The sequence below is a fragment of the Martinezella sp. CNPSo 3890 genome (assembly GCF_057784455.1).
Window position 1 is genome coordinate 1 of record NZ_JBXSOR010000003.1, and the last position, 115,343, is coordinate 115,343.

The window sequence follows — 115,343 nt, forward strand, 5'->3', positions numbered from 1 at the left end:
TGACAAGAAGGCCTGGGGCGAGCGCTTCGGCATGACGCATTTCGTCAATCCGAAGGAGGTCGGCGACGACATCGTACCTTACCTCGTCAACATGACGAAGCGTGGGGCCGACCAGATCGGCGGCGCCGACTATACCTTCGACTGCACCGGCAACACCAAGGTGATGCGCCAGGCGCTCGAAGCCAGCCATCGCGGCTGGGGCAAGTCCGTCGTCATCGGCGTTGCCGGCGCCGGCCAGGAGATCTCGACGCGTCCGTTCCAGCTGGTGACGGGCCGCTCGTGGATGGGCACGGCCTTCGGCGGCGCGCGTGGCCGCACCGATGTGCCGAAGATCGTCGACTGGTACATGGAAGGCAAGATCCAGATCGATCCGATGATCACCCACACCATGCCGCTCGACGACATCAACAAGGGTTTTGAGCTCATGCATTCGGGTGAAAGCATCCGCAGCGTCGTGCTCTACTGAGGCAGAAAGCCACTCGACTGAACATATGCGGCGTATGAGAAATGCGCCGCATATAGCTGAAAAGATTTGATATCATGATCTATGTCGATGCCGACGCCTGCCCGGTCAAGCCGGAGATCCTGAAGGTTGCCGAACGCCACGGCATGGAGGTGACCTTTGTCGCCAATTCGGGATTGCGGCCGTCGCGGGACCCCATGGTGCACAACGTCATCGTCTCCAACGCCTTTGACGCTGCCGACAATTGGATCGCTGAGCATGCTGGCGCCGGCGATATCGTCGTCACCGCGGATGTACCGCTTGCCGGCCGCTGCGTTGCGACCGGAGCACTCGTGACGGGACCGACCGGCCGCATCTTCGACAAGACGAATATCGGCATGGCGACCGCCATGCGCGATCTTGGGGCACATCTTCGCGAAACCGGGGAAAGCAAGGGCTATAATGCCGCCTTCTCGCCGCGCGACCGCTCCGCCTTCCTCGAAACCTTCGACCGGCTTTGCCGGCGTGCCAAAGCACATCAATCATCGCCTGGAGACCAGTCTTGAACATCATTTCCCAGAACACGGCCTTCGGCGGCATGCAGGGTGTCTTTTCGCACGAGTCGGACGCCTGCAAATGCGACATGACCTTTGCCGTTTTCGTGCCGCCGCAGGCGATCAAGGAGCCCTGCCCGGTCCTCTGGTATCTTTCCGGTCTCACCTGTACCCATGCCAACGTCATGGACAAGGGCGAATATCGACGCATGGCCGCCGAGCTCGGCCTGATCATCGTCTGCCCGGACACCAGCCCGCGCGGCAACGACGTGCCGGACGAATTGACCAATTGGCAGATGGGCAAAGGCGCCGGCTTCTATCTCGATGCCACCGAGACGCCCTGGGCCGAAAACTATCAGATGTACAGCTACATCACCGAGGAACTGCCTGCGATCATATCGAAGCAATTCCGCGCCGATATGAGCCGCCAGGGCATCTTCGGCCATTCCATGGGCGGCCACGGCGCCATGACGATCGCATTGAAGAATCCGGAGCGCTTCAAGAGCTGCTCCGCCTTCGCGCCGATCGTGCAGCCGTCGACGGCCGATTGGTCCGCACCTGCACTGGAAAAATATTTGGGAAGCGATCAGGCTGCATGGCGCCGCTATGACGCCTGTGCGCTCGTCGAAGATGGCGCCCGCTTCCCCGAATTTCTGATCGATCAGGGAAAAGCCGACAGCTTCCTCGAAAACGGACTGCGCCCCTGGCTGTTCGAAGATGCGATCAAGGGAACCGGTATCGGCCTGACGCTGCGCCTGCACGAGCGTTACGACCACTCCTACTATTTCATCTCAACCTTCATGGACGATCACCTGAAGTGGCATGCCGAACGGCTGAAGAAGTAAAGGTAGTACCATCGCCTTGAAATAAGCAGCCGACAAATGCATATAGGAAATGCGCAGACGACTGCGGCGGCCGGCAACCAAACCGGCCGTAGACATCGCGGGGACGGCCTCGCTCTTAACAAAGGAGCGTAAAATGGCTTGGTTCCTGCTTTTCCTCGCAGGCTTGTTCGAAATTGGCTGGGCCGTCGGGCTGAAATATACCGATGGGTTCACGCGGTCGATGCCGACAGTTCTCACCGTCATCTCCATGGTCATCAGCGTCGTGCTGCTTGGTCTGGCTGTAAAAACCTTGCCGATGGGTACGGCCTATGCGGTTTGGACCGGCATCGGCACCGTCGGTACGGTTCTGCTCGGCATATGGCTGCTCGGTGATCCCGCGACCTTGATTCGGCTATTCTGCATTGGCCTCATCGTGGCTGGTATAGCCGGCCTGAAGCTTGCTGCTTGAGACGGCGGCGGTCATCGGCGCTGGCGATTGTCCAGCGCCCAGCTTCCCGGTCCGGCAAACACCAGAAACAGGAAAATGAAGCAGAACAGGATCGCTCCGTCTCCCTGATTGTTGGCCGGAAAGAAATCGATCGGCATGTGGACCATGAAATAGGCGATTGCCATTTCGCCGCTCAGGAGAAAGGCGATCGGTCGGGTGAAAAGCCCGAGCAGGATCAAGACACTGCCTATGAGCTCTATGATCCCAGCCACGAAGAACAGCGTCGTGATCTCGTAAGGCGCCGGCGGAAAGCCGAAGACCTTTTGCGTGCCGTGCTCGATGAACAGCAACGCGGTCACGATTCGCAAAATAGCAAGGGCAGCAGGCTGATAGCGCAACAAGCGCTCGGGAAATGACATGAGGATCTCCGTTCGATAGGGGATGCGAATGAGATCCCGTCAAAAGTGCTCTCGCTTCGCCGACAACGGAATGAACACGCGAGAGACGAATTTATTCGCCGGACCCGACGATCAGCCGAGCCCGACGAAAAGGCTGGTTACTTCTTGCTGTTGTCGATGGCCAGCAGGCCCGGACCTGCGAAGATCAGGAACAGGAAGATGAAGCAATAGAGAATCGCTGCGTCACCGCCGTTGTTGGCCGGGAAGAAATTCTTCGGATAATGCGCCATGAAATAGGCGACAGCCATGTTGCCGCACAGAATGAACGCGACCGGACGGGTAAAGAAGCCGACGATCGTCGCCAATCCGCCAACGATTTCGATGATGCCCTGAACCAGAAGCAGGGTCGGCAGCGGGCTTGGAAATTGACCGCCGGCCGGAAAGCCAACAAGCTTCTGCAGACCATGTTCGATGAACAACACACCGGTGACGATACGCAGCACGGTAAGAGCATAGGGCTGATATTGATTCAGCCGATCGGAAAGCGCCATGTTAAACTCCAGTTTTAACTCCCCCACGAGGAAGCAATAGAGCGCACGGGCGCGAACGTGAAAACACGGATTCTGACGCTCAATCAATTTTCCGTGTCAAATCCGTGACTTGTTGTCACATGCTCACAAAGGGATGTTGTCGTGCTTCTTCCAGGGATTGGTCAGGTCCTTGTTGCGCAACATTCTAAGCCCCTGTGCCAGCCGGCGCCGGGTCGAGCGCGGCATGATCACTTCGTCGATGTAGCCGCGCTCTGCGGCAACGAAGGGCGACAGAAAGCGGTCCTCATACATCTTGGTGTGAGCCGCGATCTTCTCAGGATCGGCGATATCCTTGCGGAAGATGATCTCGACAGCGCCTTTGGCGCCCATGACGGCAATCTGCGCCGTCGGCCAGGCATAGTTGAGATCGCCACGCAGGTGCTTGGAGGCCATGACGTCATAGGCGCCGCCGAAAGCCTTGCGGGTGATGACCGTCAGTTTCGGCACAGTCGCTTCGGCATAAGCAAAGAGCAGCTTGGCGCCGTGCTTGATCAGCCCGCCATATTCTTGGGCTGTACCCGGCAGGAAGCCCGGCACGTCGACGAAGGTGACGATCGGGATATTGAAGCAATCGCAGAAGCGCACGAAGCGCGCCGCCTTTCGTGATGCATCGCTGTCGAGAACGCCGGCAAGTACCATCGGCTGATTGGCGACGAATCCGACAGTGGCACCCTCGATGCGGCCGAAACCGCAGACGATGTTCTTGGCGAAGCTCTCCTGGATTTCGAAGAAGTCGCCCTCGTCCGCTACCTTCAGGATCAGCTCCTTGATGTCGTAGGGCTTGTTGGCATTGGCCGGAATCAGCGTATCGAGCGAGTTATCCGGCTCGGTCACCGACTGATAGCACTCGATCTCGGGCACGTCAGCGGTATTAGACTGCGGCAGGAAATCGATGAGACGGCGCACCTGCAAGAGCGTATCGACATCATTGTCGTAGGCTGCGTCGGCGATCGAGGATTTCGTCGTGTGCACCGAAGCGCCGCCGAGCTGTTCCGAGGTCACCGTCTCGTTGGTGACGGTCTTCACCACATCCGGTCCGGTGACGAACATGTAGGAGGTGTCACGCACCATGAAGATGAAATCGGTCATGGCCGGAGAATAGACATCGCCGCCGGCACAAGGCCCCATGATAATCGAGATTTGCGGGATGACGCCGGAGGCCAGCACATTGCGCTGGAATACCTCGGCATAACCGCCAAGCGCGGCCACGCCTTCCTGAATGCGGGCGCCGCCGGCGTCATAGATCCCGATGATCGGCGCCCGGTTCTTCAGCGCCATATCCTGCACCTTGGTGATCTTTTCTGCATGTGCTTCTGAAAGAGACCCACCGAAGACTGTGAAATCCTTGGCAAAAATAAAGACGGTGCGGCCGTTGACCGTGCCCCAGCCGGTCACCACGCCATCGCCGGCAATCTTGCTCTTGTCCATGCCGAAATCGGTCGAGCGATGCTCGACGAACATATCGAACTCTTCGAAGGAGCCCTCGTCGAGGAAGATATCGATACGCTCACGCGCCGTCAGCTTGCCGCGGGCATGCTGCGCGTCGATGCGCACTTGCCCACCACCAAGCCTCGCGATCTCACGACGGCGTTCCAGCTCCTGCAGGATTTCCTTCATGCGGCCCTCTCTCCCTCATCGCTCGGGCTTAGCATGGCGCGAGCCTTGTTTGAAGCTGGTTGGCTCAGTTTGCGAGCCGTGGCGTGTTCAGCGAAAAGATGGAACGAACCCGCGCGGCAATATCTTCCGCCATCAGCTCATCTGCGGTGGCAGGATCAGGTGCGACTGTTCTGATCTCGAACGATGCCATGGCAACCACAGAGCCACCATCGGCCGCCGCGGCATCGATATTGATCTTGGCGCTGCTGCGGTCCCGATTGAAGCCGCGCGCTTTGCGGACGTCGCTCAGTCGGACGGTGATGGCAACCTGTGGCAATTGCGGGCTGAAGCTTGTTGCAGCAATCGCGGCGTTGACGCGATCATTGACGGCTGCAACCAGCGCTGGCGACACCGGTGGCAAAGCTTGATCGGCTATAACGGTTGCGCTGCGCACGGCATAGGTTGGAGGCGGAGGATCGACGGACCAGCTCGAACATGCGGCCAGTGCCAGACATCCCACGAGCGCCGGTACGGCTCTCGTCCTCAACAACAACATGATCCTTGCCCCGACCTTCGAATTTGCAAGATATGCAGATCGATATAAAGGACTGGAAATCAACAATATTCAACTACGCAGCGCAGAAAAAACGTCAGTTGCGGCCTGAAACTCTTCAAAACGTTGTGCACGACGCTGTTCGGCCTCTTCGTCACTGCCCCAATGCTCGATCGTCCAATCCTCGTCGAGATGTGCGAGCGACCAGACGTCGGCCAGCGGCAGGAAACCTTCCGCAAAGGCCAGCGCCAGGATCGCCGAACCGGTCAGCGTCGTGATCGTGTGCAGGCTCGCAAGTTCCATCGGCGTGTCATATTTGCGCAGTGCGGCGGAGAAGGCCGCGATGGCTTCGACAGGCTGATCCTGATGCATGACGCCTTCCGCCAGAATGAAGCGGGCGCCGAGATCGCGCGCTGCCCATTCGATCACCGGGTTCCAGCGTTCCGACTGGCGCTCGACGAGCCGTTCCGGCCCCTCGGCGCGATAGCAGAGCAGATCGCTGCCCGAGAAACGGACAATTTCGTCGAATACAGCCTGGCTTTCCGTCGCAACGCCATCGATGGCCGTGTTGACGAGCCGCGTTACCGGCATGGTAGCGGGATCGATCACGTCGACTTGGCGTGCCCATTCGGCAGCCACCAGTCTGGCAAGCGCTTCCGTCGGCAGGGCCAGAGAGTGCCGCGCCGGCGTCTTCACCACCTTGCCATCGAGGGTGATGGCGTGTCCGCTCTCATCCTTGCTGCTTGTCACATCCTTGTAGAAGCGTTTTGGCAACGGCTTCTTCATCTGGAGCTGCGCACGGCGGATCGGATCGGGATGGCTGAGACCTTCGGAAAGATCGTTCAACAGGTCGCGCATGGCGTCACCTCAGAGAATATGGCTCAACAAGTCGTTCGGATGGTGGGCTATGGCATCTGCCCCAGCCGCTAGCAATTCCTCGACGGAGGCGTAACCCCATGCAACGCCGATGGCGGTTGCACCTGCCGCCTTCGCCATCTGCATGTCGTAGATGGCATCGCCGATCACGATCGTGTCGTGGGGGTCCATGCCAGTCTCGTCACAGCATTCCGTCACCATCGCCGGATGCGGCTTCGACGGGCAATCATCGGCAGTGCGCGAGACGATAAAATAGGGCGTGAACTCGTTGACCTCAAGAATATGGGTCAAACCGCGGCGGGATTTGCCCGTCACCGCGCCGATCAGCAGTTCGTCGCGGGCGGCAAGCGTCTCGATGAGCGGCTTGATGCCGTCGAAAAGCGGTGTCTGCATGTCCGCCTCGTCTCGCACCTCCGGAAAGATCGACTTATAATGCGCCGTCATGGCAATCGCTTCGTCGTCGACATGGGGCTTGCCCTGCAGGCGGGCGATGGCGATATCGAGCGTCAGACCGATGATCGATTTCGTCGCGGAAACATCGGGCCGCTTATAGCCGAAGGCCACGAAGGTGCGCGCCATGACCTCATGGATCAGCCGCGCGCTGTCGACCAGCGTGCCGTCGCAATCGAAAAGTACCAGCTTCATTCGTCGTCCGGCTCCCCTGCCGATGCCTCGTCGAAACCGAGGAGATTCCATGTCTGCACCATATGCGGCGGCAGAGGAGCGGTGATGCGCAGGCGTCCGCCGCTCGGATGCGGGATATCGATGTGGCGCGCGTGCAGATGCAGGCGCTTCTGGACACCCCCCGGAAAATCCCAGTTCGGATCGTCCTCGAAATATTTGGGATCGCCGATGATCGGATGGCCGATATGCAGCGCATGGACGCGCAGCTGGTGAGTACGCCCAGTGTAGGGTTCCATTTCAAGCCAGGCGAGCCGCTGGGCCGCCGTTTCGACGACGCGATAGTAGGACACGGCGTGATCGGCGCCTTCCTCTCCATGCTTGGCGATGCGCATGCGATCGCCATCCGGCGTCGCTTCCTTCACCAGCCAGGTGGAGATCTTGTCCTCATGCTTGCGCGGCACACCCTTGACCAGCGACCAATAGGTCTTCTTGGTATCGCGCTCGCGGAAGGCTGCCGTCAGCTTCTGCGCCGCGCCGCGCGTGCGGGCAATGACGAGAACGCCTGAGGTATCGCGATCGAGGCGGTGCACCAGCCGCGGCTTTTCGCCCTTCTGGTTCGTCCACGCCTCGAGCATCTTGTCGATGTGACGGCTGACGCCGGAGCCGCCCTGCACGGCCAAGCCCGCCGGCTTGTTCAGCACATAGACCTTGTCGTCTTCGTGCAGCAGCATGCGTGCCAAGAGCTCGGCATCGCCGGAATGCTTCAATTCCTTGCCGGCGATCGGGCCGCTCTTCGTAGCCTTGGCATCGACGTCGAGCGGCGGCACCCGCACCATCTGCCCCGGCTGCACGCGGGCATCTGTCTTGACGCGGCCGCCATCGACGCGCACCTGGCCGGAGCGCATCAGTTTCTGCAATTGCCCGAAGCCGAGCCCTGGAAAATGCACCTTGAACCAGCGGTCGAGGCGCATGCCGGCCTCGTCAGGCTCGACCTTAATATGCTCAATCCCGGCCATTCTTCTTCTTTCAAATACGCAGCATGTTCCGGACATTGCCAAACCGCGTTCGGCGGGATCATGCAAATTCAAACAACGGGACGATCTGCCCCGCAGCCGGAGATTTCCGGCCTTTTGACGTGGCTTTAGAGCATTTCGAGGAAAAGTGGAAACCGGAATTATATGGCAGGATAATTTTCTGGCTCAGCTTCCCTTGGCCGAGACGACCGGCAGATTGATGTCGACCATGCCTGCTTTGTCGAACATCAGCATCACAGGCACCGTGCCACCCTGCTTGAAAGGCGCCTTTACCTGCTTGAACATCATGTGCATCGTATTCGGCGCGAGCGTCACGGTCGCGCCGGCGGGAATGGCGATGCCGCCTTTCACCTCGCGCATCTTCATGATCTCGCCTTCCATCTTCATCTCGTGAAGCTCCACCTTGCCGGCGGATGATGAAGTGACGGAAGTGAGCTTGTCGTCGGTCTTGCCGGTGTTGTGGATGGTAATGTAGCCGCCACCGACGGGCTGGCCAGGAAGCATAGCGCGAACATAGCCGCCGCTGATGTCGAGATCGCCAAGCTTGGCAGTCGCCGAGCCGGAAGGCGCCGCACCAGCATCCATGTGCATTCCGGGCATGGATTTCATCGCGCCGCTGTCCTGAGCCATCGCCCCACTAAGGGAAAGCGAAAAAGCGCCAATCGACATCAGCAATGCGGCGGCGTGGTTGCGGTTCATCTCTGTCTCCTGCCCGGCTCCTCAATCGATGAGAAGGGATAGCCTTTCCCATGCTTGTTGCAAAGGCTCGTAATCATTGCGAAACGCAGGATTGATCGCCGCGACAAAAATTTGTTCAGCGGCGACATTTGCCCCTTGCCATCTCTGTCCGGTACCGGATAATGGCTTTCAACCCTGTTGGGAGAATCCGGCGCAAGCCGGTGCCGAAGGAGCAACCGCCCCGGAAACTCTCAGGCCAAAGGACCAGCAAGGGGCAGACGGAACTCTGGAGAGAAGCGCGCAAGCGTTCGCCGAAGGGATAACAATCTCAGGCAAACAGACAGAGGGGGCTCATCGTCAGGCGCTACCGCGCCGAAAGTGTGAGCTCTGCGCTTCTAAAACGAGCGCAAAACCCGGAGGCGTCATTTGGACGAGACCGCTGCCCTCAAGACCACCCCACTTCATGCCCTGCATGTGTCCCTCGGTGCCCGCATGGTGCCATTTGCAGGCTACGATATGCCCGTACAATATGCGCCCGGCGTGCTGAAGGAACATCTTTGGACTCGATCCTCCGCTGGCCTGTTCGATGTGTCGCATATGGGTCAGGTGACGATCCGCGCCCGTTCCGGCAAATATGAGGATGCGGCATTGGCATTGGAAAGCCTGGTGCCGGTCGATATTCTCGGCCTTGCTGAAAATCGCCAGCGCTATGGTTTCTTCACGGACGACAAGGGCGGCATCCTCGATGATCTGATGATCACCCATATGGACGACTATCTTTTCGTCGTCGTCAACGCTGCCTGCAAAGAGCAAGATTTCAAGCATCTTCAAGATCATATCGGCGATAGCTGCGAAGTTACATTACTCGATCGCGCCCTCATTGCTCTGCAGGGACCGCGCGCGGTCGACGTGCTTGCCGAGCTCTGGGCCGACATCGCCCATATGAAATTCATGGATGTGCGCCATTGTCGCCTCCACGATGTCTCCTGCCTCGTATCGCGCTCCGGCTATAGCGGCGAAGACGGTTTCGAAATCTCGGTTCCGGCCGACAAGGCCGAGGATATCGCCAAGCGGCTGCTGGAGCATCCGGACGTCCAGCCGATCGGCCTCGGCGCGCGTGACTCCCTGCGTCTCGAGGCGGGCCTCTGCCTCTACGGCAACGACATCGACCAGACGACGACGCCGATTGAAGGCGCACTCGAATGGGCTATCCAGAAGGCCCGCAGGACTGGCGGCGCCCGCACCGGCGGCTTTCCGGGAGCATCCCGCATTCTCGGTGAACTCGATCACGGCACCTCCCGCCGCCGTATCGGCCTGAAGCCGGAGGGCAAGGCGCCGGTGCGTGGTCACGCCAAGCTCTACGCCGACGCCGAAGGCAAGACGGAGATCGGCGAAGTCACCTCGGGTGGTTTTGGTCCGAGCGTCGAATCCCCGGTTGCTATGGGCTATGTGCCGACAGAATTCACCGCTGCCGGCACCACCGTCTATGCTGAGGTTCGCGGCAAATATCTGCCTGTTGCCGTCAGCACGCTGCCTTTCATCAAACCTACCTACAAACGTTGAACGTCTTTTCCAGAGAGGATTATCCATGCTGAAATTCACCGAAGAACATGAGTGGCTGAAGGTCGAGGGCGATGTCGCAATCGTGGGCATTACGGCCCATGCCGCCGAGCAGCTCGGCGATCTCGTTTTCGTTGAGTTGCCCGAGGTCGGCGCTAGCTTCTCCAAGGGCGCGGACGCGGCAACCGTCGAATCCGTCAAGGCGGCTTCCGAAGTCTATTGTCCGCTCGACGGAGAGATCACCGAAGTCAACGAAGCCATCACCGCCGATCCGGCCCTCGTCAATTCCGATCCGATGGGTGCGGGCTGGTTCTTCAAGCTGAAGCTGAAGAATGTCGGGGATCTTGATGGTCTTCTTGATGAATCCGGTTACAAGGAGCTGATCGGATAATGACGACGCCGACTGAGTTCACCTTCACCGATTACCAGCCATACGATTTCGCCAATCGCCGCCATATCGGCCCGTCTCCCTCCGAGATGGCCGATATGCTCAAGGTGATCGGCTATAAGAGCCTCGACGGGCTGATCGACGCGACGTTGCCGCCGGCAATCCGACAGAAGGCGCCGCTCGCCTGGGGTGCGGCCATGACGGAGCGCGAGGCGCTCGACAGGCTGCGCGAGACCGCCAACAAGAATAAGGTTCTCGTCTCGCTTATCGGTCAGGGCTATTACGGCACGATCACGCCACCGGTCATCCAGCGCAACATTTTGGAAAACCCTGCCTGGTACACGGCCTACACGCCCTATCAGCCTGAGATCAGCCAGGGCCGCCTTGAGGCGCTGCTGAATTATCAGACGATGATCAGCGACCTTACTGGGCTCGATGTCGCCAACGCCTCGCTGCTCGATGAAGCGACGGCCGCGGCCGAAGGCATGGCAATGGCGGAACGCGTCGCAAAATCGAAGGCAAAAGCCTTCTTCGTCGATGCCGAATGCCATCCCCAGACCATCGCGCTGATCAGGACCCGCGCCGAGCCACTCGGCTGGACCGTTATCGTCGGTAATCCCTTCACCGACCTCGATCCGGTCGATGTCTTCGGCGCGATTTTCCAGTATCCGGGCACGCACGGCCACATCAACGATTTCTCCGGCCTGATTGCTCGCCTGCATCAGACCGGTGCTATCGCTATCATGGCGACCGATCTTCTGGCATTGACCCTGCTGAAATCCCCGGGTGAAATGGGTGCGGATATCGCCATCGGCTCCTCGCAGCGCTTCGGCGTTCCCGTCGGCTATGGCGGGCCGCATGCCGCATTTATGGCCGTGAAGGACGATTACAAGCGCTCTATGCCGGGCCGTCTCGTCGGCGTTTCCATCGATGCGCGCGGCAATCGCGCCTATCGCCTGTCGCTGCAGACCCGCGAACAGCACATCCGCCGCGAAAAAGCGACGTCGAACATCTGCACCGCGCAGGTGCTGCTCGCCGTCATGGCCTCCATGTATGCGGTCTTCCACGGTCCGCAGGGCTTGAAGGCGATCGCCCAACAGGTCCACCAGAAGGCTGTGCTGATGGCCAAGGGGCTGGAAAAGCTCGGCTATACCGTCGAGCCGGAGACCTTCTTCGATACGATCACTGTCGAAGTCGGCCACATGCAGGGTCTCATCCTGCGCGCAGCCGTCGCCGAAGGCGTCAATCTGCGCAAGGTCGGTGAAACCAAGATCGGCATCAGCCTTGACGAGCGTACGCGTCCGGCAACGGTGGAAGCCGTCTGGCGCGCATTCGGCGGCGATTTCCGCATCGCCGATTTCGAGCCGTCCTATCGTCTGCCGAAGACCCTGCTGCGCACCAGCGAATACCTCTCGCATCCGATCTTCCACATGAACCGCGCCGAAAGCGAGATGACGCGCTACATCCGCCGTCTCTCCGACCGCGATTTGGCGCTCGACCGCTCGATGATCCCGCTCGGCTCCTGCACCATGAAGCTGAACGCGACTGCGGAAATGCTGCCGATCACCTGGCCGGAATTTTCGGATATCCATCCGTTCGTCCCGGCCGATCAGGCACTCGGCTACCGCGAGATGATCGACGACCTGACGGAAAAGCTCTGCGCCGTAACAGGCTATGACGCCTTCTCCATGCAGCCGAATTCCGGCGCGCAGGGCGAATATGCCGGCCTACTGACCATCCGCAACTACCACATTGCCAATGGTCAGGGTCATCGCGACATCTGCCTCATCCCGACCTCCGCCCACGGCACCAACCCCGCCTCGGCGCAGATGGCGGGCATGAAGGTCGTGGTTGTCAAGGTCAGCGACGATGGCGATATCGACATGGCCGATTTCCGCGCCAAGACCGAGCAATATGCCGACAATCTCTCCTGCTGCATGATCACCTACCCTTCGACGCATGGCGTGTTCGAGGAGACGGTGAAGGAGATTTGCGATCTCGTGCACAAGCATGGCGGTCAGGTCTATCTCGATGGCGCCAATATGAACGCCATGGTCGGCCTCTCGCGTCCCGGCGATATCGGCTCCGATGTCAGCCACTTGAACCTGCACAAGACCTTCTGCATCCCGCATGGCGGCGGCGGTCCCGGCATGGGCCCGATCGGCGTAAAGGCGCATCTGGCGCCTCACCTGCCCGGCCATCCGGAAACAGATGGCCGCAGCGGTGCGGTTTCGGCAGCAGCCTTCGGTTCGGCCTCGATCCTGCCGATCTCCTGGAGCTATTGCCTGATGATGGGCGGCGAAGGCCTGACCCAGGCGACCAAGGTGGCGATCCTCAACGCCAACTACATCGCTGCCCGCCTCAAGGGTGCCTATGACGTGCTCTACAAGTCCAAGGCCGGACGCGTGGCACACGAATGCATCATCGACACCCGCCCGCTGGCCGCAAGCGCCGGCGTGACGGTCGATGATGTCGCCAAGCGTCTGATCGATTGCGGCTTCCATGCGCCGACCATGAGCTGGCCGGTGGCCGGCACGCTGATGATCGAGCCGACCGAATCGGAAACGAAGGCCGAGCTCGACCGATTCTGCGAGGCGATGTTGGCCATCCGCGAGGAAGCTCGCGCCATCGAAGATGGCCGGATGGACAAGACCAACAATCCGTTGAAGAACGCACCGCACACGGTGGAGGATCTCGTCGGCGAATGGGATCGACCCTATTCCCGCGAACAGGCCTGCTTCCCGCCCGGTGCCTTCCGCGTGGACAAATACTGGTCTCCGGTCAATCGCATCGACAACGTCTATGGCGACCGCAACCTGATCTGCACCTGCCCGCCGCTGGAATCCTACGCGGAGGCCGCAGAATAGGATTTATGCAAAAAAGCAAAGCGGTTCAGCCGCTTCGCTGGAAACAGACATAAATCTATCGTGAAACTTGTCTATGAAAACGCCGCGTGTCCGAAAGGATGCGCGGCGTTTTTGATGACGCCACAGTGGGGCCTTGGAATTCAGATTTATGCCGGAACGATTCGACGTGGACAATCCCGACAACTACATCGCCGCCGCCTTCGAAACCGACGATCCCGCCTCGATCGCCAAGGCATTGGGCGAAGTCGCCCGGACGCGCAACATGAGCAAGCTGGCCAAGGATGTCGGCATGAACCGCTCGGCCCTCTACCGCGCGCTGAGCGGAGACGGAAATCCGGAATTCGCGACGATCCTGAAGGTCGTCAGGGCATTGGGGCTCAGGCTGACGCCGGTGTCGGCGCTTACCAAAGATTGCCAATTCTAGGCTAAGCATCGCGAGCCGATTGCTTCTTCGAGCAGAAGCAGCACCAGAAAGCTCGCAAAGAACATGGCCGTCACCGCTGGGCTTGACCGTGTATTGACGGCGACGGCGGCACCCGCAATGGCGACAGCCGCCGGAATCAGTGTGTAAGCCACGCTGCAGCCGCCATGAAGTTCTCCCGTTGCTCGCCATATCGACCTTATCCGGCTCAGCGGTTTAGCCAAGGAGACGGCAAAGACGGCATGCATCGATCAAAACATGAAATGCTGCGACGGGAAATATGGCGATATTTACCCTGGACTACCCGGTAACGCGGCTACCGACAATCACCAGATCACTTTAGACAATTCGGAAATAACCAGATTGCCGTAATCCGAGTCCTTCATGTTGAATTCCGCGTCACCTGACTTCAGATTGAAATTAAAATAGACTTCGGCCGCCTCCTCTCCGAGGAAGAGCTTTGTGGCGTACCAGTCTCCCGGACCGCCGCCGAAGCCGCCCTCGGGAAGGCGTCTGGTCGCTGCTCCGAGAAATGTTATGCCGAATGGCAGCGTTTCGAGCTTGGCGTTTGAAAAGCTGCTTACTTTTGCCGTCAAGGCTTTGGCCAATTGCTGAAAAAATCGTGTCGGGCGAGAACCGGGAACACGATGGAAGGCGCCACGCGAAAAACTTATCGGACCACCGACGTCAGCGCCTCGGTCGGAGCCACCCTCCGTACTATCCGGCCCTTGAATTTCAACGATAAACTTCGTTTCATCCTCACCGCTGCCGTAGGTAGCCATCAGTATGAGTGTTTCAGTATCCGAGCCGTGAGGTTGGAGAGCAACTCTGAAAGCGAGAGGTACGGGAAAATCATCAGCAGAAGGAACAGAGATTTCGATGCGATCCTGTGCCGACACCAAAAGACCTACTGGCAGAATCAGTACGGCGCGTCGTGTGATCATCCGACAGTCCGAAGTGGCGAATATCGTCGATCCCTCATATCGCGCCCGCGACCTGTCGCTGAGCCGCCAGCGCAGCGAGATCGGCGGGCTTCAGCTCGACGGACTCGCCGCAACCGCAAGCTGACGTCTGGTTCGGATTGGTGAAAATGAAGCCTGAGCGCAATGTTGTCGTCTCGAAACCCATTTCCGTACCGAGCAGATAAAGCACGGCCGACGGCTCGACCCAGACCTTGGCGCCATCGCGCTCGATCAGATCGTCCTTCGCGTTCGGCTCGGTTACTAGGTCGATGGTATATTCCATGCCGGCGCAGCCGCCCTTTTTGATGCCGACGCGAACGCCCTTGGCATCAGGGCCGGAATTCTCGACGATCGCCTTGACGCGAGCTGCTGCCGCATCCGTCATGCTCATGACTGCAAAGCCCATGGGCTCATTCTCCTTCCACATCCGGGGTCAAGATCCGGTGCTTCGAGTCTTAATGTAAAGCCGGCGGCTTAAAGCTTCAATACCAGCCGACGGCAACCTGCGCTTCTTCGGACATGCGATCCGGCGTCCAAGGGGGATCGAACGTCATCGAGACGTCGACGCCGGAAACGCCCTCAACGGCGCCGACGGCATTTTCCACCCAGCCCGGCATTTCACCGGCAACCGGGCAACCCGGCGCCGTCAGCGTCATGACGATCTTCACCATGCGATCGTCTTCGATATCGATTTTATAAACCAGACCGAGCTCGAAGATATCGGCGGGAATTTCAGGATCGTAGACCGTTTTCAGCGCGGAAATAATATCGTCGCTGAGGCGCGCCAGCTCATCTGCGGGGATGCTGGAATGCACGATCCCTTCGCGCGCGTCGATCTTCTGTTCGCTTTCGTCGAGTGACATCGCTTGCCTCCTCAGGCAAAGAATTTCCGTGCATATTCCAGTGCATCGGCCAAGGCGTCCACCTCGGCGCGGGTATTGTACATGCCGAACGATGCACGGCATGTGGAGGTGACGCCGAAGCGTTTCAAGAGCGGCTGGGCGCAATGCGTGCCGGCACGAACGGCAACACCCTGCCGGTCGATCACCATCGAGACGTCGTGGGAATGGATACCCGCCAGCTCGAAGGAGAAGATGCCGCCCTTGCCTGGCGCCGTACCGATGACACGCAGCGAATTGATATCGCGCAGCCTTTCCGCCGCATAGGCGGCAAGATCGGCTTCGTGGCGCGCAATCGCTTCCCGGCCGATGCTGTCCATATAGTCGAGCGCATAGCCAAGGCCGATCGCCTGAACGATCGGCGGCGTACCCGCTTCGAAACGATGCGGCGGATCGTTGTAGGTGACGTTTTCCTCGGTGACATCGAAAATCATCTCGCCGCCGCCCTGGAACGGCCGCATCTCGGCGAGCCGCTCCTTCTTGCCGTAGAGAACGCCGATGCCCGAGGGACCGTAAAGCTTGTGACCGGTCATGACATACCAGTCGCAATCGATATCCTGCACGTCGACAGGCATATGCACAGCACCCTGCGAGCCGTCGATGAGAACCGGAATACCGCGCTCATGCGCGATGCGGCAGACTTCCTTCACGGGAACGACGGTTCCGAGCGCGTTCGACATATGGGTGATGGCGACGAGCTTGGTGCGTTCCGTCAGGCTCTTTTCGAAATCCTCGATATGGAATGCGCCCTCGTCATCGACAGGCACCCAAACGAGTTTGGCGCCCTGGCGCTCGCGAATGAAATGCCAGGGGACGATATTGGAGTGATGCTCCATGATGGAAACGACGATCTCGTCGCCCTCACCGATCTTGGGCATGCCCCAGCCGTAAGCGACCGTGTTGATCGCCTCCGTCGAGTTCTTGGTGAAGACGATGTCGTCGACCGATGGCGCATTCAGGAAGCGGCGCACCTTTTCGCGAGCCGCTTCATAGGCTTCCGTGGCGGCATTGGACAGGAAGTGCAGGCCGCGATGCACATTCGCATATTCGCTGGAATAGGCGTGCGAGATGGCATCGATGACGACCTGCGGCTTCTGCGCGGAAGCGCCGTTGTCGAGATAGACGAGCGGCTTGCCATGCACCGTCTTCGCCAGGATGGGAAAATCCCGGCGAATGGCTTCGACGTCATAGGCCGTTGCCGGCACGATCTTGTCCACGAGCTTTGCCTCCAATCAGGCGTGCTTTTCCAGCCAGCCGGAGATGACGCCTTCCAGCGCCTCGACCAGGGCTTCGTCTTCCAGTTCCTCGACGATCTCGGCCACGAAGGCGTTGACCAGCATGGCCCGTGCCTTCTTCTCCGGGATGCCGCGCGCCATCAGGTAATAGAGATGGTTGCCGTCGATATCGGCGACAGTGGCACCATGGCCGCACTGTACGTCATCGGCGAAGATTTCAAGCTCCGGCTTCACCGAGAACTCGGCATCGTCGGACATCAGCAGCGTGTTGCAGGCCATCTTGGCGTCGGTCTTCTGCGCATCCGGTGCGACCCGGATCATACCCTGGAAGACGCCGCGGGCGCGGTCGAACACGACGTTGCGGATAACTTCCGTGGAACCTGTGTTCGGAACGTCATGGCCAAGCACCATCGTCACATCGGTATGCGTATCGCCGCCGAGCAGGTTGATGCCGCGCAGCGTCAGATCGGCGCCCTCGCCCACGACCTTGATATACAGCTCCTGACGCACCAGCTTGCCGCCAGCGTTGATGACAAACAGCTTCAGCTTGGCATCTTCTCCGAGCTCGATGCGAAGCTGGCCAAGATGGGTGTCTTCACTGCCCTGCTCCTGCAGGATGATCCAGGTGATTTCAGAACCTTTGCCGATCTTGACTTCGCTGACCGAGGAAACCAGCGCGGCAGCGCCTTCGACCGCCTGATGGCGCTCGATAAAGGTCGCCTTGACGTCAGCGCCGAAAGTAACCGGCAGACGGCTGTGGATCTGGCCGCCCGCATGGATGAACTGCACTTCCAGAGGTGCTTCGAGTTCTGTGCCATCGGGGAAATCGATGACATAGCCATCGCGCACGAAGCTTGCATTGATACGCCCGATAGCGTCATCGCTGCCGAGCGCTTCGAGCCCGGCAGCAGCCGTGCCGTTGATCAGGCTGTCAGCATAGCGGCCGACCGTCAGGTTCTTGACCGAGGCCTTCTCGCTTGCCTTGCCCTGAAGGACGGCAATGACAGGCGATCCTTCGACCGTCGGCGGCAGCGCCTCGACGAGGCCCTTGCCGATATCGCTCGGAACCAGGCGCAGCAGGTTCTTGAAATCGGTATAGTGCCATGCCTCGATCCTGCGCGTTGGCAGACCGGCGTTCTTGAGCTCGTCCAGAAGGCGATCGCGGACGGCGAAAACTTCGCCATCGCCAGGCAGATCGCCCATCTGGTCGTTATACGCCTCGATCAGCGCCGTCTCCGCGGCGGTGAGGCGGTTCGTCGTCTGAATGTTCATCGACGTGTCCTTTCCGCCTCGATCAGGCTGCAGCTCCGATGATGTCGGCGTAGCCGTTGGCTTCCAGCTCATGCGCCAGCGTCTTGTCGCCGGACTTGATCACCTGGCCCTTGTAGAGGACGTGAACGGTGTCCGGAACGATATAGTCGAGCAGGCGCTGGTAGTGGGTGATGACGATCACGGCGCGGTCGGGAGAGCGCAGTGCATTGACGCCGTCGGCGACGATCTTCAGTGCGTCGATGTCGAGGCCGGAATCGGTTTCGTCGAGCACGCAAAGCTGCGGCTCCAAGAGCGCCATCTGCAGGATTTCGGCGCGCTTCTTTTCACCGCCGGAAAAGCCGACGTTCAGCGGCCGCTTCAGCATGTCCATGTTGATCTGCAGCTTGGCGGCAGCATCCTTGACGCGGCGCAGGAAATCCGGCGTCGTCAGCTCGTCTTCGCCGCGTGCCTTGCGCTGTTCGTTCAGGGCAACCTTGAGGAACTGCATGGTGGCAACGCCGGGAATTTCGACCGGATACTGGAATGCCAGGAAGATGCCCTTGGCGGCACGCTCGGCGGCGTCGAGTTCCAGAATGCTCTCGCCGTTATAAAGGATGTCACCCTCGGTGACTTCATAGTCCTCACGGCCGGCGAGGATATAGGAGAGAGTCGACTTGCCGGAGCCGTTCGGGCCCATGATGGCGGCAACTTCACCGGCCTTCACGGTCAGGTTCAGGCCACGGATGATCTCGGTGCCGTCTTCGGCGATACGGGCGTGCAGGTTCTTGATTTCAAGCATTTGAGTATCCTATCGCAGGAATGAAGGTGCGGCGCGCGTGGCGCGCCAAAGCTAATTCTGTTTCGTGTGCGTCAGCCGACGCTGCCCTCGAGCGAAATGCCGATCAGCTTCTGCGCTTCGACGGCAAATTCCATCGGCAGTTCCTGCAGCACTTCCTTGACGAAGCCGTTGACGATCAGTGCGATCGCCGCTTCCTCGGGAATGCCACGCTGCAGGCAGTAGAACAGCTGATCTTCGGAAATCTTCGAGGTTGTGGCTTCATGCTCGAACTGCGCGGACGAGTTCTTCGCCTCGATGTAGGGCACAGTGTGCGCGCCGCACTTGTCGCCGATCAGCAGCGAGTCGCACTGCGTGAAGTTTCGGGCATTGGTCGCGCGGCGATGCGCCGAAACCTGGCCGCGATAGGTATTCTGCGAGACGCCGGCGGCGATACCCTTCGAGATGATGCGGCTCGACGTGTTCTTGCCGAGATGGATCATCTTGGTGCCGCTGTCGACCTGCTGATGGCCGTTCGAAACAGCAATCGAATAGAACTCGCCGCGGCTGTCGTCGCCGCGCAGGATGCAAGACGGATATTTCCAGGTGATTGCAGAGCCGGTCTCGACCTGCGTCCAGGAAATCTTGGAGCGATGGCCGCGGCAATCGCCACGCTTGGTGACGAAATTGTAGATGCCGCCCTTGCCGTGCTTGTCGCCCGGATACCAGTTCTGCACCGTCGAATATTTGATTTCAGCGTCATCGAGCGCAACTAGTTCGACGACGGCAGCGTGCAGCTGGTTTTCATCGCGCTGCGGCGCCGTGCAGCCTTCGAGATAGGAGACATAGGCTCCCTCTTCGGCGATGATCAGCGTGCGCTCGAACTGGCCGGTGTTCTTCTCGTTGATGCGGAAGTAGGTCGACAGTTCCATCGGGCAACGAACGCCCTTCGGCACGAAGACGAACGAGCCGTCAGTAAAGACCGCGGAATTCAGCGTCGCATAGAAGTTGTCCGAGGTCGGCACGACGGAGCCAAGGTACTTGCGCACCAGATCCGGATGCTCTCGGATAGCTTCCGAAATCGACATGAAGATCACGCCGGCCTTCTTCAGCTCTTCCTTGAAGGTGGTGACGACCGAGACGGAATCGAACACCGCGTCAACGGCAATCTTCGACTTCTCGACGCCGGCAAGAATCTCCTGCTCGCGCAGCGGAATGCCGAGCTTCTCATAGGTCTTCAACAGTTCCGGGTCGACATCATCGAGCGACTTCGGACCGGCGAATTTCTTCGGGGCGGCATAATAATGAATGTCGTTGAAGTCGATCTTCGGATAATCGACGCGGGCCCATGTGGGCTCTTCAAGCGTCAACCAGCGGCGATAGGCCTCGAGGCGCCATTCCAGCATCCAATCCGGCTCCTGCTTCTTGGCGGAGATGAAGCGGATGATATCTTCGGAAAGGCCCTTGGGAGCCTTTTCCACCTCGATCGTGGTCTCGAAACCATACTTATACTGGTCCACGTCGATCTGGCGAACCTGATCGACCGTTTCCTGGACTGCAGGCATTTCGTTCTCCAATCTCGCCGGATCCAAGGTCCGGCAGCTTGTCAACGTTGCGGCAGACTTATGTCTGCCCTCTATGTAGTCGGCCAAAAGGGACTTTTCACCCCGCTTGGCAAGCGGAAATTTCGGTTTCCGCAAAATTGTGGCCGTTAGGCCGCCGCACCCGCCAGCTTCCGCCTTCCCGCGATGCGGGCAAACGCGGCGATAGCGCGATCGATATCCGCTTCGGTCGTGGTCGGACCCAGCGAAATACGGAGCGCGCCGAGCTTGGGATCGCATCCCATCGCCACGAGCACATGGCTCTCTCCGACCTTGCCGGACGAACAAGCGGACCCGGCAGAAATCGCCACACCTTCGAGGTCGAAGGCGATCTGGCCGGTTTCGGATTTCAGTCCCGGCAGTGTGAAGAAGCTGGTATTCGGAACGCGTGCACCGCCTTTGCCATGAATGATGACATCGGGTGCCGCCAGTTCCATGCCCGCTTCCAGCCGGTCGCGCAAGGAACCGATCGCGGCATTGCGAACCTCGAAGTCTGCAGCAGCAGCCTCGGCAGCGGCACCGAAGCCGATGATGGCAAGCGTGTTTTCCGTACCCGAGCGATGGCCCTTTTCCTGTCCGCCGCCATGGATCAACGGCTTCGGCATCAGCACCTCGCCGCGAGAGACGAGCGCGCCGGCACCCTTGGGGCCGCCGATCTTGTGCGAGGAGACGATCAGGAAATCCGCGCCGATCGCATTGATATCGAGCGGCACCCGGCCGGCTGCCTGGACAGCATCCACCACGAAGAGGCCGCCCGCGGCCTGAACGAGCTTGGCCGCTTCGCCGACAGGCTGGAGAATCCCGGTCTCGTTATTCGCGAGCATGATGGCAACCATTGGCAAGCCGCTGGCCTTGTCGTGGGCAGCAAGCATGGCCTCCAGCGCGAAAAGATCGACCGTACCGTCCGACGTTACCGGTATTTCGCTGACATTATCCCTGGCAAATCGCCCACCTTCGCGCACGGCCGGATGCTCGACGGCCGATATATAGAGATGGCTGACGAGAAGCGGCGTGCGCCCCATGCGGAATTCCGGCGTCAGCACCATATTGGCCGCTTCGGTGGCGCCGCTCGTAAAAACGACATGGGCGGATTCGGCGCCGGTCAATCTTGCAACCTGGCGACGTGCAGTCTCGACAGCTGCACGAGCTGCCCTACCTTCACCGTGAACGGAATTGGGGTTGCCTTGAATATCCAGAGCACGCAACATCGCATCGCGCGCCGCCGGATGGAGCGGTGCGGTAGCATTCCAGTCGAGATAGAGGCGTGTTGCCGCCATAATCTTCTTCCTGTGCGACTTGCTTTGCTGCGCCCGGTTCATTTTCCTTGAAATTTCAGCCGGGCATGCCTTATGACACGTTCCACAAACCGTTGCGCAAACAACGCGCGGACCACCGCATCAAGTTTCGAATTGTTCTAAACTGCGTTCTAGAAAAGATGAGCGCATTCGTCAAGTCAACTTGCTGCGTGCCGTAAGGTTTGAACGCAGAAAAAGAAGAGCCGGAGTATCGATGCCCGAAGTAATTTTCAACGGCCCCGCTGGTCGCCTTGAAGGCCGCTATCAGCCCTCCAAGGAAAAGAGCGCCCCGATCGCGATTATTCTTCATCCCCATCCGCAGTTCGGCGGCACGATGAACAATCAGGTGGTCTACCAGCTCTTCTATATGTTCCAGAAGCGCGGCTTCACCACGCTCCGCTTCAATTTCCGCGGCATCGGCCGCAGCCAGGGCGAATTTGACCACGGCGCCGGCGAGCTTTCCGATGCTGCCTCTGCACTCGACTGGGTACAGAGCCTCCATCCCGATTCGAAGAGCTGTTGGGTTGCCGGTTACTCATTCGGTGCGTGGATCGGCATGCAGTTGCTGATGCGTCGCCCCGAGATAGAAGGTTTCATGTCGATCGCGCCGCAGCCGAATATCTACGATTTCTCCTTCCTCGCACCCTGCCCGTCGTCCGGCCTGATCATCAACGGCGATGCGGACAAGGTTGCCCCGGAAAAGGACGTCAACGGCCTCGTCGAGAAGCTGAAGACACAGAAGGGCATCCTGATCACGCACAAGGTCGTGCCAGGCGCCAATCACTTCTTCAACGGCCAGGTCGAAACGCTGCTCGGCGAATGCGAGGACTATCTCGACCGTCGCCTGAATGGCGAACTAGTGCCGGAACCGGCCGCCAAGCGTATCCGATAAAGACGCGGCCCTTATCGAGCCATTCTGAACGTCGGGCAAGTGATCCCGTCGATCGTCATCGACGGGTGCTCCTGCATGCCGATCTTCCGCAAAACACGCTGCGATGCGACGTTCTGCGGATGCGTGAAAGCGATGAATTGCCGGGCAAAACCACGCTTGAAGAACCATTGCGCCAATGCGCCGGCAATTTCCGTCGCATAGCCATTGCCCCAGGCATCCTTCTGAATGGAATAGCCGAGTTCGAACTCGCCCCTACCGCTTTCCCGATAAAAACGTGAGAAGCCGGCGCGGCCGATAAAGCGGCCGTCATCACGCCGCAGCATCTTGTATTTGGTCGTGCCATCTCGCGCTTGTTCATCGAACCAGCTTTTCAGCCGTTCCTCGGCCTTTTCCAGCGTCCAAGGCGCCGCACCCGAGAGATAGCGCGTGGTCTCGATGGTCGAATGCAATTGCCGAATCACTTCGGCATCACCCTTGTCCCACATCGTCAGAACGAGGCGCGGGGTTTCGAGTATGATGGTGTCACTCATCTGCCTGCCTGTTTTCGTGATGGATCTGCGGCTTGCCGTAACGTGCATGCCAGCGCCGATTGACAACCGGCGGCTCAGTGCTAACCACTCGGCCTGAATTCAACAAGCCGGTCAAGCGACGATATTGAATGGGAAGGCCTGCCGAAGCGGGCCTCCAGATTACCGCTTGGTATTATCGGTCAGTGACATGCCGGCAGGCCGGGTGCGCCGCACTTCTTCTTTTCCGGAGGCTTCTGCGGCGGAGGCGGAGGTGGTCTCTTCACCTGCTGCTGCACGACCTTCGGCTGCGGTTGCGGCTTCGGTTGAGCCTGTGGCTTGGGTGCCTGTGCCACTACATGGGGCGCGGGTTTGGGCTGTGCAGGAGCCGGATTGGCTTGCCGGGGCGGGGCGGCAGCGACATGAGGCTGACTGTTGACCCGAGCTTGGTTGCTGGGGACCGCCTTGGGCTTCGCCGGCGTTCTGGCGGCGACGGCCGGCGCTGCTGGGGCATGCGCATTGGGCTTCGGTGCAGCGGCAACCGGATTTGGTTTGCCGCTCGGCGCTGCTTGGGGTGCCGGGGTCTTGGCAATCTGGTTTTGCCCCTTCACGGTAGGTGCATTGCCAACCGCCGGCAGCGGTTGTCCCTTCGCGCCGGGAAGCGCATGGGCTTTGGCGTTCGGCGTGGTCTGAGGCTGTTGAGCCTGTTTCGTCTGAGCCGCGCCAGGGTTGGCTGGCTTGCCCGTGGCTGGCAAAGGCTGACCATTCGCGCCGGGAAGCGTGTGCGCATTGGCATTTGTGCCTTGCTGGGCAGGTTGAGTCGCAACAGCCGGATTATGCACCGCATTCGGCGCAGCTTGTGGCGATTGCCCCGGCTTCGTCTGAGCGGCTCCCGGATTGACAGGCAGCTTGCCACCAGCCGGCAGCGGCTGGCCATTGGTGCCGGGAAGCACATGGGCAGCAGCATTTCCGCCTTGTGGCTGGGCTGAAGGCGTAACCGCCGGAGCGGCTCCAGGCACCGTCTTGGCGGCCGCGGCGGGATTTTGCTTCTGCAGAACTGCCGCCTTCTTCTGTACCGATGGCGGCAGGGCAACATGCAGTGCTGCAGCCCCTGCTCCGGCGATGACAGCCGCACCGGCGAGTTTCTGGCCCGTCGTCAGCCCCGATGTGGCAGGTGCCGCACCATTCTCGTTAACGGTGGTATTGTTGTTGATGACCGTCGTATTGTTCACGACCGTATTGTGGATGTTGTTAAAGATGATGTTGTTTTCCGGCGGCGCGATATCGCGTGGCGGCTCGACCCATTGAGGGACCGGAACGAAGACCGGCGCCGGCAACACGTAGAGATCGACCGCGGGCTGCGGCGGCGGCAGCACGATGAAATCCGGCGGCGGTGGCGCAAGGAAAACGACGGGCGGCGGCGGGGCATAACCGAAATCGGCATCATCAAAATAAAGCACGGGACGGTCGACATAGACCACTTCCGGCGGTGGCGGTGGCGGCACATCATACTCGATGACGGTGAAGGATGGCGGCGGCTCGAGTGCTACCTCGAAATGCTCGAGACGGCGGCGGGCATCCCACACATGGGGACCGCGCGGATAACGCCTCAGATAAGACCAATAGGCCTCAGGCGTATCGGCAATCCAGGTCTCGCGCCAGGTGATAGCCTCGCGGCGGGCGGCGACAATGGCGCGGACACGCCTTGCCATGGAGTCGTTCGGATAGGCGGCCAGAAAATCCTCATAGCCCTGCAGCGTGTCGCGATCGAGCGCGGCGAAATAGGCATCACGCTCGTCGAAATCGCGAATGGGCTTCGTCCGGTTTGCCACATCCTCGGTGCTCGACACCGCAGCAGCCGGTGCATTCGGACCACGATCGAAGAAGGTAAAGGCATTCTTGAACTTGGAGGCGTCCCAGGAAATCTCGGCGCCCTTGGTCAAGTCGCCGACCCGCAACCGTGTGCGATCGAAGACGTCATCAAGCGAAAGGCCGCCAACACGGATCATCTCCGCCAGCGCATGCGCATAGGAACCATACGGACCGGCCTCCTGCGGTGCGACCGTGCCAGGCGCCGCATTGAAGGCAATCAGCTGGTTGACGTCGGGATCGACCAGCGCCAGACCGCCGGCCAGCGGCTGATTGGACTGCACGAACGGATTGGCCCTCGCCCCATCCAGCACGACGATGCTGCCACGATTGTTAATGGCGGACAGCGATTTGGTGAAGTCGCTCACGCGGACTGCCTGGACGGGGACATCCGTGGCATTGGCGATCTGTGCATCGACAGGCACGAAATAATTGTCGCCCTGATATTGCACGCCATAGCCCGCCAGGTAGACGAAGACGACGGTATTGGGACCTGACGCGTTGGCTTTCGTCAGAAAGTCGCGCATCGCGTCGCGCAACCCGTTCTGGTCGAGGTCGCGCGCGCCGATCACATCGAAGCCCGCAGCCTGCAGCGTCTGCGCGATCAGGCCGGCATCGTTGGCCGGCGTCGGAAGCGCACCCACCGTGTAGGCGGCGTTACCCACGACAAGCGCTATTCTCTTTTCAGGGGAACCTTGAGCTTCGGCCGGATTCGCAGCAGCGATACCGGCCAAAACCAACATCATGGCAAAAAAAGCCCAGATCGTCTTTTTGGATGACAATCCCATCTTCGAAAGCAGAGGCGACATACCGGTTTCTTTCACGAAACATGAGGTGCGTACGGGATCAACAGGAAATCATTAGGATTTGATTCGGGCGAATGCGCGACTTATTCCCGGCGGCTTCGCGGCGATGTTACGATCTATTGACGTTCAGAAACGCTCGTTTACACATCCCGCTGGCGCCGAAACTTGTCGTCCTCCCCACCAAAATGGTGACGCGCCGGTAAATCGGTGATAAACGCGCCCCGCGACATCAAACAATAGCGACTTCGCCGCGCCTTCCAGAGTTGCGGCATCGAGAGACCAAGATCATGGCTGAGTTCAAATCCGATTTCCTGCGAACCCTGCAAGAGCGCGGCTTCATTCATCAGATTTCCGATGAAGCCGGCCTCGACGACCTCTTCGCCAAGGAAACCGTGACGGCCTATATCGGCTATGATCCGACGGCATCGAGCCTGCATGTCGGCCACCTCACCCAGATCATGATGCTGCACTGGCTGCAGGCGACCGGCCATCGGCCGATCTCCTTGATGGGCGGCGGCACCGGCATGGTCGGTGATCCCTCCTTCAAGGAGGAAGCCCGCAAATTGATGACCATCGACATGATCGAAGACAATATCGCTTCGATCAAGCGCTGCTTCTCGAACTACCTCGACTACAACAAGCCGAGTAACGCAGCCTTGATGATCAACAATGCCGAATGGCTGCGCTCGCTGAACTATCTTGAATTCCTGCGCGATGTCGGCCGTCATTTCTCGGTCAACCGCATGCTGTCCTTCGACAGCGTGAAGACGAGACTTGACCGCGAACAGTCGCTGTCGTTCCTCGAATTCAACTACATGATCCTGCAGGCCTACGACTTCGTCGAACTGGCCAAGCGTTATGATTGCCGCCTGCAGATGGGTGGCTCGGATCAGTGGGGCAATATCGTCAACGGCATCGATCTCGGTCACCGCATGGGGACGAAGCAGCTTTTTGCTCTGACCTCGCCGCTGCTGACCACTTCTTCGGGTGCCAAGATGGGCAAATCGGCTTCCGGCGCTGTCTGGCTGAATGCCGACCTGCTGCCGGTCTACGATTTCTGGCAGTATTGGCGCAACACCGAGGATGCCGATGTTCCGCGGTTCCTCAAGCTGTTCACGACGTTGCCGATGGATGAAATCGCACGGCTTTCAGCCATCGCAGGCTCCGAACTCAACGAGGTCAAGAAGATCCTCGCGACCGAAGTCACGGCGATCCTTCACGGCCGCGCGGCAGCCGAACAGGCAGCCGAAACGGCACGCAAGACCTTCGAGGAAGGCGGCCTGTCCGAAAACCTTCCGTCGATCGATGTTCCCTCCTCCGAACTCGAAGCTGGCATCGGCCTGCTGGCTCTGATCGTGCGCGCCGGTCTTGCCAGTTCGAATGGCGAAGCTCGCCGCCATGTTCAGGGCGGCGCAGTACGCATCAACGATCAGGCCATCAGCGACGAGCGCAAGGTGATTGGCACCGGCGAAGTCACAGCCGATGGTGTCATCAAGCTCTCTCTCGGCAAGAAGAAGCACATCCTGATCCGTCCGGCCGCTTGAGCGTCCGAATAGAAAGAGAACAAAGAGAGCCGGCGCCCTCGCGCCGGCTTTATCATTTGGGCCGGTGCAGATGCAGAACATTATCACCGCTGGCCGGATGATTTTTTCATCCCGATGTCGGATTACGGCCCGCCTATTCGTCCTCAGTCCAGATCGCACGCTCGGAGGTGACTTATGGATGAATTGCCGGTGATCAAAACGAGGCGCAAAGGCCGAAACCTTACGCAAAGCATGTTGATTCCCAGCGAGGAGATGCTTGCCCGCGCCCTCTGGGCAGCGCCACCGGGTCGGTTGTCCGATATTGCGGGAGTAAGACAGGCGCTTGCCAGGCAATATGGTGCCGATGCCTGCTGCCCTGTCACCGTTCAGCGACATTTGGTACAGATCAGTCAAAACGGCACGGCTCCGTTTTGGCGCATCGTGGACCCCGATCGACCATTCGCACGGCGCATGAACGGCGGGCCGGAACGCATACGAGAGCGACTGGCGGAAGAGAAATAATCTGCCCTGCCTCTGCTATCGAAAGGCGGCAGCCTCAGCTTCGCGCCGCTTCAGTACTCAAATATCTGCCTGAAAACACCTGGCGCGATGATCGAGAGAGGGTTGATCTGCAGGTTCGATTTCTCGATCGTACCAGTCAATCTGAAGGTAATGCCGATCAGGCCGCGATCGCTGCCATTGCCCAGGATGAAGCCGACGATCGGAACTTCCGCGAACAGCCGGTTCAGGCCATAGGCGGGCATGAAGGTCCCCGTCATGTCCATCTTGCCATCGGCGTCCTTCAGCACGCCCTGGAACGTCGCTCCGACCTGTACGCCGCGCACCACGCCATTTTCGACGGAGAGCACACCATCGCGCATCACCAGCCGCGCAAAGCCGCGCTCGAAATTCTGCGAACGCGTATCGATATTCTGCTTCACGGCCGAATTCAGGCTCTTGCCGTTCTTTCCGCTCGGCGTCGATACGATGGTCGAGAGTTTCTTGTCGTCGATGATGGAGAAGTTGCGGATGTCGAGCGAACCGTCCCAGTCATCCTGCCCGATCGAGCGCAGCGACAGATTGAGCAATCCACCTTGCAGATGCCTGTAGAGATCGGTGAAACGCGCAACGGCACCGGCATCGCCGCTCGTGATACGGATGACGCCGTTGGCGCCTTTGCTCATCTGGGTAACGAGCGCTTCGCCGCTACGGGTCACACCGGAAAAGTCCGCAGCCGTCGTCTTGCCGCCGGCGATCGAATAGACGCCCTTGACATTGCCGATGGTCTCATCGTTGAAGCCGATGACCTTGTCGAGATTGGCGCGAACGGTCGCGCTCGCCGAAGCGTCTCCGTCCGAACTCTGCTGACCGCCCGATGTGGACGCCTTCAGGCGCGCGAGGATCGGACGTATGTCGGCGGAATTGCCCGATATCGCCACGTCGTAGCCGCCACCCTTGCCCCGCTTCAGCGAGAGGGCAAAATCATCGAGCGCCGAGAGCTTCACGCTGTCGAAGCTTGCCGAGGTGAGGCTCCCCTTGCTGATCAGAAGATCGCCGCTGGCGCCGAACCCATCGCCCTTGAGCGTGAAATTCTTGAGCGTCGTCTGGCTGTCCGGACCGGAAGCCTCGAACTGCGCGGTCGCCGCAATGCCGCTGCCCTTCGACCAGCCGACCCACGGCACGGTCAGAGCCGCTTTGCCGAGATCGACCTTGACACCCTGGCGGTCGTCGTCGATGCGCGTCAACTCCACTTTGACAGGCCCATCAACTATATCCCGAAGTCCGGGCAGAACGGTGTTGCGCTGCGCATCGGTCAGCGTTGCTGTGATCACGCGGGCGCGCTTGACCGGCGATTTGCTGTCGGTCGGCTCCACCATGTCGATCTGGGCCGGAATACTGTCGATTTGGGCCTGGGCTTGCAGATGCACGGATTGCGGATCGGCCGAGATCACGCCCGTCAGATTGTCGATCTTGCGATTGTTCATCGGCTTCAGCAGGTCGACATTGTCGAGATTGAGCTTCGCCTGCCACTCCGGCGGGGGCGGCTGCTGATCCTTGATGAGCCCTATCCTGGCATCGACCTTGGCGACGATCTTGCCGTTGAAATCCTCCGGCTTGAACTCGGTCCGCTGCAGCACCTCCAGAGGTTTGTAGGTCAGAAGTTCGCCGATCGCATCGCCGGAGCCTGAAATCGTCAAATCAAGATCGGCCATCAGCGGCTTGTCGTAGGTCGCCGGGATCGAGAAGCTGCTGTCACTCAGCGTGATCGTGCGGCCCGTCGGGAAATAAGACGTGGCCGTGGCGATATCGACGACCATATTCGGACCGGTCAGATCGAAATGGGCCTTGGTATCGCGCAACGGCGGAATTTCGCCGGGAACGTTCATCCGTGCGCCATCTATGTCGAAGGCGATATGCAGCTCGTTTTTGCCAAGCTGCAGCTTGCCGGTCTGCGATGCCTCTCGCAGTCGTCCGGCCGGAATGAAGACCGATATGGCAGCATTGGTCACCGAGCCACCGAAAAGATTGCCCTCGACCCAGACCCGGGGTTTCGAAGCCATCCAGAAAGGCCAAAGCTGCTTGACAACAGTTGTGTCGAGTTTGTCCGCCCGGCCGCCGAAACTGATTTCCGGCGAGCTGTCGCCGAGTTTCATATGCAGAGAGCCGAAAAGGGCGCCTTGCGGCGTCGATATGCCGAGATTGTCGAACTGGAATTCCTTCGTTGCGGAAAAAAACCGCCCTGTGGCGCGGCCATCGAAGCTGACAGGCTTTTCCCCCGAGAGGGACGAAGCGGCAACACCGTCCTTGATCACGAAATCGATGCCGAAACCCTTGCCTGCACTGGCGTCGACACGATCGAGATCGATGACCGCGCCGGAAAAGGGCGCGATCGTCCGGAGGAACTGCGCTTTTGACGGCGCAATCTCCAAAGTCTGGTGATCGAAGTTGTAGGCGAGGTTGATATTGGCCTGCGTCAACTCCTGCATATCATGGTCCATATAGAGGATGCCGGGCTGGACATTGATGGTGGCGCTCAGCTTCGGATCGATGCCTGCCTCGCCCTTGACCGCCGAAAGCGTGATGTCTCCGAAGGTCATCAGACCCTGTCGCGGCGTCCCGTTCGGGTCATAGGTCATCGTGAGTGGCTTGAGATCGAGATTCGATATCCTCGCCGTCAGCGACGAGCTGTGACCGGTCTCGTTTTGATCCGCCCTCACATCCAGAAGCGCCACGGACCCGTTGAGCGCGACTTGGCCGTATAAATGCAAAGAATTCGGTGCCGCCCGCTCAAATGTGAGGTTGTCGACGACGAGGGAGATCGGATCCCCCTCCTGTCGCGCCAGCTTCATCGAGAAGCCGGAAATGCGCACGGAATTCGTGCCGCCGCGCTGGACGAAGTGTTCGAGAAAATCGAGATTGTCGAAGGCCGCATTCAAGGCCTTGGGTAAAGCATCGACGCGCAAGGCGGTCAAATCCACCGGGTCGCCTTGCGGCAGCAGTGAGGTATCGAGCGCGATCCCCTCTGCCGCTACACTTGCCACTTCCACCCTGCCCTCGATGAGGGCCAAGGGGTCCAGCTCCATATTGACGGCTGACATCGTCGACAGATGCTTGCCGCTCTCCTGATCGACGACATTGACGTCGCGTGCCTCCAGTGCCAGGCGCAGGTCGGAGGTAAATCGGATCACGGTCGCGCCGACCTCTGCTTTGTAACGCGGGCCGATGGCCTGATCGAGAGCCGTCTGCGCTTTCTGTGACAGCGGCGCATCGAAGATACCGCCTTCGATGGTCGCGATGACGGCACCGAGAATGATGGCGAGAAACGCAAAGAAAACCAGCGTTATGCGGCAGACATGCCAAACATGCGATCGCCTGCGTCGACGGCGCTCCGGCACGTGCACGATCAACGGATCTTCGACCTGAGCGGACGGCAGATGGTCGAGCGACACGAGATCCTTTTTGCGGAATGTTACCTTTTCGCCTCGGATCACTCCCGCGCGTGCCTTTCACTTATACAATTTTGTTGGTGACGCTGCGTCCCATTGGACGGCACACGCGAGCAGTATATATGCCTTACCCCAAGTGTCATCTAAAAAACCGGCAAAAGAAAGGTTTTCCCGTGGCGGAAGTTTTTCCGATTCAACTGAACATCGGTGACAAGGCGCCGGATTTCGATCTTCCGCGCGATGGTGGCGATCGCGTTCACCTTGCCGATTTTGCCGGCAAGCCGTTGGTGATCTATTTCTATCCCAAGGATGACACCACCGCCTGCACGACGGAATCGATTACCTTCACGGCACTTGCTGCCGATTTCGCAAAGCTCGGTGTCGCCCTCCTCGGCGTCTCTCCGGATTCTGTGAAAAGCCATGACAAATTCGTCAAGAAGCACGCGCTTTCCGTTCCGCTCGCCTCCGACGAGGAAAAGACCATGGCGATGGCCTATGGCGTCTGGCGCGAAAAAAGCATGTATGGCCGCACCTATATGGGTGTGGTGCGCTCGACCTTCCTGATCGGCGCCGATGGGCGCATCGCTGCAATATGGGACAAGGTCAAGGTCGCCGGACACGCCGAAGCCGTTCTGGCTGCGGCCAAGGAACTTTGAAGGCATGTCCGGCAGTCCCATCACGTCGCTGCGCGGCGGCGCCATCGCCGCCATCCGTTCGGCCGATCTCGATATAAAGACCGAGCTCGCCCAGGAATCGGCGACACGTTGGTTTGCCCGCTCCCTGTCGCTGCGTTCGCCGCTCGACCCGCCGCTCGCCGATCGGCCCGGTCGGCCCGAAAAGCCGGAGCTTGTGCCGCCGAAAAACATGGAGAAGCGCTCGCTGCATACGCTGAAAGGCCGCATCGCGCTCCTGCATGCCATCGCCCATATTGAGCTGAATGCCGTCGATCTCGCATTGGACATTGTCGCGCGCTTTGCAACCGGCCCGGTTCCCAATTCCTTCTTCGACGGCTGGATGCAGGTCGCCTTCGAAGAAGCCAAGCATTTTCGCATGGTGCGGGCGCGTTTGCGGGAACTCGGCGCAGATTACGGCGATCTGCCCGCCCATGATGGCCTCTGGCAGGCTGCCCATGCGACCAGCACCGATCTGACCGCGCGCCTGGCAGTCGTGCCCTTGATCCTCGAAGCGAGAGGTTTGGACGTGACGCCGGCCCTTCAGGCAAAGATGCGCGAAACCGGCGATCTCGAAAGCGCCGCCATACTCGACGTCATCTATAATGACGAGAAGGGCCATGTTGCCGTCGGTGCGAAATGGTTTCGCTTCCTGTGCGCGCGGGAAAAGCGCGATCCGGCCCGAACCTTTCAGGAGCTGGTGCGCGCTAATTTTCGGGGCTCGCTGAAGGCACCGTTCAACGATATCGCCCGGGCGGAAGCCGGACTGACACCCTCTTTCTACCGTTCACTGACATCTACAAGCAATGCTTGATATACTAACGTAAAATGGCTTTTTCCGGTATTTAATACTGCCATAGAAAGCATTCATTAACCATAATGCCGTGTACTTCCATCGGGTGCCAAAAGGCACCGATTGGGAGAGTCTCGGTGACAGCAAAGCCTCAGAACCGGGTTTTCGGCAAGCAAAGGCGACATCACACCATCATCCTCGCCAGCGGCGATACGGTGCGCCATATGACCGTGCGTCCATGGATGGCGGCTATTGCCGTCTGCATGGTCGGAATTTTTTCGATCGGCTATCTCCTTGCTACGTCCTATCTTGTTCTGCGTGACGATCTGATCGGCGCGACGATGGCCCGCCAGGCGCGCATGCAATATGACTATGAAGACCGTATCGCCGCCCTGCGCGCCCAGGTCGATCGCGTCACCTCTCGCCAGCTCCTGGACCAGCAGGTGGTGGAGGAAAAGGTCGACAAGCTGATCGAACAGCAGCAGCAACTCTCCTCACGCAACGGCAAGCTCAGCACTCTGCTCGACCGGGCAGAGAACTCCGGCCTGACCGACAAGAGCGCACATCCGGATGCCGGCGCTGCTGCGCCAAAGAATGAACATGCCCAGCTGACGTCACCCAAGGCAATCGAAAAGCTTCTCATGAGCGGCAAGCCGGCTGACGCGACACCCGACAACTCCACGCTTGCCTACGTCCCTGCCCCCGAAACCGTTGCCGACCGCGCCGATCGGGTCTTCTCGAAGGTGACGCTGTCGCTGAAGCATATCGAACAGGATCAGTTGTCTCGCATCCACAATCTCACCGCCGATGCGTCGGAAACTGCCACCTCAATCCAATCGATCATGCAGAATGTCGGGATCAAAGTGCCGAACGAGGTCGCCGGCATTGCGCGTGACGATGCGGATGACGGTGTGGGCGGTCCCTACGCACCTCCCGAAAATGTCGACCAGTTCGAACGATCCATGGCGGAACTCGATACCGCCCTGACACATCTGGAAACAGTTCGGGGGGCGGCCGAAAGCCTACCCTTCCGCAACCCGGCGCCGGGCAAGCTCGTCACCAGTCCTTTTGGCAATCGCAAGGATCCATTCTTCGGCACGCTGGCACTTCACACCGGCACGGATTTCCATTTCAGTCCCGGTGAGAAGATCAAGGCTACCGCTCCCGGCAAGGTGGTTTCGGCTGGATGGACCGGCGGCTACGGCAACATGGTGGAAATCGACCACGGCGACGGCATCTCCACTCGCTATGGGCATATGGAACAGGTCCTCGTCAAAGTCGGCGACAAGGTCGGCGCCGGTGATGCGATCGGTCTTGCCGGCAGCACGGGGCGCTCGACAGGAACACATCTGCATTATGAAGTGCGCGAGAACGGACATCCCATAGACCCGATGTATTTCATCGGCGCTGGCACGAAACTCGCAAGTTACATCAGCGGATTGGGCGCAATTTAGCTGCCGGAATTGTGACAAACGCGCAACAAAGATGGCACTAATCCAAAAATTGCGTTATCAATGAACTTCAGGCCTGTTGAAGCGCCTGCTTTCCTTGACTTCCCGGGTATTTGGTTCTATGTCGCGCTGCATTGCGGCACGCTCCTGCGTGTCGACTCATGGTGTTCGACTGAACCAAGACGGAATTAGATTTCCCTTTGACAACATTTGCTGACCTTGGCCTGAGCCAAAAAGTCCTTTCCGCGGTAACTGACGCGGGCTACACCACACCGACTCCGATCCAGGCCGGTGCAATCCCCTTTGCGCTTCAGCGCCGTGACATCTGCGGCATTGCCCAAACCGGAACCGGCAAGACGGCCTCCTTCGTACTGCCGATGCTGACGCTGCTGGAAAAGGGTCGCGCCCGCGCTCGCATGCCGCGGACGCTTATTCTGGAGCCGACGCGCGAACTCGCAGCGCAGGTCGCCGAAAACTTCGAAAAATACGGCAAGAACCATCGACTGAACATTGCCCTTCTCATCGGCGGCGTTTCCTTCGAAGAGCAGGATCGTAAGCTGGAGCGTGGCGCCGATGTGCTGATCTGCACGCCCGGCCGTCTGCTGGATCATTTCGAACGCGGCAAGCTGCTGATGAGCGCCGTCGAGATCTTCGTAATTGACGAAGCCGACCGTATGCTCGACATGGGCTTCATCCCGGATATCGAGCGCATTGCCAAGCTCATCCCCTTCACGCGTCAGACCCTGTTCTTCTCGGCAACGATGCCGCCGGAAATCCAGAAGCTAGCCGATCGTTTCCTGCAGAACCCGGAACGCGTTGAAGTCGCCAAGCCGGCATCGACGGCCAAGACCGTGACACAGCGTTTCGTTGCCTCCCACGGCAAGGATTACGAGAAACGCGCCACGCTGCGCGATCTCATCCGCGCCCAGACGGATTTGAAGAACGCTATCATCTTCTGCAATCGCAAGAAGGACGTTTCCGACCTCTTCCGCTCGCTGGATCGCCACGGCTTTTCCGCCGGCGCGCTGCATGGTGACATGGATCAGCGCTCGCGCATGACCATGCTGCAGAACTTCAAGGATGGAAACCTGCAGCTGCTCGTTGCCTCCGACGTCGCAGCACGCGGCCTCGACATTCCCGATGTCAGCCACGTCTTCAATTTCGATGTTCCGATCCATTCGGAAGACTATGTTCACCGCATCGGCCGCACCGGTCGCGCCGGCCGCTCCGGCGCCGCCTTCACCATCGTCACGAAGCGCGACACCAAGCATGTCGACGCCATCGAGAAGCTCATTGGTGAAGACGTTCAGTGGCTGAACGGCGATCTTTCGGCTCTGCCACCGGCAGACGAGAGCAGCGACGACAACCGTTCGTCTCGCCGCCGTGACCAGAAGGGCAAGGGCCGCGATCGGGATCGCAGCCGTGGAGGCCGCAACGCCTCGAGTCATAAATCTGATATCGACGTCGAGGATAATGACGTCGTAGCGATCGAAGCAGCACCAGCAAAGGCCGAAAGCGTGAAGAACGAGCGCAAGTCTGAGAACAACAATAACAGATCCCATAACGGTTCTCGCAACAACCACCGGCCCTTTCCTGCTGCCAATGACGATCACCGCGAGCGCCGCAACCGTTATCGCGATCAGGATGACGGTCCGACGCCAGTCGGCTTCGGCGATGATATCCCGGCTTTCATGCTCATCGTGGCAAACGCCAAGGCCTGATAGATTCCGCTCAGACACGCAGCAGATCGGCTTGCCGGATGTTGCGTCCAATCTCGGGATTTGAATATTGGGCAAGCCGGGCATCGATTTCCCAGGACTGGGAACCGGTCTCGCAATCTTGCAGGACGGCAAGCTTTTGCTCTATCGCCGCCTCAAGGCACCTGAAGCCGGATGCTGGAGCATCGTCGGCGGCAAGGTCGATCATATGGAGCCTGCCACCAAGGCCGCAATTCGCGAAGCGGAAGAGGAAAGCGGCCTCTCCATCGGCAAGATCGACTATCTCTGTACGCAAGAAGTCATCATCGAGGCCGAGCGGCAGCACTGGATCTCGCTGATCTACGTCTGCAAGGATTTTTCCGGCGAACCGCGCCTGATGGAGCCGGACAAGCTCTCCGATTTCGGCTGGTTCGGCCGCGGCGAGCTGCCGGCTCAGCTTTCCGAGTTCGCCAAGGCAACGATCGCCCATTTGAGCGAAGCGGAATTCCGCTGACGCCTATTTATCCGAGCGAAGGGCAGCCTCATAGGCCAGCCGCACCCAACGCGCCATTTCATCCGGATCGTCGAACGCGTCGTCGGGTATCGACCAATAGGGCATGTTGACGGCCTTGCCTTTCTTGCCTTCGTAGGCCCAGCGTCGCGCGCCGGCGGCCTCAAATTGGGAGGCACTGGCATCGTCCGCTTTCAGGAGAATCTCGTCATCGACCTCGAGTGCCAATATTCGCCCCATATGATAAATTCCCTTCCCGCCGAACATCCGTTTGATGGTGATCGGCCCGAGCGACTGAAACATCTCCTCGATATCGATATTGTCCATTCCCTACCCCTTCAAAGTCCCACCGGCCGCGACAACGGCCTCAGGCGTATCGACATCGAGATGTGCCGCCTCGCCGATCTCGACATCGACAACCGGAAGGCCCGATGTCTCGATGATATGCCGGGCGCCCACATCGCCCTCCAGCCGCATCACGGCGTTCAAGACCGAGCGCGGCAGGATGACGGGATTGCCGCGCTTGCCGCCCGATACCGCCCGCACGATCGCCTTGCCGTTCGCCTCCCGGAAGGCGGCCATCAGGGCTTTCAGATCATCGCTGGTGACGCCGGGCATATCGGCCAGCATGACAAGAACACCATCGGCCCTACGTGCTGCCCGTGTGCCGACACCTGCAACCAGCGAACTGGCCATGCCCGAGCCATAATCCGGATTGAATACCGCCTCGACGGTGAGACCATTGAGTGCGGTTTCGATCTCATTGCGCCGGTGCCCCGTGACGACGACGATATCCGATATGCCGCTTGCAATGGCGATAGATGTCGACCGGCGTACCAGCGGCACGCCATCGAATTCCGCCAAAAGCTTGTGCGAGCCCCCCTCGCCCATGCGGCTCGCCTTTCCCGCAGCCAGCAGGACGATGGCAACCGAGATCTCCGACGGCGGTTTGTTGACTATGTCGCGCGGCCGCGGGCGTGATTGAATTTCCATGAGCAGCCCTCCAACGCCCATGGCACTGATATCCTCCGGAGTCGGTCGTTCGCCGGCTAATATGCGATCCAGCACCCAGTCGAAGCCATTCTCCTTCGGACTGCGCGCGCATCCCGGCGCCCCGACGACATAAATGTCGTCTACCCTGCCAAGCACCAGCAGATTACCCGGATCGACTGGCATGCCGACCTGAATGACCTCGCCGCCGGCAAGCCGGATCGCCTCCGGAATGACATCACCGGCATCGATGACAGCCGACGCTCCGAAAACGATCACCAGTTTCGCCAGCCGGTCCTGCGCAGCAAGAGCGCGACGGATCGCGCCGGCAACATCGGCTGCTCTATGGGCAACCCGCTCTTCCCGCTGCAACACACTGCCCGAAGGCTGCAGTCGCTGCGATAATATCCGCGCCGTCTTGTCCATCACCGAAGCCTTCAGCGACGGCAGCTCCGTGGCGACAAGCGATATGGCGTGCGGCATGAAGGGCTTGACCTCGAAAACCGGCATCCGCCGCAAAATTTCGACACCTGAAGCGATTTTGACTCCGGAAACGGCGAGCGGAATGATCTTGAAGGTCGCCACCATGTCGCCTGCTCGAACAGGTACATGGTCTGCAAGACAGGCAAGGGTGATCGCCGGATCGAGATTGTTGACGCGATCGACCGCTATACGATTTGCAACAAACAGGCCGTCGACGGTGCTATGGACATTCACCCGTCCCGTCGCGGCTTCAGAAAAAGTCAGATGATCGGGGGCGACTGCCCGCGCCAGCTGCTCGGCCGCCTCGTCTTCCATGAGGTCGCCCGGTTCGATGCGCGCGGCGATAACGCGGTCAATTCCGGCCGCAGCGAGCCGCTCGATGTCTCCGCCGGTGAGCTTATGCCCCTTGGAAAAGCCGCCGTCCGCCAGCCGAACGGAATGCGCGAGAACCGCCCCCTCCGCCTCCATTGTCAAAAATTCGCCGAAGATCATGGATGGCCGCCTTTTGGCGACGAGACATCCCGCCCGCGAAGCGAGCCGATGATTTCAGCCAGGATGGCGACGGCGATCTCGGCCGGACTTGCAGCACCGATAGGGAGCCCGATCGGCGCATGGATGCGGCCAAGCTCGGCTTCGCCCACGCCTTCCCGCTTCAAGCGTTCCAGCCGGCTGGCATGCGTCTTGCGGCTGCCGAGCGCGCCGACATAAAAACAGCCCGTCTTCAACGCCTGAATGATCGGCTCGTCGTCGATCTTGGGATCATGGGTCACGGCGACCAGCGCCATATAGCTGTCGAGCGGCCGCTCTTTCAGCGCATCCATGGGCCAGTCGGCGATCAGGTCTATGCCTTCGAAGCGCTCCGGCGTTGCAAAGGCGGTGCGCGGATCGATGATCGTCACATCGAAATCCGCTAGGGCCGCCATTCGCGCGAGAATCTGGCTGATGTGCACGGCGCCGATGATAACAAGGCGCGGCGGTGGCAGATGCACGTTGAAGAACAGGCTCTGCCCGTCGATATCAAGGGCTGCGGACTTCCCCGAACGGAATGCCGATGCCGCGGCGTCGGCGAGTGAGCCTTCCAGCACATCGCCTTCAACGATGAGCCGATCCGGGCCTCCGGAGAGATCGGTGACAAGGATCGCCGCCTGTCGCCTGCGCCGCATCTCATTCAAGCGCGCCAGTATCTGCCGATCCATCAGGCGAGCCTTTCGACATAGACGCGGATGCGGCCGCCGCAGGAGAGACCCACGCGCCAGGCCGTTTCATCGGCGACACCGAATTCCAGCATGCGCGACTTGCCCGTTTCGATGACGTCCAGTGCCTCGGTAATGACGGCACCTTCGACGCAACCGCCGGAAACCGATCCGTGAAAATTACCCTCGCCATCGATCACGAGATGACTGCCCGACGGGCGCGGCGCGGAACCCCAGGTATCGACAACGGTCGCCATGGCCACGCTGCGTCCCGCCGACACCCATTCCTCCGCAATCACGAGCGGATCCAGACTTTCGGATATATCTGACATCGGAGCCTCATTGCTTGCCGAGAAACCGTCGCGGATCATAGGAATCCGCGCGGCCGGCGGTGAGCGCCGATACGAGATCGGCTAGAGATAATAGATTGTGAACGGGACGGAATTCGTCAACATGCGGCAGCATTGCTTTTACACCGCGCGCTCGGGCCTCGAAACCCGCGAAGCGCAAGAGCGGATTGAGCCAGATGAGCCGCCGGCAGGAGCGATGCAGCCGATCCATCTCCGCACTGAGCAATTCCACGCCCTCGCGCTCCAGCCCGTCGGTGATCAAGAGCACCACTGCGCCCTGCCCCAGCACGCGGCGCGCCCATAATCTGTTGAACTCCTTCAGCGTCTCGCCGATCCGCGTTCCGCCCGACCAGTCGCGCACAGCTGCCGCGCATTCGTCCAGCGCCTGATCCGGGTCCTTGTGGCGCATCGCTCTGGTAACATTGGTCAGGCGCGTTCCAAACAGAAACGTATGCACACGCCGGCGGCGCTCGGTCAGCACGTGCAGGAAATGCAGGAAGATGCGCGAATATTGGCTCATCGAGCCTGAGATGTCCGCGAGTACCACTAGTGGCGGCTGGATTTCCTTCGGCTTTCGGAAACGCGGCAGGATCAGCGCTCCTCCGGTGCGCAGCGCGGACCGCATTGTCGCGCGCGGATCGACCTTGGCCGCTGTGCGAGATGGTGCGAAACGGCGCGTGCGCACACGATCCAGCGGCAGCTGCAGCTTCTCCAGCTCCTTCTTGGCAACAACAATCTCTGCCGCTGACATCTGCGCGAAATCCAGACGGCGCAGTACCTCGCTGCCGGAGCTTGTAAATCGCGCATCTATCTCGATATCGGGCGTCTCGCGCTGCGGGCTCCGGTCGCTCCGATCGCTCAATAATGCATCGCTTGCCCGACTCTCGCCCGGTTTCGGCTTCTCCCTCTCGCGATGGTCAGGTGTGACCGGCGACATCATCGCGATCATTTTCGCAACGAGATCGCGCGAGCGCCAGAACAGCCGGAACGCCTCGTCGAAGACGACCAGATCTTCATGCCGCTTGACGAAAACGGAACAGAGGGCAGCATGAAACTCCTCGCGGGAACCGATGCCGATGGCCTCGACCGCTTCTATGGCGTCGGCAATCGCCCCAGGACCGATCTTCAGGCCGGCCCTGCGGAGCACCCGACCGAATAGCACGATATTGTCAGCGAGGCGCCCATCACCGGGTGGTGACGGCGCAACAATGATGCCATCATCTGCACCCGGCTCCATGGCTCATCCCGCCGCCAGCAGTTCGGATTTGACTTCGTCCAACACACGCTTGCCTTCGGCGCCCTGAATGCGGGCGATATCGTCCTGATATTTCAGCAAGGTGCCGAGCGTATCCGAAACGGTCTCCGGATCGAGAGCCAGCCGATCGAGCTCCGTTAAAGCGGTCGCCCAGTCGATCGTCTCGGCGACTCCCGGATTCTTGAAGAGATCGAGCGTACGCAGCTTCTGGACGTAAGCGACGATCTGGCGCGAGAGCACTTCATTGCAGCCAGGCACCTTGCGGCGGATGATCTCAAGCTCCTGTTCGGCCTCAGGATAATCGACCCAATGATAGAGACAGCGTCGTTTCAAGGCGTCATGCACTTCGCGCGTCCGGTTGGTGGTGATGATGACGACAGGCGGCTCTGCTGCCCGGATCGTCCCGAGTTCCGGCACAGTCACCTGAAAATCCGACAGCACTTCCAGCAGGAATGCCTCGAAAGCCTCGTCGGTGCGATCAAGCTCGTCGATCAGGAAAACAGGTGCACGCCCGCCGACACCGGACAGTGCCTGCAATACCGGCCGGCGGATCAGATAGCGCTCGGAAAAAATATCGGCCTCGATGCGGTCGCGGTCGGTGAGGCCGGATGCTTCCGCGAGGCGGATTTCCAGCATCTGCGCCGGATAGTTCCATTCGTAGACGGCCGAGGAAACATCCAGACCTTCATAGCATTGGAGGCGGATCAACGGCCGGTTAAGCGCCTTCGCCAAGACCTTGGCAATCTCCGTCTTGCCGACACCGGCTTCGCCCTCCAGAAAGAGCGGCCGCTTCATCTTCAATGCGAGAAACAAAACGGTGCCGAGCGCGCGACCGGCCAGATAGTCATGGGCACCGAGCAACGCCATCGTCTCATCGATGGAACTCGGCAGCGAAAGTATTGTCTGATCCGCCATGATAACTCCCTTGCAGGCGTTATAGCGCGTGATAGCCCCGGTTCATATAGAGGAGTGCCGGCTTTGGTTCGCTATAGCGTAGAGCCATCACCTCGCCTAAGATGATATTGTGTGTGGAGGCCTGCTTGATCTCGATCACGCGGCAATCGAAGGCGGCAAGAGCATCGGCAAGCACTGGCGCCCCCGTCACCAGCGTCTCGAATTTGCCGGCAGCGAAGCGCTCATCGACGGTCAGTTGCGTCTTGCCGGAAAAGGCGTCGGCCAAGGCTTGATGATCTGCGCCGAGCGAGTTTAGGGCGAAAATGCCGCTTTTGAAGAAGATCTCGTTCTTGGCGTTGCTGTTGTTGAGGCAGATCAGAACCGTCGCCGGGCTGTCCGATACCGAGCAGGCCGCCGTGATCGTCACGCCGCGCCGCTCAGCACCGAGCGCCGTCGTCACCAGTTGCACATGCCCCGCATAGCGGCTCATGGCATCGCGATAAAGCGCCGGGTCCATACGTTGCCTGTCTAGCACCACCGTCTCCTTTGTTGAGTCGTGCTTGCCTAACATTCAATATGACGGTCAGGTGTTAGCTTTTCTACAATAGCATTATTGAAAACAGAGCGATTTTGCTGCTTTTTCTTTGACGATGCCCCGCAGACGGATAAATAGGGCAGGAAAATTGTCCGGGATACTCCATCGATGAACGTTCTGCGTCGCCTTCCGCTCCTGCTTGCGCTGCTTTCGGCAGCCGGCAGCAGCTATGCCGCAGGAATTCACATCGGCGTGGTCGCACCACAGGACGGCAATTTCGCAACGCTCGGGGCAGAGATAACCGGTGGCGCAAATTTCGCGATCCAGGCCCAAAAGGATACGGCGACCGTGGTCAACGAGCCTTGTACCGAGGATGGCGGCCGAGCCGCAGCTGAAGCGCTGGTAGCCGCCAAAGCACAAGTCGCGATCGGCTTTCTGTGCACGGAGACCTTGGAAGGCGCGCTGCCGCGCCTCAAGGATGCCGGCATTCCCGTCATCACCGTTTCCGTACGCTCGCGCATTCTCATGGAAGACGCGCTGAAGAATGGCTGGCCGCTCTTTCGCCTCGCGCCGGTCGATAGCGCCGAGGCGGCCGTGGCGATCGACACCATTTTGAAAAATTGGGCCGCGGAACCGATGGCGCTGATCGATGACGGTACGATACACGGTCGCGAACTGGTCGGCGCGATCCGCAATGCGCTCGAGGAAAAGGGGCTAAAACCGGTCTTCACCGATACCTATCGTCCCGGTCAGGATCAACAGATCGCCCTCGTGCGACGACTGAAAAAGGCGGGTGCGACACGCGTCTTCATCGGCGGCGACCGCAGCGATGTTGCCGTGATCGCGCGCGACGTTAAGAGCGAGAATATTCCGCTGGCCCTGATGGGCGGCGATGCCATGCGTGCCGCAGATCAGCCTCTTCCCTTGCTGGAGGGTGTGCAGGCAATCGCTCTGCCCGACTATGCCAGCCTGCCGGCAGCTCAGCCCACGGTACAGGCAATGCGTGCGGCCGGTACCGAACCTGACGGCTATACTCTGCCGACCGCGGCAGCGGCTCAGATCGCCAGCCAGGCAGCGGACAGCGCCAAGGCGGACAATAAACCCGTCGCCGAAAAGCTCGTGGGGACAGTTTTCCAAACAGCGATTGGCCCGATCTCCTTCGGGCAGAACCACGAATTGACCGAAAATCCCTATCGCCTGCTGGAGTGGCGGGGGAATAGCTTCGTGCCGGTGACGCCATCGAACTGAGGTAAGCCGTTCTGGCGGTTGTTTGCCCGCGATAGCGGTGCTAATCCAGGCGCGAAATAATCAGTTGGAGCTCAGCTACCCATGACCTTGCCGATCCGTATTGCCCCTTCCATTCTCGCCGCCGACTTCGCCAAGCTCGGGCAGGAAGTCAAGGATGTGACCGAAGCCGGTGCCGACTGGATCCATCTCGACGTCATGGACGGCCATTTCGTGCCGAACATCTCCTTCGGCGCCGATGTCATCAAGGCACTACGCCCCTATACGACCGCGACCTTCGACTGCCACCTGATGATTTCGCCGGCCGACCCCTATCTGGAAGCCTTCGCCAAGGCCGGCTGCGACCGCATCACGGTTCATGCCGAAGCCGGCGTGCATCTGCATCGTTCGCTGCAGACGATCCGCCATCTCGGCAAGAAGGTCGGCGTCACCCTCAACCCGGCAACGCCACTTTCCGTGCTGGAAAATGTGCTCGATGATATCGACCTGATTTTGATCATGTCGGTCAATCCGGGCTTCGGTGGCCAGAAGTTCATTCCGGCCATGGCTGATAAAATCCGCAATGCCAAGTCCCTGATCGGTGACCGTCCGATCGAACTGGAAGTCGATGGCGGCGTCTCTGTTGAAACGGCCCCTCTGATCACCGCTTCCGGCGCCAATGTCCTCGTTGCCGGTTCGGCGATCTTCAAGGGCGAATCGGTCGACGCCTATCGTCAGACGGTCGGCGATCTCCGGGCTGCCGCCGAACGAGGCCGCGTTGGATCAAATTAATCCGACCGATGTCTTTATCGCGACGGGCCGAGTACGGACCGTCGCCTCGCATTGTCTTGAAATCGCCTGCGGTGCAATCGGCTGGGGCTCTGTCATGGCCGTATCCGCACTTGCCGCCCTTTACGTGCGGAACGGTCTTCTGACCAGCCATCTGGGCGCGCTTACCCTCGTCTACTTCTTCGGCGGCGCCCTCTCCTGGCCAGTCCTCGTGCCGCTCACCCAGCGTTTTGCCCGCCAGCGACCGACCAGCGCGCGTTTTGCCGCCTTCTTTCTGGCCCTCTCCATCGGCACCGCTGCGATGACGGCCCTCCTCTTTGCCATGGACTATCGCTGGTTCTATTCGCGCTGGCACGCGCCATTCGGCTCGCTTATCTGGATCTTCCAGTTCCTGTTCACCGGCGCCAGCGCCGTCTACCAGTTCGCCGTCCTCGGCCTCACCCTGTTTCTGCCATTCGGCCTGCTATGCCTGACAGCCGTTTCGGCCTATCTTGCGCGACGGGCGCGTTGAAGTCCCGCTAAACATTGTGCCCATGAAACATTGTGATTACCGCCCGTCTTTGTTATGGGGGCGCCGAGTTCTCCTTGTCCCGTTAGCCAAGAAAGCTTTGAGCCTATGATCCCGCGCTACTCCCGACCGGAAATGGTCGCCATCTGGTCTCCCGAAACCAAGTTCCGCATCTGGTTCGAGATCGAGGCCCATGCCTGTGACGCGCTAGCCGCGCTCGGCGTCATTCCAAAGTCGGCAGCGGATACGATCTGGGAAAAGGGCGGCAAGGCCACGTTCGACGTCGCCCGCATCGACGAGATCGAAGCCGTCACCAAGCACGACGTCATCGCCTTCCTGACGCACCTGGCCGAAATCGTCGGTCCCGACGCCCGCTTCGTGCATCAGGGCATGACCTCCTCGGACGTGCTCGACACCTGCTTCAATGTCCAGCTCGTGCGCGCCAGCGACCTGCTCATCGCCGATATCGACAAGCTGCTGGAGGCCCTGAAGCGTCGCGCTTTCGAGCACAAGGACACCGTCACCATCGGCCGTTCGCATGGCATCCATGCCGAGCCCACCACCTTCGGCGTGAAACTGGCGCTCGCCTATGCCGAATTCGAGCGCTGCAAGCAGCGCCTGATCGCAGCCCGGGAGGAAGTCGCCACCTGCGCCATCTCCGGCGCCGTCGGCACCTTTGCCAACATCGATCCGCGCGTCGAGGAACATGTCGCCGCCGCCCTCGGCCTGAAGCCGGAGCCGGTCTCCACCCAGGTCATCCCGCGCGACCGCCATGCGATGTTCTTCGCCACGCTCGGCGTCGTCGCCTCCTCGATCGAGCGTCTCGCCACCGAAATCCGCCATCTGCAGCGCACCGAAGTTCTGGAAGCCGAGGAATATTTCTCGCCGGGCCAGAAGGGTTCTTCCGCTATGCCGCATAAGCGCAATCCGGTGCTGACGGAAAATCTGACGGGCCTCGCCCGCATGGTCCGCTCCTATTCCATCCCGGCCATGGAGAACGTCGCTCTATGGCACGAGCGCGATATCTCGCACTCCTCCGTCGAACGCATGATCGGCCCTGACGCGACCGTCACGCTCGATTTCGCGCTGGCCCGCATCACCAGCGTCATCGACAAGCTTCTGGTATATCCGGACAATATGATGAAGAATTTGAACAAGTTCCGCGGGCTTGTTCATTCACAGCGCGTGCTGCTGGCACTGACCCAGGCCGGCGTATCCCGCGAGGATTCCTATCGGCTCGTCCAGCGGAATGCCATGAAGGTCTGGGAGGAAGGCAAAGACTTCCTCGAGGAGCTGCTGGCAGACCAGGAAGTACGAGCCGCCCTTTCGGAAGCAGATATCCGTGAAAAGTTCGATCTCGGCTATCACACCAAGCATGTCGATACGATCTTCAAGCGGGTTTTCGGTTAGAATTTCCCGCTTTCGATTGCGCTTTGCTTGAGGCGGTGCGGCTGACGCGCCGCCTCTTTCTTTTGTCGGCGGATTTGGCCGCGATAGCGCGATCATGCTCGGTACTCTCGCCAGCCTTGCCCTGATGTTGTTCAGGTTCGCGCTTCGCCGCCTTTTCGACCAGCCGGTCGAGGTGCTTGAGATCCTCTTCGTCAAGATTCTCAATCCCGACAAAGCGGTTCTCGGCGGCACTGGTCAGGATGAGTTCATTGAGCTTGGCCTGGATAGCCCTCGTATCGCGCGTCTGCGCATTCTGGAGCAGGAAAACCATCAGAAAGGTGACGATCGTCGTGCTGGTGTTGATGACCAGCTGCCATGTGTCGGAGTAACCGAAAATCGGCCCGGTAGCGCCCCAGAGAACGACGCAAAACAGGGCAAGCACGAAGATGGCCGGTTTGCCGGTCCATTCCGAAACAACAACCGCGAAACGAGTGAAAATATGCGTAAGTCGCGCCATGATCCGCATCTCCTGATGATGCGGATCAACGTAAGAAACCGCGCCGCGGTTCCAATGATGACGGCTTCGGCCAATGCCGGCCTCGTCTAGTTCCCGGTCACAATCAGCTTGCGATAGAGATGCCAGGATGCGTGACCGAGAACAGGCATGATGACCGCCAGCCCGGCAAAGATCGGGATGGTGCCGATGACGAGCAGCGCCGTCACGATCAAGCCCCAGACCGCGATCGGTACCGGATTGGTCAGCGTCGCCCGGATGCTCGCATCGACCGCGGCGACGACACCGACGTCGCGATCCAGCAGCAGTTGGAACGTAACGACCGTTGTCACCAGCGCGACGAGAGCAAAGAGGAAGCCGATCAGATCGCCCCAAAGCATCATCGCCATGCCCTCGCGCGTCGTCAGCACGCTCGACACGAAGGATGAAAGCGTCGGAGGAACACCGTCGCCGAAGTAGATGAAGTAGATGCTCTGCGCCACGAAGAGCCAGACGATGAACAGACCGAACAGCATGAGGCCGGCAACGATGATCGACGGCAAGGCCGATGAGAAGCGCACGTCGAACGCATGGCTCCATGACGTATCCAGCCCCTTTTCCCGCCGCCTGCTGATCTCGTAGAGGCCGATTGCGGCCAGCGGCCCGAGCAGAGCGAAACCGGACATCAGCGGAAACAGCAATGGCAGCAGATTCTGGTCGGTGCTCCAGATCGCCAGCGCAATGCCGGCAATCGGATACATCAGGCACAGAAAAACATAATGCGATGGCTTCTCGCTGAAATCGTCCAGCCCCATCTTCAGGGCGTCGACGAGATCGGCGACACCGATCTTACGGATGGCGGGGCGCGTAAAAGTGTGGTCTGCTCCAGCCATGACGTGAAAGGCCGTCATAATGCTCTCCTCCTCAACCGTGGTACTCGGCTGGCGGTTCAAGATGGCGGCAAACGAGGCGCCGACATCGTCATTCGCTACCGGCAGCGGCAATCCTAGCAAATTTTGCCGCAATTGTCGCCTTTTTCCCTTGACAGTTGGCCTCCCCTTTTCCACATCGGCGAAATCATGAAAGCCTCCGACGCAAACATCCTCATCATCCCCGGCTATACGAATTCCGGCCCCGACCACTGGCAGACGCGCTGGGAGCAGAAGCTCTCGACCGCACGGCGCGTGGAACAGGCGGAATGGTCGAAGCCCGTGCGCGACGATTGGGTGGCCCGCATTGCGGAAGAAGTGAATGCCTCGGACAAGCCCGTCGTCCTCGTCGCGCATTCGCTCGGCGTTCCCTCGGTGATCCATGCGATCCCGCATTTCCGCAACAAGGTCGCTGGCGCCTTCTTCGTCGCGCCGCCCGATGTCGCCAATCCGGCCATCCGGCCGAAGCATCTGATGACGTTCGGCCCCTATCCGCGCGATCCCCTGCCATTTCCGTCGATCACGATCGCAAGCCGCAATGATCCCTTCGGCAGCTACGAACATGCGGATGATATTGCCAACAGCTGGGGCTCGCTGCTGATCGATGCCGGTGAATCCGGCCATATCAATACCGAATCCGGTCATGGCCCTTGGCCGGAGGGCACTATGGTCTTTTCGAAGTTTCTCAGCCAGCTGAAGCCGTAGTATTATTCATCAACGATGATGGACAGAGGCATGCCTCGCCTCACTAGCCTGTGAAGTACCGGGCGCCTTCATTCCATCGTCAGATAAAAGCCTGTAAAACAGGCCATGACTGGACCCCGAATCTTGCATTGGCACCCCGCCAAGGCCGGAATTCCGAGGAAGGAGGCGCAGGCGGATTGTGAATTCGCTTCTTATCCGTTATGGGGACGCCCACATACGATCCACTTGCGCTGTCCCATGAGCGCCAAAGACAGAGAACAATACCAATGAACCGTCGCCGCCGTATTTACGAGGGCAAGGCCAAGATCCTTTACGAGGGGCCTGAGCCGGGCACGCTGATCCAATTCTTCAAGGACGACGCCACCGCCTTCAACAAGAAGAAGCACGAAGTCATCGATGGCAAGGGTGTTCTGAACAATCGCATCTGCGAGTATATCTTCAGCCATCTGAACAAGATCGGCATTCCCACCCATTTCATCCGCCGCCTCAACATGCGCGAGCAGCTGATCAAGGAAGTGGAGATGATTCCGCTCGAGATCGTCGTGCGCAACGTTGCCGCCGGCTCGCTCGCCAAGCGCCTCGGCATCGAGGAAGGCGTGGTTCTGCCGCGTTCGATCATCGAGTTCTACTACAAGTCCGACGCGCTTGAAGACCCGATGGTTTCCGAAGAGCACATCACCGCCTTCGGCTGGGCCAACCCGGCCGAGCTGGATGACATCATGGCGCTTGCCATCCGCGTCAACGACTTCATGACCGGTCTTTTCCTCGGCGTCGGCATCCAGCTCGTCGACTTCAAGATCGAATGCGGCCGCCTTTTCGAAGGCGACATGATGCGCATCATCCTTGCCGACGAAATCTCGCCGGACTCTTGCCGTCTCTGGGATATCGAAACCCGGGAAAAGATGGACAAGGACCGCTTCCGTCGCGACATGGGCGGCCTGCTCGAAGCCTATTCCGAAGTGGCTCGCCGCCTCGGCATCATCAATGAAAACGAACCCGTGCGCGGCACGGGCCCGGTTCTCGTCAAGTAAGTTCAGAAAGGACAATCGTGATCAAGGCTCGTGTAACCGTCACGCTGAAGAACGGCGTTCTCGATCCGCAGGGCAAGGCAATCGAAGGCGCGCTCGGCGCACTCGGCTTTGACGGCGTCCATCAGGTCCGCCAGGGCAAGGTCTTCGATCTCGAGCTTGAAGGCACCGACAAGAACAAGGCGGAAGCCGATCTCAAGGCCATGTGCGAAAAGCTTCTCGCCAATACGGTCATCGAGAACTTCAGCATTTCGATCGACTGATTGTCCTCTTTCGCGAGCCATTCTTCCTTTGTCTGAGGCAATGGAGTATGGCTCGCGAAGCACTTCCAGCGATTATCCCTTTGCCTATTGCGGGACCAGCATCATGAAATCAGCAGTCGTCCAACTTCCAGGCCTCAATCGTGATCGCGACATGATCGCGGCGCTGACCAAGATTTCCGGCCAGGCGCCCGTAACGGTCTGGCAGACGGAGACCGAGATTCCGGATGTCGACCTGATCGTCATTCCCGGCGGCTTCTCCTACGGCGATTATCTGCGCTGCGGCGCGATTGCGGCCCGCATGCCGATCATGCAGGCGATCAAGGACAAGGCCGACAAGGGCGTCAAGGTTTTGGGCGTTTGCAACGGTTTCCAGATCCTTCTGGAAGCCGGCATGCTGCCGGGCGCGCTGATGCGCAACGCCTCGCTGAAATTCGTCTGCCGTGAAGTGAAGCTGGAAGTCGTCAATGCCGAGACGGACTTCACGGCCGCCTATGCCAAGGGCCAGGTCATCCGCAGCCCGGTCGCGCATCACGATGGCAACTATTTTGCCGATGCCGAGACACTGAAGGCGATCGAAGACAACGGTCAGGTGGTCTTCCGCTATGCCGAAGGCACGAACCCCAACGGCTCCGTCAATGACATTGCCGGCGTCATGAACGCCAAGGGCAATGTGCTCGGTATGATGCCGCATCCGGAGAACCTGATCGAGGCAGCCCATGGCGGTAGCGATGGCCGCGGCCTCTTCGCCTCCGCGCTTGGGGTGGTCGCAGCCTGATAACGGCCGATCCACTATCGGAACCATAAAATCGGCGTCTTTGCATAGAACAGCAGGGCGCCGGAAAGCGGCCCGGTACACATTAGCAGACCAGCCCTAACCGCTTCATTGGAAAGAGATTGATGCGCCCTCGCCTCCTGACAGGACTTTATTCCGCCGCTGCCATTGCGATGCTTGGGCTGTTGGTCACCTCTTGCGGCCCGCGTCCGCCGAGCATCACTGCGACCGATCACAGCGCCCTGTCGACGATGGAGCGCATCATGCTCAATGCCAATACCTGCTGGTTCAAGTCTTCGGACCCGGCTTTCGCGAGTTATCAGCTCGCTCCGGAGCTCAACTCCTTCACCGGTCGCCCACGTATCCTCGTGGTCGACAAGAAGCATCCGACCGGCCGGCCATCGCTCGTCGTGCAGGCGGAAGGCAATCCCGCACAGCTGCAGGCCTTCGGTCCGATGATGTCAGGCGCCTCCGGCGGCCGCATCACGGGCGACGTCAATCGCTGGGCTGGGGGCTCGAAAGCTTGCAGCTAGGCTGATGACCCGAGGCTTTCCGCTTCATGCGGAAACCTCGCAGCCAACGCATGACGTGCCCTCTTATGATCAGGGATCATTGTCATGGACAAATTTATCATTCTTTCGGGCTGCTCCGGCGGCGGCAAATCGACGTTGCTGGAGGCGCTCAAGCGACGTGGTCACCACGTCGTCGAGGAGCCGGGCCGCCGCATCGTCATCGAGGAATTGGAAGGCGACGGATCGGCCCTGCCATGGGTCGATGCGCCGGCATTTGCCCGTCGGGCGATCGCCATGTCGCTGACTGACCGCGAGAAAGCGGCGCAATTATCCGGCTTGGTCTTTTTCGACAGAGGATTGATCGATGCCGCTTCGGCGCTCGAACATTTGACGGGCGAACTGGCCCTGGCTTCGCTCGGTCAATTGCACCGCTACAACCGACATGTCTTCCTGACGCCGCCATGGCCGGAAATCTATGTTGGCGATCGCGAGCGGAGACACAATCTTGCGGCGGCGGTTGCAGAGTATGACCGGCTAACCGCCGCCTATCCCACGCTCGGCTACGACGTCCATGTCCTGCCGAAAATCGACGTCGAGGAACGCGCCGATTTCGTTCATTCCGTTCTGGGTCTCAATTAGACGCCGGACAGCTCGATGCCTGATATGCGGCTCAGCCCACTCAATCCCAGAAGAATGACTTACTGACTTCCTTTGCCGCCTCGCGACGCGTCAGGCCGATGTCGTGTAACTGATCATCGGTCAGATCTCTTAGAACACGCCGTCCCTCGCGCTTCTCCAGCCAATCCCAATAGGACGTCCAGAGCCGGCGCAACATATGCGGCCTTGGCTGCGCCGCTCTAATTCCCACGCCCGCCGCGCAGGGGGCTCCCGCTTCGGTCGAACAGATTGTAGCCATTGTACTCATCTTCATTTCCACATGATGGTGACAATTTCGATGCATCGAGCCAAACGATGCAAATTGGCTCATACTCTTGACTCGACGACAGGGACAATCTAAGAAATTGTCATTATGACAAATTGGCTTCCTGACATTTCCAGCGGAACCGGCCCGGTCTATATCCGCGTCGCCGACGCCATCGAACACGCGATTACCCATGGCGTCTTGCCGCCCGGCACCAAGCTGCCGCCGCAGCGCAATCTCGCCTATGATATCGGCGTGACCATCGGCACTGTGAGCAGGGCCTATGCCCTTGTGCATGAACGCGGTCTGGTCGCCGGCGAAGTCGGCCGCGGCACCTATGTGCTAGAGCGCTCGAACGGCAAACAGATCGAACTCGTGGATCCGATCACGCAGGCGCTTGCCGGCACGCGCGGTCTGAACACGCCGGATGCCAAGATCCGCTTCGATACGACCGCCGCTCCCGATATCGGCCAGGGTGTGATCATCGGCAAGCTCTTCGCCGACATCAGCAGTGAGCACCAGACGGAGATCTCCTCCTATTCAAGGAATTTCCCGGCGAGCTGGTTTGAGGCAGGACAGATCTGGCTTGCCCGCAACGGCTGGCAGCCGGCAATCGAGACAATCGTGCCGACGCTCGGCGCCCATGCCGGCGCCATTGCCGTCATTTCGGCCGTTACCTCCCCGGGGGACAAGATCGTCTTCGAGAATCTCACCTATACGCAGATCAGCCGCGCCGCACGCCTGCTCGGACGCCGCACGATCCTGGTGGATTCGGACGAGCATGGCATGATCCCCGAGGATTTCGAGCGCCTGTGTCAGCAGCAGCATCCTCGCCTCGCCTTCCTGATGCCGACAGCCCATAATCCCACCCTGGTGACAATGCCCGAGGCAAGACGCCGCGCGATTGCCGCCATTGCGCGCCGACATAGTGTCTGGCTGATCGAGGACGATCTCTATGGCGGCATGACCGGCGACCAGAACCCGCTTATGGCCACCATTGCGCCGGAGCGAACTTTTGTCGTCAGCAGCCTTTCGAAATCGGTGACCGCTGGCGTGCGCGGTGGCTGGGTCGCCTGCCCGCCGCATTTCGCCCAACGCATCAAAGTCACCCATAAGATGACGACCGGCGGCCTGCCCTTCATTCTTGCCGAAACCTGCGCGCGGCTCGTCCTTGGTGGTCACGCATTGGAATTGCGTCGCAAGGCGGTCGAAGAAATCAAGGCCCGCGAACAGCTGGCGCGCGTGGCATTGGCGGGCTTTGAATTCAATTCGCATCCGCATCTGCCCTTCCTGTGGCTGAAGCTGCCCGAACCCTGGCTGTCAGGCACCTTCAAGAACGCCGCCCTGACCGAGGGTGTGTTGATAGATGACGAAGACGAGTTCAAGGCGGCGCGAATCGAACGGGTTTTCCACAGGGTCCGTGTCGCCTTTTCGTCGCCCCCACAGCGAGAAGATGTTGCGGCCGGCTTCATGACATTACGCAGGTTGTTGGAAAACGGCTCATCGGGATACGATAGTCACATTTAAGCAAGCCTTATCAATTTATCGACGTACATCTTGCGCAAATGCGATTTCGCCGTCTCGACTCTTAGCACGCTACCATTCTATCAATGAAAAATGAGGATTCGCCCGCCACACCAGGGGGAGTGCATGGCTATTGCAAGCTTTTTCAGCAAGCGTTTAGTTTCGAGTTTTCTGGTAATCAGTTCGGTATTTGTTGCAGGTCAATCGGCCGCAACCGCTGCAGATACGGTGGCAGCTACTCCCGCCGCTCCAGTCAAGATTTTCGACGAATTGCGTTTCGGCGCGAGCGGCTCCATCCAGAACGGCAACGAGCATGAAAGCGGTGTCTTCCCGGATGTCCAGGTACTTTTCAATCCGTTCGGCTATAATCCGACAGCAGATTGGAAGGATCAGCTGACGCATCCGCGTATCCACGTAGGCACATCGATCGGCACGTCAGGCTCCGCGACGCAGGTCTATGGTGGCCTTTCCTGGACGCTAACCCATAGCAACGGCATCTTCACCGAACTCGGCTTCGGCGGCACGGTGCACACGGGTAACTTGGACGACTGGCGAGAGCACGGTCCGATGCTCGGCTGCCGTCTGCTCTTCCACGAATATGCCGGCCTCGGTTATAATTTCGACAGCCATTGGAACGTAATGGCGCAGATCGCGCACTCCTCGCATGCCAATCTTTGCGATGGGCCCAATGGCGGCATGACGCGCGCCGGTATCATGGTTGGCTATAAATTCTAACCGCGCGAGGCGGTCTCCTATGGCCGCGCGCTTGATTTTCGTTGCATCTACGCCGGCGTGTTGTGAACGCCGGTGATTTTCCTGTCGCACGACAGGGAGACTTGCGCTAAAGAGACCCCGATCCCTGACCGGTCTTCAAATCCTTTACAGGCAAGGACACTCGAGCGCCCATGACCATTTCCAATTCGATCCAGATCACCCCCGAACTGATTGCTGCTCACGGCCTCAAGCCGGATGAATATCAGCGCATCCTGGATCTGATCGGCCGCGAGCCTTCCTTCACCGAGCTTGGCATCTTCTCCGCCATGTGGAACGAGCACTGCTCGTACAAATCCTCCAAAAAGTGGCTCCGCACTCTGCCGACCAAGGGACCGCGCGTCATTCAGGGCCCGGGCGAGAATGCCGGCGTGGTCGACATCGACGATGGCGATTGCGTCGTCTTCAAGATGGAGAGCCACAACCACCCCTCCTATATCGAACCCTATCAGGGTGCTGCGACCGGCGTCGGCGGCATTCTGCGCGACGTCTTCACCATGGGCGCCCGGCCGGTTGCTGCCATGAACGCCCTGCGCTTTGGCGAGCCGGATCATCCGAAGACCCGCCACCTCGTCTCCGGCGTCGTTGCCGGCGTTGGTGGCTATGGTAATTCCTTCGGCGTTCCGACTGTGGGCGGCGAAGTCGAGTTCGATGCGCGCTATAACGGCAATATCCTGGTCAACGCCTTCGCGGCGGGCCTCGCCAAGTCGAACGCCATCTTCCTGTCTGAAGCCAAGGGCGTCGGCCTGCCGGTCGTCTATCTCGGCGCCAAGACCGGTCGCGATGGCGTCGGCGGCGCGACCATGGCGTCGGCTGAATTCGACGAATCGATCGAAGAAAAGCGTCCGACCGTTCAGGTCGGCGATCCCTTCACCGAAAAGTGCCTGCTGGAAGCCTGCCTGGAACTGATGCAGACGGGCGCCGTCATCGCCATCCAGGACATGGGTGCCGCCGGCCTCACCTGCTCCGCCGTCGAAATGGGCGCCAAGGGCGACCTTGGCATCGAGCTCGATCTCGACAAGGTGCCGGTGCGCGAAGAGCGGATGACGGCCTATGAAATGATGCTGTCGGAAAGCCAGGAGCGCATGCTCATGGTGCTGCAGCCGGAAAAGGAAGCCATCGCCAAGGCGATCTTCGTCAAGTGGGGCCTGGATTTCGCGATCGTCGGCAAGACGACGGACGACCTGCGCTTCCGGGTCATCCATCATGGCGAGGAAGTCGCCAACCTGCCGATCAAGGATCTCGGCGACCAGGCCCCGGAATATGATCGGCCGTGGCGCGAGTCAGACAAGCGCGCCGCCCTGCCGGCCGACCTCGTTGCCGCGCCGGAAGACTACGCGCAGGCTCTGCTGAAACTCGTTGGCTCCGCCAACCAGTCCAGCCGCCGCTGGGTCTACGAGCAGTACGATACGCTGATCCAGGGTAACTCTCTGCAGCTTCCCGGCGGCGACGCCGGCGTCGTCCGCGTCGAAGGCCATCCGACCAAGGCTCTCGCTTTCTCGTCCGACGTCACACCGCGTTATGTCGAAGCCGATCCGTTCGAAGGCGGCAAGCAGGCCGTCGCCGAATGCTGGCGCAACATTACGGCAACCGGCGCCGAGCCGCTGGCTGCGACCGACAACCTGAACTTCGGCAATCCGGAAAAGCCTGAGATCATGGGCCAGTTCGTCGGCGCCATCAAAGGCATCGGCGAAGCCTGCCGCGCGCTGGATTTCCCGATCGTCTCCGGCAATGTCTCGCTTTACAACGAAACCAATGGCGTCGCGATCCTGCCGACCCCGACCATCGCCGGCGTCGGTCTCCTTCCGGACTGGAAAGCGATGGCCCGCATCGGCTCAGCCTCCGAAGGCGACCGCGTGCTGATGATCGGCCTCGACGGCAGCCATCTCGGCTCGTCGATCTATCTTCGCGATATCGTCGGCTCGACGGATGGCCCTGCTCCGGAAGTCGATCTCTTTGCCGAACGCCGCAACGGCGATTTTGTGCGCTCCGCCATCCGCAACGGTCAGGTCACCGCCTGTCACGACATCTCGTCCGGCGGTCTGGCGCTCGCTCTGGCGGAAATGGCGATGGCTTCAGGCAAGGGCCTGCGGATCGATCTTGGCGAATGCAAGACATTGCCGCATGCAGCCCTGTTCGGCGAGGATCAGGCCCGTTACGTCATCGCCGTTCCGGCCGATGTCGCCGATTTCGTCTGCATCAACGCGGAAAGCGCCGGCGTACCCTTCCGTCGCCTTGGTACGGTTGGCGGTGACGCACTCGTCGTCGATGGGCTGTTAACGCTTCCGGTTGAACAGTTGCGCGAGGCGCATGAATCGTGGTTTCCTGCTTTCATGGACGGCGGCGCGCTCGCTGCCGCGGAATAAATCGAGGTACCACTCATGCCCATGAACCCCGGCGATATCGAAGACATGATCAAGGCCGGCATTCCCGGCGCCAAGGTGACGATTCGCGACCTGGCCGGGGATGGCGATCACTATGCTGCGGAAGTTGTCGCGGAAGCCTTCCGCGGCAAGAGCCGCGTGCAGCAGCACCAGATGGTCTATGATGCCCTGAAAGGCAATATGGGCGGCGTGCTGCACGCCCTTGCGCTGCAGACGTCAGCGCCCGACTGAGAGCGCCTGCGCCTCTTCGCCGGAGTTGAAGCTCAGCTCCGGCAATCTCTTCGGTGAGAATTCAGCGAAATCCGAGGCCGGCAGTGGACCGGCCGTTATCAGCGTGAAATCGAAAAACGCCTTCACATCGGGGCCGAGCACATATTGCCGGTGAACCCGCAGGAAATCGCGCTTGATCTTCTTGTAATGCGTCTCCGACAGCATCTGCTTGAAACGTATGAACAGGATCGAAGCCTGCCGGGCATCCTCGTGCCCGCAAACGGCGGCAACCTTTGTCTTATAAAAATGGATCGCATCGGTCAGACAGTGAACGTCGAGCCAGAAGATGTCCTTGCAGCGTGCGATCAATCCCACGCGTGAGCGCAGCACCTTTGCCGGCCGCATGAGGGCGCATTGCAGGATGGCACTGCCAAGCGTCGTAAATACCACGCGCTTGCCCAGCAGCAGCTCCGGCTCGCGCTCAAGCAACAGGCCGACCACGTGAGCTGCCACGGACGAGCCCATGCTATGCGAGGAGATGACGAATTCTTCGACGTCGGGCTCATCCAAGGCTTGCCGGACGCTGACGGCGCTCGCTTCCAGCCATTGTTCTGCGCCTATTCCGTTCAGCCCCGCCATCGCGACTGCCATTTCCCAGTCGGAGAAAAGATGCAGAGTATGCAACTTCTCGGCCTGCGGCAGGAAGACATAGACGAAGAAGGCGACCGCGAGCGCGATACTGCCGATATGGCTCCAGGCCGGCAATCCTAACAGGATTGGCGTAAACGCAATCGACAGGCTGAGAACAAGGCCTGCGAGCATCAGCAGAAAGGGAAAGATGAAGAACAGGCCGAAGCGCCATGCATGACGGAAATAGCCGGCCATGCCGCCCGAAATGGCAACCCTTGCGGCAGCGAGATAGCCCTGGATGAGCCGCGTAAAGAACGGCCTGCCGTTCAGGACGGCAACCAGATCGTTATGATCGACGATATGAATGCGGCTTTGGGTATGCCAATCCGCAGCCGTCGCCGTGACATCAAAATACGGTGCCCTGCCAAAATTCTTCAATTCTCCCACCGAGGCGGAAAAATCCCAGGTGGCGGCGCTCTGCCGGGCGGAACGCTCATAACGAGCCCGATGTGCGGCAGCATTCAGCGGCTCGAAGCCAGGGAAGTGGAGAACCACCCTCTTCTTGATAGAATTCATATTGTAGTCTGTCCCCGGGGCGCCAGTAGTACTGATGAAATTTGAAAATCAGCCAAGACCATGGCCTGCTGGCTTTTTCATGGCAGACCGCAACAAATCGTCCAAAAACAAAAAGATAGGGTCAAACGCTTATAATCGCGTCAGCCCGCATGACGGATGCACGATCGTCCTCAGCCGGCTTTTTCGCTATGCCGAGGGTAAAATCCGAATTCCGGCATATCAGCATTCCCGGCGCGGATATGGAGAGATATCGGCACAGGAGTCCAGCGACGGCGCAGTTATTACTTTCTCGGCGACCGGCGGCGTGGTCGATTGCGGCGTCGGTGCGGTCGAGGCCCGGTAACCGAAAGCGATGCTCAGAATGAGCACGATGGCACTGACGGTCACGGTACTGTTCAGAATCGATGCTCGTGGCGTGCGCACATGCTCGTAATATTCCCGCTCGCCTTCGCTCGTATCTTCAGAGCTATAAAATTCCCGCTCTTCACCAACCTGCCCTTCGGAATAGTGATGGTGGCTCATGGAGTCCGCTCCCTCAAGAAATATGCGAATGCAATGCCGACAGGGACCGATACGCGCCAAATCGCATCAATCGGCAAACTCTAACAAACATACCGATGGTTTGTAAATTAGGTAGCATACTAATATTCATCGTCCCTTGATTTCAAATTCATGTGTGTTGTTCAGGGCTGGAGTTGAAGGGGTGATTTCAAAACGCACTGTTCAGAAAAGGCAGTCAATCGACACCTTTTGAACGTTCCTGTTAACGACTGATGCCGGAAATCTATTCATGCGATGAAAAAGACGGCACCTACGTTTTGCCGCTGGAAATCAAGCCGGGCGCTTGCTATTTAAGGGACAGATGTAACGCTGCGGACCTTGACCCCGCATGTGAAAGGAACTGGACAATGAGCGGCATTCAGGAATTCATCGCCAACGAAGTTAAGAACAACGACGTCGTTCTCTTCATGAAAGGCACCCCCCAGTTCCCGCAGTGTGGTTTCTCCGGCCAGGTGGTCCAGATTCTCGACTATATCGGCGTCGATTATAAGGGCATCAATGTCCTGGCCGACGCTGAAATCCGTCAGGGCATCAAGGACTATTCCAACTGGCCAACCATTCCGCAGCTTTACGTAAAGGGCGAATTCATCGGCGGTTGTGACATCGTGCGCGAAATGTTCCAGGCGGGCGAATTGCAGCACCACCTTCAGGAACACGGCATCAGCGTTCGCGGCGCCGCCTGACCGGGCACCGGGCTCCCCGTCCGGTTTCCATAGTTCAATTTGATCGATAAGGCGCTGCCTCCGGGCGGCGCCCTTGATATGTTTATGGGAATAAAACCGTGACGACTTCATCCCAGGCCATGTCCCATGGGCAACTGCCCATGGGCAAACGTGAGTTCATCGCACTCGCGGCCTTCCTGATGGCGATTAACTCACTCGCAATCGACATCATGCTTCCCGCGCTGCAGCAGATCGGTTCCAGCCTCGGCGTGATGAACGAAAACCATCGGCAATATGTGGTAACAGCCTATTTGATCGGCTTCGGCTCGGCCCAGCTTATCTATGGCCCCTTGTCGGATCGCTTCGGCCGCCGCATGCCACTCTTGATCGGCATCACCATCTACGTGATTTCGGCGTTCGGCATCGCCCTCATCCCGTCTTTCGCCGGTCTGCTGGCGCTCCGCTTCATTCAGGGCCTCGGCTCGGCAGCCACCCGCGTCATCACCGTCTCCATCGTCCGCGACGTGTTCGGCGGCCGCCTGATGGCCGAGGTGATGTCGCTCATCATGATGGTTTTCATGATCGTTCCGGTCATCGCGCCGGGAAGCGGCCAGATCATCCTGCTGGTCAGCACCTGGCACATGATCTTCGTCTTCATCGGCGCCATGGCAACCCTCGTCGGTCTCTGGATGTATTTCCGGCTTCCGGAGACGCTTAAGCCTGAAAATATCCGCCCCTTGACCGTCAGATCGGTTGCCGCCGGCTTCAAGATCGTTCTGACGGACCGGGTAGCACTCTGTTACACCTTGGCGAGCACGTTCCTGTTCGGCGCGCTGTTCGGCTTCATCAATTCCGCCCAGCAGATCTACAACAACATCTACGGCCTTGGCGTCTATACGCCGCTGGCATTCGGCGGCGTGGCGGCGTTCATGGCCCTGTCGTCTTTCGTCAACTCCCAGTTCGTCGGCCGGTTTGGCATGCGCCGGCTGTCGCACACGGCCTTGCTCGGCTTTGTCGCCATCACCTTCTGTTGGCTGCTGGTGCAGCTTTACGGGCCATCACCGATGCCGTTCCCTCTGTTCATGGTCTTTTTCGCACTGGCCATGTTCCAATTCGGCTGGATCGGTTCCAACTTCAACTCTCTGGCGATGGAACCCCTCGGCCACGTCGCCGGCACGGCATCCTCCGTTCTCGGCTTTATGAGCACGGTCGGCGGCGCATCGATCGGCGCCTGCATCGGGCAGTTCTATAACGGCACGGCGACACCGATGGTCATCGGCTATTTCACCGTTTCTCTCATCGGCGTCGTCTTCGTGCTGATTGCCGAAAAGGGAAAGCTGTTCCGCCCGCACAATGCGCCGCCTCCGGCCGACCAGTCTCTCGCTTTACATTGACAGGCATATTCGAATGACAACCCCGCCTCAGTCTCAGCAGCCGGCGCAGTCCGGCTCCAGCCGCATCGGCCTCGGCATCGTGGAATTCATCCTCACGATCGCCCTGATGACGGCGAGCATTTCGATGGGCATCGACAGCATGCTGCCGGCACTGCCGAATATCGGCCAGTCGCTTCATGTCGCCAATCCGAATGACACCCAGCTCGTTATCGGCGTCTATTTCCTCGGTTTCGGCATCTGTCAGCTTTTCTTCGGCAGCTTGTCGGACACCTATGGCCGACGGTACATCCTGCTCGGCGGTCTGGCCTTCTATACGGTGACCCTATTTGCCGCAGCCTGGAGTGGCAGCCTGTTTGCCTTGCTGGCAATGCGTTTTGCGCAGGGCGTCGGCGCTGCGGCCGTGCGCATCACCACGCTCGCCATCGTCCGCGATTGCTTCGGCGGTCGCGAAATGGCCCGCGTGATGTCCTATATCATGATCGTCTTCATGATTATGCCGATGGTTGCGCCGTTCGTCGGCCAGATGATCGTTGCCTATTCGAACTGGCAGTGGATTTTCATTCTGCTCGGCATCGTCAGCGCCGGCCTTTTCTTGGTTGCCTTCTTCCGCATGAAGGAGACGCTGCCCGTTGAAGAGCGCCTGCCGCTCTCGGTCACTTCCGTGCTGTCCGGTTTCAAGACAGTGCTGACCAACCGCATCACCTGCGGCTACATGATCGGCCTGACGCTCTACACCGGCATCATATGCGCCTACGTCGTTTCGGTGCAGCAGGTCTTCGGCGAAGTTTACGGGCTTGGAGACACGTTTCCAATCGCCTTTGCGGCAACGGCAGCCGGCACCGCCGTCGCACAGTTCGCTAATGGCTATTTCGTCCGCAGCTTCGGCATGCGCCGCATTTCCCACGCTGCCATGATCCTTTTCACCGTTTTAGGCGCCATCGGCTACATCGTCGGCATGTTCGGCCAGCCGAGCTTTACCTTCATCTATGTCCTGATCTCGGTGATGCTGATGATGTTTGCAGTGATCACCACCAATTGCATGGCGATAAGCCTCGAGCCGATGGGACACCTCGCAGGTACGGCGGCCGCCATCACCAGCTCGATCTCCACGACGGTCGGCGTCCTGCTCGGCGGCATCGTCGGCCAGATGTTCGACGGCACGGCACAGCCGCTGCTTGCCGGCTTCACGGTGTTTGGCGCGCTGTCGATCGTCGCGACGCTATGGGCGGAACGCGGCAAGCTCTTCACCCATCCCGGCGATGCGCCGGCGCTGGAACCGGGCATGGGGCACGTTTGAGCGACGTGCCTCCCTTCCCTAGGCGCCGCTGCGTGGCCGGCTGACCCAGCGTAGCGCAGCGGCGATCGCAAGCCCGAAGAGCGGCCACATCGCCCAAGGTGTTCCATGCCAGGTGAAAAGGTTGATGGCAACGATTCCGATGCCGGTAATCACAAGGCTGGCAATCGCCATATCGATCTGTCTGTTGCTGCGGACGTAGCGGAACGCCGCACCCCATAGAATCGCGAGTATGGGCCATTTCGCCCAGAATTCGCCCTGCCAGGTCAGCCCATTGATGATGGCGAGAGCGACGCAGATGATGACGACGCCACCATAATTCCGCCGCCAGTCTTGCGGAAGGGGTTCCCGCATCGCCGGCTCGGGCACCCGCGCGGGAGTGGGCTCTGGGGCGGAACGATAATCCGACATGGTATCGACGACCTGGACGCCGCCGATCCTCACAGCGTAGCTTGGCACGCCGCCTTCGATGTTCTTGACCTCGAGCTGCCCGAGAAAATCGAAACCGACCGCCACCTTATTGCGGACCTGATCGTAAACCGTGTTGGAAATGACAATTCCACCCGGAGCGGCGCGCGACTGCAGCCGGGCGGCAATATTGACGCCGTCGCCATAAAGGTCATCACCATCCGCGATCACATCGCCGAGATTGAGCCCGATGCGGAACAGCATCTGCTTGTCGGGGTCAGTCACGGCATTGTAACCGGCAAGTTCGTTTTGCGTATCGATCGCAGCGCGCACGGCTTCGACGACACTTGGAAACTCGGCAAAGACGCCATCGCCCCAGGTATTGATGACCCGGCCGCCATGCGCTTCGATCAGCCGTTTCATCGCATCGCGGTAACGACGAAGAGTGGATAACGTCCCCTCCTCGTCCTTCCCCATAAGGCGCGTATAATCCTGCACATCGGCGCAGAAAATGGTGGTCAGCTTGCGGCTCGTCTCGGACATCTGTCTCATCCCCGCGGCAAGCGCCGACCAAGGCTCTTGCCTGTTGAAGCAAAGATAGCCCCGCCGCAGTGACTTTCCAAGGGCCTCGCGGACTATCCTCGCGCGTGACTCACCTTAAAGAGTGAAGACCTCGCGCCGCAGCAGCTCCCAGGTATCCTTGTCCGCCGCGACCAGCAGCCCGCCATCGAGGTGATGCGGCAGATAGGGCGAACCATCGAAACGGCGGACATATGCGCCGGATTCGGCCGAGATCAGCGATCCCGCCAGATGATCCCAAGGCATCAGCTTGTTGTACATGAGATAGTGCACATAGCCGCCAGCGAGCGTGCGGTACTCATGCGCAGCGCAGCGATAGCAGGTCGTGTAGCGCACCTTGGCAAGATTGCCCATGATTTCGGCGCGCTTTTCCTTCGGCAGGAAGCCGGTAGCCGCCATGCCGACCAGCTCTTCCAGCGGGACGGAAGGAGCAACGTTGAGACGCAGCGTCTCGCCATCCGGACGGCGTAGCCATGCGCCGCTGCCGCGCTCCGCAAGCACCCAGTCATCACCCATCGGATCGAAGATAATACCGGCAACGGTCTCGCCCTTCGACACGACCGAGGCCATGACGCCGAAAGCCGGAATGCCGGCGGCAAAATTGAACGTGCCATCGACGGGATCGACAATGATTGCGAGATCGGCATCCTGCAGCTTCTTCAGTAGCGACGGGTCGGCCGCAACCGATTCCTCGCCGATGAACAACGCTTCGGGCCAGAGCCGGGCAACTTCTGCCTTGATCATGCGCTCAGCCCGTTCGTCGGCTTCCGTCACCAGATCCGTCGCCTCGCTCTTGGCGCGGACATCATCGCTGCCGAGCCTGCGAAAGCGCGGCAGGATCTCCGTCTGCGCCGCGCGGCGCAGCACATGAGCGAGCGTGGTAACGTCAACGAGCGATGTCATGCTTTTTCCTTTCGCGTCAGGCGCCGATGATCTCGCGGCGGATCATCCGCCAGCTTTCCTCGTCAGGCGCAGAAATGATGCCGCCGATCGTTTCGCCGGGCTTATGGGGCGTACCATCGAATTTGGCGGTATAGCCGCCCGCCTCCTGATGCGCCAGCACGCCGGCCAGATGATCCCAGGGCATCAATTTGGAATGGCCGATGAAATGCCACTTGCCAGACGCCACCATCCAATATTCGTAAGCTGAGCAATTCACTGAGAAAACCATGCGGGTCTTCGATAGATTGGCGTTGATCCGCGACCGGTCGGGCTCATCCATATGCCCCCAGGATATTGCGCCCGTCATAGCAGTCAAAGGGGCAGGTGCGGCAACGGCAAGCCGCCTCGCCTCCCCGGTTTGCCGGCGCAGGAAAGTGCCGCCGCCCTTCATGGCAGTCACGGTGTCACCCAGCACGGGATCGTGGATAATGCTGCCGATCGTCTCGCCATTGGCAATGACGGCGACGATCGTTCCGAAGACCGGCAGTCCGGCCGCGAAATTGAAGGTGCCATCCACCGGATCGATTGTAAAAGCCAATTCCGCATGCGCCAGCGCCGGCACGACGGACTTATCCGCCTCATAGGCCTCTTCGCCGACGATCAAAGCGCTTGGAAACCGTGCCTTCAGCGCCGTGGTAATATGGCGTTCGGCCAGAAGGTCGGCCTCGGTTACAAGATCGATAGCCGAGGTTTTCTCCGATATATCGTCGGCATCCAGATTGCGGAAGCGCGGCATGATCTCCTTTGCCGCCGCTGCAGCAACGGTCGTCATCACATAGTCGAAATCCGCATCGGAGAAGGTCATCGGAAGCCTCTGTTTTGAAAGGGCTTCCTCTTATGCCCGATTCGATGACATCGGTGTGGCAAAAGCGCCGAATTTACGCCGGATCGCTCGAAGAGCCCTGCGTCATCAACCCTGCAAAATCGAACAGCTTGGGATCGAGCAGGTGCGACGGATTTACATGCGCCAGAGCGCGCAGCATCGTGTCCTTACGGCCCGGCATCCGCCGTTCGATATCGGCGAGCATGTCCTTCATGGCATTGCGCTGCAGCCCATCCTGCGAGCCGCAGAGATCGCAGGGAATGATCGGAAATTGCATGGCCGCAGCAAACTTGGCGAGATCGTCCTCTGCCGCATAGGCGAGCGGGCGCAGCAGCATGAGGTCGCCTTCGTCGTTGAGCAGCTTTGCCGGCATCGAAGCCAAGCGACCGCCGTGGAAGAAGTTCATGAAGAAGGTCTCGAGAATATCCTCGCGGTGATGGCCAAGCACCAGCGCATCGCAACCTTCCTCGCGGGCGATGCGATAAAGATTGCCGCGGCGCAGGCGGGAACAGAGCGAGCAATAGGTTGCCCCCTCCGGCACCTTCTCCTTCACGATCGAATAGGTGTCGCGATACTCGATGCGATGCGTGACGCCGATTTTCGTGAGGTATTCGGGCAGGATATGCTTCGGGAAATTCGGCTGCCCCTGATCGAGATTACAGGCGATCAGCTCCACCGGCAGCAAGCCTCGCCATTTCAGATCAAGGAGCAGCGCCAGCAAACCGTAGGAATCCTTGCCGCCGGAAAGGCCGACCAGCCAGCGCTTCTGGCCCTTCAGCATCTGGAAGTCTTCCATTGCCTGGCGCACCTGCCGCAACAGGCGCTTGCGAAGCTTGTTGAAGGAGACCGAACGCGGCGCATCGAAAAACATCGGATGGACGGCAGAACCGCCATCGTCAGCCTCGATATCGATGTCGTCTTTCACCATGGTCGCGATATTCATTCCGCCATTCCTTGCATCTCGCCACGCTGATAGCAGAAAGCGGAACGAGAAGACACCGCATCAATCGCCGAATACCGACCAGCCGGTGCGCGCCGCCAGCATCTCCAGCGCAACAGCGCCGAGCTGCGAATTGCCGACCTTGTTCAAGCCCGGCGACCAGACGGCGATCGAGCCAATGCCCGGCGCTACAGCCAGAATGCCGCCGCCGACGCCGCTCTTGCCCGGCAGGCCGACATGATAGGCAAAATCTCCAGAGCCATCATAATGGCCGCAGGTCAGCATCAGCGCATTGATACGCCGCGCCCGCTTCGGCGAAACGACGGAATGCCCGGTGATCGGATTGCTGCCGCGCGCAGCGAGATAGAGCCCCGCCTTGGCAAGCTGCTGGCAGCTCATCGACAGCGCGCATTGATGGAAATAGACGCCGAGCACATGCTCGACCGGATGGTGGATATTGCCATAGGCCCGCATGAAATTGGCAAGAGCAAAATTGCGATACCCAGTCTGGGTTTCCGAACGCGCGACCTTGTCATCGATGCTGATCGTCTCGTCGTCAGCCACATAGCGGACGAAGCGCAGCAGCTCGCCGATGGCCTCGCGCGGTTCGTGGCCGGCCAGCACGACATCGCTGACGGCGATGGCACCCGCATTGACGAAGGGATTGCGCGGTATTCCCTCTTCGCGCTCCAGTTGGACGATGGAGTTGAAAGCCGTGCCGGACGGTTCGCGCCCTACCCGATTCCACAAGCTCTCGCCGACCTTGCCCAACGCCAGGGTCAGCATGAAGACTTTGGAGATACTCTGGATGGAGAAAGGAACGCCAGCGTCGCCGATGCTATAGACATCGCCGTCGACCGTCGCGATTGCCATCCCGAACTGATTCGGATCGACCTTTGCCAGCTCGGGAATGTAATCGGCGACCTTGCCTTCGCCGATGCGCGGCGAAAGCTCCGCATGAATGCCGTCGAGAATGGCCTGCAAATCCGTCATGAGGCGCTCCAAAGACAAAAAAGCCGCTCGAACCGAGCGGCTTTTCATTCATCAAGAAAGTTATCCGCTTATTAACGCGAATAGAATTCGACGACCAGATGCGGTTCCATGACGACGGCGTACGGTACGTCGCCGAGAGCCGGAACGCGAGCAAAGGTCGCAACCATCTTGTTGTGATCGACTTCGATGTAGTCCGGAACGTCGCGCTCAGCCAGAGCAACCGATTCGAGAACGGTTACGAGCTGCTTGGACTTTTCGCGAACTTCGATAACGTCGCCGGCCTTGCAGCGGTACGAACCGATGTTGACGCGAACGCCGTTAACGGTGACGTGGCCATGGTTGACGAACTGACGGGCTGCGAAGACGGTCGGAACGAACTTGGCGCGGTAGACGATCGCGTCGAGGCGCGATTCGAGCAGACCGATCAGGTTTTCCGAAGTGTCGCCCTTGCGGCGGTTGGCTTCGTCGAAGATGGCACGGAACTGCTTTTCACGCAGGTCGCCGTAGTAGCCCTTCAGCTTCTGCTTGGCGCGCAGCTGCACGCCGAAATCCGAAAGCTTGCCCTTGCGGCGCTGGCCATGCTGGCCCGGGCCGTATTCGCGGCGGTTTACCGGGGACTTCGGACGGCCCCAGATGTTCTCGCCCATACGGCGGTCAATTTTATACTTGGACGATTCGCGCTTGCTCATCGCATTTCCTTTCAAGTGTTATGGCGGCCCGTTGCCGAACCGCGAAGGAAACACGCCCTCCTCTGAACTCCGTTTTCGAGCTCTGACAGGCCTCTCACATTAGCGAACGGACGAGGCCACGGGACATGTCAAATGAAACACCGGACATTTCTGCCCGGCGTTGGCGCGGTCTGTAAGGGGTCGTCATGAAAATGTCAACAGCCCGCGCGGTTGCTGTTGAGAATGAAGCAACAAATGCTATATTTGATGCGTGATGACTGATGCTCGATCAAGGTGCAATGATGCGAACAACCCTTGCAATTGATGACGACGTACTTGCCGCGGCAAAGGCGATGGCAGAGCAGCAGCACCGCAGCATCGGTGATGTCATTTCCGACCTTGCTCGCCGATCGCTAAACCGCTCACAGCCGGCAAAGGAGCGGAATGGTATTCCGTTGCTCACGCCCAAGACGGGCAATCCCCCTGTTACGCTCGATCTTGTCAACAAACTTCGTGACGAGCTTCCGTGACATTTCTGTTGGACGTCAATGTTCTGATCGCTTTATTCGATCCGAGCCATGTATCGCATGATGTCGCCCATGAGTGGTTTCACTCCCTAGGCGGCGACAGTTGGGCAACGTGCCCGTTAACGGAAAATGGCGTTATCCGAATTCTCAGTCAGCCGAGCTATCCCAACTCGCCCGGTCCACCATCGACGGCCGCACTTCTTGTTGCCCAGCTTCGCCGTTTGCCCGGTCACCAGTTCTGGGCCGACGATATCAGTCTGCTGGACGATACTTTGGTGGATTCGACACGCATTCTGACTCCTGGACAGATCACCGACACCTATCTGTTGGCATTGGCGAAATTCCATGGAGGCCAACTGGCAACGCTCGACCGGCGCCTATCGACTTCAGCCGTTAGAGACGGCAAAGCCGCACTCCATATCATCAGCAGCAACGCGTAACCCGGTAGCTATTCCGCCGCCGCCTGCTCGCCACCGTCCAGATCGGGCGCATTGGCATCGCCCGGCGCGGTCTGCGAGCCCATGTCCGGAAAGGCGACGATACGCTTGCCCGAGAAATCCGTATGGACGACGACGCTGCCCTGCTCCTCGAAATAGCTGAGGAGACGCCGTGCACGGCGGGCCGAATGCGTGCCGTAGGCGCGGGCGATGCGGGCGTCGGACGGGCATGGCTCGCCGCTGATGGCGGCTTTCGCTAGCATCAGGAACACACCCTGCAAGTCATCGGTGACGCTGGAGGAGAGCGAGAGCGCGGTCGCCCATTGGTCCGTCGCCATGACCTCTTCGTCCGCACCGGAACGGACGATCGCCACACGGCGGCGGAACTCTGACAGGCTCATCGGCGCGCCGGGAACGCGACGCATGCGCAAACGAACGAGAAACTCCTGATAGAGCACCGAATCCGTGCGGAAGCCGGAGGCCGGGTCGTCAAGGATTTCGCAGAGCACGGCGCTCACCCTCGCCTCGCGATCCTCGCTCGATAATTCCGGCTGGCTGACCTTCGGCTCCGAAGGTGCCGGGCTTGCCGCCGGCACGGAGCGGGAAAGCTCTGCCAGAATATCGGTCGTCGGACGCGGCGCCGGTGTGGTACGGCGAACAACGGGACGTGTGAACTCTTCCGGATCCGGCGTGAAGATCAGATCTTCGACATCCTGCGGTGCATCCGGCAGCGGCATCAGCTTGGGGCTGGAGGAGCGCGCCGAGGTTTCCACCGCGCCTATGGTGATCGGCAGGGGCCGACGGGAAAGTGCCGGTCCGAGGGCGACGAAATTGCCGCGCTTCAGGTCGCGGAACATTTCCGCCTGCCTGCGATCCATGCCGAGAAGGTCGGCCGCGCGAGCCATGTCGATATCGAGGAAAGTACGGCCCATCAGGAAGTTGGAGGCTTCCGCTGCAACGTTCTTGGCAAGCTTCGCAAGCCGCTGCGTCGCGATGACGCCGGCAAGGCCGCGCTTTCGGCCGCGGCACATCAGGTTGGTCATGGCGCCGAGCGACATCTTGCGCGCATCTTCCGAGACATCGCCGCCGACCGAAGGCGCAAACATCTGCGCTTCGTCGACCACAACAAGCACCGGATACCAGAATTCGCGATCGGCATCGAACATGCCATTCAGGAAGGCTGCGGCAGCGCGCATCTGCTGCTCGATATCGAGCCCCTCCAGTGTCAGCACGCAGGAAACGCGATGCTGGCGGATACGGTTGGCTATACCGGCAAGCTCGGCTTCCGTACGCTCGCCGTCGACGACCACATGACCAAACTTGTCGGCCAGCGTTACGAAATCGCCTTCGGGATCGATGATGACCTGCTGCACCCATTGCGCCGACTGTTCCAGCAGCCGCCGCAGGAGGTGCGATTTTCCGGAGCCGGAATTGCCCTGCACCAGGAGACGCGTCGCCAGCAGCTCCTCGATATCGAGCTGGGCGCTGGTCCCGCCGGACGCCGTTCCCATGTCGATGCCGACTTGCAATGCACTTCCCCTATGAGCAAGAATCAAATGTGGATGCATCCCATCTTTCTGAAAGGACGCGCCTCCGTCTAGCAAAGATTTCCAAGCTTCGCGCCCGTGGATTGAAAAAACCCACAGGCGATTGCGAGACCTACCTGAAGCGCAGGTTCGCGCGCGAAAGCTGGCTGACCGACGTGCAGCCCATCAGCTTCATGTCGCGCTCGACTTCCGTGCGCAGATGCCTGAGCGCCCGCTCCACGCCCGCCTGACCGGCAGCGGCCAGCGGATAGAGATAGAAGCGGCCGAGGCCAACGGCCTTGGCGCCGAGCGACAGAGCCTTCAGCACATGCGTGCCGCGCTGGATACCGCCATCCATCATCACATCGATGCGATGGCCGACGGCATCGACGATCTCCGCCAGCTGGTCGAATGCCGAGCGCGAGCCATCCAGCTGCCGGCCGCCATGGTTCGACAGCACGATGCCGGTACATCCGATATCGACGGCACGCTTGGCGTCCTCGACCGACATGATGCCTTTCAGGCAGAACTGCCCGTTCCAGTGCTTCACCATCTCGGCGACGTCGTTCCAATTCATCGACGGATCGAGCATCTCGGTGAAATACTTGCCGATCGACATGGCGCCGCCACTCATGTCGACATGCTCGTCCAGCTGAGGCAGGCGGAATTTCTCGTGGGTCACGTAGTTCAGCGCCCAAGCGGGCTTGATGGCGAATTGGGTGATCCCGGCCAGATTGAGCTTGAAAGGAATGGAAAACCCAGTGCGAAGATCGCGCTCGCGATTGCCGCCGGTAATGCTGTCGACAGTCAGCATCATCACGTTGACGCCGGCTTCCTTCGCCCGCTCCATCATTGCCCGATTCAGGCCACGATCCCTGTGGAAATAGAACTGGTAGACCTGCGGTCCCGCATGCTTCTTGCGGATTTCCTCAAGACTGACGGTGCCGAGTGAGGAGACGCCGAACATGGTGCCGAGCGAAGAGGCGGCGGCTGCAACCGCATTCTCGCCCTGATGATGGAAGAGCCGCTGCAGCGCCGTCGGCGAGCAATAGAAGGGCGTCGCAAGCTTTTGTCCCATGACGGTGACAGACATGTCGATCTCGCTGACCCCGCGGAGAACGTTGGGCACGAGATCGCAGCTTTCGAAGCTCGTCGTGTTCCGCCGGAGCGTCACTTCGTCGTCGGCAGCACCATCGATATAGTTGAAGATCGGACCGGGAAGACGCTTCTTCGCGAGAAGGCGAAAATCATGGAAGTTATGGCACTCACGCAGACGCATAGCTTGCCCCGACAACACTGCAATCAATCTCAAAAGACATCAAATATCGCCCTCCCAATATTCCGCCACTCAGCCCAATCCTGTATTACAACCGGTGCAAGCGTGCCTCCCACTTGTAAAGCACATCCGGCTCCTTTTCCTCATTGCCTGCCCCATCCGACTCGTCAACCACGAAGAAGCCGTGCTTCTCGTAAAAGCGGCGCGCCGACTCATTTCTCTGGAACGTCCAGAGCGAGAGCTGCGGATAGGCCGACTTGGCGATATCGAGAAGCCGGCTGCCGATGCCGCGCCCTTGCGCCTCAGGCAACACGTAGAGTTGGTCGATCCAATCCTCGAGGAAGGCGATGACGCCGACGAGACGACCGCCCTCTTCCGCACCCCAGATTTGGCAATCTTTGAAAACGACAGCACTCCAGAAGCCAACATCTTCTTCGGGCGTATGAAGCCCCGCAAGCGTCGGCAGCCTTTCGTTGAAGGAAGCGCGATGGACAGCGGCAGCCGTCGGCATATCCGCGAGATCGAGTTTTCGCAGCGAAACCTTGTCTTTCATGATCAAGCCTTGAGCCCAAAGCCCTGCATAAGCCGGCGGGTGGGGAAATCGGGTGCCCCAGAGGTAAACACCGCGAAGTCGAAATTGTCGGGATGCACAGCATCGGCCACCTGCGGCACCAGGCTGCGCGCGCGCCTTGCGATCGCTTCCGCAGGATCGAGCCAATCGACCGGCCAGGGCGCAAGCCTGCGGAAGGTATTGGCCATGAAAGGATAATGCGTGCAGGCAAGCACCACGATATCGGTCTTGCGGTCATCCATCTCGACGAAGCACTGCTCGATCTCTGCCATGACGGCCTCGTCGCTGACGACATCGCCACGAATATAGGCTTCCGCCAGGCGTGCCAGATTTTCCGATCCGACAAGCCGGACATGACATTGCGTGGCGAAGGACTGGATCAGGTCGCGCGTGTAGGCGCGCTTGACGGTGCCTGGTGTCGCCAGCACCGAAACGAGGCCTGAACGCGTGCGCTCTGCAGCTGGCTTGATCGCCGGCACGGTACCCACGAACGTCATCTGCGGAAAGGCGGCACGAAGAGCGGCACCGGCCAGCGTGAACGCCGTGTTGCAGGCGATGATGCAGACTTCCGGATCATATTGCACGAGCAGCTGTGCGAAGAGATCGACGATGCGCTCCTTCAGCGCCGCTTCTTCCCAACTGCCATAGGGAAATGCGGCATCGTCGGCGATATAGATGAAACCCCGCTCCGGCATCAGCACGCGTGCTTCGCGCAGCACCGTCAAACCGCCGATCCCTGAATCGAAAACGAGTATTGGTTTCAGCTCATTCGCCGCTGCTGTCATCGCTTGGAGCTTCCTTCGGTGCTTTCGAGGATCGGGGATGCGAGCCACTGCCGCGCGGGGACTTCCGCGAGAAGCGGTCAAGAGACGAGATCACCCCGCGCAAGACGCTGATTTCCTGTTCAGTGAAGGCCCGGCGCGAGAGGACGGCCCGGAGATTGTCGACCATTTTCGGCTTTTTCCCGGCAGGATGGAAATAATTGCGCGCATCCAGCGCTTCTTCGAGCTGGTCGAACAGACCGAAAAGCTGCTCCTTCGTCGAAGGCCGCTGTTCGATAGCCTGGAAAGGCACATCGCCGAGATCCTCCATGCCCGATTTCATCCATTCATAAGACATCAACAGCACGGCCTGCGCGATGTTCAAAGAAGCGAAGGCGGGATTGACGGGAAATGTCACGATCTCGTCGGCCAGCGCCACTTCCTCATTCGTCAGGCCCCAGCGCTCCCTGCCGAAAAGAATGCCCGTCCCCTCGCCCGCCTTGAATTTGGTACGGAGCGTTTCGGCCGCAATGACAGGCGAGCGCACCGGCTTGTAACCATCCCGCTCCCGCGCGGTTGTCGCATAGACGAAATTGAGATCAGCGATCGCCTGCTCCAGCGTCTCGTAGACCTTTGTCGCTTCGATAATATGATCCGCCTTGGAGGCAGTCGCCTGTGCCCTCTCGTTTGGCCAGCCATCGCGAGGATTGACGAGGCGCAACTCAGCAAGGCCGAAATTCGCCATGGCGCGCGCCACCATACCGATATTCTCGCCCATCTGCGGCTCGACCAGAATGATGGCCGGCCCTTCGGCCAGAAGTTGACGCTCGCTGTTCGTGCCTGCCATGATGCCTAAATCTCCGCGCGCGAACTCGATCGCGCCAATTCGAGCATGGTGCCGAAAAGTGTTAGCGGTTTTCGGGCGACATCATGCTCAATGTCTTGATTCCGGTGTCGCAATAGCGAGACGCCAGCCGATCGGCAAGGTTTTTGCGCTTGAATGGCAGAACGAATCCCGCCCGATTATTCCGGATTGACCGGCTTCTTCTGATCCGACGGCTGCTGCGTCTGGTCTGCCGGCTGCTGCTGCTGCTGTTTGACAAGATCCACCATCACGCTCTTGAGCGAGCTCGGATTGCCGTTGTCGTCGTTGGTGACGATATCGTCCACCACGGGCCTGCCACCCTCTTCGATGACCTCGAAACGAACCGTGGTCACCTTCTGATAATCGGCGTCGGAGCCCATGCAGGTCGATTTCTTGAAGGTCGCCAGCACCTCAGTCACATTGTTCTTCGACGGCTGCGCGGCAATCTTCACGTCCTCCAGCGGACACGCATCCTGCGCATTGACAATGACATCGTAGTCGAAGGGCGAGATACCATCCTCGTCGGCGGCGGGAAATTGCGCCGCCGCCTGGTATTTCGCTCCAAAATCCTTGCTATAGATATCCTTGAGTTTGTCCTCGCCGAAAATATCCTGCCAATCGCTGTCGCCGCCCGCCCAGTTGGAGACGGTCGCGTCCATGATGGCCTTCACGGGCGTCGTCGCATCGGCCGCGAGCGCCGTATGCGCGCCAAGCGAGAACTGAAAAAGCGTGAAGGCAAGTGCGGAGGCGGCAAATTTCTGCATGATTTGATTCCGTGGCAGCAGGCAAAACATGCGCGACATTAGACCCATGGATCGCTTTGGCAATGGCCGGACTGCAAAAAGCGGGTGATGTCACGAATGATCAAAAACGCGATGCCGAAGGCTCTATCGGCTTTGCGTTCCGCACTTGCGGTGCTATAGCCCTCGGGACTTCATATTACCCACAGGACCATCGGGTCCCATCAGCTTAAACGAGGCAGAAGCATGAAGAAGATCAAGGTCGCAAATCCCGTTGCCGATCTCGATGGCGACGAAATGACTCGCATCATCTGGCAGCTCATCAAAGAAAAACTGATCTTCCCCTACCTCGACATCGATATCGACTACTATGACCTCTCGGTCGAAAACCGCGACGCCACCAACGACCAGGTGACCGTTGACGCCGCCAACGCCATCAAGAAATACGGCGTCGGCATCAAGTGCGCCACGATCACGCCGGACGAAGCCCGCGTGAAGGAATTCAACCTCAAGGAAATGTGGAAGAGCCCGAACGGCACGATCCGCAACATTCTCGGCGGCGTCATCTTCCGCGAGCCGATCATCTGCAAGAACGTTCCGCGCCTGGTTCCGGGCTGGACGCAGCCGATCGTCGTTGGCCGTCACGCTTTCGGCGACCAGTACCGCGCCACCGACTTCAAGTTCCCCGGCAAGGGCAAGCTGACCATCAAATTCGTTGGCGAAGACGGCACGATCATCGAGAAGGAAGTCTTCAACGCTCCGGGCGCCGGCGTTGCCATGGCCATGTACAACCTCGACGAGTCGATCCGCGAATTCGCCCGCGCCTCTATGATGTACGGCCTGATGCGCAAGTGGCCGGTCTACCTCTCGACCAAGAACACCATTCTCAAGGCCTATGACGGCCGCTTCAAGGACATCTTCGAAGAAGTCTACCAGAACGAGTTCAAGGCTCAGTTCGACGAAGCCGGCATCACCTACGAGCACCGCCTGATCGACGACATGGTGGCCTCCGCCCTGAAATGGTCCGGCGGCTACGTCTGGGCCTGCAAGAACTATGACGGCGACGTCCAGTCCGACACCGTTGCCCAGGGCTTCGGCTCGCTTGGCCTGATGACCTCCGTTCTGCTCACGCCGGACGGCAAGACGGTCGAAGCCGAAGCCGCACACGGCACGGTGACACGTCACTACCGCCAGCACCAGAAGGGTCAGGAAACCTCGACGAACTCGATCGCCTCGATCTTCGCCTGGACCCGCGGCCTCGCTCATCGCGCCAAGCTCGACGACAATGCCGAACTCGCGAAGTTCGCTTCCACGCTGGAAAAGGTTTGCGTCGACACGGTTGAAGCCGGCTACATGACCAAGGACCTGGCGCTGCTGATCGGTCCCGATCAGCCTTGGCTTTCGACCACCGCTTTCCTCGACAAGATCGACGAAAACCTCAAGAAGGCCATGGCTGCCTAAGCCTTGCCGACATAAGCAGATATAGGAACCCGGCCTCAGAGAGCCGGGTTTTCTTTTGCCCGGAATCTTGCCGCCGGGGTTAAGCAGTGGCAAGAATGCGCGCAACAAAAAGGAGAGGCAGATGGCTGAGGAACTCGTTTTCTACACCAACCCGATGTCGCGCGGACGCATCGCCCGCTGGATGCTCGAGGAGATCGGCCAGCCCTATCGCACCGAATATCTCGACTTCGGCACGACGATGAAGGCGCCTGAGTATCTGGCCGTAAATCCCATGGGAAAAGTTCCCGCCATCAAGCATGGCGATACGGTCGTCACCGAAGGGGCGGCCATCTGCGCTTATCTGGCGGAAACCTTCCCGCAGGCAGGGCTTGCACCGACCGCGGCCGAGCGCGGCCGCTATTTTCGCTGGATGTTCTTCGCCGCCGGCCCGATGGAGATGGCGGTGACCAACCGCGCCCTCGGCTTTGAAATTCCGACGGAACGCCTGCGCATGGCTGGCTGCGGCAGCCTGGACCATGTTTTCGATACATTGGAACAAGCGGTCACAGCCTCACCCTTCATCGCCGGCGACCGCTTTACGGCCGCCGACGTCTATGTCGGTTCGCATGTCGGCTGGGGTCTCAATTTCGGCACCATCGAGAAGCGCCAGGCCTTCATCGATTATTGGGCCAGGGTCAGCGACCGCGACGCCTACCGCCGAGGCAACGATATCGACAATGCTGCTATGCCGAAGCCGGCCAATGCCTGACAATACGAGGCATTAAGAGGAAATCTTCGATCGAAGTCATATGCCTCTATTGCAGCGGCATATAGATATCGGTCAAAAGCTCCGTCGGCGGCACGTCGCGCGGATTGTTGATATATTCCTCGAACATGACGGTATCGCGCAACTGCCGACCCGAGGCTGGCAGCCATTGCGCGTATAGCCACTGATAAGCCCTATGCATATTGGCGTAAGGCCCCTTATGGCGTAGCACGGCATATTCGCCGCCATCGATAGAGCGACGCTCCAGCGGAGCATCGACGGCAATATCCGCGCTGGCGGTGATACAGGCATAAGACCGCAGCTTGTCTGCCTCCACGACATCGGGATCATCGAGATAGATACCGATCATGCGCATATTAGGCCCGGCAAGGCGGCGGGCAAAGATGGTGCCGAAGAGTATTTCGAATGCCTGACCGATCTGCATGTAGGAGCCGCGATGGGCGACACCGATCAGTGACATCGGGGAAATGGTGCGAAGCGTAACGTCGAACATGACCGTGATCCTTCCTTGAGTGCTGGGTTCGAAGATCGTGTGGCTTCCCTCATTCCGATATCGCGCCGGCGGCATGCCGTAGACGGATCTGAAGATGCGGTTGAACGACTGGAGATTGGGATAGCCCGACCGCTTTGCAATGTCGCTGACGGATAGACGGGTGTTGACGAGATCGCCGGCGGCGCGATGCAGCCGCAGCCGCTTGACGGTCGCCGCCGCCGTCTCGCCATAGATCGCCCGATAGATCCTGTGCCAGTGATAGCTGGACATGCAGGCGATCTCGGCGAGCTTTTCCATATCGAGCTCATCATCCAGATGCTCATGGATATAGGCTGAAACCCGCCGCAGCCGGGTCTCGTAAAGCGTCCACGCCGTTCCACCACTCATGTCAAACCTCTTGCAAATTCGATCGGCCCGACCAGAGCATAACCCGATTTGACAAATCCTGCGGAGTTGTCCGGACAAAGAAAAATGGCGGACACCTAAGCATCCGCCATCCTTGTTTATCCATCGGAGATTAGCGTCTTAGCCGGCAAGCGCCGCCGCAATCGCCTCAACGGCTTCATCAGCTTTGGCGCCATCTGGGCCGCCGGCCTGGGCCATGTCGGGACGGCCGCCGCCGCCCTTGCCGCCGAGCGCAGCCGAAGCGACGCGTACGAGGTCGACGGCGCTGAAGCGGCCGACTAGATCTTCAGTGACAGCGACGACGGCGCTGGCCTTGCCATCATCCGAGACGCCGATCAGCGTGACGACGCCCGAGCCGAGCCCTGCCTTGGCCTCATCCGCCATACCCTTGAGATCCTTGGGATCGACGCCGGATATTGCCTTGCCAAGGAACTTGACGCCATTGACGTCGCGAACGGCATCGGCCGAGCCGCCTTGGCCGCCGCCCATGGCGAGCTTGCGCTTGGCATCTGCCAGTTCGCGTTCCAGCTTGCGGCGCTCGTCCATCAAGGCTTCGACGCGCGAGACGACGTCGGCGGGCTGGACCTTCAGCGCCGAGGCGAGGCTCTTCACGCGATCGTCCTGTTCGGCGAGATAATCGCGCGCGGATTCACCGGTGACGGCTTCAATGCGGCGTACGCCGGCACCAACTGCGCTTTCGCCGAGAATACGCACGAGACCGATCTGGCCAGTGGCCGAGACATGCGTACCGCCGCAAAGCTCGACCGAGTAGGGCTTGCCGGCCTTGGCCCCACGCACGCCCTGCCCCATCGATACGACGCGCACCTCGTCGCCATACTTCTCGCCGAACAATGCCATCGCACCTTCCGCGATCGCATCGTCGACGCTCATCAGGCGGGTCGTAACCGGCGAGTTCTGCAGGACGATCTCGTTGGCCATATCCTCGACGACCTTCAACTCCTCAGCCGACATCGGCTTGGGATGCGAAACGTCGAAACGCAGACGCTCTGGCGCGACCAGCGAGCCCTTCTGCGCCACGTGGGTGCCGAGCACTTCGCGAAGTGCTTCGTGCAGCAAATGGGTGGCGGAGTGATTGGCGCGCAGGCGCGAGCGCCTGTTATGATCGACCGTCAGGACGACGGCATCGCCGACCTTGATCTTGCCTTCCGACACTTCCGAACTGTGAACGAAAAGGCCCTCGCCCTTCTTCTGGGTGTCGTTGACGGCGAGCTTGCCGTGGTCGCTGGAGATCACGCCGGTATCGCCCATCTGACCACCGGATTCGCCGTAGAAAGGCGTCTGATTGACGACGATCTGCACCTTGTCGCCGGCAGAGGCGCTATCGACTGCAACACCGCCCTTGACGATCGCCTGGATCACGCCTTCAGCAGATTCCGTATCGTAACCCAGGAATTCAGTGGCACCGTTCTTTTCCTTGAGCTCGAACCAAATGGTCTCGGTCGCCTTGTCGCCGGAGCCGGTCCAATGCGAGCGCGCTTCAGCCTTCTGGCGCTCCATCGCATCCGTGAAGCTGGAAATATCGACGCCGATGCCGCGGGCACGCAGCGCGTCCTGCGTCAGGTCGAGCGGGAAGCCATAGGTGTCGTAGAGCTTGAAGGCAGTTTCGCCGTCCAAGCTGTCGCCCTTATGCAGGTCCGAAGTGGCATCGTTGAGCAGCGACAGGCCACGTTCCAGCGTCTTGCGGAAACGGGTTTCTTCGAGCTTCAGCGTCTCGGAGGTGAGCGCCTCAGCGCGAACCAACTCGGGATAGGCGCGGCCCATCTGCTGGATCAGCGCCGGCAGCAGCTTCCACATCAGCGGCTCCTTGGCACCCAGCAGCTGCGCGTGGCGCATGGCGCGGCGCATGATGCGGCGAAGCACGTAGCCGCGGCCTTCGTTCGACGGCAGCACGCCATCGGCAATCAGGAAGGCGGAGGAACGCAGATGATCGGCGATGACGCGATGGCTGGCGCGATGCTCGCCCTCGGCCTTCACACCCGTCGCCTCTTCCGAGGCTTCGATCAGCGCGCGGAACAGGTCGATGTCGTAATTGTCATGCTTACCCTGCAGCACGGCGGCAACGCGCTCGAGACCCATGCCGGTATCGATCGACGGACGCGGCAGGTCGACGCGCTGCTCCTTGGTGATCTGCTCGAACTGCATGAAGACGAGGTTCCAGATCTCGATGAAGCGGTCGCCGTCTTCTTCCGGCGATCCGGGAGGGCCGCCCCAGATATGATCGCCGTGATCGTAGAAGATTTCGGAACAGGGGCCGCAAGGACCGGTATCGCCCATTGCCCAGAAATTGTCGCTGGTGGCGATGCGGATGATCCGGTCGTCGGAAAGGCCGGCGATCTTCTTCCACAGGTTAAAGGCGTCGTCATCGGTATGATAGACCGTGACCAGCAGGCGCTTGGCATCGAGGCCGAATTCCTTGGTGATCAGGTTCCAGGCAAGCTCGATGGCGCGCTCCTTGAAATAGTCGCCAAAGGAGAAGTTGCCGAGCATCTCGAAGAAGGTGTGATGGCGCGCGGTATAGCCGACATTATCGAGGTCGTTGTGCTTGCCGCCGGCGCGGACGCATTTCTGCGCCGTCGAAGCCGTCGTATAGGGACGCTGCTCCAGACCGGTGAACACGTTCTTGAACTGCACCATGCCGGCATTGGTAAACATCAATGTCGGATCGTTGCGCGGCACCAGCGGGCTCGACGGCACGATCTCGTGGCCGTTTTTCTTAAAATAGTCGAGGAAGGTCGACCGGATTTCATTCACACCGCTCATATGGGGCCCTTCAGTCCTGCGCTCAGCAACTTGCATCAAAGTCAGTGGCTTTTATCGTCCGCTCCGGGCGCTGTCCAGCCGCACGAACAAAACCGGCCGCACATCCCTTGGACAATGCGGCCGGTTCCAATTCTTAATCTCGGTCTCTGGTCGGGAACTGCTCCCGAAAATCCTTATTCCCCGGAGGCGTCGCCATCATCGGCATCGGGACCGCCATTTTGCAGGAAGCGATCGGCGATGAGACCGGCATTCTGGCGGAGCGACAATTCGATTTCACGGGCGAGATCCGGGTTGTCGCGCAGGAAGAGTTTCGCGTTTTCGCGGCCCTGGCCGAGGCGCTGGCTATTATAGGAGAACCAGGCGCCGGACTTTTCGACGATACCGGCCTTGACGCCGAGATCGACCAATTCGCCGGTCTTGGAAACACCTTCGCCATACATGATGTCGAACTCGACCTGCTTGAAGGGCGGCGCCATCTTGTTCTTGACGACCTTGACTCGGGTCTGGTTGCCGATCACCTCTTCGCGCTCCTTGACGGCGCCGATGCGGCGGATATCGAGGCGAACCGAGGCGTAGAACTTCAGCGCGTTACCACCCGTCGTCGTTTCCGGCGAGCCGAACATGACGCCGATCTTCATACGGATCTGGTTGATGAAGATCACCATGCAGTTGGACTTGGAGATCGAAGCCGTGAGCTTGCGTAGCGCCTGGCTCATCAGACGGGCCTGCAGGCCCGGCAGGCTGTCGCCCATCTCGCCTTCGATTTCGGCGCGCGGCGTCAGGGCCGCAACGGAGTCGACGACGAGAACGTCGATGGCCCCGGAGCGCACCAGCGTATCGGTGATTTCGAGCGCCTGTTCGCCGGTATCGGGCTGCGAGATCAGCAGGTTCTGCAGGTCGACGCCGAGCTTGCGGGCATAGACCGGATCGAGCGCATGTTCCGCGTCCACAAAGGCGCAAATGCCGCCCTTCTTCTGGGCCTCTGCGATGGTCTGCAGCGCCAGCGTCGTCTTACCCGAGCTTTCCGGCCCGTAGATTTCGATGATGCGCCCCTTCGGCAAGCCGCCAATGCCGAGAGCGATATCGAGGCTCAGAGAGCCGGTGGAAACCGTTTCGATTTCGACCGCGTTCTCGTTCGAGCCGAGTTTCATGATCGAGCCCTTGCCGAACGACCGCTCAATTTGAGAGAGTGCCGCTTCAAGTGCCTTGCTTTTATCCACCGATTTGTCCTCTACAAGCCGCAAAGAATTCTGAGACATTAGATCCACCTTTAGGTTATTGAAGCCGCTCTAGCAATGTTGCCGCCGATGAGAATTGTGTACTTGATTTGTTCTCATATCGCAAGGGCACAACAAGCGATTGAAAGAAAAAGGTAAAATGAATTTCGTTCTATTTTTGTTTTCTTCTTTCTTCCCAGGCACTTACATGCCAGGAACAGTGAATTGCGAGATGTTTGCGGCTCGCTCGATTCGCCTTTTCGACTGCTGAGGATAACCCTATGGCGAAAAAGATTCTCGTTCTCGGCGGTGCCCATATCGACCGGCGCGGCCGCATTTTCGGCGAGACGGCGCCCGGCGCCAGCAATCCCGGCGCATGGTTCGAGGAGCCCGGCGGCGGCGGCTTCAATGCGGCGCGAAATCTCGCCCGCCTCGGCTTCGACGTAAAGCTGATCTCGCCGCGCGGCGGCGATCCCTCCGGCGAAATGGTGGCGGAAGCCGCAAGCCATGCCGGCATCGATGACAAGCCCTTCGTCTTCCTCGATCGCAAGACGCCTAGCTATACGGCGATCCTTGAGAATGATGGCAATCTCGTCATCGCGCTTGCCGACATGGAGCTCTACAAGCTCTTCGTGCCAAGACGCCTGGCGATTCGCGCCGTTCGAGACGCCTTCGAAGAAACCGACCTCATTCTCTGCGATGCCAATCTGCCAGCCGAAACCTTAGGCGCAATTGCGGCAAGGGCCGTCTTTTGCGGCAAGCCGGTCGCTGCTATCGCCATCTCGCCGGCCAAAGTCGTGCGGCTGAAACCGAGCCTTGCCGGCATCGATCACCTGTTCCTCAACGAGGCCGAAGCCGCGGCGCTGACCGAAATCCGTCCGGAGGATCCGCGCGAATGGGTAAATGCTTTGCGTGCACTCGGCCTGCGCAATGGCGTGGTCACCCGGGGGAAACGCCCCCTGATCGCATTCTCGCGTGATGCCATCGTCAGCCTGCAGCCGCCTGTGGTCGAAGATGTGGCCGATGTCACCGGCGCGGGAGACTCGCTTGCCTCCGGCGTTCTTTCGGCGCTGCTGGCCGGCCACGATCTCGCAGAAGCCGTCCGTCATGGGGCAGCGGCGGCAGCAATCACCGTCCAGTCCCCCTATGCGACGGCAGAAAATCTCTCTCCAGAGCTGCTAAAGGCGGCTTTGGCCCTTGTTCCCGAGGCCGAAATTCTGTCATGAAGCCTGCTCAAGACGCGTATACTGTTTCAGTGAATTGGAAACGACAATGACCCAGCCTATCTCGCCCCTGCTTCCGATCTCCTATTCGAAGGAAGTCGCTGCCGCCAAGCTGCGCGGTGCGCCGATCGTTGCCCTGGAATCGACGATCATCACCCACGGCATGCCCTATCCGGGCAATATCGAGATGGCCCGCAGCGTTGAGGCGATCATCCGGCAGGAAGGCGCTGTTCCGGCGACTATCGCCGTCATTCACGGTACGCTGCATATCGGTCTTGAGCCGGAAGAGCTGGAAGCCCTCGCTAAGACGGAAGGTGCGATGAAGGTTTCGCGCGCCGACATCGCCTTTGCGATCGCCGAGCGCCGCACGGGCGCGACCACGGTCGCCGCCACGATGATTGCCGCCGCCCGCGCCGGCATCAAGGTTTTCGCCACCGGCGGCATCGGCGGCGTGCATCGCGGCGCCGAAGAGAGCTTCGATATCTCGGCCGATCTTGAAGAGCTTGCGCGCACAGGCGTCATCGTTGTCTGCGCCGGCGCCAAGGCGATCCTCGATATTCCGAAGACGCTTGAAGTGCTCGAAACTCGCGGTGTCCCGGTCGTGACCTACGACAGCACCGAATTCCCGGCCTTCTGGTCGCGCTCCTCCGGTCTGACGAGCCCGCTGACGCTGAACAGCCCTGCTGCGATCGCCAACTTCCAGACGACGCGCGAACAGCTCGGTATCGACGGCGGCATGCTGATCGCCAACCCGGTTCCGGAAGCCGACGAAATCCCGCGCGAGGAGATGGAAATCTACATCGAACGCGCACTCGACAGCGCGGAACGGGACGAGATCAGCGGCAAGGCGGTTACGCCCTATCTGCTGAGCACGATCTTCGACATTACCGAAGGCCGCAGCCTCAAGACCAACATCGCGCTTGTCGAAAACAATGCGCGCCTGGCCGCCGAGATCGCCGTCGCGCTCGCAGAATAATCAGACAGCAGCTACGAGAGCGGCCGGGCGCGTCAGAAGATCGCCCGGCGCTTTGTTTCAGGTAAGCGTGAACAGGCCCAAGGCGTCGCGCAATTCGGCAAGCGTCGCCTCCGTCCGCTCCCTCGCCTTTCTCGTCCCCTTTCGCACGACTTCCATGACATAGTTCGGTTCGGCGGCATAATGCGCGCGGCGTTCGCGGATCGGCGCGAGCAGCGCTTGCAGGACGTCCTCGATATGTCTCTTCAAGGTGACGTCGCCAAGGCCGCCACGCCGATAATGCGCCTTCATCTCTTCGATGAATTGCCGATCCTGGCAAAAAGCATCGAGATAGGTGAAGACGACGTTTCCCTCGATCTTGCCGGGATCGTTGACGCGCAGGTGATCCGGATCGGTGTACATGCGTCGCACCGCATTCCTGATCTCGTCAGGCGATGCCGAGAGCGGGATCGCATTGCCCTGCGATTTGCTCATCTTCGCCCTGCCGTCGACACCCGGAAGGCGCCCGACTTTTGGCACCATGGCTGCAGCTTCGACGAGAATGTCTCGCCCGATCTGCCGATTGAGACGGCGAACGATCTCGTTGGTCTGCTCGATCAACGGTGCCTGATCTTCGCCGACGGGAACGACGGTCGCCTTGAAGGCCGTGATATCGGCGGCTTGGGCGACCGGATAGCAGAGAAAGCCGGCCGGCACATCGCGTTCGAAACCGCGCAGCTGGATCTCCGTCTTGATCGTCGGATTTCTCTCCAGGCGGCTGACCGTGACGAAATTCAGATAGAGCAGTGTCAGCTCCGCCAGCGCCGGCAAGGCGGATTGCACGCAGATCGTCGTCAGCGCCGGATCGATGCCGACGGCAAGATAATCGGTGGCGACCTCAAGAACGTTGCGCCGGACCTTTTCGGGATCATGGGCATTGTCGGTCAGCGCCTGCGTATCCGCCAGCAGCAGGAATTGCTCGTGGCTTTGCTGAAGCGCAACGCGGCTCTTCAGCGACCCGACATAATGGCCGAGATGGAGTGGACCGGTGGTCCGGTCGCCCGTCAGGATGACGGGACGGGTATTGATAAGAGATTGCATTTCGTTGCTCCGCAAAAAGAGCCGCCGCAATCGGGAAGGAAAAACGGAATGGACCATGCCTGCCGGATCACGGCGGCAGGGTCGATTTCAAGACATGACGACTGCCGCTCCTAGAAGGAGCGCCACCACATTTGGCAAATGGGCTTGGCAAGGTCGATCATGGGCGGTTGATTACACCGTTGCGCCGCAATCGGCAACATGGAGAGGCGCGAACGCCCCTCAGTTAGTTCTTGTCCAGCGTCTCGCGCACGACGACGGCAAGCTGCTTCAGCGAGAACGGCTTCGGCAGGAAGCCGAATTGCGCATCCGCCGGCAAATTGCGCGCGAAAGCATCCTCGGCATAGCCCGAAACGAAGATGAACTTCAGATCCGGATATTTCTTGCGCAGTTCGCGCAGCAGCGAAGGCCCGTCCATCTCGGGCATGACGACGTCGGAGACGACGACATCGACCTGTCCGTCGAGCTCCTCCATGATGTCGAGCGCCTCAACGCCGGAGCCGGCCTCGTGGACGGTATAGCCGCGCGTCTCGAGCATGCGCTTGCCGCCGCGACGCACCGCCTCCTCGTCTTCGACAAGTAGCACGACAGCGGACTTGCCGGTGAGATCGGCCGGTTCTTCTGCAGAGGTGGCTATACCGACACTCTGGTCCATGGCCGCGACATCGCGGCTTTCCGACACTTTCGTCTCGGTCACCGCGGGCATTTCGACGATGTGCCGCGGCAGGAAGATGCGGAAGGTCGTTCCCTTGCCCACTTCCGATTCCGGCTGGATATAGCCGCCGGACTGCTTGATGATGCCGTAGACCATCGCAAGGCCGAGGCCGGTGCCCTTCCCGACTTCCTTGGTCGTGAAGAAGGGCTCGAAGATCTTGTCCATGATTTCGGGCGCGATGCCGGTGCCGGTATCGCTGACCTCGACGAGCACCATGTCCTCATGCGGAAGATAGGGATAGTTGAAGGCGCTGACATCGGCCGCAAGCAGATTGCGGGTGCGCAGCGTCAGCGTTCCGCCGCCCGGCATGGCATCGCGGGCATTGACGCACAAATTGATGAGCACCTGTTCGAACTGCGACAGGTCGGTTTTGACGGGCCAGAGATCGCGGCCGTAATCCACGTCGAGCTTGACATGCGTACCCGACAGCAGCCGGTCCACCAGCATGCGCAGATCGCCGATCACATCGGTCAGATTGAGAACCGTTGGCCGCATCGTCTGCTTGCGCGAGAAGGCGAGCAACTGCCGAACCAGCACGGCCGCGCGATTGGCATTGCGCTTGATTTCCATCAGATCCGCAAAGCTGGCATCGGAGGGTCGCGCCTGAAGCAGCAGATGGTCTGATGAAAGCAGGATCGCCGTTAGAACGTTGTTGAAGTCATGCGCGATGCCGCCTGCAAGCGTGCCGACGGCATTGAGCTTTTGCGTCTGCGCCATCTGTGTTTCGAGCGCCTTCTGCTCGGTCACCTCGACCGCATAGACGATGGCAGCCTCTTCGGGCGCCTCATCGGTCTGGTCGATGACGGCATTCACGTAGAAGCGGAAATGCCGCGTTTCGTCTTTCGGATTGCGAGAGTCGATCGGCGGAATATCGCCCTGCCGGTCTTTGGCGGCCGCCAGCGCCTGCTGCAGCTGCGGCCGATCACTTTCGTTGACGACGTTCTCAAGGGCGGCACCGCGCTCGATATCATCGCGCGAGACGAGATCCGAGAAGAGCTTCAGGAAAGGCGCATTCGTCCGCAGAATGCGGCCGTTGCCATCGACGGACGCGATCGCCATCGGCGTATTGTTGAAGAAGCGGCTGAAACGCATCGCGGCGGCGGAGGCCGATTGCTCGGTATCCCCGCCGTTCTGCCGGGTCAGGACGATGGTGCGGCTCTCACCGGGCGCGCCGTCGCGCATCGACGTGACACTGTGGACGATCTGTACGGGCAGGCTCTGGCCATTGGACCGGCGCAGATCGAGATCGAGCGTCACCGTCTTCTTGAGACCCGGTTCCGCCTGCACCGATTGGATCAGCGCCAGCCCCTCGCCGGCGACGAGATCGCCTATGGTCATCGAGCCCGGTACGAACTTGGTCAGATCGAAGCCCAGCCATTCGGCAAGCGTTGCATTGAGATAGAAGATCTCGCCCTTGCGTCCGGCGGAAAAAAAGCCGGCCGGCGCATGGTCGAGATAGTCGATCGCGTTCTGCAATTCCTTGAAGAAACGTTCCTGGTCGTCGCGCTCGGAGGTGATGTCGGTGACCTGCCAGATATGCAGTACCTTGCTGCTGCCCTGCTCCGGCGGCAGCACCCGCGCTTTCAGCCGGTACCAATGTGCACTATTGCCGCTTCCATCAACCGGGCCGAGCGGCTTCAGCAGGCGAAACTCTTCCGATCCCTCATTGCCATCGCGCAGGCCATTAGCAAGACGATAGAGAGCCTCGTTGGATTCGCGATTTCGCGACAGCAGCATTTCCAGCGACTGCACTTCCGTCGCTTTCGTCGCACCGGTCAGGCGGCCGTACGCGGCATTCGCATAAATGATGCGCCCCTTCTCGTCCGTAATCAGCGTTCCGTCGGGATGGCTGTTGAGGAAGGACCGCGCCAGACTGTCGGACTGCGGCTGCGGCATGACCTCGACGAAACCGATGATCGAAGAGACCAGGAAAAAGATGCCGACCATGGCGAGAATGCCAAGGCCGCCGAGAACCGCTTCATTGTCGAGCTGGTTCTTGAAGACGACAAAGGCAGCCGCCGCAGCCATGAGAACGAGCGCAAGCAGGATGATGCGCAGGACGGTTCCAGAACGAACTCCGCGATCCACCAGCGGCACGCTATACTCGTCGGACGGACGCTGCTTCGTCATAAACCCCTCGTATCGGCCGTTCTCCTCGCGACATATCATACACCTTGGGGTCGCCGGAGCCGGACCTTTCGAATCTTCTTTATCAATTTGCGTCATCCGCAAAAAGCTTTGCCGGACCAGAAAGACTTGAATTCACAAGCAATAGAATACAACGGCCTGCAATCGCATCTTGTCTCCGGCGCAATCCTGTTCATATGATCGCGATATAGAAGGGTCACGGTCAAAGCATTACCCGCAACAGTTGCGCCTACTGCATAATTCCTTAAATAGGATTCGATTTAAGGGTAAAATTATGCAGTGGATTTAAAGTACTACAGCGACCTTTGCGCGTCACATCTGGCGCGCTGCGCTGTAAACCGCGACATCGGGGACAATTACGGAGTATCTCGATATGTTGGACGATATCGCCGGAGCCTATGGCAGCCGCTTCTTTCTCGCAGCCGGTGGAGTTGGCATTGCCCTGCTCGTACTCATTGGCATTCTGTGGATCATGCGCAACCGAGCGCCTTCTCCCTTCGTACGCGGCGGCAAGAACCGTCAGCCTCGCCTGCAGGTGCTGGATGCCGCCGCCGTCGATGCCCGCCGCCGTCTCGTGCTCGTGCGACGCGATGGGATCGAACATCTGATCATGATCGGCGGCCCAACGGACATCGTCATCGAATCGGGCATTTCCGATGCCACCCGGGCTGGAGCCGCGACGACGCCGGTCGATATCCCCATGGCATTTGAAGAGAGGCAGTCGCAGCTGCAGAAAGCGACTGCGGTGGAAGCTCCTCCCGCAGCGCTTCCGCAGCGCCAGCAATCCGCCGAAGACAAGATCGAAGCCTATTTGCGCAACGAACCCCGCCTTGCGCCTGCAACGGAACCCGCTTCAGTGCCGCAGGTTGCCGAGCACCCACAAGCCGCCCCTGTCAAGCCGCCGCAACCCGCCCAACAACCCGCTCCGGCAATCAGCGAGGCTGAGGCAGCCGACATACTGGATGCCGCTCGCCACGTTGTCCTGCCGCAGCAGCAGCCTGCTCCCGCGCGCCAGGCGGCAGTCGAACCCACCGTCGCATCGGCGCCGACGCCTGCTGCCGAGCCCGGCAACGATTTCCAGCGCATCCTCGAAGCGGAAATGTCGAAGAACTTGACCGCCGAACGGATCATTCCGAACGCGCCGGCACCACGGCAGGTGCAGCAGCAGCCAAATGCCGCGCCATCCCCCGTCTCAAGCCCCGCAAAACGCGTCGAACCCGAACTTGCACCGCTGACCGGAGCCGACAGCGCCCTTCAGAAAGAAGTCGCTCGCATCTTCGGGGAAATGAGCGTCAGCCGCGACAAATAGGCCGCGTCCTCTCAACCGCCGGAATGGAAAAAGGCACGACGGATATCCCCGTCGTGCCTTTGTTCCATAAGCCCGGTCGAAACCGAAGCGTCATTCACTCGTCGCGATAAACCTTTTCGCGGCGCTCGTGGCGTTCCTGTGCTTCGATCGACAAGGTGGCAATGGGACGAGCGTCCAGACGCTTCAAGCCGATCGGCTCGCCGGTTTCTTCGCAATAGCCGTAAGTGCCATCTTCAATACGCTGCAAGGCGGCATCGATCTTGGAAATGAGTTTGCGCTGGCGGTCGCGAGCCCGAAGTTCGATGGCCCTGTCGGTTTCCGAGGAAGCCCGATCAGCAAGATCGGGATGATTTGCGCTTTCTTCTGCTAGATGATCCAGGGTTTCGCGCGCTTCTCTAAGGATGTCGTTTTTCCATGCTATCAGCTTCGCTCGAAAATAAGCTCGCTGGTTCAGATTCATGAATTCCTCGTCTTCCGAGGGCACATAGTTGCTAAGATCGATCTTCTCACTCAACGCGATTCTCCTGAAGAACATCTCATATGGCTGGGCTGTATATCCCAACCAATAGTACCGATTCAAGCCAAATAGATGCTGTCAACTGATTTTTAAATTTGTCATAAAATTCGGCTAAGGGTCTATTTTTTCATCACTTCTTCTCGCCAGCCCCGATTCTCCGCGCTCGTAACCTTCCCGTGAAGACGAGGCATTTCGCCCTCTCGCGGATCGCCTCGCAGTTGACGGCGCATGCGAACAGACGCTACCTCATTGGGGGAATCGAGCCCTGGAATTTCGCCATGACCAGAATTTCGCCGCCGCCGTCCAGGATCTATCTTCTACGCCATGCCGAGGCCCGGCAGGCTACGCCCGGACAGAAGGATTTCGATCGCCCTTTGAGCGACAATGGCTATGCGGCGGCCGAGATCGTCGCGGAGAAAGCGGTCGGCAAAGGCTATAAGCCGGACCTCGTCATTTCCTCCACTGCCTTGCGCTGTCGTCAGACGGCCGCAGCCATGCGCCGCGCCGTCACGCCCTCAACGGAATTCCGCTTTGTCGATGCGCTCTATAACGGCACGCCGGATATTTATCTGTCGCTCATTTCGGCGCAGACCGACCAGGAATCCGTCATGCTGGTCGCGCACAATCCGATCATCGAGCTGACGCTCGCCGCGCTGATCGGACATGAGGCCTTCGCCGATGCCCTCCCACGTGGTTTTCCGACAGCCGGCCTTGCTGTAATCGATGCGACATCGTCAGGCTGGACTCTGACGGATTTTGTCACCGAGTAGGGACTTACCAATATGAGCCGCAATCCCGCTCGCGAGTGATTGCAGAGCCATATCTGCTCACCTTTTCGGCGCGAGTTTCGATCCCTATATTCACGGCCACGCTGTCATCCAGGGATCCCGCCTTGCCCCCAAGCCTGACCTCTTTTACCGACGACGCCCTCATTGCCTTTGACAATCTGGCCGATCGCGCCGCCGGCCTCGTCAATCCGACGATCCGTCTGGGTGTTACAGGCCTCTCCCGTTCGGGCAAGACCGTTTTCATCTCCTCATTGGTGCATAATCTCCTGAATGGCGGACGTCTGCCGCTGTTCGAGCCGGTGCAATCCGGTCGCGTCTCCGCCGTCCGCCTCGAGCCGCAGCCGGACGATGCCGTGCCGCGCTTTCAATACGAGGACCACATCCGTGCCCTGGTCAAAGACCGCATCTGGCCGGATTCGACGCGTGCCATCTCCGAGCTGCGTATCACGCTGGATTATCAAAGCGCCAGCGGCTGGAACCGCCTGTTCTCCCCCGGTCGCCTCTCCATCGATATCGTCGACTATCCCGGCGAATGGTTGCTCGACCTGCCGCTGCTCGCCAAGGATTTCCGTACCTTCAGCGAGGAAACGCTGGCTCTGGCAAACACCGGCATTCGCGCCGAGCTTTCACGTCATTGGCTTGCCCTGACGGAGGCGGCAGACATCGCAGCATCGGCGGATGAAATGAAAGCACGCGACCTCGCCACCGCCTTTGCGGACTATCTCAAAGCCTGCAAATCCGATGAGCGCTCACTCTCGACATTGCCGCCCGGCCGTTTCCTGCTGCCTGGCGATCTTGACGGCTCGCCGGCCCTCACCTTCGCGCCGCTGAAACTGCCCCCCGAAGGTAGCGCGCCGAAGGGCTCACTCTGGGCGATGATGGAACGCCGCTACGAGGCTTATAAGTCCGTTGTCGTCAAACCCTTCTTTCGCGAACATTTCGCACGCCTCGACCGGCAGATCGTCCTTGTCGATGCCCTGCAGGCCATCAATCGCGGCCCGGAAGCCGTGCAGGATCTGGAACGGGCGCTGACGGACGTACTGGCCTGCTTCCGACCCGGCACGAATTCGCTCATTTCCTCGCTGCTCGGCCGTCGGATTGACCGTGTGCTAGTGGCCGCGACCAAAGCCGACCACCTCCATCATGAAAGCCACGACCGTCTGGAGGCTCTCACCCGCCGGCTCGTCGAGCGGGCGATCGAGCGCATCGGCATGGCGGGTGCCGGCATAGAGGTCATGGCCATAGCCTCGGTGCGCGCAACCCGCGAGGCAACCGTGACCCGCGACGGCCAGACGCTTCCCGTCATCGTCGGCACGCCGATGGACAAGGAAACTATCGCTGGCGAGGCTTTCGACGGCAATCGCAAGACGGCGATCTTCCCTGGCGATCTGCCGGAAAATCCGCGCTGGCTGTTCCAAGCCCTTGAATCGGATGGGGCGAAGGTCCATCTGCCCGAGGTGAACGTTGTCCGGTTTCGCCCGCCGGAGCTCGACGAAACCGGTGAAGGCATCAAGCTTTCGGTGCCGCATATCCGCCTCGACCGCGCCATGCAGTTCCTGTTCGGAGACCGTCTCGCATGACGAAATCGACCGAAAACGAGCCGAACGGCAATCGTCGTCCCGGCGCTTTCACGGTGGAACCTGAAACCTCCAGAACAGAAGCGACATCACCAGCGGTTCGCAAGCCGCAAAGCTTCGATACCGACATCGTGCTGACGCCCGACGCGGAAGATCCGTTCATCAATCCGGCCCTCGGCGCCGATTCGGATGCGACTGCCATCGCTAAGCCCCGCCGCAAGAGATTCTCCTTCGGCAAGGTGGCACTCGGTGCGCTCGGCATTCTGGTGTCACTCGCCTTCGGCCTCTGGACGGATCAGCTCATCCGCGACCTGTTCAGCCGGGCCGACTGGCTCGGCTATACCGCCCTTGCGGTCGTCGCCATCGGCATTTTGGCCGTGTTCGCCATCGTCATCCGCGAAACTATCGGAATGATGCGGCTCGCCGCCGTGCAGACCATCAAGGCGGAGGCGGAAGCTGCCATCGTCGAAACCCGACCGGCGCGCGCCAAAGCATTGGTCAAGCGACTCTGCACTCTACTCGAAGCCAATCCAGACACGGCGAGAGGCCGCGCGACCCTGAAGGCGGCAGAAGACGACATCATCGATGCGCCTCAGCTCATTGATCTTGCCGAACGCGAGCTGCTCGGCCCACTCGACCGCCGCGCCCGGGCGCTGATTCTCGGCGCGTCGAAACGCGTGTCGGTGGTAACAGCCGTCAGCCCGCGTGCCCTCGTCGATATTCTCTACGTTCTCTATGAAGCGGCCAAACTGGTCCGCGCCATGGCCGAACTCTACGGCGGCAGACCCGGCACGCTCGGCATGGTCAGATTGATGCGCGATGTGATCGCTCATCTCGCCGTCACCGGCTCCATCGCTGTCGGCGACAGCATTGTCCAGCAGTTGATCGGTCATGGCTTGGCGTCGAAACTCTCCGCACGCCTCGGCGAGGGCGTCGTCAATGGCATGATGACCGCGAGAATCGGCATCGCCGCCATGGACCTTTGCCGACCGCTCCCCTTCAAGGCGCTCAAACGTCCGGGCATTACCGATTTCGCCGGCGACCTCACGCCGAATGTCACCGGCCGCAACCCGGCGTGATGACCTGCAAATTAGGGACTTCAGCACCTTCGGAAACCAAGCATTAACCATTCTCGGGCAAAAGTGACAACCAGTTTCACGGTTTCGCCTCGCTAGGGAATGTCCATGTTTTCGCGTCGATTTCTTCTTGTAAGCAGCCTTGCCGCCGCAGCCATCTCCACCGGCGCCTGGACGCAATCAGCCGAAGCGGCTCCCCGCGACAAGGCGTTCTTCCAGTCGATCTCGGGCACATGGAGCGGCCCCGGCGAGATCGTTGCCGGCAAGTACAAAGGCACGAAGTTCACCTGCAATCTCACGGGCAAGCCATCCGATGGCAGCAGCGCCGGCGTCAAGCTCGACGGCACCTGCCGCGTCGGCGTCTTCCAGCAGCCGATGTCGGCCGAGATCACGCAGAGCGGCGGCTCCTATAGCGGAAAATTCCTGGATGGTGCGGCCGGCAAGGGCCTCGATGTCACCTCCGGCACAGTCAACGACAATACCGTCGTTCTCGGACTGAACCGTCAGAAGCTGAACGGTGCCATGATCGCCCGCGTTCCGGACAGCAAGTCGATGAACGTCACCATTTCGGTGAAGGTCGGCGAACAGATGGTGCCTGTCATCGGCGTCACGCTGAAGCGCGCCGACGTCGACCAGATGGCGGTTGGATCGATCCAGTAAACGTCCGACAGCAACTCACAAAGAGAAGGGCGGCAATTTTGCCGGCCTTTCTCTTTATAGTCATATGGTCCAGCTCAGGCCGTTCGCCACCAGTCACGGTTTTCGTCCGCGACCTCGATACCTTCGACATCAACATCCCGCAGCCAATCGGCGATTGCCCTACCCTTGACCACGAGATCCGCGGCGAAATCGGCAAGCGGCATCAGCACGAAACCACGCTCGACCATTCGCGGATGCGGAATGGTGAGCAGCGGCTCGACCTGTTCCAGATCTCCATAGGTCAGCACATCGATATCGATCGTTCGCGGCCCCCAGCGCTCGATCCGCACCCGCTTCATCTGCCGCTCTATGTCGAGGCACACGTCCAGCAAGGCTTCCGGCGTGAGGGTCGTGTCGACCGCAGCACAGGAATTGTAGAAGAAGGATTGGTCCGTCTTGCCCCAGGGCGGCGTGCGATAAAGCCGCGACACCAAAATCACCTGACAATCGGCACGCGCATCCAGAGTGCGCAAGGCGAGCGCCATGGCGCGGACCGGGTTGTCCAGATTGCCACCCAAACCGAGCGTCGTCCGCACGGCTACACCTTCAGGCAAAATGCTCAATGCTCACCTGCACATAATCGAGAACGCCCGGAACCGGGGCATTGGGCTTGCGTACCGTGATTTTGGCGCGGCGGATACCCGGAAAACGACGGCATAGTTCCTTCGCCACATCGAGCGCCAGCGCCTCGATCAGATAGCGTCGGCGCCCGGTCACGATTTCCTCGATGACGCTGAATGCGATGCCGTAATTGACGGTGTCATCGATCGAATCACGCTCCAGCGCATCGCCGGCTTCGACATCGAGTTCGGCATCGACGAAGAAGCGCTGGCCAAGGAATTCCTCCTCATCATGGACGCCGTGCCGGGCAAAGAAGGCGCAATTCTGCAAAGTAATGGTGTATGTCACAGCGCTCATGGCGTCTCTCCGTTTCGAACAGGCGCGATCGGGTCCGAAAACCGCTCCCTGCATTCGAGCATTATGCTTTAAGTCTCGCGCGCGTCCTGAGAATAGCATCCGCAACCGCCAGCGCGTCCCTGTTGATTGCGACATTGTGCACGCGGAATATCGCAGCCCCCTGCAACCGCAGGATCGCGCTGGTTGCGGCAGTGCCGACATCCCGATCGGCTGCGTCGCGACCCGTTATAGTGCCGACGAACCGCTTGCGCGAGGTGCCGACCAACAGGGGCAGCTCGAAGCGCAGCAGAGCATTGAAACGCGCCATCAGCTCCAGATTTTCCTCGGCATTCTCCTTGGCAAAGCCAAAGCCCGGATCGAGCACGATCGTCTGCCTGTCGACGCCGGCCGCAGCGGCAATCTCCAGCGAGCGATTGAGAAAGAAAAGCTGGTCATCGATCACGTCAGGCAGTTTCTGCCGCTCACGCCCGGTATGCATAATGCAGAGACCAGCACCCGTTTGCGCCGCCACGGTGGCAATATCTGGCTCGCGCTGCAGACCGAACACATCGTTGACGATATGCGCGCCGGCGCCGATCGCCAATCGCGCCGTATCGGCGCGATACGTATCGACGGAAATCAGCGCATCGGTCCTGCCGCGCAAGGCTTCGATGACGGGCAGTACCCGCCCCTGCTCCTCGCTGGCATTGACGGCGGCGGCACCCGGTTTGGTCGATTCGCCGCCGATATCGATGATGCCGGCCCCGTCCTCGACACAGGCCAGCGCATGGGCAACGGCCGCATCGACGGCCTCATAATGCCCGCCGTCGGAAAAGGAATCCGGCGTCACATTGACGATAGCCATGATGACGCTTTGTCCGCCGACATCGATACTGCGGCCATGCGCGACATGCCAGGTTTGGCTGCGAAGCTCCGTCACGAACCGTCCATCCCATTGAAAAGGAAAAAACCTCGCGCTTGATATTGCGCTCACAGTGGCTATGCCGCAAGGTTCGCCGAAGTTCAACATGGTAGCGACACGAATGCCGCTTGCATCCCATAAGTTCAGTCTTTCGTGTGCATTGCTGCTCGCGTTCTGCATACCCAATGTAGCCGGCGCGGAAGTCATCGCCCGCAAATCCATTTCCTATTTCGACATCAAGGGCAGCACCGCCGACGAGCTCGATGCCGCCCTGAACCAGCGCGGACCGCTGGCGATCGGCTCCAGCAGTCACCATCCCGGTGCGACGAGAATCCGCTTCGGCGGCAATGCGACCTACAGCGAAGCAAACGGCCGCTGCTATATTTCCGGCGTCAAGGTTACGGTCGATACGGAAATCATTCTACCGCGCTGGCGTGACCGGCGGCATGCCAGCAAGCAGCTTTCCATGATCTGGGATACATTGGCCGCCGATATCCGGCGCCATGAGGACCGGCATGTCGAAATCGCCCGTCAACATGCGCGGCAGATGGAAAGGCAGATCCTATCTCTGCCGTCAGCCGGCAATTGTGATGCGCTTCAGGAAAAGGCGAATGAGGTGACGTCGCGGGAAACCGACCGGCACGATGCCGATCAGGCGCGCTTCGACCGCATCGAAGCGATCAATTTTACGAGCCGGATGCAGAGGCTGCTCCACTATCGCAGCCGCCAAGGTGCCCGACAGTAGCCTTTCAAAAACTACCTTCGGTGCAAAAGGCGATCAGAAGCGCCAACTGTGGGAAATCAGTCACTATATCCTGTGAATCGTGTGATCTCGTCGCTCTTTGAACTTTACGAGAATCTGAAATAGGTTTTTCCTATCAATTACAGAGACAAACGCACTGGTTGATTCGAAGAAGACCGGGCGGATGTCGCAAAAGAATCGATTTTGAGTACCTGCGTTGGCGGGTTTCTTCGCTCTTCGGCGCAGTCGGGTTTGTTTCTTAAAGCATGCGCTAAGTGTTCTCCTGGCGCGTCCTGAAGCCGCAGGTGTTTCCTCCCTTGCCTGCGGTGATGCGCCCGCCTCGCCTCGCTCGCTGCACCAGCTGAGCGGGGCATCTTTTTTGGGCATTCGACCCTCAGCGGGATTATCGTGACGGATCGGACGGGACGTGCCCGAGGTCCGGTGTCAGGCCTGGCGCTCCGGCACGTGGACGACAAGGCCGTCCAGCGCACTCTTCATCTTGATCTGACAGGAGAGCCGCGAGTTCGGACGAACGTCGAAGGCGAAGTCGAGCATGTCTTCTTCCATGGCTTCCGGGCCGCCGACCTCCTCGGTCCATTCCTCATCGACATAGACATGACAGGTGGCACAGGCGCACGCACCGCCGCATTCCGCTTCGATGCCTGGAACGGAGTTGCGTACGGCATTTTCCATCACGGTGGAGCCCTCGTCGACATTGAGGTCAAAGCGCGTCCCGTCGAAGGCGACGATGGTCAATTTGGTCATGTGGGTGAATTCCGATATTTCGTGAATGAAGGGTGATCGGAATTTTACTTCCAACAAATCGATGGGGCAGTCAACATTTGCGCCGCCGAAACGGTTTGTCCCGTCCGGCGGCGCAAGGGTGCACATCATTGATCGTCGAGCGGATCGGCTCAGCGCGAAAGCTTCAAAATGAAGTTTTCGGCCTCGATGACGCTGGTTGTGACCGCTGCCATGTGAGCGGCGTCGCCGACATTGCTTTCGAGCGCTCCAGCCGCATCCGCCACGCGGAAGGCACCGACGGCGCTGGCAGCGCCCTTCAGCTTGTGCGATGCGGCCTCCACTCGCTTGGGATCGCCGCTGCCGATCTCCTGCAGACAGGAACGGGCCTGCCTTGCAAACATCTGCAGCACCTCGACCTCAAGTGCCTTGTCGCCCATCGTCTGCTTGCCGAGATGGACGAGATCGATCGCCCGCTCCCGCGACGGAGCCGCGCCCCGCGAATTATCAGGAGATTCAAATGCGATGTTCAAAGCTGCCATGTGCCAATGCTCCCGTCATTTATCTATGACTGTTTTAGGGACCTGCCGCATAGTTGCGGCTCGGGCATGGCCATCCAGTTAAATTTTGGCACATTGAGGGCCGAAAACTCCAGACATGGTTAACGTGCGTTAAACATGCTCAAAATCTTGGGTTTTCATGGCGTTGAACAGATAAACAGGGTTAATGTCACCTTAACGATCCACTGGCTTTAAGGTGGAATTAATTGTCATGACTAGGGGAATGTGTCACTACGATACTAGTAAATTGGGTAGATGGCACATGCCTTTGCCCCGGAAGTGGATGATGGTAATGTTTTCATAACATCCGTTTGAAAAACCAGTTATCCACTCTGAATGTAATGGGAAATCCAAATTCGATGTTGATCGAAGGCGGAAGACCCGCGGGAGGCAGGGTTCGTCTTTTCCGGACGCGGCGGAATTACCGGAAAAGACACGGCAAGCCCGAGTGAGTTGTAACGAGGCGTAACCGCATGGCGAACAAAAAGTACATCGAGTCGGTCGAGGACAAGGCCTTTCAGGCATTGGACGAAGCGCTGCAGATCGATTTCAGTGACGAGAGCTTGGAGTCCCGCAGCGGCACTACGCCCGATGTCCCGGAGCGAAATGTGTCTGAGCCGCCGAAACAGCCGATAAAGCAGACCAGGGATGATGCCGCCCGCAAGAATGGCGGCGCACGCAGCACCGCCGCCCCTGCTACCCCGCCCCGCCCCGCCGAGGCGCCGAAGAACCCGAACCTTGCAGCCGCCAATGACGGCAGCCGGGCGAGTTCCGCAAGCATATTGAGAGCGCTCGACGGAGCCTCGCAGAGCCACGCGGTGCGAAACGCCACGATCTTCTCGCTGTTCTGGATCATCGGCGGCGCCGGCCTCGCCTTCATGCTCTATGGCACGCAGATCCGAAACATCCATTCGATCGCGGATCTCGCAGCCCTTCCAGGCGTCATCGCCTGCATAGTCGGCATCATCGTTCCGGTGCTGCTCTTCTATGCTTTCGGCATGATGATTTCGCGTGCGCACGACATGCGCAATGCCGCCCGCTCCATGGCGGAAGTCGCTCTGCGTCTCGTCGAGCCGGAAACCGTTGCATCCGAGCGTATCATGACGGTCGGTCAGGCCGTGCGCCGCGAAGTCTCGGCCATGAACGAAGGCATCGAACGCACCATTGCGCGCGCCACGGAGCTCGAAACCCTCGTCCATACCGAGGTCAATGCGCTGGAGCGCAGCTACGCCGACAACGAATTGCGCGTGCGCAGCCTGGTCCACGAGCTGGGTACCGAGCGTGACGCCATCGTCAATCACGCCGAGCGGATCCGCTCGTCAATCTCCGGCGTGCACGATCAGATCAAGGAAGACCTGTCGCTGGCGACCGAGGAAATCGCCGTGCGCCTCTCGACCTCGGGCGAAGCCTTCGCATCGATGATCGATACGCGCGCCGCCGCGCTGATGGAGAAATCGGATTCCGCCGTCCAGGCCCTCGGTACCCTCCTTGCCGCCAAGACAGACAGCCTGCTTCAGAACCTCAACGCTTCGGGCCTCGCTCTCAGCCACGAATTCGACACCCGCCTGGAATCTCTGTCCTCGACCCTTGCTGAACGCGGCAACGCGCTGCTCGGCCAGTTCGAAACGCGCGCGTCGACGCTCGATGCGAACACCGAAAAGCTGAACTCTGCACTGAATGAACGTGCGCGCCAGCTCAACGAGACGCTGGTTGCCCGGACCCGGGAAATCAGCGAAAGCCTCACCGGTGGCGAGCGCTCCATTACCGGCACCCTCGACACTGTTCTGTCCCGCCTCAACACGGCCCTCGACGAAAAGGGCGCGAGCTTCCGTCAAAGCCTGCAGTCGACTGCAGATGATGCCATCATGGACATCGATCTGCGCTCCGGCTTCTTCGACGAGCGCTTCCAGTCGACCATCGCGCAGCTTTCGACGGCGTTCGACGAGCGTGTATCGGAATTCACCTCGGCCTTCGACAAGCGCGCCGGCACCCTGGACACCAAGCTCACGGAAAGCCTCGCCCGCATCAATCAGTCGCTCGGCAGCAATTCCGATGCGCTGGAAGGCATCCTGACCTCCAGCATCGAGCGCCTGGGTTCGCATCTCACCGATCAGTCCCTCGCACTGGCAACGACGCTGGCAACCGGACAGGAAGTGCTCGAAAGCGCCATCGGTTCCAAGGCGAACGAGATCACGTCGGCGCTGCAGAACGCCACGACTGGCATTTCCTCGGCCCTCACCTCGGGCACGAGCGAACTCAACACCACGCTCGCGTCGCATGCCGGCGCCTTCACCTCCGCCGTGCAGGGTGTTACGCGCGACGTCTCCGCCGCCCTGCAAAGTGGCACGGAAGAACTGACCTCGGCCTTCACCGGCCGCGCCAATGACATCAACAATACCCTCTCTGCCCGCACCAGCGAGATCACGCAGGCTTTGAGTTCCGCCCATGAGCGCGTCGATGCCGTGATGGCCGCTCGCAGCAACGCGCTTTTCGGCGCCCTGGCAGACAACCAGTCTCGTTTCGAGCAGACGCTTGCCGAACGTTCGGAAGCGATCACCAATGCCGTCAGCGGTTCCCACGAGCATCTGACCGCCGCGCTCGACGAACGCACCTCGATGCTGGCCATTTCGCTGGCCGAAAGCCAGTTGCGCCTCGAAAACACGCTGGCGAGCCGCGCCGATGCCATCAACAGTGCCATGGCCGACACCCATAGCAAGCTGGCCGACACGCTCGACGACAAGACGATGGCGCTTGCTATTGCGCTTTCCGAGGGCCAATCCCGCCTGGAAGACACCGTTTCCGGTCATGCGGAACACGTTGCCGGCACCCTGGATGCGAAGACCAAGGACCTTGCGCGTGCGCTCGCCGAGGGTCAGGCTCGTCTCGAAAGCACGGTCTCCGGTCACGCCGAAAGCGTCACCAATGCCCTCGACGACAGGACGATGGCGCTCGCTATCGCGCTTTCCGAGAGCCAGGCCCGGCTGGAGGAAACCGTTGCCGGTCACGCCGATCGCGTCGCCGACACGTTCGAAGGCAAGACCAGTGCGCTCGCGGCCGCCCTGACGTCCGGCCAATCTCGTCTCGAAGAAACCCTCGCCAACCGCGCCGAGGCGATCATCAAGGCATTTGCAGGCAACCACAATGCTTTGACCGAGGCGCTGGACGACAGAACGATGGCACTCGCCATCGCACTGAGTGAAAGCCAATCCCGCCTGGAAAGCACCATAGCCGGACACGCGGAAAGCGTTGCAAGCACTTTGGATGACAAGACGATGGCATTGGCCGTTGCCCTCTCCGAAAGCCAGGCCCGCCTTGAAAACGCCGTTTCCGGCCATGCGGAAAGCGTCGGCGCCACGCTGGACGACAAGACGATGGCACTCGCCATCGCGCTGTCGGAGGCTCAGGTCCGTCTCGAAGACACCGTCTCAGGCCACGCCGAACGCGTTGCCGATACGCTCGAAGGCAAGACACGGGCACTCTCCGATGCGCTGACCTCCGGCCAGTCGCGCCTTGAAGCAACGCTTGCCAACCGCGCCGAGGCGATCACCAACGCATTCAGCAGCAACCACAACGCGCTGGCCGACGCACTGGACGACAAGGCGATGGCGCTGGCCATTTCGCTCTCCGACACCCAGTCTCGCCTCGAGGATGCGGTATCGAGCCGTCTCGACGCCCTTTCCGAAACGGTTGCCGGCACACACGACAGGATCGTCAACAGCCTCGACGACCGGACGATGGCCCTGGCTATCGCCCTTTCGGAAGGCCACGCGAAGCTCGAAGACACTCTTTCCAACAGCGCCAAGGCCATTGCCCATACCGTCACCAGCGGTCATGAGGCACTGACCAACACGCTCGATGACAAGAGCATGGCCTTCGCGATCTCGCTCGCCGAAAACCAGAACCGTTTCGAAAGCGCCCTGGAAGACCGCGCCAACGCACTTCTGGACAGCGTCTCCGGCGCAGAGTCCCGCGTCGCCGGCGCCTTTGGCGACAAGGCGGATGCCATTCGTGCCGCCTATAGCGAAAACCAGGATCGCCTGGACCGCTCGCTCGCTGCCCATACGAGCGCCCTCTCCGAAATGCTTGGCAGCAACAGCGATCGCGTCGAGACCGTTCTCGGCACCACCACCCGTCAGCTCGAAAACACCCTCGGTGCCGGTCTGTCGCAGATGGATCAGAACCTGGCCTCGGCCTACGAGCGTATGCGCTCCACGCTGGAAGATCGCAGCAATGCGATCAATCTCGCCCTGCGTGACGCCCATGCGCAGATCGACAATACGCTGATGGAGCAGACGACCGCTATCGGCACCTCGATCGCTACCAGCGCCAGCATGCTGGAAATGTCGCTGGAAGATCGCGAGGCTTCTCTGCGCCAGACGATCGACGCGAGCGCAAGGATGTTGGAAGAGCGGCTGAATAGCGGCGCGGGCGACATTGCCGGCCGTATCCAGCAGGCAGCAGGCGACATCGCGCGCTCGGCCGAAACCTTCTCGTCCAACCTCAACCAGTCGATCGACGGCATGACGAACCGCTTTGCCGAGACCGGCTCGCGGGTCGAGGCTAGCCTGTCGGCTCTTGAAAACCGCATCAATGAAGGTGTTACAGGCGTTGCCGCCCAGGTCGACGCTGCCGGCAACCGCCTCTCCGATACGCTGGCGAGTGGCGCGGCGAAGATCGACGACAGCGGCAGCCAGGCATCCGCCCGCATCGAAGAGCGCCTTTCAACGATGGACCGTGCCCTCAATGTCGGCCTCGAAGCCGTCAATCGGACGATCGAAGGCAAGGCCGCCAATCTGGCCACCACGCTGCGCACGGCCGTCGCCGACGCCGCGCAAGGCATGGACACGGAGGCGACGCGCACGGCCGAGCTGCTCGCCAACACCGGCCAGCAATTCGCCGAAAACCTCGGCAACCACAGCGATGCCTTCGCCCGTGCCATGACCGAGCGCTCCAACGACCTCGTCAACCGTGTCTCCGAAACGCAGAACCGGTTGGCAAGCCAGGCTGCGGCCGTCGCCCAGACCTTCTCGGAAGCCGGTAATGCGATCGTCAACAAGGTTGCCGAAGCCGAGGGCCTCGTCAGCAATCAGGTCAATACGATTTCGCAGGCCCTGTCTTCCGCGGAACAGTCGCTGGAAGCCCGCGGCGCAGCTATTCGCAACACGCTTGCCGGCGGCAGCGAGCAGATTGCTGCCTCCATGGCCCAGGTCGAGCGCGCACTCGACGAGCGCAGCACGGCGATCCGCAGCTCTCTGGAAGAGCGAGCCCGTGAAATCGGCTCGACGCTTGCCGATGTCGACAAGGCGCTGGAAGCCCGTGGCACATCCATCCGCACCTCGCTTGACGAGCGTACCCGCGAGCTGAATTCGATGCTTGCCGGACGCTCTACCGAGCTGTCGCGCCTCATCGACGAAAAGGCTCGCCCGATCGTTGATCGCTACGCGGCAACGGGTCAGGAAGCTGCAGCCCTCATTTCGGCGGCAGCTCAGGAAAGCACGGAGCGCCTGCGCGCTGAAAACGCCGCTCTCATCAACGCGATCTCATCGCGCACAGAGCATGCGGTCAACACGGTCAGCGCGCTCGAAAACAACCTGCTTGCAAGCGTCAACGGCATCATTGCGCGCTTGGCGGACAACAACTCGGCGATTGCCGGCCTGTTGTCCAACGCGGCCACCGAATTCGCAAACGTCGACGATCGCCTCACAGCAACCTCGTCGCGCTTCGCCGAATCTGCCGCGAAGGCCGGCGAGATGGTTTCCGCGTCCAGCCGTCTCCTCGAAGGCAAGGTCGACAAGCTGTCTGAGATCACCGGCCAGACCCTGTCGCAGGTCGGCAGCATCGTCGGTCGTTTCGACGATCACTCCAAGGTGCTGACGCAGGCATCCCAGCTCCTGGGCGCCGCCCAGTCAAACCTCGTATCGACGCTGGAAGAGCGCGAAACGGCACTGCAGAATCTGGCCGTCGGCCTCGTTCAGCGCTCGGAGGAGATCGAAAACACCATGCGCGCCCTCGGCTCGATGGTCGAAACAGCTTTCGATCGGGCGGAGCAGCGGTCGAACCAGGTGACCGGCAACCTTCGCCAGAGCGTGCAGTCTTCCTTCGGCGATATCGGCCGCGTTCTTTCCGACGCCGAGAAACGCGCCGAAGATGCGGCGGAAAACATGCGCGCCGCCTTGCAGAAGGCCGGCGAGGAAGCGAACCAGGCTGTCGAAAACACATTCGCCAATGCCGAGCGCCGCTCCAGCGATCTCACCAATCGCCTGCGCGGCGGCCTCACGGCCTCGCTGTCAGAGGTCGAGCAAATGCTCGCCGACGCCGGCAAGACCTCCGAGACGGCAGCCCAGCAACTGCGTGAAACCCTGCGCGTTGCGGTGGATGATGCGATCGGCCGCTTCGCCGGTGCGACGGATGAGATCCGCCGCTCGGCCGGCGATATTCGCCGCGAGCTTGACCTCACCCGCAGCGAACTGAAGCGCGGTGCCTTCGATCTTCCGGAAGAGGCAAAGGAAAGCGCCGCAGCCATGCGTCGCGCGGTTGCCGAACAGATCAAGGCCCTGCAGGATATCTCGCAGATCGTCGGCCGCTCGACGCAGCAGCTGGAAATTTCCGAGCCTGCAGCCCGTGCCCTGGCGGATGCGCAGCCCGCGCCACGGCCCGCCGCACCTGCCCCGGCAGCTGCAGCTCCGCGGCAGCAACAACCTGCTCCGCAGCAACCGGTGCAACAGCCGCCGGTCGCCCAGCAGCCCGCACAGCGCCCGGCACCGCAGCCGCAGCCGCCCTCGATCGAGTCCCTCGGCTTGCGCGGGTCGATCCCGGCCGAACGCCCGGCGGCACAGCCGCAGCGTCCGGCGGAAACAGCAGCTCCTGTCCGTCAGGAAGCAGCCGGCGGCGGCTGGATCAGCGATCTGCTGCGTGGCGCATCGCGCGATGAAAACGCCGGTCTCCAGCCCGCACGCCAGACGACTGCGAAAGCCCCGGCGGAACAGGCTCCTGCTCCTGCCGCACGCAACCCGCGCCATGTCGTGGAATCGCTGAACTCGCTTTCGGTCGATATCGCTCGCGCGATCGATCATGACGCCTCGGTCGATCTGTGGCGCCGTTACCAGCGTGGCGAACGCGACGTGTTTACACGCCGCCTCTATACGCTCAAGGGCCAGCAGACCTTTGATGAGATCAAGCGCAAATACGACCGCGAGCCGGAATTCCGCACCGCAGTCGATCGCTACATCGCCGATTTCGAAAAGCTGCTCACCGACGTTGCTCGCACCGATCGCGACAAGACGGTCACGCAATCCTATCTCACATCGGATACCGGCAAGGTCTACACCATGCTGGCGCACGCAGCGGGTCGCCTGAGCTGATCGGTCCGGCACCATGTATGAGAACCCCGGCCATCGTGCTGGGGTTTTTGATTCACCGGTACCGATGCGTGAACTTCAAAGGCGTGACAGATAAGGGCAAGAGCGCTACGCGCTAGTCACCATGAACGAATAATCGATTTCCATTCAGCCTATTGGACATAGCCTTGCTCTGCCATGCACGCTTTGAATGTACTGTTTGAGGCCATCGCACCAGCTATCCAATATCGGCCCGCGATCACTTGTGTTTCTGAGGCTTGGCCGTTGCATATGGCTTTTGCGCGCTCGAGCTGGCCTTGCTCGGTAGAGGAAACCCGATGCCACCCACTAGCTGACGAGTTTACGGTGCAAGCAGTCATCAGTGCCATTAAGACAATGATGCAGACTATGCGCATTGGATCTCCTTTGGCACACAATTAAAAGAAACACTAAATTAGTATTTCATTAAATTAATACAAAAGGCAACGCCGCGAAGTTAAGCAGCACGATCATTTAAAAAGGCTAGTCCGAACTCGTCTTAGCTCCACGAGCGCCGTCGCTCTTTCAACGGGCCTCGTGCACCTTCGAAATCAAACCGCTGGTAATGCCGACGAGGAGAAAGTTGTTCTTCAGGCGAACCCAGTGATAGCCGCGCGGGGGTGCGGACAACTGATAGGCGCGATAGTCGATTTCCGTTGCGCGGCGGCGGTCGGAGGCCGACAGGCGGCGTCCCTTGACCCAACCGCCCTTACGGATGACGACCTTCTTCTTCACCACTTCCTTCTGGACGACAGCCTGCTTGCCGGCGGGCGCAGCCTTGACCTGCGCAGTCGCAGCCAGCGGCATTCCGATGATGGACGCCGCAAGAAGAACAGCGAAGATTTTTCTCATTGGTTGTTTCCTCATTTCAGAATCTGCACGCGAACTTATCGTGACAGACATGAAACGAGTCTGACAGTCGAATTACAATTCCGTAATGGGCGCGATTGGTTCGCCCAGGCGCCTGCTCCGCTGGAAGTCTTATAGCTCATCATAGTTGAACCAGTCGAAATCCGCCGTCTTTGCCCGGCCGGACGTGTCGAAGGCAAACATGCCGACGAAAGCACCGGTGAAGGAGCCATGCTCGCCACGACCGCCCTCATCCGAGATGACACCAGCGTCGAGCACAGGCCCGATCGCCTGCCATGCGTCCATGCCCTCGGCCTGCCAGAAGAACTGCAGATCGTTGTCCCGCACCTCCATGGCAAGCTGGATCCGCCCATGGGGCACTGCGACGCCACCCTCGATCGGAAAACTCAGGCGGCCGTTCGGATAATCGCCCGGGCAGGTCATGATGGTGATGCAGCGGCCGAGCTTCTCATGCAGGGTCACGGCGATGGCATGCAGTTTGAAGCGATTGTAGTAATGGGTCAGGCCGGCAACCTGCTGGTAGGTGTCGGGCTGGAAATCGACGACCGTTTCGGCGCGGAAACTGTGATGCTCCTGGCGACGGGCGACGAGCGCCTGCTCGAACCAGGAACCGATGCTTTCGCGTGCGAAAAGCCGCAAATGGCCGGGGCGGTCCGTCAGGCTGAAAATGCGTTCCGGCTGCGGCGTGCGCAGCCACTGAAAATCCGTTGGCAGTCTGGCCTGATCGAAATTGTAACCGCTACGGCGCGGCCTCTCGATCGGCACCGCACCGTTCAGGCCGGCCACATTGACATCGGGAACGCTGGTGCCGTTTTCGAGATAGAGCCAGCCATCCTCTTTCCAGACGCATTTCTGCAGAGCGGTCTCGCGGCCGAGCGTGCAGCGGCGATGCGGCGGCAGAGGCCGCCCGCAAAGATGCGTATGATAGAACTGTCCGTCATGCGTCTCGACATATTGTCCGTGGCCGGCGCGCTGTAATGCGGCTCCCGGATGGTCCTTCGAGGTGATCAGGTATTTGTTGGGATGCAGTTCGTACGGCCCGGCAATGTCGCGGGAGCGCGCCATGGTCACGGCATGATCGTAACCAGTGCCGCCTTCTGCCGTGGTCAGATAGTACCAGCCGTTACGCTTAAAGAGATGCGGCCCTTCGACCAGCCCCAGCTCCGTGCCGGCAAAGATGTTCCTGATCGACCCCTTCAAGGATTTCGTCGCCGGATCCCATTCCTGCAGCAGAATACCGTCGAAGGCCGGCGTCTTCGGTGAGCCGCCATAGCTCTCCGTGCGGTGGTTCCATTGCATGTTGACGAACCACTTGCGTCCGTCATCGTCATGGAACAGAGACGGATCGAAACCGGAGGAGTTGACATAGGCCGGCTCGGACCATTCGCCTTCAATCGCCGGCGAGGTCACGACGTAGTTATGGGCATCCTTGAAGTTGCCGTCATAGCGCTTGACGTCGGTATAGACGAGCCAGAACAGACCATCCGCATAGGAGAGGCAAGGTGCCCAGATGCCGCAGCTGTCGGGTTCGCCGCGCATGTCGAGCTGCGATGCACGCTCCAGCGGCCGCCTCACCAGGGTCCAGTTCACGAGGTCGCGAGAATGATGGATCTGCACGCCCGGATACCATTCGAATGTCGAGGTCGCGATGTAGTAGTCCTCGCCGACGCGGCAGATGGACGGATCCGGATTGAACCCCGGCAGGATCGGATTGCGGATCATGAACTCTCTCCTCCGGAGACCATGGCAACGGCAATAAGGTAAAACGCCCGGAAACCAGTTCCGGGCGCCTTGGGATGATCAATCGCGTTCCGCGGATTTGGCCCAGAGATTGATGTCGGCCTCCTTGGCGTAGACATCGATCTGCTTCAGCTCTTCGGCGGTGAAGTCGAGATTATCGAGCGCCTTGACACAATCGACGATCTGCGACGAACGGCTCGCGCCGATCAAGGCAGAGGTAACACGGCCGCCGCGCAGAACCCAGGCGATCGCCATCTGCGCCAGCGTCTGGCCGCGCTTCTCGGCGATCTCGTTAAGCTTTCTGATATTGTCGATAATCGACGGACGGATGAAGTCGCGCTTCAGGAAGTGGTTTTGCGCGGCACGGCTGTCTTCCGGAATACCGCCGAGATACTTGGTCGAGAGCATGCCCTGAGCCAACGGCGAGAAGACGATCGAGCCGATGCCGAGATCTTCGAGCGTATCCACCAGACCGTCGTCCTCGATCCAGCGGTTGAGCATGGAATAGCTCGGCTGATGGATCAGGCATGGCGTGCCGAGGTCCTTGAGGATGGCGGCAGCCTCGCGCGTGCGCTGCGAGTTGTAGGAGGAAATGCCGACATAGAGCGCCCTGCCCGAGCGGACGATGTGATCGAGCGCACCGCAGGTTTCTTCGAGCGGCGTGTCCGGATCGAAGCGGTGGGAATAGAAGATGTCGACATAGTCGAGGCCCATGCGCTTCAGGCTCTGGTCGCAGGAGGCGATCAGATACTTGCGGCTGCCCCACTCACCATAGGGACCCGGCCACATGTCATAGCCTGCCTTGGAGGAGATGATGAGCTCGTCGCGCAAGCCGGCAAAATCGGTGCGTAGGATCTCGCCGAACGCGGTTTCTGCGCTGCCGGGAGGCGGTCCGTAATTGTTGGCGAGATCGAAATGGGTAATGCCGAGGTCGAAGGCCGTGCGGCACATGTCGACCTTGCGGTCATGCGGCGTATCGCCGCCGAAATTGTGCCAGAGCCCCAGCGAGACCGCCGGCAGTTTCAGACCGGAACGACCGGTCCTGTTGTATTTCATTTTTGAATAACGATCGGATGCCGGTTGCCAGGCCATGATGGAATTCCTTCGAGATGAAAAGCGCGCGGGTTGGTCACCCGCGCGCAAACTAGCTCTTCCGGCGCTTACTTCAAGAGCGCTTGTGCCTCTTCGATGCCGAGGGCTGCCGGCTGCGTGCAGGTTGTCGTCAGATCGATGAAGCGGCCTTCCTCGCCAGACTTCAGGATCGAAGTCATGACGTCGACGCCATGCAGCGTGCGGTCGAGCGAGCAACGCGCATCGCGGCCGTCGATCAGTGAGGCCGCCATGTCGGCAAGCCCGGCCGTGCGATAGTTGGCCCGGGAGCCGTTCGGGCTTTCCTGATTGACGATACCGAAAGGATGCGCCCAGTTTTCCAGCGGCTTGATGTCCTTGTCGCGGCCGCTCGCCTCGACGGTGCCGCCGAAGAAGTTCGGATCGGGCACATAGAGCGAGCCCTCGGTGCCGTAAAGCTCCATATTGGCATGGCGGTGTGACCAGACATCCCAGCTTGCCGTCAGCGTGATCCGCGCGCCGCTGACGAATTCGAGCAGCGCCTGGATGGTCGTCGGCGTCTTCACCGGGATGATCTCGCCGTTGCGCGGCTGGCTGGTGATCGTGCGGGTCGGCGATGCCATCGAGGTCATCGCACCGACACGCTTCACGGGACCGATCAGGTTGATGAGGTTGGCGACATAATAGGGGCCGAGATCGAGGATCGGACCGCCGCCGGGCAGGAAGAAGAAGTCCGGGTTCGGATGCCACATTTCCATGCCCGGGCTCATGACATAGCATGCACCCGAAGTGACGCGGCCGATACCGCCGTCATCGATGAATTTGCGGGCAAGCTGGTGGGCGCCGCCGAGGAAGGTGTCCGGGGCGCAGCCGACAGCCAACCCCTTTTCCTTGGCGATGCGACGCAGCTCTTCGCCCTGCTCCAGCGTCAACACCAGCGGCTTTTCGGAGTACACGTGTTTGCCGGCTTCTAGGATGCGCTTCGAAACCGGGAAATGCGCGTCCGGGATGGTCAGGTTGACGATGACATCGAGCTCGTCATTGGCGAGCAGTTCGTCGATGGTCTGGGCCTTGACCTTGTATTCTTCGGCGCGCGCCCGCGCCGCTTCCATGTTGATATCTGCGCAGGCCAGCACCTTCAGGCCTTTGAAGAGCGGCGCGAGCGAGAAATAGGTGGTTGAGATGTTGCCGCATCCGATGATGCCGACGCCAAGTTCCTTAGCCATGTGGAAATGCCTCAAAAGCTCTTGAAGGATGCGATGGAGCGGGTGATCAGACGATCGACATCGCTCGGATTGTCGTGTTCGACGACGAAGTGCTTGGCCTTGGTGCCGGCGAGCGCCTCGAGCAGCTTTGCCCACGGAACCGTGCCATGACCGACATCGGCCCAGCCGTCTTCATTCTTGTTCTCGCCAGCCGGCGCGATGTCCTTGACGTGAACGGCCGTGATGCGCGGACCGAGCTTTTCGATCCAGGCAAAGGGATCGCCGCCGCCGCGGATGACCCAGGCGATATCGGCTTCCCAGGAAATATCCGGAGCGCCTTCGAAGATCTGCTCGATCGGCAGCGAGCCGTCGGCCTGCTTGACGAATTCGAAGTCGTGGTTGTGCCAGCCGAATTCGAAGCCCGCATCCTTGTAGGGTTTGCTCATCTCATGCAGGCGCTTGCCGAAGGCGCGCCAGCCGGCCGCATCCTTCGGGCGCTGGTCGGCGCCGATATGCGGCGCATAGATCGAATCCATGCCGAGGGTCTTGGCAATGGTGAGCGACTTCTGCACTTCGCCATCGAGGAAATCCGGGCTGAAATGGCCGCTTGCCATCCGCAGGCCGTTCTTGTCGAGTTCGGCGCGCAGGTTCTTGAGGCCGGTCTCGTCGAGATCGGCATAGATACCGCCAAAGCCCTCGACTTCGGCATAGCCGGCCTTGCCGAGCTTGACGAAGATCTCTGAATAGGGCTGGAAATTGCGGGCGCTATAAAGCTGAAATCCAAGTTTCGTCATCGATAGTCCTCCAATGGCCTCCCGGCCGTCTGTCTTGGGCTTGTGGCCCCGAAAGCGCCGCCTTAACGGCGCGATAGCTCAATCCGTCGGTTGCTGGCCACCGGCTAGCTGTGCACCGACTGGCTGGATTGCAGATCATAGATGCGGAATTCGGGCACGCCGCTTGTGAGCGGCTTGGCCGGCGTGAAGACAATGCGGCGGCTCTCACCGGCAGCGAGATCGAAGGCGTTGTCGGAATAGCGTCCGTCCGTCTCGCTCTCGATCATCACGAACAGCGCGAGTCCCTTTGCGGTGACGATGAGTTCGATCGTCCCATCTTCCTCTTTCTCCTCCCTCAACACCGTCAGGCCGGCGGGCTGAAGCTCGAGCGCCTTGTAGGTGCCGTGAACATAATGCCCCTCGCCGCCCATGCCGTTCGATGCGGTGAAGCGCCACGCCAGCAGGCAATCGGCCGGCACCTGATCCGCGTCGATCGACAATGCCGTCACAGCCGCATCCGGCGTGCAGACGGCGTGCGCCGTCGTCAGCGGCACGCGCTCACCGTCGAGCTTCAGCAGCGATACCGAAATATCGGCCATGATGTCGGTGTTCGTATCGTTGACCAGGGAGAAGCGGATCGTCTTGTTGTCTTCGGAGGGAATGGCCGCAACCGATACGGGCTGGAAGAAGCGCCGCACCAGATAATGCATCACTTTCCACCGGCCGCCGTAATCCAGGCTCGACCACGAGGCCACCGGCCAGGTGTCGTTGAGCTGCCAGTAGATCGTACCCATGCAATGCGGCTTCAGCGACCGCCAGTATTCCACCGCCGTCTTGATGGCGAGGCCTTGCTGGACCTGGCTCAGATAGACGAAATTCGGGAAATCCTTCGGGAAGCGAAAATAGCGGAACATCGTGCCGGCGATGCGCTCGTTGCCGCCGGCATTCTTCTGGTGCAGCTCCATGACCGGAGAAGCAATGTTCATATCCTTCGCCTCGGCATAGGTCTTGATGACGGGCAGTGAGGTATAAGACTGGAAGCCGAACTCCGAGCAAAAGCGCGGACGCACGGTCCGATAGTTATCGAAGGACTTGTTCTCGTGCCAGACCGACCAGTAATGCATGTCGCCGGAACCATCGGCATGCCAGGCGTCGCCGAAGTTGAGATAACCCGAAGCCGGGCTCGACGGCCACCAGATCGCATCCGGCAGAGCCTTCTTCATCGCCGTCTCGATCGTCCTGTTCAGGCGATCGTAGGAGACGAGATAGCGATCCCGATCTTTGCGGGACTCCTCGAACCAGGTAAGCGCGCCCACCAGCTCATTATCACCACACCAGAGAACGATGGAGGGATGCGTCGCAAGCCGGCGAACCTGATAGCCAACCTCCTCCTCGACATTCTCGAGGAAATCACCCGTCGAGGGATAGAGATTGCAGGCGAACATGAAGTCCTGCCACACCATCAATCCCAAGCGATCGCAAGTGTCATAGAACCAGTCATGCTCGTAAAAGCCACCGCCCCAGACGCGGATCACATTCATATTGGCATTGACGGCCGATTGCAGCAGATCCTCGGTCGCGGCCAGGTTGGAGCGTGAAAACAGCGCGTCGGCGGGAATCCAGTTCGCGCCACGAGCAAAGATCTCGCGGCCATTGACCTTCAAGGCAAAACGGCTGCCAGCTTCATCCTCGGTGGTGATCAACTCGACCGTGCGCAGGCCGATCTGCCGCGTGACGGTTTCGAAATTGGTTTCCACTGAAAGCGCATAGAGCGCCTGCTCGCCATTGCCGGCCGGCCACCAGAGCCTGGGCTTGTCGATATGGAAGAAATGGATGATCGATGTCTCGCCGGCATTGACGCCGACATCGAGGCGCACGCGCTCGTCGTCGAGCGAGAAATAAAGCTGCGCAATCCCCGTTCCCTTGGCAAACAGCGCCACCGTCACCTTGAGGTCGACCGAACCGTCATCATTGTGAACCTGCTGGGTGACGACATTCTCGATACGGGCGGTCTCGAGCTTCTTCAGCGCGATGGTGCCATAGAGACCGAGCGGCGCGATCGCAATATTCCAGTCCCAACCGAAATGGCATTGCGGCTTGCGCAGCATGTTGCCGTTCGGGATCGGCGAATTGCCCGTGCTATAGGGAATGTAGAAAGGCTGTTTCGCCTGAAGGGCAGCACCAGCCGAAATGCTCGAATGCAGGACGATGCGAATGGTATTTTCGCCCGCCTTCAGCGCCTTCGAGACATCGGGGCGATAGCGCTGGAAGCAGTTGTTAGCCTCCAGCACGAGCGTATCGTTGACATAGACGCTTGCGACGGTGTCGAGATAGTCGATATCGAGATACCAGTCGCCGCCGGCATCATCGAGCGTGAAGCTGCGTGTCAGCTCCCAATCCTGCTGGGCAACCCACTGCACGACTTCTTCGTTGCGCGCGAAATAGGGATCGGGAATAAGCCCTTCCGCATGTAGCGCGGAATGAATATCACCGGGCAGCGACATGGAGAGGGAATGATCGCTGTCGGGAGAGGTCAGCCTCCACGAACCGACGAGATCGATGGCAAGATTATCATTGATCGAAGACGACATCGGACCTCCCCGGACCGCTGTAGAGAAGGAGGCGGTCAGACCGCCTCCGGGCATGGGATCATATTCTGAGTTCTGTCTGCGCATCAAAGAGCGATGCGAGCGACATATCAAAGCTAAGCTTTACGGCTGAACCGGGGCCAAAGCGCCGGGCACCGTTGACGCGAACCGACATCGTATGTCCGGCATGCTTCAGCCACAGCAAGTTATCGGCACCCATCGGCTCCTCGATATCCACCATGGCATCGTGAACCTCCGCACCGGGAGCGGTCGCTTCATTGACGTTGATGTGCTCCGGGCGAACACCGAGCACGACCTTGCGCCCGCCTTGAAGAGCCTCGCCAGCCTTGTAGCCATCGAGCGAAAACAGCACGTCGTTGGTCGCGAACACGACCTTGCCTTCGCGGTTGACCAGCTCGCCCTTGAGAAAGTTCATCGAGGGGGAACCGATGAAACCGGCGACGAAGAGATTGCGCGGCGCGTTATAGATCGTTGTCGGGTCATCGAGCTGCATGATGACGCCATTCTTCATGATCGCGATGCGGTCGGCGAGCGTCAGGGCCTCGATCTGATCGTGGGTGACGTAGATCATCGTGTTCTTCAGCGACTGGTGCAGCCGCTTGATTTCCACGCGCAGCTCCGAACGCAGCTTGGCGTCGAGATTCGATAGCGGCTCATCGAAAAGGAAAACGTCGACATCACGCACCAGGGCACGGCCGATCGCAACGCGCTGGCGCTGACCGCCCGAAAGCTCGGCCGGCTTGCGCTTCAGCAGCGGCTCGATCTGCAGGATTTCGGCAGCGCGCGCGATACGCTTGTTGATCTCGTCCTGCGGCACCTTGGCAACGCGCAGGCCGAAGGAGAGGTTCTTCTCGACCGACATCTGCGGATAGAGCGCATAGGACTGGAACACCATGCCGATGCCGCGATCCTTGGGCTCTTCCCAGGTGACATTCTTGCCCTTGATGAAGATCTGTCCCTCGCTGATATCGAGCAGGCCGGCGATGCAGTTGAGCAAGGTCGACTTGCCGCATCCCGACGAGCCGAGAAGCACCAGGAACTCGCCGTCATTGATCTCGAGATTGAGATTTTTCAGAACGTTGACCGCACCGAAATTCAGCGAAAGGTCTTTGATGGAAACGCTACTGTTCATGAATTACCCCTTCACTGCGCCGGCGGCGATGCCGCGGACGAAGAGCCGCCCGGACACGAAATAGACGATAAGCGGCACCGCGCCCGTCAGCAGCGTTGCGGCCATGTTAACATTGTATTCCTTGACACCCTGCACGGCGTTGACGACGTTGTTCAGCTGCACGGTCATCGGATAGTTCTGCGTGCCGGCGAAAATGACGCCGAACAGGAAGTCGTTCCAGATGCCGGTGATCTGGATGATCATGCCGACGACGAAGATCGGCAGCGACATGGGCAGCATGATGCGCAGGAAAATCTGCCAGAAGCCCGCACCGTCGACGCGTGCCGCCTTGAAGAGTTCAGGCGGAAGCGAGGCGAAATAGTTGCGGAACAACAGCGTGTTGATCGGCATGCCGAAGATGGTGTGCACGAGGACGATGCCGCCGAGCGTCGAAAACAGCCCAAGCTCACGCAGCACCATGACGAGCGGATAGAGCATGACCTGATAGGGAATGAAGGCGCCGAACAGCAGGATCGTGAAGAAGATTTCCGATCCCTTGAACCGCCAGTTGGCGAGCGCATAGCCGTTGACCGACGCAATGGCGATCGAGACGATGACGCTCGGAACGAGGATCTTCACCGAATTCCAGAAGCCGACCTGGATGCCGTGGCAGTAAAGGCCGGTGCAGGCTTGCGACCAGGCTTTCACCCAGGGCTCGAAAGTAATCTCCATGGGCGGAGCAAAGATATTACCCATGCGGATTTCCGGCATGCCCTTGAGCGAAGTGACGACCATCACATAGAGCGGCAGGAGATAGTAGAGCGCGGCCAGCCCGAGTATGCCATAGAGCATGATCGTGCGCGGGGCAAAGCGGCGCCTGGGCTTGGTGCCCGAAGGTTCGATGGTAGCGGCAAGTGCCATGGTTTCCTCCCTTACCGGCGCTTCTGGCGGAACTCGATGAGAGCCCACGGCACGACGAAGATGAACACGGTCACCAGCATGACGGTGGAGGCGGAAAGCGCCTGACCGAGATTGGAGCGCTGGAACATGAAGTCATAGACATATTTAGCCGGCATTTCGGATGCGAAGCCCGGCCCGCCTGATGTCATGGCGACGACGAGATCATAGACGCGCACGATGCCTGACGCGACGATGACGAGCGTGGTGACGAAGACGCCTCGCATCATTGGAATGACGACGAAGATGTAGGTCCGCCAGGCTGGAATGCCGTCAACGCGCGACGCCTTCCAGATCTCGCCGTCAATCCCCCTCAGGCCCGCCAGCATCAGCACCATGACAAGGCCGGTGCCCTGCCAGAGACCGGCAATGACGAGCGCATAAAGCACGGTCTTCTGATTGCCGAGCAGAGCGAAGTTGAAACTCGTAAAGCCCATATCCTGCATCAGCTTCGGCAGCCCGAGCGCAGGATCGAGGATCCACTGCCAGACGAGGCCGGTCACAATGAAGGACAGAGCGAAAGGATAAAGGAAAATGGTTCGGAACGTATTCTCGAAGCGGATTTTCTGATCCATCAGCACGGCCAGAAAGAAGCCGACGACGAAAGCGAAAACCAGGCTGAGAATGCCGTATGTCGCAAGATTGCCGATCGAGATGTTCCAGCGATCGGTACCCCACAGACGCTGATACTGCGCCAGACCGACAAAATTGGAG

At 60.0% G+C, this 115,343-nt stretch carries 110 protein-coding genes and 1 riboswitch (1 of these 111 running past the window's edge); of the genes, 46 read left to right on the forward strand and 64 right to left on the reverse strand.

Annotated features, from left to right (window positions below; translation table 11 throughout):
- The 4 genes from AC13RC_RS09935 to sugE all read left to right on the forward strand — a co-directional run.
- Positions 1-466, forward strand: a 466-nt coding sequence (locus tag AC13RC_RS09935) for a zinc-binding dehydrogenase (protein ID WP_488557045.1), incomplete at its 5' end; no start/stop codon positions are given.
- A 74-nt stretch (positions 467-540) separates the two neighbouring features.
- Positions 541-1,008, forward strand: a complete 468-nt coding sequence (locus tag AC13RC_RS09940; RefSeq protein ID WP_145317321.1) for a YaiI/YqxD family protein — start codon at positions 541-543, stop codon at positions 1,006-1,008.
- Positions 1,005-1,841, forward strand: a complete 837-nt coding sequence (gene fghA, locus AC13RC_RS09945) for an S-formylglutathione hydrolase (RefSeq protein ID WP_488557046.1) — start codon at positions 1,005-1,007, stop codon at positions 1,839-1,841. Before AC13RC_RS09940 ends, fghA begins: the two co-directional genes overlap by 4 nt.
- A gap of 133 nt (positions 1,842-1,974) precedes the next feature.
- Complete coding sequence (gene sugE, locus AC13RC_RS09950; protein WP_488557047.1) at positions 1,975-2,289, forward strand: quaternary ammonium compound efflux SMR transporter SugE; 315 nt, start codon at positions 1,975-1,977, stop codon at positions 2,287-2,289.
- Positions 2,290-2,300: 11 nt separating this feature from the next.
- Here sugE and AC13RC_RS09955 read toward each other — a convergent pair whose 3' ends face one another.
- The 8 genes from AC13RC_RS09955 to AC13RC_RS09990 form a co-directional block, all read right to left on the reverse strand.
- The gene (locus AC13RC_RS09955; protein ID WP_488557048.1) at positions 2,301-2,687 is read right to left on the reverse strand and encodes a DoxX family protein; all 387 of its coding nucleotides are present in this window, start codon (positions 2,685-2,687) and stop codon (positions 2,301-2,303) included.
- 137 nt (positions 2,688-2,824) lie between these two features.
- The gene (locus AC13RC_RS09960) at positions 2,825-3,217 is read right to left on the reverse strand and encodes a DoxX family protein (protein ID WP_069612260.1); all 393 of its coding nucleotides are present in this window, start codon (positions 3,215-3,217) and stop codon (positions 2,825-2,827) included.
- Between the two features lie 123 nt (positions 3,218-3,340).
- Positions 3,341-4,873 carry an acyl-CoA carboxylase subunit beta gene (locus AC13RC_RS09965; protein ID WP_145317312.1) on the reverse strand — a complete coding sequence of 511 codons (1,533 nt, stop codon included), beginning with the start codon at positions 4,871-4,873 and terminating at the stop codon, positions 3,341-3,343.
- A gap of 64 nt (positions 4,874-4,937) precedes the next feature.
- The gene (locus AC13RC_RS09970; protein ID WP_113332545.1) at positions 4,938-5,408 is read right to left on the reverse strand and encodes a hypothetical protein; all 471 of its coding nucleotides are present in this window, start codon (positions 5,406-5,408) and stop codon (positions 4,938-4,940) included.
- A gap of 69 nt (positions 5,409-5,477) precedes the next feature.
- Complete coding sequence (locus AC13RC_RS09975) at positions 5,478-6,263, reverse strand: ATP12 family chaperone protein (RefSeq protein ID WP_488557049.1); 786 nt, start codon at positions 6,261-6,263, stop codon at positions 5,478-5,480.
- Positions 6,264-6,272: 9 nt separating this feature from the next.
- Positions 6,273-6,926, reverse strand: coding sequence for an HAD-IA family hydrolase (locus AC13RC_RS09980; RefSeq protein ID WP_095434971.1), 654 nt, complete (start codon positions 6,924-6,926; stop codon positions 6,273-6,275).
- A complete protein-coding gene (locus tag AC13RC_RS09985) occupies positions 6,923-7,921 on the reverse strand; it encodes an RluA family pseudouridine synthase (RefSeq protein ID WP_113332548.1) in 999 nt (332 codons plus the stop codon). The genes AC13RC_RS09980 and AC13RC_RS09985 overlap by 4 nt, the downstream gene beginning before the upstream one ends.
- Positions 7,922-8,104: 183 nt before the next feature.
- Positions 8,105-8,638, reverse strand: a complete 534-nt coding sequence (locus AC13RC_RS09990) for a copper chaperone PCu(A)C (RefSeq protein ID WP_488557050.1) — start codon at positions 8,636-8,638, stop codon at positions 8,105-8,107.
- A 168-nt stretch (positions 8,639-8,806) separates the two neighbouring features.
- Positions 8,807-8,894: riboswitch (glycine riboswitch) on the forward strand.
- 149 nt (positions 8,895-9,043) lie between these two features.
- Here AC13RC_RS09990 and gcvT point away from each other — a divergent pair.
- From gcvT to AC13RC_RS10010, 4 genes are all read left to right on the forward strand, one after another.
- Positions 9,044-10,180 (forward strand): glycine cleavage system aminomethyltransferase GcvT, encoded by a 1,137-nt coding sequence (gene gcvT / locus AC13RC_RS09995; RefSeq protein ID WP_488557051.1) that lies wholly within the window; start codon positions 9,044-9,046, stop codon positions 10,178-10,180.
- 25 nt (positions 10,181-10,205) lie between these two features.
- The gene (gene gcvH, locus AC13RC_RS10000; protein ID WP_106997972.1) at positions 10,206-10,568 is read left to right on the forward strand and encodes a glycine cleavage system protein GcvH; all 363 of its coding nucleotides are present in this window, start codon (positions 10,206-10,208) and stop codon (positions 10,566-10,568) included.
- A complete protein-coding gene (gene gcvP, locus AC13RC_RS10005) occupies positions 10,568-13,432 on the forward strand; it encodes an aminomethyl-transferring glycine dehydrogenase (RefSeq protein ID WP_488557052.1) in 2,865 nt (954 codons plus the stop codon). The genes gcvH and gcvP overlap by 1 nt, the downstream gene beginning before the upstream one ends.
- Before the next feature lie 148 nt (positions 13,433-13,580).
- A complete protein-coding gene (locus AC13RC_RS10010) occupies positions 13,581-13,856 on the forward strand; it encodes an addiction module antidote protein (RefSeq protein WP_488557053.1) in 276 nt (91 codons plus the stop codon).
- Here the strand turns inward: AC13RC_RS10010 and AC13RC_RS10015 are convergent.
- The 9 genes from AC13RC_RS10015 to AC13RC_RS10055 all read right to left on the reverse strand — a co-directional run bounded on the left by AC13RC_RS10015 (position 13,853) and on the right by AC13RC_RS10055 (position 21,853).
- The gene (locus AC13RC_RS10015) at positions 13,853-14,008 is read right to left on the reverse strand and encodes a hypothetical protein (RefSeq protein WP_488557054.1); all 156 of its coding nucleotides are present in this window, start codon (positions 14,006-14,008) and stop codon (positions 13,853-13,855) included. The genes AC13RC_RS10010 and AC13RC_RS10015 overlap by 4 nt on opposite strands.
- A 171-nt stretch (positions 14,009-14,179) precedes the next feature.
- Positions 14,180-14,797: a hypothetical protein gene (locus AC13RC_RS10020; protein WP_488557055.1), complete on the reverse strand. Its 618-nt coding sequence runs from the start codon at positions 14,795-14,797 to the stop codon at positions 14,180-14,182.
- Positions 14,798-14,831: 34 nt separating this feature from the next.
- On the reverse strand, positions 14,832-15,221 hold the full coding sequence (gene sufA / locus AC13RC_RS10025; protein ID WP_145631051.1) for a Fe-S cluster assembly scaffold SufA: 390 nt from the start codon (positions 15,219-15,221) through the stop codon (positions 14,832-14,834).
- Between the two features lie 76 nt (positions 15,222-15,297).
- Complete coding sequence (locus tag AC13RC_RS10030) at positions 15,298-15,678, reverse strand: SUF system Fe-S cluster assembly protein (protein ID WP_069612273.1); 381 nt, start codon at positions 15,676-15,678, stop codon at positions 15,298-15,300.
- 11 nt (positions 15,679-15,689) lie between these two features.
- Positions 15,690-16,931, reverse strand: coding sequence for a cysteine desulfurase (locus tag AC13RC_RS10035; RefSeq protein ID WP_488557056.1), 1,242 nt, complete (start codon positions 16,929-16,931; stop codon positions 15,690-15,692).
- Positions 16,932-16,946: 15 nt separating this feature from the next.
- Positions 16,947-18,221 (reverse strand): Fe-S cluster assembly protein SufD, encoded by a 1,275-nt coding sequence (gene sufD, locus AC13RC_RS10040; protein WP_488557057.1) that lies wholly within the window; start codon positions 18,219-18,221, stop codon positions 16,947-16,949.
- A gap of 22 nt (positions 18,222-18,243) precedes the next feature.
- Positions 18,244-18,999 carry a Fe-S cluster assembly ATPase SufC gene (gene sufC / locus AC13RC_RS10045; protein ID WP_092716448.1) on the reverse strand — a complete coding sequence of 252 codons (756 nt, stop codon included), beginning with the start codon at positions 18,997-18,999 and terminating at the stop codon, positions 18,244-18,246.
- A 71-nt stretch (positions 19,000-19,070) separates the two neighbouring features.
- Positions 19,071-20,540, reverse strand: a complete 1,470-nt coding sequence (gene sufB / locus AC13RC_RS10050) for a Fe-S cluster assembly protein SufB (RefSeq protein ID WP_069612982.1) — start codon at positions 20,538-20,540, stop codon at positions 19,071-19,073.
- A gap of 146 nt (positions 20,541-20,686) precedes the next feature.
- A complete protein-coding gene (locus tag AC13RC_RS10055) occupies positions 20,687-21,853 on the reverse strand; it encodes a cysteine desulfurase family protein (RefSeq protein WP_488557058.1) in 1,167 nt (388 codons plus the stop codon).
- A 232-nt stretch (positions 21,854-22,085) separates the two neighbouring features.
- Between AC13RC_RS10055 and AC13RC_RS10060 the strand changes: the two genes are divergently transcribed.
- Positions 22,086-22,763, forward strand: a complete 678-nt coding sequence (locus AC13RC_RS10060) for an alpha/beta hydrolase (RefSeq protein ID WP_004108794.1) — start codon at positions 22,086-22,088, stop codon at positions 22,761-22,763.
- Positions 22,764-22,774: 11 nt separating this feature from the next.
- On the opposite strand, the gene AC13RC_RS10065 is transcribed toward AC13RC_RS10060, so the two are convergent.
- Both AC13RC_RS10065 and AC13RC_RS10070 read right to left on the reverse strand, forming a co-directional pair.
- The gene (locus AC13RC_RS10065) at positions 22,775-23,293 is read right to left on the reverse strand and encodes a GNAT family N-acetyltransferase (protein ID WP_488557059.1); all 519 of its coding nucleotides are present in this window, start codon (positions 23,291-23,293) and stop codon (positions 22,775-22,777) included.
- 179 nt (positions 23,294-23,472) lie between these two features.
- A complete protein-coding gene (locus AC13RC_RS10070; protein WP_488557060.1) occupies positions 23,473-25,947 on the reverse strand; it encodes a caspase family protein in 2,475 nt (824 codons plus the stop codon).
- A gap of 284 nt (positions 25,948-26,231) precedes the next feature.
- On the opposite strand from AC13RC_RS10070, the gene tyrS reads away from it, so the two are divergent.
- Positions 26,232-27,488: a tyrosine--tRNA ligase gene (gene tyrS / locus AC13RC_RS10075; RefSeq protein WP_145317275.1), complete on the forward strand. Its 1,257-nt coding sequence runs from the start codon at positions 26,232-26,234 to the stop codon at positions 27,486-27,488.
- A gap of 174 nt (positions 27,489-27,662) precedes the next feature.
- On the forward strand, positions 27,663-27,989 hold the full coding sequence (locus AC13RC_RS10080; protein WP_488557061.1) for a hypothetical protein: 327 nt from the start codon (positions 27,663-27,665) through the stop codon (positions 27,987-27,989).
- Positions 27,990-28,039: 50 nt separating this feature from the next.
- On the opposite strand, the gene AC13RC_RS10085 is transcribed toward AC13RC_RS10080, so the two are convergent.
- Positions 28,040-31,459 (reverse strand): YhdP family protein, encoded by a 3,420-nt coding sequence (locus AC13RC_RS10085; RefSeq protein ID WP_488557062.1) that lies wholly within the window; start codon positions 31,457-31,459, stop codon positions 28,040-28,042.
- Between the two features lie 128 nt (positions 31,460-31,587).
- Here AC13RC_RS10085 and AC13RC_RS10090 point away from each other — a divergent pair, with 128 nt between their 5' ends.
- The 5 genes from AC13RC_RS10090 to AC13RC_RS10110 all read left to right on the forward strand — a co-directional run bounded on the left by AC13RC_RS10090 (position 31,588) and on the right by AC13RC_RS10110 (position 36,540).
- On the forward strand, positions 31,588-32,070 hold the full coding sequence (locus tag AC13RC_RS10090; RefSeq protein WP_488557063.1) for a peroxiredoxin: 483 nt from the start codon (positions 31,588-31,590) through the stop codon (positions 32,068-32,070).
- A gap of 4 nt (positions 32,071-32,074) precedes the next feature.
- The gene (locus tag AC13RC_RS10095) at positions 32,075-32,899 is read left to right on the forward strand and encodes a ferritin-like domain-containing protein (RefSeq protein WP_488557064.1); all 825 of its coding nucleotides are present in this window, start codon (positions 32,075-32,077) and stop codon (positions 32,897-32,899) included.
- A gap of 116 nt (positions 32,900-33,015) precedes the next feature.
- Positions 33,016-34,332, forward strand: a complete 1,317-nt coding sequence (locus AC13RC_RS10100; protein ID WP_488557065.1) for a peptidoglycan DD-metalloendopeptidase family protein — start codon at positions 33,016-33,018, stop codon at positions 34,330-34,332.
- 197 nt (positions 34,333-34,529) lie between these two features.
- Positions 34,530-36,050, forward strand: coding sequence for a DEAD/DEAH box helicase (locus tag AC13RC_RS10105; RefSeq protein ID WP_095434991.1), 1,521 nt, complete (start codon positions 34,530-34,532; stop codon positions 36,048-36,050).
- 67 nt (positions 36,051-36,117) lie between these two features.
- Entirely contained in the window at positions 36,118-36,540 is a 423-nt protein-coding gene (locus AC13RC_RS10110; protein ID WP_488557066.1) for an NUDIX domain-containing protein, read from the forward strand.
- Positions 36,541-36,543: 3 nt separating this feature from the next.
- Here the strand turns inward: AC13RC_RS10110 and AC13RC_RS10115 are convergent, their stop codons facing one another.
- The 7 genes from AC13RC_RS10115 to AC13RC_RS10145 are packed head-to-tail and all read right to left on the reverse strand — an operon-like array spanning position 36,544 to position 42,237.
- Complete coding sequence (locus tag AC13RC_RS10115; protein ID WP_069612994.1) at positions 36,544-36,864, reverse strand: TfoX/Sxy family protein; 321 nt, start codon at positions 36,862-36,864, stop codon at positions 36,544-36,546.
- 3 nt (positions 36,865-36,867) lie between these two features.
- On the reverse strand, positions 36,868-38,502 hold the full coding sequence (locus AC13RC_RS10120) for an NTP transferase domain-containing protein (RefSeq protein ID WP_488557067.1): 1,635 nt from the start codon (positions 38,500-38,502) through the stop codon (positions 36,868-36,870).
- A complete protein-coding gene (locus AC13RC_RS10125; protein WP_488557068.1) occupies positions 38,499-39,206 on the reverse strand; it encodes an XdhC family protein in 708 nt (235 codons plus the stop codon). Before AC13RC_RS10125 ends, AC13RC_RS10120 begins: the two co-directional genes overlap by 4 nt.
- Positions 39,206-39,535 (reverse strand): XdhC family protein, encoded by a 330-nt coding sequence (locus AC13RC_RS10130; protein WP_069613195.1) that lies wholly within the window; start codon positions 39,533-39,535, stop codon positions 39,206-39,208. Before AC13RC_RS10130 ends, AC13RC_RS10125 begins: the two co-directional genes overlap by 1 nt.
- 7 nt (positions 39,536-39,542) lie before the next feature.
- The gene (locus AC13RC_RS10135; protein WP_488557069.1) at positions 39,543-40,790 is read right to left on the reverse strand and encodes a vWA domain-containing protein; all 1,248 of its coding nucleotides are present in this window, start codon (positions 40,788-40,790) and stop codon (positions 39,543-39,545) included.
- Positions 40,791-40,793: 3 nt separating this feature from the next.
- Positions 40,794-41,723, reverse strand: a complete 930-nt coding sequence (locus tag AC13RC_RS10140; protein ID WP_488557070.1) for an AAA family ATPase — start codon at positions 41,721-41,723, stop codon at positions 40,794-40,796.
- A gap of 19 nt (positions 41,724-41,742) precedes the next feature.
- Positions 41,743-42,237, reverse strand: coding sequence for a flavin reductase family protein (locus AC13RC_RS10145; protein ID WP_113355538.1), 495 nt, complete (start codon positions 42,235-42,237; stop codon positions 41,743-41,745).
- Between the two features lie 168 nt (positions 42,238-42,405).
- Here AC13RC_RS10145 and AC13RC_RS10150 point away from each other — a divergent pair, with 168 nt between their 5' ends.
- From AC13RC_RS10150 to purB, 4 genes are all read left to right on the forward strand, one after another.
- Positions 42,406-43,485: an ABC transporter substrate-binding protein gene (locus AC13RC_RS10150; RefSeq protein ID WP_488557071.1), complete on the forward strand. Its 1,080-nt coding sequence runs from the start codon at positions 42,406-42,408 to the stop codon at positions 43,483-43,485.
- 81 nt (positions 43,486-43,566) lie between these two features.
- A complete protein-coding gene (gene rpe / locus AC13RC_RS10155; RefSeq protein WP_113355534.1) occupies positions 43,567-44,253 on the forward strand; it encodes a ribulose-phosphate 3-epimerase in 687 nt (228 codons plus the stop codon).
- A 16-nt stretch (positions 44,254-44,269) separates the two neighbouring features.
- A complete protein-coding gene (locus tag AC13RC_RS10160) occupies positions 44,270-44,761 on the forward strand; it encodes a hypothetical protein (RefSeq protein ID WP_152092857.1) in 492 nt (163 codons plus the stop codon).
- A gap of 105 nt (positions 44,762-44,866) precedes the next feature.
- Positions 44,867-46,168, forward strand: coding sequence for an adenylosuccinate lyase (purB, locus tag AC13RC_RS10165; RefSeq protein ID WP_092716414.1), 1,302 nt, complete (start codon positions 44,867-44,869; stop codon positions 46,166-46,168).
- Here the strand turns inward: purB and AC13RC_RS10170 are convergent.
- Positions 46,149-46,664 (reverse strand): low affinity iron permease family protein, encoded by a 516-nt coding sequence (locus AC13RC_RS10170; protein WP_488557072.1) that lies wholly within the window; start codon positions 46,662-46,664, stop codon positions 46,149-46,151. The genes purB and AC13RC_RS10170 overlap by 20 nt on opposite strands.
- Before the next feature lie 86 nt (positions 46,665-46,750).
- The gene (locus AC13RC_RS10175; RefSeq protein WP_183811134.1) at positions 46,751-47,551 is read right to left on the reverse strand and encodes a DUF2189 domain-containing protein; all 801 of its coding nucleotides are present in this window, start codon (positions 47,549-47,551) and stop codon (positions 46,751-46,753) included.
- Between the two features lie 168 nt (positions 47,552-47,719).
- Here AC13RC_RS10175 and AC13RC_RS10180 point away from each other — a divergent pair, with 168 nt between their 5' ends.
- From AC13RC_RS10180 to AC13RC_RS10205, 6 genes are all read left to right on the forward strand, one after another.
- Positions 47,720-48,274 (forward strand): RBBP9/YdeN family alpha/beta hydrolase, encoded by a 555-nt coding sequence (locus AC13RC_RS10180; RefSeq protein WP_069613004.1) that lies wholly within the window; start codon positions 47,720-47,722, stop codon positions 48,272-48,274.
- Positions 48,275-48,540: 266 nt separating this feature from the next.
- The gene (gene purC, locus AC13RC_RS10185; protein ID WP_069613005.1) at positions 48,541-49,305 is read left to right on the forward strand and encodes a phosphoribosylaminoimidazolesuccinocarboxamide synthase; all 765 of its coding nucleotides are present in this window, start codon (positions 48,541-48,543) and stop codon (positions 49,303-49,305) included.
- A 17-nt stretch (positions 49,306-49,322) separates the two neighbouring features.
- Positions 49,323-49,565: a phosphoribosylformylglycinamidine synthase subunit PurS gene (gene purS, locus AC13RC_RS10190; RefSeq protein WP_069613006.1), complete on the forward strand. Its 243-nt coding sequence runs from the start codon at positions 49,323-49,325 to the stop codon at positions 49,563-49,565.
- Between the two features lie 103 nt (positions 49,566-49,668).
- Entirely contained in the window at positions 49,669-50,340 is a 672-nt protein-coding gene (purQ, locus tag AC13RC_RS10195) for a phosphoribosylformylglycinamidine synthase subunit PurQ (protein WP_145317230.1), read from the forward strand.
- Positions 50,341-50,462: 122 nt separating this feature from the next.
- On the forward strand, positions 50,463-50,870 hold the full coding sequence (locus AC13RC_RS10200; protein WP_472516979.1) for a hypothetical protein: 408 nt from the start codon (positions 50,463-50,465) through the stop codon (positions 50,868-50,870).
- 84 nt (positions 50,871-50,954) lie between these two features.
- Positions 50,955-51,488, forward strand: coding sequence for an AAA family ATPase (locus tag AC13RC_RS10205; protein WP_488557073.1), 534 nt, complete (start codon positions 50,955-50,957; stop codon positions 51,486-51,488).
- A 40-nt stretch (positions 51,489-51,528) separates the two neighbouring features.
- Here AC13RC_RS10205 and AC13RC_RS10210 read toward each other — a convergent pair whose 3' ends face one another.
- The gene (locus AC13RC_RS10210) at positions 51,529-51,774 is read right to left on the reverse strand and encodes a DUF1127 domain-containing protein (RefSeq protein ID WP_069613009.1); all 246 of its coding nucleotides are present in this window, start codon (positions 51,772-51,774) and stop codon (positions 51,529-51,531) included.
- A gap of 105 nt (positions 51,775-51,879) precedes the next feature.
- Here AC13RC_RS10210 and AC13RC_RS10215 point away from each other — a divergent pair, with 105 nt between their 5' ends.
- From AC13RC_RS10215 to AC13RC_RS10230, 4 genes are all read left to right on the forward strand, one after another.
- On the forward strand, positions 51,880-53,298 hold the full coding sequence (locus tag AC13RC_RS10215) for an aminotransferase-like domain-containing protein (RefSeq protein ID WP_113332582.1): 1,419 nt from the start codon (positions 51,880-51,882) through the stop codon (positions 53,296-53,298).
- Between the two features lie 225 nt (positions 53,299-53,523).
- Positions 53,524-54,030 (forward strand): acyloxyacyl hydrolase, encoded by a 507-nt coding sequence (locus AC13RC_RS10220; protein ID WP_233789759.1) that lies wholly within the window; start codon positions 53,524-53,526, stop codon positions 54,028-54,030.
- 170 nt (positions 54,031-54,200) lie between these two features.
- Positions 54,201-56,432: a phosphoribosylformylglycinamidine synthase subunit PurL gene (purL, locus tag AC13RC_RS10225; protein ID WP_488557074.1), complete on the forward strand. Its 2,232-nt coding sequence runs from the start codon at positions 54,201-54,203 to the stop codon at positions 56,430-56,432.
- 15 nt (positions 56,433-56,447) lie between these two features.
- Positions 56,448-56,681, forward strand: a complete 234-nt coding sequence (locus AC13RC_RS10230) for a BolA family protein (RefSeq protein WP_004108912.1) — start codon at positions 56,448-56,450, stop codon at positions 56,679-56,681.
- Here AC13RC_RS10230 and AC13RC_RS10235 read toward each other — a convergent pair.
- Both AC13RC_RS10235 and AC13RC_RS10240 read right to left on the reverse strand, forming a co-directional pair.
- A complete protein-coding gene (locus AC13RC_RS10235) occupies positions 56,667-57,866 on the reverse strand; it encodes a hypothetical protein (protein WP_113389973.1) in 1,200 nt (399 codons plus the stop codon). The genes AC13RC_RS10230 and AC13RC_RS10235 overlap by 15 nt on opposite strands.
- 219 nt (positions 57,867-58,085) lie before the next feature.
- Entirely contained in the window at positions 58,086-58,388 is a 303-nt protein-coding gene (locus AC13RC_RS10240) for a hypothetical protein (RefSeq protein ID WP_113332585.1), read from the reverse strand.
- A 386-nt stretch (positions 58,389-58,774) separates the two neighbouring features.
- Here AC13RC_RS10240 and grxD point away from each other — a divergent pair, with 386 nt between their 5' ends.
- The 3 genes from grxD (at position 58,775) to AC13RC_RS10255 (ending at position 61,780) form a co-directional block, all read left to right on the forward strand.
- The gene (grxD, locus tag AC13RC_RS10245; protein WP_113332586.1) at positions 58,775-59,110 is read left to right on the forward strand and encodes a Grx4 family monothiol glutaredoxin; all 336 of its coding nucleotides are present in this window, start codon (positions 58,775-58,777) and stop codon (positions 59,108-59,110) included.
- A 140-nt stretch (positions 59,111-59,250) separates the two neighbouring features.
- Positions 59,251-60,483 carry a multidrug effflux MFS transporter gene (locus AC13RC_RS10250; RefSeq protein ID WP_113332587.1) on the forward strand — a complete coding sequence of 411 codons (1,233 nt, stop codon included), beginning with the start codon at positions 59,251-59,253 and terminating at the stop codon, positions 60,481-60,483.
- A gap of 13 nt (positions 60,484-60,496) precedes the next feature.
- The gene (locus AC13RC_RS10255) at positions 60,497-61,780 is read left to right on the forward strand and encodes a multidrug effflux MFS transporter (RefSeq protein WP_152092779.1); all 1,284 of its coding nucleotides are present in this window, start codon (positions 60,497-60,499) and stop codon (positions 61,778-61,780) included.
- Between the two features lie 18 nt (positions 61,781-61,798).
- Here the strand turns inward: AC13RC_RS10255 and AC13RC_RS10260 are convergent, their stop codons facing one another.
- The 6 genes from AC13RC_RS10260 to rpsD form a co-directional block, all read right to left on the reverse strand.
- Complete coding sequence (locus AC13RC_RS10260; RefSeq protein WP_488557075.1) at positions 61,799-62,728, reverse strand: adenylate/guanylate cyclase domain-containing protein; 930 nt, start codon at positions 62,726-62,728, stop codon at positions 61,799-61,801.
- Between the two features lie 114 nt (positions 62,729-62,842).
- Entirely contained in the window at positions 62,843-63,667 is an 825-nt protein-coding gene (locus AC13RC_RS10265; protein ID WP_113332590.1) for an inositol monophosphatase family protein, read from the reverse strand.
- 16 nt (positions 63,668-63,683) lie between these two features.
- Entirely contained in the window at positions 63,684-64,511 is an 828-nt protein-coding gene (locus AC13RC_RS10270) for an inositol monophosphatase family protein (RefSeq protein WP_488557076.1), read from the reverse strand.
- Positions 64,512-64,584: 73 nt separating this feature from the next.
- Positions 64,585-65,472, reverse strand: coding sequence for a tRNA 2-thiocytidine(32) synthetase TtcA (gene ttcA, locus AC13RC_RS10275; RefSeq protein WP_152096054.1), 888 nt, complete (start codon positions 65,470-65,472; stop codon positions 64,585-64,587).
- Between the two features lie 60 nt (positions 65,473-65,532).
- A complete protein-coding gene (locus tag AC13RC_RS10280) occupies positions 65,533-66,462 on the reverse strand; it encodes a glutaminase (protein ID WP_488557077.1) in 930 nt (309 codons plus the stop codon).
- A 71-nt stretch (positions 66,463-66,533) separates the two neighbouring features.
- Complete coding sequence (rpsD, locus tag AC13RC_RS10285; RefSeq protein ID WP_069613020.1) at positions 66,534-67,151, reverse strand: 30S ribosomal protein S4; 618 nt, start codon at positions 67,149-67,151, stop codon at positions 66,534-66,536.
- Positions 67,152-67,432: 281 nt separating this feature from the next.
- Here rpsD and AC13RC_RS10290 point away from each other — a divergent pair, with 281 nt between their 5' ends.
- Together AC13RC_RS10290 and AC13RC_RS10295 are read left to right on the forward strand one after the other, a co-directional pair.
- Positions 67,433-67,660 (forward strand): CopG family transcriptional regulator, encoded by a 228-nt coding sequence (locus tag AC13RC_RS10290; RefSeq protein ID WP_069613201.1) that lies wholly within the window; start codon positions 67,433-67,435, stop codon positions 67,658-67,660.
- Positions 67,657-68,097 (forward strand): TA system VapC family ribonuclease toxin, encoded by a 441-nt coding sequence (locus AC13RC_RS10295; RefSeq protein ID WP_488557078.1) that lies wholly within the window; start codon positions 67,657-67,659, stop codon positions 68,095-68,097. The genes AC13RC_RS10290 and AC13RC_RS10295 overlap by 4 nt, the downstream gene beginning before the upstream one ends.
- Positions 68,098-68,105: 8 nt before the next feature.
- Here AC13RC_RS10295 and AC13RC_RS10300 read toward each other — a convergent pair whose 3' ends face one another.
- The 6 genes from AC13RC_RS10300 to AC13RC_RS10325 form a co-directional block, all read right to left on the reverse strand.
- Positions 68,106-69,623, reverse strand: coding sequence for a helicase HerA domain-containing protein (locus tag AC13RC_RS10300; RefSeq protein WP_488557079.1), 1,518 nt, complete (start codon positions 69,621-69,623; stop codon positions 68,106-68,108).
- A 130-nt stretch (positions 69,624-69,753) separates the two neighbouring features.
- The gene (locus AC13RC_RS10305) at positions 69,754-70,899 is read right to left on the reverse strand and encodes an alpha-hydroxy acid oxidase (protein ID WP_488557080.1); all 1,146 of its coding nucleotides are present in this window, start codon (positions 70,897-70,899) and stop codon (positions 69,754-69,756) included.
- A gap of 85 nt (positions 70,900-70,984) precedes the next feature.
- Entirely contained in the window at positions 70,985-71,449 is a 465-nt protein-coding gene (locus tag AC13RC_RS10310) for a GNAT family N-acetyltransferase (protein ID WP_488557081.1), read from the reverse strand.
- Positions 71,450-71,451: 2 nt separating this feature from the next.
- The gene (gene murI, locus AC13RC_RS10315) at positions 71,452-72,252 is read right to left on the reverse strand and encodes a glutamate racemase (RefSeq protein ID WP_488557082.1); all 801 of its coding nucleotides are present in this window, start codon (positions 72,250-72,252) and stop codon (positions 71,452-71,454) included.
- Entirely contained in the window at positions 72,233-73,075 is an 843-nt protein-coding gene (locus tag AC13RC_RS10320; protein ID WP_113332597.1) for an RNA methyltransferase, read from the reverse strand. Before AC13RC_RS10320 ends, murI begins: the two co-directional genes overlap by 20 nt.
- Positions 73,076-73,251: 176 nt before the next feature.
- On the reverse strand, positions 73,252-73,857 hold the full coding sequence (locus tag AC13RC_RS10325) for a hypothetical protein (protein ID WP_488557083.1): 606 nt from the start codon (positions 73,855-73,857) through the stop codon (positions 73,252-73,254).
- A 222-nt stretch (positions 73,858-74,079) separates the two neighbouring features.
- Between AC13RC_RS10325 and AC13RC_RS10330 the strand changes: the two genes are divergently transcribed.
- Entirely contained in the window at positions 74,080-75,294 is a 1,215-nt protein-coding gene (locus AC13RC_RS10330) for an NADP-dependent isocitrate dehydrogenase (RefSeq protein ID WP_113332598.1), read from the forward strand.
- A gap of 121 nt (positions 75,295-75,415) precedes the next feature.
- Positions 75,416-76,042: a glutathione S-transferase family protein gene (locus AC13RC_RS10335; protein ID WP_113332599.1), complete on the forward strand. Its 627-nt coding sequence runs from the start codon at positions 75,416-75,418 to the stop codon at positions 76,040-76,042.
- 46 nt (positions 76,043-76,088) lie between these two features.
- On the opposite strand, the gene AC13RC_RS10340 is transcribed toward AC13RC_RS10335, so the two are convergent.
- The 3 genes from AC13RC_RS10340 to recA form a co-directional block, all read right to left on the reverse strand.
- On the reverse strand, positions 76,089-76,940 hold the full coding sequence (locus AC13RC_RS10340) for an AraC family transcriptional regulator (RefSeq protein ID WP_488557084.1): 852 nt from the start codon (positions 76,938-76,940) through the stop codon (positions 76,089-76,091).
- A gap of 138 nt (positions 76,941-77,078) precedes the next feature.
- The gene (alaS, locus tag AC13RC_RS10345; protein ID WP_488557085.1) at positions 77,079-79,739 is read right to left on the reverse strand and encodes an alanine--tRNA ligase; all 2,661 of its coding nucleotides are present in this window, start codon (positions 79,737-79,739) and stop codon (positions 77,079-77,081) included.
- Between the two features lie 173 nt (positions 79,740-79,912).
- Positions 79,913-80,998, reverse strand: a complete 1,086-nt coding sequence (recA, locus tag AC13RC_RS10350) for a recombinase RecA (protein ID WP_069613031.1) — start codon at positions 80,996-80,998, stop codon at positions 79,913-79,915.
- A 239-nt stretch (positions 80,999-81,237) separates the two neighbouring features.
- Here recA and AC13RC_RS10355 point away from each other — a divergent pair, with 239 nt between their 5' ends.
- Both AC13RC_RS10355 and AC13RC_RS10360 read left to right on the forward strand, forming a co-directional pair.
- Positions 81,238-82,182, forward strand: a complete 945-nt coding sequence (locus AC13RC_RS10355; RefSeq protein WP_113389961.1) for a carbohydrate kinase family protein — start codon at positions 81,238-81,240, stop codon at positions 82,180-82,182.
- A gap of 46 nt (positions 82,183-82,228) precedes the next feature.
- Entirely contained in the window at positions 82,229-83,155 is a 927-nt protein-coding gene (locus AC13RC_RS10360; RefSeq protein WP_069613033.1) for a pseudouridine-5'-phosphate glycosidase, read from the forward strand.
- 57 nt (positions 83,156-83,212) lie between these two features.
- Here AC13RC_RS10360 and trpS read toward each other — a convergent pair whose 3' ends face one another.
- Both trpS and cckA read right to left on the reverse strand, forming a co-directional pair.
- Complete coding sequence (gene trpS, locus AC13RC_RS10365; protein ID WP_488557086.1) at positions 83,213-84,232, reverse strand: tryptophan--tRNA ligase; 1,020 nt, start codon at positions 84,230-84,232, stop codon at positions 83,213-83,215.
- 223 nt (positions 84,233-84,455) lie between these two features.
- On the reverse strand, positions 84,456-87,074 hold the full coding sequence (gene cckA / locus AC13RC_RS10370) for a cell cycle histidine kinase CckA (RefSeq protein WP_488557087.1): 2,619 nt from the start codon (positions 87,072-87,074) through the stop codon (positions 84,456-84,458).
- A 391-nt stretch (positions 87,075-87,465) separates the two neighbouring features.
- On the opposite strand from cckA, the gene AC13RC_RS10375 reads away from it, so the two are divergent.
- Entirely contained in the window at positions 87,466-88,401 is a 936-nt protein-coding gene (locus AC13RC_RS10375) for a flagellar biosynthetic protein FliO (RefSeq protein ID WP_488557088.1), read from the forward strand.
- A gap of 94 nt (positions 88,402-88,495) precedes the next feature.
- Here the strand turns inward: AC13RC_RS10375 and dksA are convergent, their stop codons facing one another.
- The gene (gene dksA / locus AC13RC_RS10380; protein WP_004109001.1) at positions 88,496-88,915 is read right to left on the reverse strand and encodes an RNA polymerase-binding protein DksA; all 420 of its coding nucleotides are present in this window, start codon (positions 88,913-88,915) and stop codon (positions 88,496-88,498) included.
- A gap of 281 nt (positions 88,916-89,196) precedes the next feature.
- Between dksA and AC13RC_RS10385 the strand changes: the two genes are divergently transcribed.
- The 4 genes from AC13RC_RS10385 to AC13RC_RS10400 all read left to right on the forward strand — a co-directional run bounded on the left by AC13RC_RS10385 (position 89,197) and on the right by AC13RC_RS10400 (position 93,019).
- Positions 89,197-89,688, forward strand: a complete 492-nt coding sequence (locus AC13RC_RS10385; protein WP_069613203.1) for a SixA phosphatase family protein — start codon at positions 89,197-89,199, stop codon at positions 89,686-89,688.
- Positions 89,689-89,810: 122 nt separating this feature from the next.
- Positions 89,811-91,286 carry a YcjX family GTP-binding protein gene (locus tag AC13RC_RS10390; RefSeq protein WP_488557089.1) on the forward strand — a complete coding sequence of 492 codons (1,476 nt, stop codon included), beginning with the start codon at positions 89,811-89,813 and terminating at the stop codon, positions 91,284-91,286.
- Positions 91,283-92,362, forward strand: a complete 1,080-nt coding sequence (locus AC13RC_RS10395; protein WP_488557090.1) for a YcjF family protein — start codon at positions 91,283-91,285, stop codon at positions 92,360-92,362. Before AC13RC_RS10390 ends, AC13RC_RS10395 begins: the two co-directional genes overlap by 4 nt.
- Before the next feature lie 105 nt (positions 92,363-92,467).
- Complete coding sequence (locus AC13RC_RS10400; RefSeq protein ID WP_113332607.1) at positions 92,468-93,019, forward strand: hypothetical protein; 552 nt, start codon at positions 92,468-92,470, stop codon at positions 93,017-93,019.
- Positions 93,020-93,093: 74 nt separating this feature from the next.
- Here AC13RC_RS10400 and folK read toward each other — a convergent pair whose 3' ends face one another.
- The 3 genes from folK to folP form a co-directional block, all read right to left on the reverse strand.
- Complete coding sequence (folK, locus tag AC13RC_RS10405) at positions 93,094-93,621, reverse strand: 2-amino-4-hydroxy-6-hydroxymethyldihydropteridine diphosphokinase (protein ID WP_488557091.1); 528 nt, start codon at positions 93,619-93,621, stop codon at positions 93,094-93,096.
- A complete protein-coding gene (gene folB, locus AC13RC_RS10410) occupies positions 93,605-93,976 on the reverse strand; it encodes a dihydroneopterin aldolase (protein WP_069613040.1) in 372 nt (123 codons plus the stop codon). Before folB ends, folK begins: the two co-directional genes overlap by 17 nt.
- Positions 93,977-94,037: 61 nt before the next feature.
- Positions 94,038-94,895 carry a dihydropteroate synthase gene (gene folP, locus AC13RC_RS10415; protein WP_488557092.1) on the reverse strand — a complete coding sequence of 286 codons (858 nt, stop codon included), beginning with the start codon at positions 94,893-94,895 and terminating at the stop codon, positions 94,038-94,040.
- A gap of 103 nt (positions 94,896-94,998) precedes the next feature.
- Here folP and AC13RC_RS10420 point away from each other — a divergent pair, with 103 nt between their 5' ends.
- Positions 94,999-95,622, forward strand: coding sequence for a DUF922 domain-containing Zn-dependent protease (locus tag AC13RC_RS10420; RefSeq protein WP_145317644.1), 624 nt, complete (start codon positions 94,999-95,001; stop codon positions 95,620-95,622).
- Between the two features lie 441 nt (positions 95,623-96,063).
- On the opposite strand, the gene AC13RC_RS10425 is transcribed toward AC13RC_RS10420, so the two are convergent.
- Positions 96,064-96,384 carry a 2Fe-2S iron-sulfur cluster-binding protein gene (locus tag AC13RC_RS10425; RefSeq protein ID WP_488557093.1) on the reverse strand — a complete coding sequence of 107 codons (321 nt, stop codon included), beginning with the start codon at positions 96,382-96,384 and terminating at the stop codon, positions 96,064-96,066.
- 149 nt (positions 96,385-96,533) lie between these two features.
- Positions 96,534-96,902: an Hpt domain-containing protein gene (locus AC13RC_RS10430; RefSeq protein ID WP_113389954.1), complete on the reverse strand. Its 369-nt coding sequence runs from the start codon at positions 96,900-96,902 to the stop codon at positions 96,534-96,536.
- Positions 96,903-97,393: 491 nt separating this feature from the next.
- On the opposite strand from AC13RC_RS10430, the gene AC13RC_RS10435 reads away from it, so the two are divergent.
- Entirely contained in the window at positions 97,394-104,281 is a 6,888-nt protein-coding gene (locus AC13RC_RS10435; protein WP_488557094.1) for an apolipoprotein A-IV repeat region-like domain-containing protein, read from the forward strand.
- Between the two features lie 540 nt (positions 104,282-104,821).
- Here the strand turns inward: AC13RC_RS10435 and AC13RC_RS10440 are convergent.
- The 9 genes from AC13RC_RS10440 to AC13RC_RS10480 all read right to left on the reverse strand — a co-directional run.
- Complete coding sequence (locus tag AC13RC_RS10440; protein ID WP_488557095.1) at positions 104,822-105,148, reverse strand: RcnB family protein; 327 nt, start codon at positions 105,146-105,148, stop codon at positions 104,822-104,824.
- Positions 105,149-105,277: 129 nt separating this feature from the next.
- Positions 105,278-106,888, reverse strand: a complete 1,611-nt coding sequence (locus AC13RC_RS10445) for a glycoside hydrolase family 43 protein (RefSeq protein ID WP_488557096.1) — start codon at positions 106,886-106,888, stop codon at positions 105,278-105,280.
- Between the two features lie 78 nt (positions 106,889-106,966).
- The gene (mgrA, locus tag AC13RC_RS10450) at positions 106,967-107,998 is read right to left on the reverse strand and encodes an L-glyceraldehyde 3-phosphate reductase (RefSeq protein ID WP_113333122.1); all 1,032 of its coding nucleotides are present in this window, start codon (positions 107,996-107,998) and stop codon (positions 106,967-106,969) included.
- 68 nt (positions 107,999-108,066) lie between these two features.
- Positions 108,067-109,200 carry a Gfo/Idh/MocA family protein gene (locus AC13RC_RS10455; protein ID WP_113390928.1) on the reverse strand — a complete coding sequence of 378 codons (1,134 nt, stop codon included), beginning with the start codon at positions 109,198-109,200 and terminating at the stop codon, positions 108,067-108,069.
- Between the two features lie 11 nt (positions 109,201-109,211).
- The gene (locus AC13RC_RS10460; protein ID WP_488557097.1) at positions 109,212-109,973 is read right to left on the reverse strand and encodes a sugar phosphate isomerase/epimerase family protein; all 762 of its coding nucleotides are present in this window, start codon (positions 109,971-109,973) and stop codon (positions 109,212-109,214) included.
- 104 nt (positions 109,974-110,077) lie between these two features.
- The gene (locus AC13RC_RS10465; protein WP_488557098.1) at positions 110,078-112,543 is read right to left on the reverse strand and encodes a beta-mannosidase; all 2,466 of its coding nucleotides are present in this window, start codon (positions 112,541-112,543) and stop codon (positions 110,078-110,080) included.
- A gap of 58 nt (positions 112,544-112,601) precedes the next feature.
- Positions 112,602-113,693, reverse strand: coding sequence for an ABC transporter ATP-binding protein (locus AC13RC_RS10470; protein ID WP_488557099.1), 1,092 nt, complete (start codon positions 113,691-113,693; stop codon positions 112,602-112,604).
- 3 nt (positions 113,694-113,696) lie between these two features.
- Entirely contained in the window at positions 113,697-114,593 is an 897-nt protein-coding gene (locus AC13RC_RS10475) for a carbohydrate ABC transporter permease (protein ID WP_069613050.1), read from the reverse strand.
- Positions 114,594-114,604: 11 nt separating this feature from the next.
- On the reverse strand, positions 114,605-115,343 hold the 3' portion of the coding sequence (locus AC13RC_RS10480; RefSeq protein WP_113333117.1) for a carbohydrate ABC transporter permease. The gene runs 152 nt beyond the window's last position; the window shows 739 of its 891 coding nt (coding positions 153-891); its start codon lies beyond the right edge, outside the window — the gene reads right to left on this strand; it ends in the stop codon at positions 114,605-114,607.

Coding starts and splice junctions, on each gene's coding strand:
- AC13RC_RS10265 (WP_113332590.1), bottom strand. CDS start 63,667: ATGACATCGCTCGTTGACGTTACCACGCTCGCTCATGTGCTGCGCCGC.
- trpS (WP_488557086.1), bottom strand. CDS start 84,232: ATGCAATCTCTTATCAATACCCGTCCCGTCATCCTGACGGGCGACCGG.
- mgrA (WP_113333122.1), bottom strand. CDS start 107,998: ATGGCCTGGCAACCGGCATCCGATCGTTATTCAAAAATGAAATACAAC.
- AC13RC_RS10310 (WP_488557081.1), bottom strand. CDS start 71,449: ATGAAAGACAAGGTTTCGCTGCGAAAACTCGATCTCGCGGATATGCCG.
- AC13RC_RS10140 (WP_488557070.1), bottom strand. CDS start 41,723: ATGGCGGATCAGACAATACTTTCGCTGCCGAGTTCCATCGATGAGACG.
- AC13RC_RS10400 (WP_113332607.1), top strand. CDS start 92,468: ATGTTTTCGCGTCGATTTCTTCTTGTAAGCAGCCTTGCCGCCGCAGCC.
- AC13RC_RS10060 (WP_004108794.1), top strand. CDS start 22,086: ATGCCCGAAGTAATTTTCAACGGCCCCGCTGGTCGCCTTGAAGGCCGC.
- AC13RC_RS10125 (WP_488557068.1), bottom strand. CDS start 39,206: ATGGATCGGCAGATACTGGCGCGCTTGAATGAGATGCGGCGCAGGCGA.
- purC (WP_069613005.1), top strand. CDS start 48,541: ATGAACCGTCGCCGCCGTATTTACGAGGGCAAGGCCAAGATCCTTTAC.
- AC13RC_RS10475 (WP_069613050.1), bottom strand. CDS start 114,593: ATGGCACTTGCCGCTACCATCGAACCTTCGGGCACCAAGCCCAGGCGC.
- AC13RC_RS10175 (WP_183811134.1), bottom strand. CDS start 47,551: ATGACGGCCTTTCACGTCATGGCTGGAGCAGACCACACTTTTACGCGC.
- AC13RC_RS10325 (WP_488557083.1), bottom strand. CDS start 73,857: ATGCAGAAATTTGCCGCCTCCGCACTTGCCTTCACGCTTTTTCAGTTC.
- AC13RC_RS10205 (WP_488557073.1), top strand. CDS start 50,955: ATGGACAAATTTATCATTCTTTCGGGCTGCTCCGGCGGCGGCAAATCG.
- AC13RC_RS10340 (WP_488557084.1), bottom strand. CDS start 76,940: ATGAGTGGTGGAACGGCGTGGACGCTTTACGAGACCCGGCTGCGGCGG.
- AC13RC_RS10445 (WP_488557096.1), bottom strand. CDS start 106,888: ATGATCCGCAATCCGATCCTGCCGGGGTTCAATCCGGATCCGTCCATC.
- purQ (WP_145317230.1), top strand. CDS start 49,669: ATGAAATCAGCAGTCGTCCAACTTCCAGGCCTCAATCGTGATCGCGAC.
- AC13RC_RS10420 (WP_145317644.1), top strand. CDS start 94,999: ATGCCGCTTGCATCCCATAAGTTCAGTCTTTCGTGTGCATTGCTGCTC.
- sufC (WP_092716448.1), bottom strand. CDS start 18,999: ATGCTTGAAATCAAGAACCTGCACGCCCGTATCGCCGAAGACGGCACC.
- AC13RC_RS10215 (WP_113332582.1), top strand. CDS start 51,880: ATGACAAATTGGCTTCCTGACATTTCCAGCGGAACCGGCCCGGTCTAT.
- purL (WP_488557074.1), top strand. CDS start 54,201: ATGACCATTTCCAATTCGATCCAGATCACCCCCGAACTGATTGCTGCT.
- AC13RC_RS09975 (WP_488557049.1), bottom strand. CDS start 6,263: ATGCGCGACCTGTTGAACGATCTTTCCGAAGGTCTCAGCCATCCCGAT.
- rpe (WP_113355534.1), top strand. CDS start 43,567: ATGACCTTGCCGATCCGTATTGCCCCTTCCATTCTCGCCGCCGACTTC.
- AC13RC_RS10020 (WP_488557055.1), bottom strand. CDS start 14,797: ATGATCACACGACGCGCCGTACTGATTCTGCCAGTAGGTCTTTTGGTG.
- AC13RC_RS10360 (WP_069613033.1), top strand. CDS start 82,229: ATGACCCAGCCTATCTCGCCCCTGCTTCCGATCTCCTATTCGAAGGAA.
- AC13RC_RS09940 (WP_145317321.1), top strand. CDS start 541: ATGATCTATGTCGATGCCGACGCCTGCCCGGTCAAGCCGGAGATCCTG.
- AC13RC_RS10330 (WP_113332598.1), top strand. CDS start 74,080: ATGAAGAAGATCAAGGTCGCAAATCCCGTTGCCGATCTCGATGGCGAC.
- AC13RC_RS10435 (WP_488557094.1), top strand. CDS start 97,394: ATGGCGAACAAAAAGTACATCGAGTCGGTCGAGGACAAGGCCTTTCAG.
- AC13RC_RS10270 (WP_488557076.1), bottom strand. CDS start 64,511: ATGACCTTCTCCGATGCGGATTTCGACTATGTGATGACGACCGTTGCT.
- sufB (WP_069612982.1), bottom strand. CDS start 20,540: ATGCCTGCAGTCCAGGAAACGGTCGATCAGGTTCGCCAGATCGACGTG.
- AC13RC_RS10180 (WP_069613004.1), top strand. CDS start 47,720: ATGAAAGCCTCCGACGCAAACATCCTCATCATCCCCGGCTATACGAAT.
- AC13RC_RS10135 (WP_488557069.1), bottom strand. CDS start 40,790: ATGGAGCCGGGTGCAGATGATGGCATCATTGTTGCGCCGTCACCACCC.
- gcvP (WP_488557052.1), top strand. CDS start 10,568: ATGACGACGCCGACTGAGTTCACCTTCACCGATTACCAGCCATACGAT.
- AC13RC_RS10455 (WP_113390928.1), bottom strand. CDS start 109,200: ATGGCTAAGGAACTTGGCGTCGGCATCATCGGATGCGGCAACATCTCA.
- AC13RC_RS09980 (WP_095434971.1), bottom strand. CDS start 6,926: ATGAAGCTGGTACTTTTCGATTGCGACGGCACGCTGGTCGACAGCGCG.
- AC13RC_RS10290 (WP_069613201.1), top strand. CDS start 67,433: ATGCGAACAACCCTTGCAATTGATGACGACGTACTTGCCGCGGCAAAG.
- cckA (WP_488557087.1), bottom strand. CDS start 87,074: ATGACGAAGCAGCGTCCGTCCGACGAGTATAGCGTGCCGCTGGTGGAT.
- AC13RC_RS10095 (WP_488557064.1), top strand. CDS start 32,075: ATGTCCGGCAGTCCCATCACGTCGCTGCGCGGCGGCGCCATCGCCGCC.
- AC13RC_RS10430 (WP_113389954.1), bottom strand. CDS start 96,902: ATGGCAGCTTTGAACATCGCATTTGAATCTCCTGATAATTCGCGGGGC.
- recA (WP_069613031.1), bottom strand. CDS start 80,998: ATGTCTCAGAATTCTTTGCGGCTTGTAGAGGACAAATCGGTGGATAAA.
- AC13RC_RS10280 (WP_488557077.1), bottom strand. CDS start 66,462: ATGACGGATTTGCAGGCCATTCTCGACGGCATTCATGCGGAGCTTTCG.
- ttcA (WP_152096054.1), bottom strand. CDS start 65,472: ATGAATATCGCGACCATGGTGAAAGACGACATCGATATCGAGGCTGAC.
- AC13RC_RS10065 (WP_488557059.1), bottom strand. CDS start 23,293: ATGAGTGACACCATCATACTCGAAACCCCGCGCCTCGTTCTGACGATG.
- AC13RC_RS10070 (WP_488557060.1), bottom strand. CDS start 25,947: ATGTCGCCTCTGCTTTCGAAGATGGGATTGTCATCCAAAAAGACGATC.
- AC13RC_RS10030 (WP_069612273.1), bottom strand. CDS start 15,678: ATGTCACTCGACGAAAGCGAACAGAAGATCGACGCGCGCGAAGGGATC.
- AC13RC_RS10235 (WP_113389973.1), bottom strand. CDS start 57,866: ATGAATTCTATCAAGAAGAGGGTGGTTCTCCACTTCCCTGGCTTCGAG.
- alaS (WP_488557085.1), bottom strand. CDS start 79,739: ATGAGCGGTGTGAATGAAATCCGGTCGACCTTCCTCGACTATTTTAAG.
- AC13RC_RS10010 (WP_488557053.1), top strand. CDS start 13,581: ATGCCGGAACGATTCGACGTGGACAATCCCGACAACTACATCGCCGCC.
- AC13RC_RS10395 (WP_488557090.1), top strand. CDS start 91,283: ATGACGAAATCGACCGAAAACGAGCCGAACGGCAATCGTCGTCCCGGC.
- AC13RC_RS10425 (WP_488557093.1), bottom strand. CDS start 96,384: ATGACCAAATTGACCATCGTCGCCTTCGACGGGACGCGCTTTGACCTC.
- AC13RC_RS10055 (WP_488557058.1), bottom strand. CDS start 21,853: ATGGCGGCAACACGCCTCTATCTCGACTGGAATGCTACCGCACCGCTC.
- AC13RC_RS09990 (WP_488557050.1), bottom strand. CDS start 8,638: ATGAACCGCAACCACGCCGCCGCATTGCTGATGTCGATTGGCGCTTTT.
- sufA (WP_145631051.1), bottom strand. CDS start 15,221: ATGGGCTTTGCAGTCATGAGCATGACGGATGCGGCAGCAGCTCGCGTC.
- AC13RC_RS10150 (WP_488557071.1), top strand. CDS start 42,406: ATGAACGTTCTGCGTCGCCTTCCGCTCCTGCTTGCGCTGCTTTCGGCA.
- AC13RC_RS10080 (WP_488557061.1), top strand. CDS start 27,663: ATGGATGAATTGCCGGTGATCAAAACGAGGCGCAAAGGCCGAAACCTT.
- AC13RC_RS10230 (WP_004108912.1), top strand. CDS start 56,448: ATGCCCATGAACCCCGGCGATATCGAAGACATGATCAAGGCCGGCATT.
- AC13RC_RS10440 (WP_488557095.1), bottom strand. CDS start 105,148: ATGAGAAAAATCTTCGCTGTTCTTCTTGCGGCGTCCATCATCGGAATG.
- sufD (WP_488557057.1), bottom strand. CDS start 18,221: ATGAACATTCAGACGACGAACCGCCTCACCGCCGCGGAGACGGCGCTG.
- murI (WP_488557082.1), bottom strand. CDS start 72,252: ATGACAGCAGCGGCGAATGAGCTGAAACCAATACTCGTTTTCGATTCA.
- AC13RC_RS09960 (WP_069612260.1), bottom strand. CDS start 3,217: ATGGCGCTTTCCGATCGGCTGAATCAATATCAGCCCTATGCTCTTACC.
- AC13RC_RS10260 (WP_488557075.1), bottom strand. CDS start 62,728: ATGTCCGAGACGAGCCGCAAGCTGACCACCATTTTCTGCGCCGATGTG.
- gcvH (WP_106997972.1), top strand. CDS start 10,206: ATGCTGAAATTCACCGAAGAACATGAGTGGCTGAAGGTCGAGGGCGAT.
- AC13RC_RS10200 (WP_472516979.1), top strand. CDS start 50,463: ATGCGCCCTCGCCTCCTGACAGGACTTTATTCCGCCGCTGCCATTGCG.
- AC13RC_RS10470 (WP_488557099.1), bottom strand. CDS start 113,693: ATGAACAGTAGCGTTTCCATCAAAGACCTTTCGCTGAATTTCGGTGCG.
- AC13RC_RS10335 (WP_113332599.1), top strand. CDS start 75,416: ATGGCTGAGGAACTCGTTTTCTACACCAACCCGATGTCGCGCGGACGC.
- AC13RC_RS09970 (WP_113332545.1), bottom strand. CDS start 5,408: ATGTTGTTGTTGAGGACGAGAGCCGTACCGGCGCTCGTGGGATGTCTG.
- folB (WP_069613040.1), bottom strand. CDS start 93,976: ATGAGCGCTGTGACATACACCATTACTTTGCAGAATTGCGCCTTCTTT.
- AC13RC_RS10355 (WP_113389961.1), top strand. CDS start 81,238: ATGGCGAAAAAGATTCTCGTTCTCGGCGGTGCCCATATCGACCGGCGC.
- AC13RC_RS09955 (WP_488557048.1), bottom strand. CDS start 2,687: ATGTCATTTCCCGAGCGCTTGTTGCGCTATCAGCCTGCTGCCCTTGCT.
- AC13RC_RS10465 (WP_488557098.1), bottom strand. CDS start 112,543: ATGTCGTCTTCGATCAATGATAATCTTGCCATCGATCTCGTCGGTTCG.
- AC13RC_RS10460 (WP_488557097.1), bottom strand. CDS start 109,973: ATGACGAAACTTGGATTTCAGCTTTATAGCGCCCGCAATTTCCAGCCC.
- AC13RC_RS10170 (WP_488557072.1), bottom strand. CDS start 46,664: ATGGCGCGACTTACGCATATTTTCACTCGTTTCGCGGTTGTTGTTTCG.
- AC13RC_RS10250 (WP_113332587.1), top strand. CDS start 59,251: ATGGGCAAACGTGAGTTCATCGCACTCGCGGCCTTCCTGATGGCGATT.
- AC13RC_RS10305 (WP_488557080.1), bottom strand. CDS start 70,899: ATGCGTCTGCGTGAGTGCCATAACTTCCATGATTTTCGCCTTCTCGCG.
- AC13RC_RS09965 (WP_145317312.1), bottom strand. CDS start 4,873: ATGAAGGAAATCCTGCAGGAGCTGGAACGCCGTCGTGAGATCGCGAGG.
- purB (WP_092716414.1), top strand. CDS start 44,867: ATGATCCCGCGCTACTCCCGACCGGAAATGGTCGCCATCTGGTCTCCC.
- AC13RC_RS09985 (WP_113332548.1), bottom strand. CDS start 7,921: ATGGCCGGGATTGAGCATATTAAGGTCGAGCCTGACGAGGCCGGCATG.
- AC13RC_RS10320 (WP_113332597.1), bottom strand. CDS start 73,075: ATGGCAGGCACGAACAGCGAGCGTCAACTTCTGGCCGAAGGGCCGGCC.
- AC13RC_RS10120 (WP_488557067.1), bottom strand. CDS start 38,502: ATGATCTTCGGCGAATTTTTGACAATGGAGGCGGAGGGGGCGGTTCTC.
- grxD (WP_113332586.1), top strand. CDS start 58,775: ATGAGCGGCATTCAGGAATTCATCGCCAACGAAGTTAAGAACAACGAC.
- AC13RC_RS10210 (WP_069613009.1), bottom strand. CDS start 51,774: ATGAGTACAATGGCTACAATCTGTTCGACCGAAGCGGGAGCCCCCTGC.
- AC13RC_RS10240 (WP_113332585.1), bottom strand. CDS start 58,388: ATGAGCCACCATCACTATTCCGAAGGGCAGGTTGGTGAAGAGCGGGAA.
- AC13RC_RS10130 (WP_069613195.1), bottom strand. CDS start 39,535: ATGTCAGATATATCCGAAAGTCTGGATCCGCTCGTGATTGCGGAGGAA.
- AC13RC_RS10375 (WP_488557088.1), top strand. CDS start 87,466: ATGTTGGACGATATCGCCGGAGCCTATGGCAGCCGCTTCTTTCTCGCA.
- tyrS (WP_145317275.1), top strand. CDS start 26,232: ATGGCTGAGTTCAAATCCGATTTCCTGCGAACCCTGCAAGAGCGCGGC.
- AC13RC_RS10385 (WP_069613203.1), top strand. CDS start 89,197: ATGACCAGAATTTCGCCGCCGCCGTCCAGGATCTATCTTCTACGCCAT.
- AC13RC_RS10115 (WP_069612994.1), bottom strand. CDS start 36,864: ATGGACAATATCGATATCGAGGAGATGTTTCAGTCGCTCGGGCCGATC.
- rpsD (WP_069613020.1), bottom strand. CDS start 67,151: ATGAGCAAGCGCGAATCGTCCAAGTATAAAATTGACCGCCGTATGGGC.
- AC13RC_RS10255 (WP_152092779.1), top strand. CDS start 60,497: ATGACAACCCCGCCTCAGTCTCAGCAGCCGGCGCAGTCCGGCTCCAGC.
- sugE (WP_488557047.1), top strand. CDS start 1,975: ATGGCTTGGTTCCTGCTTTTCCTCGCAGGCTTGTTCGAAATTGGCTGG.